Annotated in this window: 109 protein-coding genes and 1 tRNA gene (2 of these 110 cut by a window edge); 62 read left to right on the top strand and 48 right to left on the bottom strand. The window is 41.5% G+C overall.

The genetic code is table 11. The annotated features are described in order from the left end of the window. Positions 1-656: the 5' portion of a hydrogen peroxide-inducible genes activator gene (locus tag LKO28_RS03780; RefSeq protein WP_227693362.1), read on the bottom strand. It extends 268 nt beyond the left edge of the window; the window shows 656 of its 924 coding nt (coding positions 1-656); the start codon lies at positions 654-656; its stop codon lies off the left edge, out of view. A 106-nt stretch (positions 657-762) separates the two neighbouring features. Between LKO28_RS03780 and katG the strand changes: the two genes are divergently transcribed. After that, complete coding sequence (gene katG / locus LKO28_RS03775) at positions 763-2,970, top strand: catalase/peroxidase HPI (RefSeq protein WP_227693361.1); 2,208 nt, start codon at positions 763-765, stop codon at positions 2,968-2,970. Between the two features lie 99 nt (positions 2,971-3,069). Here katG and LKO28_RS03770 read toward each other — a convergent pair whose 3' ends face one another. Beyond that, a complete protein-coding gene (locus LKO28_RS03770; protein ID WP_227693360.1) occupies positions 3,070-3,900 on the bottom strand; it encodes a DUF2249 domain-containing protein in 831 nt (276 codons plus the stop codon). 196 nt (positions 3,901-4,096) lie between these two features. Here LKO28_RS03770 and LKO28_RS03765 point away from each other — a divergent pair, with 196 nt between their 5' ends. From LKO28_RS03765 to idi, 7 genes are read left to right on the top strand one after another with little or no spacing between them, the layout of a single operon-like run. After that, positions 4,097-4,762: a MarR family winged helix-turn-helix transcriptional regulator gene (locus LKO28_RS03765; protein ID WP_227693359.1), complete on the top strand. Its 666-nt coding sequence runs from the start codon at positions 4,097-4,099 to the stop codon at positions 4,760-4,762. Further along, on the top strand, positions 4,759-6,228 hold the full coding sequence (locus LKO28_RS03760) for a phytoene desaturase family protein (protein WP_227693358.1): 1,470 nt from the start codon (positions 4,759-4,761) through the stop codon (positions 6,226-6,228). Before LKO28_RS03765 ends, LKO28_RS03760 begins: the two co-directional genes overlap by 4 nt. Before the next feature lie 11 nt (positions 6,229-6,239). Further along, positions 6,240-7,076 carry a phytoene/squalene synthase family protein gene (locus LKO28_RS03755; RefSeq protein ID WP_227693357.1) on the top strand — a complete coding sequence of 279 codons (837 nt, stop codon included), beginning with the start codon at positions 6,240-6,242 and terminating at the stop codon, positions 7,074-7,076. A 39-nt stretch (positions 7,077-7,115) separates the two neighbouring features. Continuing rightward, positions 7,116-7,574, top strand: a complete 459-nt coding sequence (locus LKO28_RS03750) for a sterol desaturase family protein (RefSeq protein ID WP_227693356.1) — start codon at positions 7,116-7,118, stop codon at positions 7,572-7,574. Beyond that, on the top strand, positions 7,571-8,272 hold the full coding sequence (locus LKO28_RS03745) for a lycopene cyclase domain-containing protein (protein ID WP_227693355.1): 702 nt from the start codon (positions 7,571-7,573) through the stop codon (positions 8,270-8,272). The genes LKO28_RS03750 and LKO28_RS03745 overlap by 4 nt, the downstream gene beginning before the upstream one ends. Beyond that, complete coding sequence (locus tag LKO28_RS03740; RefSeq protein WP_227693354.1) at positions 8,269-9,570, top strand: cryptochrome/photolyase family protein; 1,302 nt, start codon at positions 8,269-8,271, stop codon at positions 9,568-9,570. The genes LKO28_RS03745 and LKO28_RS03740 overlap by 4 nt, the downstream gene beginning before the upstream one ends. Positions 9,571-9,595: 25 nt before the next feature. Then, positions 9,596-10,126 (top strand): isopentenyl-diphosphate Delta-isomerase, encoded by a 531-nt coding sequence (idi, locus tag LKO28_RS03735; protein ID WP_227693353.1) that lies wholly within the window; start codon positions 9,596-9,598, stop codon positions 10,124-10,126. Positions 10,127-10,150: 24 nt separating this feature from the next. On the opposite strand, the gene LKO28_RS03730 is transcribed toward idi, so the two are convergent. Continuing rightward, positions 10,151-10,786 carry a pectinesterase family protein gene (locus LKO28_RS03730; protein WP_227693352.1) on the bottom strand — a complete coding sequence of 212 codons (636 nt, stop codon included), beginning with the start codon at positions 10,784-10,786 and terminating at the stop codon, positions 10,151-10,153. 35 nt (positions 10,787-10,821) lie between these two features. Continuing rightward, complete coding sequence (locus LKO28_RS03725) at positions 10,822-11,100, bottom strand: hypothetical protein (RefSeq protein WP_227693351.1); 279 nt, start codon at positions 11,098-11,100, stop codon at positions 10,822-10,824. 87 nt (positions 11,101-11,187) lie between these two features. Here LKO28_RS03725 and LKO28_RS03720 point away from each other — a divergent pair, with 87 nt between their 5' ends. Continuing rightward, positions 11,188-11,661, top strand: coding sequence for a hypothetical protein (locus tag LKO28_RS03720; protein WP_227693350.1), 474 nt, complete (start codon positions 11,188-11,190; stop codon positions 11,659-11,661). Positions 11,662-11,745: 84 nt separating this feature from the next. On the opposite strand, the gene LKO28_RS03715 is transcribed toward LKO28_RS03720, so the two are convergent. Further along, entirely contained in the window at positions 11,746-12,813 is a 1,068-nt protein-coding gene (locus LKO28_RS03715; RefSeq protein WP_227693349.1) for an endonuclease/exonuclease/phosphatase family protein, read from the bottom strand. 144 nt (positions 12,814-12,957) lie between these two features. On the opposite strand from LKO28_RS03715, the gene LKO28_RS03710 reads away from it, so the two are divergent. Continuing rightward, positions 12,958-14,022, top strand: a complete 1,065-nt coding sequence (locus tag LKO28_RS03710; RefSeq protein WP_227693348.1) for an NADH:flavin oxidoreductase/NADH oxidase — start codon at positions 12,958-12,960, stop codon at positions 14,020-14,022. Positions 14,023-14,029: 7 nt separating this feature from the next. On the opposite strand, the gene LKO28_RS03705 is transcribed toward LKO28_RS03710, so the two are convergent. Beyond that, complete coding sequence (locus LKO28_RS03705) at positions 14,030-14,269, bottom strand: DUF1456 family protein (RefSeq protein WP_227693347.1); 240 nt, start codon at positions 14,267-14,269, stop codon at positions 14,030-14,032. Between the two features lie 293 nt (positions 14,270-14,562). On the opposite strand from LKO28_RS03705, the gene fucP reads away from it, so the two are divergent. Beyond that, a complete protein-coding gene (gene fucP, locus LKO28_RS03700) occupies positions 14,563-15,816 on the top strand; it encodes an L-fucose:H+ symporter permease (RefSeq protein ID WP_227693346.1) in 1,254 nt (417 codons plus the stop codon). A gap of 43 nt (positions 15,817-15,859) precedes the next feature. After that, positions 15,860-16,504 carry an NAD(P)H-binding protein gene (locus tag LKO28_RS03695; protein ID WP_227693345.1) on the top strand — a complete coding sequence of 215 codons (645 nt, stop codon included), beginning with the start codon at positions 15,860-15,862 and terminating at the stop codon, positions 16,502-16,504. Between the two features lie 24 nt (positions 16,505-16,528). On the opposite strand, the gene LKO28_RS03690 is transcribed toward LKO28_RS03695, so the two are convergent. The 3 genes from LKO28_RS03690 to LKO28_RS03680 form a co-directional block, all read right to left on the bottom strand. Further along, a complete protein-coding gene (locus LKO28_RS03690; protein WP_227693344.1) occupies positions 16,529-17,632 on the bottom strand; it encodes a mechanosensitive ion channel family protein in 1,104 nt (367 codons plus the stop codon). 109 nt (positions 17,633-17,741) lie between these two features. Further along, the gene (locus LKO28_RS03685) at positions 17,742-18,308 is read right to left on the bottom strand and encodes a YqgE/AlgH family protein (protein ID WP_227693343.1); all 567 of its coding nucleotides are present in this window, start codon (positions 18,306-18,308) and stop codon (positions 17,742-17,744) included. A 95-nt stretch (positions 18,309-18,403) separates the two neighbouring features. Next, positions 18,404-18,673 (bottom strand): hypothetical protein, encoded by a 270-nt coding sequence (locus tag LKO28_RS03680; protein ID WP_227693342.1) that lies wholly within the window; start codon positions 18,671-18,673, stop codon positions 18,404-18,406. 141 nt (positions 18,674-18,814) lie between these two features. Here LKO28_RS03680 and pdxH point away from each other — a divergent pair, with 141 nt between their 5' ends. Genes pdxH through LKO28_RS03655 form a run of 5 tightly spaced genes read left to right on the top strand, consistent with a single transcriptional unit; the run spans position 18,815 to position 24,083 of the window. Further along, the gene (gene pdxH, locus LKO28_RS03675; protein ID WP_227693341.1) at positions 18,815-19,468 is read left to right on the top strand and encodes a pyridoxamine 5'-phosphate oxidase; all 654 of its coding nucleotides are present in this window, start codon (positions 18,815-18,817) and stop codon (positions 19,466-19,468) included. A 3-nt stretch (positions 19,469-19,471) separates the two neighbouring features. After that, positions 19,472-19,963, top strand: a complete 492-nt coding sequence (locus LKO28_RS03670) for an NADH-quinone oxidoreductase subunit C (protein WP_227693340.1) — start codon at positions 19,472-19,474, stop codon at positions 19,961-19,963. Between the two features lie 6 nt (positions 19,964-19,969). Continuing rightward, entirely contained in the window at positions 19,970-21,160 is a 1,191-nt protein-coding gene (locus LKO28_RS03665) for an NADH-quinone oxidoreductase subunit D (protein ID WP_227693339.1), read from the top strand. Between the two features lie 28 nt (positions 21,161-21,188). Further along, complete coding sequence (locus LKO28_RS03660; protein ID WP_227693338.1) at positions 21,189-22,526, top strand: dihydroorotase; 1,338 nt, start codon at positions 21,189-21,191, stop codon at positions 22,524-22,526. 57 nt (positions 22,527-22,583) lie between these two features. Then, positions 22,584-24,083: a M14 family zinc carboxypeptidase gene (locus tag LKO28_RS03655; RefSeq protein ID WP_227693337.1), complete on the top strand. Its 1,500-nt coding sequence runs from the start codon at positions 22,584-22,586 to the stop codon at positions 24,081-24,083. 49 nt (positions 24,084-24,132) lie between these two features. Here LKO28_RS03655 and LKO28_RS03650 read toward each other — a convergent pair whose 3' ends face one another. From LKO28_RS03650 to LKO28_RS03630, 5 genes are all read right to left on the bottom strand, one after another. Beyond that, positions 24,133-25,029: a sugar phosphate isomerase/epimerase family protein gene (locus LKO28_RS03650; protein ID WP_227693336.1), complete on the bottom strand. Its 897-nt coding sequence runs from the start codon at positions 25,027-25,029 to the stop codon at positions 24,133-24,135. Between the two features lie 87 nt (positions 25,030-25,116). Then, positions 25,117-26,751 (bottom strand): ABC-F family ATP-binding cassette domain-containing protein, encoded by a 1,635-nt coding sequence (locus LKO28_RS03645; protein ID WP_227693335.1) that lies wholly within the window; start codon positions 26,749-26,751, stop codon positions 25,117-25,119. Positions 26,752-26,826: 75 nt separating this feature from the next. Next, on the bottom strand, positions 26,827-28,047 hold the full coding sequence (locus tag LKO28_RS03640) for a pyridoxal phosphate-dependent aminotransferase (RefSeq protein ID WP_227693334.1): 1,221 nt from the start codon (positions 28,045-28,047) through the stop codon (positions 26,827-26,829). 101 nt (positions 28,048-28,148) lie between these two features. Next, positions 28,149-28,526, bottom strand: coding sequence for a DUF1573 domain-containing protein (locus tag LKO28_RS03635; protein ID WP_227693333.1), 378 nt, complete (start codon positions 28,524-28,526; stop codon positions 28,149-28,151). A gap of 135 nt (positions 28,527-28,661) precedes the next feature. Beyond that, on the bottom strand, positions 28,662-29,627 hold the full coding sequence (locus tag LKO28_RS03630; protein ID WP_227693332.1) for an SIS domain-containing protein: 966 nt from the start codon (positions 29,625-29,627) through the stop codon (positions 28,662-28,664). Between the two features lie 93 nt (positions 29,628-29,720). Here LKO28_RS03630 and recQ point away from each other — a divergent pair, with 93 nt between their 5' ends. Both recQ and kdsA read left to right on the top strand, forming a co-directional pair. Continuing rightward, entirely contained in the window at positions 29,721-31,910 is a 2,190-nt protein-coding gene (gene recQ / locus LKO28_RS03625; protein WP_227693331.1) for a DNA helicase RecQ, read from the top strand. Positions 31,911-31,922: 12 nt separating this feature from the next. After that, the gene (gene kdsA, locus LKO28_RS03620; RefSeq protein WP_227693330.1) at positions 31,923-32,738 is read left to right on the top strand and encodes a 3-deoxy-8-phosphooctulonate synthase; all 816 of its coding nucleotides are present in this window, start codon (positions 31,923-31,925) and stop codon (positions 32,736-32,738) included. A gap of 27 nt (positions 32,739-32,765) precedes the next feature. Here kdsA and lysS read toward each other — a convergent pair whose 3' ends face one another. After that, positions 32,766-34,472 carry a lysine--tRNA ligase gene (gene lysS / locus LKO28_RS03615; RefSeq protein ID WP_227693329.1) on the bottom strand — a complete coding sequence of 569 codons (1,707 nt, stop codon included), beginning with the start codon at positions 34,470-34,472 and terminating at the stop codon, positions 32,766-32,768. Between the two features lie 199 nt (positions 34,473-34,671). Here lysS and LKO28_RS03610 point away from each other — a divergent pair, with 199 nt between their 5' ends. The 6 genes from LKO28_RS03610 to LKO28_RS03585 all read left to right on the top strand — a co-directional run bounded on the left by LKO28_RS03610 (position 34,672) and on the right by LKO28_RS03585 (position 39,632). Next, positions 34,672-34,917 carry a type B 50S ribosomal protein L31 gene (locus LKO28_RS03610; RefSeq protein WP_130139794.1) on the top strand — a complete coding sequence of 82 codons (246 nt, stop codon included), beginning with the start codon at positions 34,672-34,674 and terminating at the stop codon, positions 34,915-34,917. A gap of 84 nt (positions 34,918-35,001) precedes the next feature. After that, positions 35,002-36,189 carry a putative sugar nucleotidyl transferase gene (locus tag LKO28_RS03605; protein ID WP_227693328.1) on the top strand — a complete coding sequence of 396 codons (1,188 nt, stop codon included), beginning with the start codon at positions 35,002-35,004 and terminating at the stop codon, positions 36,187-36,189. A gap of 21 nt (positions 36,190-36,210) precedes the next feature. Further along, positions 36,211-36,981 carry a triose-phosphate isomerase gene (gene tpiA / locus LKO28_RS03600; RefSeq protein WP_227693327.1) on the top strand — a complete coding sequence of 257 codons (771 nt, stop codon included), beginning with the start codon at positions 36,211-36,213 and terminating at the stop codon, positions 36,979-36,981. Then, a complete protein-coding gene (gene prmA / locus LKO28_RS03595; protein WP_227693326.1) occupies positions 36,981-37,820 on the top strand; it encodes a 50S ribosomal protein L11 methyltransferase in 840 nt (279 codons plus the stop codon). Before tpiA ends, prmA begins: the two co-directional genes overlap by 1 nt. Before the next feature lie 19 nt (positions 37,821-37,839). After that, positions 37,840-39,210: a Mur ligase domain-containing protein gene (locus LKO28_RS03590; protein ID WP_227693325.1), complete on the top strand. Its 1,371-nt coding sequence runs from the start codon at positions 37,840-37,842 to the stop codon at positions 39,208-39,210. A 92-nt stretch (positions 39,211-39,302) separates the two neighbouring features. Further along, positions 39,303-39,632 carry a helix-turn-helix domain-containing protein gene (locus LKO28_RS03585; RefSeq protein WP_227693324.1) on the top strand — a complete coding sequence of 110 codons (330 nt, stop codon included), beginning with the start codon at positions 39,303-39,305 and terminating at the stop codon, positions 39,630-39,632. Positions 39,633-39,732: 100 nt separating this feature from the next. Here the strand turns inward: LKO28_RS03585 and LKO28_RS03580 are convergent, their stop codons facing one another. The 3 genes from LKO28_RS03580 to mqnC all read right to left on the bottom strand — a co-directional run bounded on the left by LKO28_RS03580 (position 39,733) and on the right by mqnC (position 41,719). After that, positions 39,733-39,894 (bottom strand): hypothetical protein, encoded by a 162-nt coding sequence (locus tag LKO28_RS03580; RefSeq protein ID WP_227693323.1) that lies wholly within the window; start codon positions 39,892-39,894, stop codon positions 39,733-39,735. A 131-nt stretch (positions 39,895-40,025) separates the two neighbouring features. Further along, entirely contained in the window at positions 40,026-40,586 is a 561-nt protein-coding gene (scpB, locus tag LKO28_RS03575) for an SMC-Scp complex subunit ScpB (protein WP_227693322.1), read from the bottom strand. 11 nt (positions 40,587-40,597) lie between these two features. Next, positions 40,598-41,719, bottom strand: coding sequence for a cyclic dehypoxanthinyl futalosine synthase (gene mqnC, locus LKO28_RS03570; protein WP_227693321.1), 1,122 nt, complete (start codon positions 41,717-41,719; stop codon positions 40,598-40,600). Between the two features lie 124 nt (positions 41,720-41,843). Between mqnC and LKO28_RS03565 the strand changes: the two genes are divergently transcribed. Continuing rightward, entirely contained in the window at positions 41,844-42,119 is a 276-nt protein-coding gene (locus LKO28_RS03565; RefSeq protein ID WP_227693320.1) for a GNAT family N-acetyltransferase, read from the top strand. A 6-nt stretch (positions 42,120-42,125) separates the two neighbouring features. Here the strand turns inward: LKO28_RS03565 and LKO28_RS03560 are convergent, their stop codons facing one another. From LKO28_RS03560 to kdsB, 3 genes are read right to left on the bottom strand one after another with little or no spacing between them, the layout of a single operon-like run. Beyond that, on the bottom strand, positions 42,126-42,890 hold the full coding sequence (locus LKO28_RS03560) for a sulfite exporter TauE/SafE family protein (protein WP_227693319.1): 765 nt from the start codon (positions 42,888-42,890) through the stop codon (positions 42,126-42,128). Positions 42,891-42,893: 3 nt separating this feature from the next. Then, positions 42,894-43,553 carry an HAD family hydrolase gene (locus LKO28_RS03555; protein ID WP_227693318.1) on the bottom strand — a complete coding sequence of 220 codons (660 nt, stop codon included), beginning with the start codon at positions 43,551-43,553 and terminating at the stop codon, positions 42,894-42,896. Positions 43,554-43,570: 17 nt separating this feature from the next. Next, complete coding sequence (kdsB, locus tag LKO28_RS03550; protein ID WP_227693317.1) at positions 43,571-44,314, bottom strand: 3-deoxy-manno-octulosonate cytidylyltransferase; 744 nt, start codon at positions 44,312-44,314, stop codon at positions 43,571-43,573. Between the two features lie 190 nt (positions 44,315-44,504). Between kdsB and LKO28_RS03545 the strand changes: the two genes are divergently transcribed. After that, positions 44,505-45,452: a Na/Pi cotransporter family protein gene (locus tag LKO28_RS03545; RefSeq protein WP_227693316.1), complete on the top strand. Its 948-nt coding sequence runs from the start codon at positions 44,505-44,507 to the stop codon at positions 45,450-45,452. Positions 45,453-45,510: 58 nt separating this feature from the next. Here LKO28_RS03545 and purL read toward each other — a convergent pair whose 3' ends face one another. Continuing rightward, positions 45,511-49,200, bottom strand: a complete 3,690-nt coding sequence (purL, locus tag LKO28_RS03540) for a phosphoribosylformylglycinamidine synthase (protein ID WP_227693315.1) — start codon at positions 49,198-49,200, stop codon at positions 45,511-45,513. A 361-nt stretch (positions 49,201-49,561) separates the two neighbouring features. On the opposite strand from purL, the gene LKO28_RS03535 reads away from it, so the two are divergent. Further along, positions 49,562-51,979, top strand: a complete 2,418-nt coding sequence (locus LKO28_RS03535; protein WP_227693314.1) for a thiamine pyrophosphate-dependent enzyme — start codon at positions 49,562-49,564, stop codon at positions 51,977-51,979. Positions 51,980-52,099: 120 nt separating this feature from the next. On the opposite strand, the gene aroC is transcribed toward LKO28_RS03535, so the two are convergent. The 5 genes from aroC to bioB all read right to left on the bottom strand — a co-directional run bounded on the left by aroC (position 52,100) and on the right by bioB (position 57,860). Next, positions 52,100-53,185: a chorismate synthase gene (gene aroC, locus LKO28_RS03530; RefSeq protein ID WP_227693313.1), complete on the bottom strand. Its 1,086-nt coding sequence runs from the start codon at positions 53,183-53,185 to the stop codon at positions 52,100-52,102. Between the two features lie 20 nt (positions 53,186-53,205). Then, positions 53,206-54,474: a 3-phosphoshikimate 1-carboxyvinyltransferase gene (aroA, locus tag LKO28_RS03520; RefSeq protein WP_262905976.1), complete on the bottom strand. Its 1,269-nt coding sequence runs from the start codon at positions 54,472-54,474 to the stop codon at positions 53,206-53,208. Next, positions 54,475-55,581: a chorismate mutase gene (locus tag LKO28_RS03515; RefSeq protein WP_227693312.1), complete on the bottom strand. Its 1,107-nt coding sequence runs from the start codon at positions 55,579-55,581 to the stop codon at positions 54,475-54,477. Between the two features lie 24 nt (positions 55,582-55,605). Beyond that, entirely contained in the window at positions 55,606-56,433 is an 828-nt protein-coding gene (locus LKO28_RS03510) for a prephenate dehydratase (protein ID WP_227693311.1), read from the bottom strand. Between the two features lie 434 nt (positions 56,434-56,867). After that, complete coding sequence (gene bioB / locus LKO28_RS03505) at positions 56,868-57,860, bottom strand: biotin synthase BioB (protein ID WP_227693310.1); 993 nt, start codon at positions 57,858-57,860, stop codon at positions 56,868-56,870. 155 nt (positions 57,861-58,015) lie between these two features. On the opposite strand from bioB, the gene LKO28_RS03500 reads away from it, so the two are divergent. Next, complete coding sequence (locus LKO28_RS03500; RefSeq protein WP_227693309.1) at positions 58,016-58,873, top strand: DMT family transporter; 858 nt, start codon at positions 58,016-58,018, stop codon at positions 58,871-58,873. After that, entirely contained in the window at positions 58,870-59,487 is a 618-nt protein-coding gene (locus tag LKO28_RS03495) for an IMPACT family protein (RefSeq protein ID WP_227693308.1), read from the top strand. The genes LKO28_RS03500 and LKO28_RS03495 overlap by 4 nt, the downstream gene beginning before the upstream one ends. A gap of 32 nt (positions 59,488-59,519) precedes the next feature. Here LKO28_RS03495 and LKO28_RS03490 read toward each other — a convergent pair whose 3' ends face one another. From LKO28_RS03490 to mrdA, 3 genes are all read right to left on the bottom strand, one after another. After that, a complete protein-coding gene (locus LKO28_RS03490; RefSeq protein WP_227693307.1) occupies positions 59,520-60,215 on the bottom strand; it encodes a hypothetical protein in 696 nt (231 codons plus the stop codon). A gap of 81 nt (positions 60,216-60,296) precedes the next feature. Next, entirely contained in the window at positions 60,297-61,559 is a 1,263-nt protein-coding gene (gene rodA / locus LKO28_RS03485) for a rod shape-determining protein RodA (protein WP_227693306.1), read from the bottom strand. Position 61,560: 1 nt separating this feature from the next. Next, complete coding sequence (gene mrdA, locus LKO28_RS03480) at positions 61,561-63,531, bottom strand: penicillin-binding protein 2 (RefSeq protein WP_227693305.1); 1,971 nt, start codon at positions 63,529-63,531, stop codon at positions 61,561-61,563. A 219-nt stretch (positions 63,532-63,750) separates the two neighbouring features. Here mrdA and LKO28_RS15425 point away from each other — a divergent pair, with 219 nt between their 5' ends. After that, on the top strand, positions 63,751-63,876 hold the full coding sequence (locus LKO28_RS15425; protein ID WP_262905975.1) for a hypothetical protein: 126 nt from the start codon (positions 63,751-63,753) through the stop codon (positions 63,874-63,876). A 192-nt stretch (positions 63,877-64,068) separates the two neighbouring features. Here the strand turns inward: LKO28_RS15425 and mreC are convergent, their stop codons facing one another. From mreC to LKO28_RS03465, 3 genes are all read right to left on the bottom strand, one after another. Next, on the bottom strand, positions 64,069-64,905 hold the full coding sequence (mreC, locus tag LKO28_RS03475; protein ID WP_227693304.1) for a rod shape-determining protein MreC: 837 nt from the start codon (positions 64,903-64,905) through the stop codon (positions 64,069-64,071). Positions 64,906-65,002: 97 nt separating this feature from the next. Further along, complete coding sequence (locus LKO28_RS03470; protein ID WP_227693303.1) at positions 65,003-66,025, bottom strand: rod shape-determining protein; 1,023 nt, start codon at positions 66,023-66,025, stop codon at positions 65,003-65,005. A gap of 57 nt (positions 66,026-66,082) precedes the next feature. Then, positions 66,083-67,738 carry a M1 family metallopeptidase gene (locus LKO28_RS03465; protein WP_227693302.1) on the bottom strand — a complete coding sequence of 552 codons (1,656 nt, stop codon included), beginning with the start codon at positions 67,736-67,738 and terminating at the stop codon, positions 66,083-66,085. Between the two features lie 364 nt (positions 67,739-68,102). On the opposite strand from LKO28_RS03465, the gene LKO28_RS03460 reads away from it, so the two are divergent. From LKO28_RS03460 to LKO28_RS03445, 4 genes are all read left to right on the top strand, one after another. Continuing rightward, a complete protein-coding gene (locus tag LKO28_RS03460; RefSeq protein ID WP_227693301.1) occupies positions 68,103-69,023 on the top strand; it encodes a flagellar motor protein MotB in 921 nt (306 codons plus the stop codon). Positions 69,024-69,286: 263 nt separating this feature from the next. Further along, a complete protein-coding gene (locus LKO28_RS03455) occupies positions 69,287-70,537 on the top strand; it encodes a site-specific integrase (RefSeq protein ID WP_227693300.1) in 1,251 nt (416 codons plus the stop codon). A 96-nt stretch (positions 70,538-70,633) separates the two neighbouring features. Then, the gene (locus LKO28_RS03450; RefSeq protein WP_227586638.1) at positions 70,634-71,647 is read left to right on the top strand and encodes an OmpA family protein; all 1,014 of its coding nucleotides are present in this window, start codon (positions 70,634-70,636) and stop codon (positions 71,645-71,647) included. 35 nt (positions 71,648-71,682) lie between these two features. Next, complete coding sequence (locus LKO28_RS03445; protein WP_227693299.1) at positions 71,683-72,342, top strand: hypothetical protein; 660 nt, start codon at positions 71,683-71,685, stop codon at positions 72,340-72,342. A gap of 4 nt (positions 72,343-72,346) precedes the next feature. Here the strand turns inward: LKO28_RS03445 and LKO28_RS03440 are convergent, their stop codons facing one another. Continuing rightward, a complete protein-coding gene (locus LKO28_RS03440) occupies positions 72,347-73,306 on the bottom strand; it encodes a hypothetical protein (protein WP_227693298.1) in 960 nt (319 codons plus the stop codon). Positions 73,307-73,443: 137 nt separating this feature from the next. Between LKO28_RS03440 and LKO28_RS03435 the strand changes: the two genes are divergently transcribed. Next, on the top strand, positions 73,444-73,695 hold the full coding sequence (locus LKO28_RS03435; RefSeq protein WP_227693540.1) for a DUF1016 N-terminal domain-containing protein: 252 nt from the start codon (positions 73,444-73,446) through the stop codon (positions 73,693-73,695). Between the two features lie 4 nt (positions 73,696-73,699). Continuing rightward, positions 73,700-74,170 carry an immunoglobulin-like domain-containing protein gene (locus LKO28_RS03430; RefSeq protein ID WP_227693297.1) on the top strand — a complete coding sequence of 157 codons (471 nt, stop codon included), beginning with the start codon at positions 73,700-73,702 and terminating at the stop codon, positions 74,168-74,170. Positions 74,171-74,252: 82 nt separating this feature from the next. On the opposite strand, the gene LKO28_RS03425 is transcribed toward LKO28_RS03430, so the two are convergent. From LKO28_RS03425 to LKO28_RS03415, 3 genes are all read right to left on the bottom strand, one after another. Continuing rightward, positions 74,253-74,534, bottom strand: a complete 282-nt coding sequence (locus LKO28_RS03425; RefSeq protein WP_227693296.1) for a helix-turn-helix domain-containing protein — start codon at positions 74,532-74,534, stop codon at positions 74,253-74,255. Between the two features lie 47 nt (positions 74,535-74,581). Then, positions 74,582-74,878, bottom strand: a complete 297-nt coding sequence (locus tag LKO28_RS03420; protein ID WP_031504736.1) for a helix-turn-helix domain-containing protein — start codon at positions 74,876-74,878, stop codon at positions 74,582-74,584. Between the two features lie 377 nt (positions 74,879-75,255). Further along, positions 75,256-75,711: a DUF3408 domain-containing protein gene (locus tag LKO28_RS03415; RefSeq protein WP_125020186.1), complete on the bottom strand. Its 456-nt coding sequence runs from the start codon at positions 75,709-75,711 to the stop codon at positions 75,256-75,258. A gap of 508 nt (positions 75,712-76,219) precedes the next feature. On the opposite strand from LKO28_RS03415, the gene mobA reads away from it, so the two are divergent. The 6 genes from mobA (at position 76,220) to LKO28_RS15560 (ending at position 81,896) form a co-directional block, all read left to right on the top strand. Beyond that, entirely contained in the window at positions 76,220-76,654 is a 435-nt protein-coding gene (gene mobA / locus LKO28_RS03410) for a conjugal transfer protein MobA (RefSeq protein ID WP_227693295.1), read from the top strand. Between the two features lie 4 nt (positions 76,655-76,658). Then, positions 76,659-77,915, top strand: a complete 1,257-nt coding sequence (mobB, locus tag LKO28_RS03405) for a conjugal transfer protein MobB (RefSeq protein ID WP_227693294.1) — start codon at positions 76,659-76,661, stop codon at positions 77,913-77,915. A gap of 169 nt (positions 77,916-78,084) precedes the next feature. Next, positions 78,085-79,641 (top strand): type I restriction-modification system subunit M, encoded by a 1,557-nt coding sequence (locus LKO28_RS03400; protein WP_227693293.1) that lies wholly within the window; start codon positions 78,085-78,087, stop codon positions 79,639-79,641. A 9-nt stretch (positions 79,642-79,650) separates the two neighbouring features. After that, on the top strand, positions 79,651-80,397 hold the full coding sequence (locus tag LKO28_RS03395; RefSeq protein ID WP_227693292.1) for a DUF3800 domain-containing protein: 747 nt from the start codon (positions 79,651-79,653) through the stop codon (positions 80,395-80,397). After that, a complete protein-coding gene (locus LKO28_RS03390; RefSeq protein WP_227693291.1) occupies positions 80,394-80,879 on the top strand; it encodes a hypothetical protein in 486 nt (161 codons plus the stop codon). The genes LKO28_RS03395 and LKO28_RS03390 overlap by 4 nt, the downstream gene beginning before the upstream one ends. Before the next feature lie 138 nt (positions 80,880-81,017). Further along, positions 81,018-81,896 (top strand): restriction endonuclease subunit S, encoded by an 879-nt coding sequence (locus LKO28_RS15560; RefSeq protein ID WP_411028030.1) that lies wholly within the window; start codon positions 81,018-81,020, stop codon positions 81,894-81,896. A gap of 499 nt (positions 81,897-82,395) precedes the next feature. Here the strand turns inward: LKO28_RS15560 and LKO28_RS03375 are convergent, their stop codons facing one another. The 5 genes from LKO28_RS03375 to LKO28_RS03355 are packed head-to-tail and all read right to left on the bottom strand — an operon-like array spanning position 82,396 to position 85,192. Beyond that, entirely contained in the window at positions 82,396-83,031 is a 636-nt protein-coding gene (locus LKO28_RS03375) for a nitroreductase family protein (RefSeq protein ID WP_227693290.1), read from the bottom strand. Between the two features lie 9 nt (positions 83,032-83,040). Then, on the bottom strand, positions 83,041-83,940 hold the full coding sequence (locus LKO28_RS03370; protein ID WP_227693289.1) for a 3-hydroxyacyl-CoA dehydrogenase: 900 nt from the start codon (positions 83,938-83,940) through the stop codon (positions 83,041-83,043). A gap of 12 nt (positions 83,941-83,952) precedes the next feature. Continuing rightward, positions 83,953-84,327 carry a DUF1304 domain-containing protein gene (locus LKO28_RS03365; protein WP_227693288.1) on the bottom strand — a complete coding sequence of 125 codons (375 nt, stop codon included), beginning with the start codon at positions 84,325-84,327 and terminating at the stop codon, positions 83,953-83,955. Positions 84,328-84,338: 11 nt separating this feature from the next. Next, positions 84,339-84,761 (bottom strand): organic hydroperoxide resistance protein, encoded by a 423-nt coding sequence (locus tag LKO28_RS03360; protein WP_227693287.1) that lies wholly within the window; start codon positions 84,759-84,761, stop codon positions 84,339-84,341. A gap of 11 nt (positions 84,762-84,772) precedes the next feature. Further along, complete coding sequence (locus LKO28_RS03355) at positions 84,773-85,192, bottom strand: MarR family winged helix-turn-helix transcriptional regulator (protein WP_227693286.1); 420 nt, start codon at positions 85,190-85,192, stop codon at positions 84,773-84,775. A 698-nt stretch (positions 85,193-85,890) separates the two neighbouring features. Here LKO28_RS03355 and LKO28_RS03350 point away from each other — a divergent pair. The 3 genes from LKO28_RS03350 (at position 85,891) to LKO28_RS03340 (ending at position 88,062) form a co-directional block, all read left to right on the top strand. After that, positions 85,891-86,469 carry a reverse transcriptase domain-containing protein gene (locus tag LKO28_RS03350; protein WP_227693285.1) on the top strand — a complete coding sequence of 193 codons (579 nt, stop codon included), beginning with the start codon at positions 85,891-85,893 and terminating at the stop codon, positions 86,467-86,469. 148 nt (positions 86,470-86,617) lie between these two features. Continuing rightward, complete coding sequence (locus LKO28_RS03345) at positions 86,618-87,652, top strand: serine hydrolase domain-containing protein (RefSeq protein WP_227693284.1); 1,035 nt, start codon at positions 86,618-86,620, stop codon at positions 87,650-87,652. 125 nt (positions 87,653-87,777) lie between these two features. Beyond that, positions 87,778-88,062 (top strand): lactoylglutathione lyase, encoded by a 285-nt coding sequence (locus LKO28_RS03340; protein WP_227693283.1) that lies wholly within the window; start codon positions 87,778-87,780, stop codon positions 88,060-88,062. A gap of 255 nt (positions 88,063-88,317) precedes the next feature. Here LKO28_RS03340 and nhaA read toward each other — a convergent pair whose 3' ends face one another. Then, the gene (nhaA, locus tag LKO28_RS03335; protein ID WP_227693282.1) at positions 88,318-89,493 is read right to left on the bottom strand and encodes a Na+/H+ antiporter NhaA; all 1,176 of its coding nucleotides are present in this window, start codon (positions 89,491-89,493) and stop codon (positions 88,318-88,320) included. Positions 89,494-89,540: 47 nt separating this feature from the next. Between nhaA and xerD the strand changes: the two genes are divergently transcribed. The 6 genes from xerD (at position 89,541) to LKO28_RS03305 (ending at position 96,838) form a co-directional block, all read left to right on the top strand. Then, positions 89,541-90,434 (top strand): site-specific tyrosine recombinase XerD, encoded by an 894-nt coding sequence (gene xerD / locus LKO28_RS03330; RefSeq protein WP_227693281.1) that lies wholly within the window; start codon positions 89,541-89,543, stop codon positions 90,432-90,434. Between the two features lie 111 nt (positions 90,435-90,545). Next, positions 90,546-90,830, top strand: coding sequence for a hypothetical protein (locus tag LKO28_RS03325; protein ID WP_227693280.1), 285 nt, complete (start codon positions 90,546-90,548; stop codon positions 90,828-90,830). A 44-nt stretch (positions 90,831-90,874) separates the two neighbouring features. Beyond that, positions 90,875-92,986: a TonB-dependent receptor gene (locus LKO28_RS03320; protein ID WP_227693279.1), complete on the top strand. Its 2,112-nt coding sequence runs from the start codon at positions 90,875-90,877 to the stop codon at positions 92,984-92,986. A gap of 13 nt (positions 92,987-92,999) precedes the next feature. Continuing rightward, entirely contained in the window at positions 93,000-93,629 is a 630-nt protein-coding gene (locus LKO28_RS03315; RefSeq protein ID WP_227693278.1) for a hypothetical protein, read from the top strand. 73 nt (positions 93,630-93,702) lie between these two features. Beyond that, a tRNA-Arg gene (locus LKO28_RS03310) sits at positions 93,703-93,774 on the top strand. Between the two features lie 214 nt (positions 93,775-93,988). Beyond that, positions 93,989-96,838, top strand: coding sequence for a M16 family metallopeptidase (locus LKO28_RS03305; protein ID WP_227693277.1), 2,850 nt, complete (start codon positions 93,989-93,991; stop codon positions 96,836-96,838). A gap of 60 nt (positions 96,839-96,898) precedes the next feature. Here the strand turns inward: LKO28_RS03305 and LKO28_RS03300 are convergent, their stop codons facing one another. Further along, the gene (locus LKO28_RS03300; protein ID WP_130139837.1) at positions 96,899-97,759 is read right to left on the bottom strand and encodes an RNA polymerase sigma factor RpoD/SigA; all 861 of its coding nucleotides are present in this window, start codon (positions 97,757-97,759) and stop codon (positions 96,899-96,901) included. Positions 97,760-98,106: 347 nt separating this feature from the next. Between LKO28_RS03300 and LKO28_RS03295 the strand changes: the two genes are divergently transcribed. Beyond that, the gene (locus LKO28_RS03295) at positions 98,107-98,319 is read left to right on the top strand and encodes a helix-turn-helix domain-containing protein (RefSeq protein WP_227693276.1); all 213 of its coding nucleotides are present in this window, start codon (positions 98,107-98,109) and stop codon (positions 98,317-98,319) included. 7 nt (positions 98,320-98,326) lie between these two features. Here LKO28_RS03295 and fmt read toward each other — a convergent pair whose 3' ends face one another. Further along, on the bottom strand, positions 98,327-99,241 hold the full coding sequence (gene fmt / locus LKO28_RS03290) for a methionyl-tRNA formyltransferase (RefSeq protein ID WP_227693275.1): 915 nt from the start codon (positions 99,239-99,241) through the stop codon (positions 98,327-98,329). Between the two features lie 65 nt (positions 99,242-99,306). Between fmt and LKO28_RS03285 the strand changes: the two genes are divergently transcribed. Beyond that, complete coding sequence (locus LKO28_RS03285; RefSeq protein WP_227693274.1) at positions 99,307-100,521, top strand: ABC transporter permease; 1,215 nt, start codon at positions 99,307-99,309, stop codon at positions 100,519-100,521. 49 nt (positions 100,522-100,570) lie between these two features. Beyond that, positions 100,571-102,724: a cation:proton antiporter gene (locus LKO28_RS03280; protein WP_227693273.1), complete on the top strand. Its 2,154-nt coding sequence runs from the start codon at positions 100,571-100,573 to the stop codon at positions 102,722-102,724. Positions 102,725-102,728: 4 nt separating this feature from the next. On the opposite strand, the gene LKO28_RS03275 is transcribed toward LKO28_RS03280, so the two are convergent. After that, a complete protein-coding gene (locus LKO28_RS03275) occupies positions 102,729-103,754 on the bottom strand; it encodes a LacI family DNA-binding transcriptional regulator (RefSeq protein WP_227693272.1) in 1,026 nt (341 codons plus the stop codon). Between the two features lie 100 nt (positions 103,755-103,854). On the opposite strand from LKO28_RS03275, the gene LKO28_RS03270 reads away from it, so the two are divergent. From LKO28_RS03270 to LKO28_RS03260, 3 genes are read left to right on the top strand one after another with little or no spacing between them, the layout of a single operon-like run. Then, a complete protein-coding gene (locus LKO28_RS03270; protein ID WP_227693271.1) occupies positions 103,855-105,336 on the top strand; it encodes a xylulokinase in 1,482 nt (493 codons plus the stop codon). A 5-nt stretch (positions 105,337-105,341) separates the two neighbouring features. Beyond that, positions 105,342-106,670 carry a xylose isomerase gene (gene xylA / locus LKO28_RS03265; RefSeq protein WP_227693270.1) on the top strand — a complete coding sequence of 443 codons (1,329 nt, stop codon included), beginning with the start codon at positions 105,342-105,344 and terminating at the stop codon, positions 106,668-106,670. Between the two features lie 47 nt (positions 106,671-106,717). Beyond that, positions 106,718-108,400: a sodium/sugar symporter gene (locus tag LKO28_RS03260; protein ID WP_227693269.1), complete on the top strand. Its 1,683-nt coding sequence runs from the start codon at positions 106,718-106,720 to the stop codon at positions 108,398-108,400. A gap of 46 nt (positions 108,401-108,446) precedes the next feature. Here LKO28_RS03260 and LKO28_RS03255 read toward each other — a convergent pair whose 3' ends face one another. Beyond that, complete coding sequence (locus tag LKO28_RS03255; protein ID WP_227693268.1) at positions 108,447-109,499, bottom strand: dipeptide epimerase; 1,053 nt, start codon at positions 109,497-109,499, stop codon at positions 108,447-108,449. A gap of 90 nt (positions 109,500-109,589) precedes the next feature. Between LKO28_RS03255 and msrA the strand changes: the two genes are divergently transcribed. Both msrA and LKO28_RS03245 read left to right on the top strand, forming a co-directional pair. Beyond that, positions 109,590-110,102: a peptide-methionine (S)-S-oxide reductase MsrA gene (msrA, locus tag LKO28_RS03250; protein WP_227693267.1), complete on the top strand. Its 513-nt coding sequence runs from the start codon at positions 109,590-109,592 to the stop codon at positions 110,100-110,102. 461 nt (positions 110,103-110,563) lie between these two features. Continuing rightward, positions 110,564-111,280 carry a 3-ketoacyl-ACP reductase gene (locus LKO28_RS03245; protein WP_227693266.1) on the top strand — a complete coding sequence of 239 codons (717 nt, stop codon included), beginning with the start codon at positions 110,564-110,566 and terminating at the stop codon, positions 111,278-111,280. Positions 111,281-111,437: 157 nt separating this feature from the next. Here LKO28_RS03245 and LKO28_RS03240 read toward each other — a convergent pair whose 3' ends face one another. After that, a complete protein-coding gene (locus LKO28_RS03240) occupies positions 111,438-111,635 on the bottom strand; it encodes a hypothetical protein (RefSeq protein WP_227693265.1) in 198 nt (65 codons plus the stop codon). Positions 111,636-112,108: 473 nt separating this feature from the next. Here LKO28_RS03240 and LKO28_RS03235 point away from each other — a divergent pair, with 473 nt between their 5' ends. Further along, positions 112,109-115,267: a SusC/RagA family TonB-linked outer membrane protein gene (locus LKO28_RS03235; protein ID WP_227693264.1), complete on the top strand. Its 3,159-nt coding sequence runs from the start codon at positions 112,109-112,111 to the stop codon at positions 115,265-115,267. A gap of 3 nt (positions 115,268-115,270) precedes the next feature. Further along, positions 115,271-115,343, top strand: the 5' end (the start) of a protein-coding gene (locus LKO28_RS03230; protein ID WP_227693263.1) for a RagB/SusD family nutrient uptake outer membrane protein. It continues 1,862 nt past the right edge of the window; 73 of the gene's 1,935 nt are visible here — the first part of the coding sequence; its start codon is at positions 115,271-115,273; its stop codon lies off the right edge, out of view.

Below are 115,343 nucleotides of genomic sequence, written 5' to 3'. Positions count from 1 at the left end.
CTGTCTGAATTGGTTTTTTTCAAGGAGCAAAGGTTCATGACTTGCGACCGCAAGCAATGTTCCTCTTCTAATAACCATAACTTACTCAGATCAATATCATCCGACAAGATATAATTGCTTTTTAATTTAGTCTGTGGTTCAGGGGCGAACACCAGTAAACGTTCCCTAAACAGTGGGTGGGTTTTAAACTCGTTAGTTTCTTGTTGAAGTGCGATCAAACCGACATCGATCTTGTCCTTTCGAAGGTGATCCGTGATTTGTTGCGTACGTAGCTCTTTCAACTGTAATTTTAATTTGGGATATTTTGCCGTCATACCCGGTATAAAAAGATGTAGTAAATAGGGAGCAAGTGTAGGAATGATCCCAATTCTTAATTCTCCTTGTATTTCGTCATCCGTCGTCGCATATTTTACTTCATATTGCATCTTGTCCACTGCAGATAAGATCGTCCGTGCATTTTCAATCACAATTTTACCCATTTCGGTAGGTACGATCGGGTGCTTTGAACGGTCGAAAATCGTGGTGTCTAATTCTTCTTCCAGTTTTTTTAGCATAATACTTAATGTTGCCGGTGTTACGAAACAGGCCGCTGCGGCTTTCTGAAAGTGGCGCTGTTCATCGATAGCAACCACATATTGAAGTTGTTGTATATTCATGTTAGATAAAATTTAATCAAAGGTAGAGATTTTTAGTTTTGTTTAATAATATCTTTTCAGCTCCTTTGTATCACAAGATAAGAACAAAGTTAAAAACGAAACAAGCATGGAAAATATTTCAGGAGACATCAGCAAATGCCCGTTTCATAACGGAGAAGCAAAAAAAGCGCATCAAGGAAACAAAGGTACGGCTAATCAGCATTGGTGGCCTGACCAATTAACACTGGATGTGTTGCGTCAGCATACCCCCTATGCGGCTCCCTTTAGTGGAGCATTTAATTACCGGAAAGAGTTTACTTCATTGGATTATGCAGGGTTAAAAAGTGATCTAAAAGTATTGATGACAGATTCGCAGGATTGGTGGCCCGCAGATTTCGGCCATTATGGTCCCTTGTTTGTGCGTATGGCTTGGCATAGTGCTGGCACCTATCGTATACAAGACGGTCGAGGAGGCGGAGGCCGAGGTCAGCAGCGATTTGCACCATTAAATAGCTGGCCAGACAATGTGAGTCTAGATAAGGCGCGCCGGCTACTTTGGCCGATCAAGAAAAAATACGGTAAAAAAATATCCTGGGCCGATCTAATTATTTTAGCGGGTACGGTGGCGCTAGAGGATATGGGTTTTGAAACTCTAGGTTTCGCTGGCGGTCGGGAAGATGTCTGGGAAGCAGATAAAGACGTGTACTGGGGGGATGAGAAAGAGTGGTTAGCACATCGTAATCCAGAGGAATTAGCTAATCCGCTAGCGGCAACCGAAATGGGCTTAATCTATGTGAATCCGGAAGGACCAAACCGTAACCATGATCCGTTGGATGCCGCTCGGGCAATTCGCAAAACCTTTGCCAATATGAATATGGATGACGAAGAAACGGTGGCATTGATCGGTGGTGGGCATACTTTTGGCAAAACGCACGGTGCAGCTGCGTCAGACAAACATGTAGGCGTCGATCCGGAGAGTGATGATCTAGCGTCTCAAGGTTTAGGATGGCAGAGTACATACGGGTCAGGTCATAGTGATGACACCATCACCAGTGGCTTAGAAGTAACCTGGACATATCACCCCACCCGTTGGGATAACGAATTCTTCCATATTCTATTTGCATACGAATGGGAGCTTGCGGAAGGAGAGGGTGGTGGTTTCCACTGGCGTCCGAAAGATAACGGAGGGCAAGATATGGTGCCGATGGCACATTCTGAAGCGCGCCGTGAGCCGCGGATGTTGACGACAGATATTTCCTTGCGGGTAGATCCCATATACGGCGCTATCTCTCGTCGATTCAGAGACGATCAACAAGCATTTTCAGACGCTTTTGCCCGGGCATGGTTTAAATTGACGCATCGCGACTTAGGCCCTAAATCACGTTATATAGGTCCGGAAGTTCCGCAGGAAGATTTCGTATGGCAAGATCCAGTACCAGCGATCGATTTTGAATTGATCGACGAGCAAGATATTGCCCAATTGAAAGCAGACGTATTGGCGACCGATTTATCCGTGTCACAGTTAGTATCTGTAGCTTGGGCTTCGGCCTCTACGTTCCGCGGCGGAGATAAGCGTGGCGGTGCAAACGGCGCACGTATCCGTTTAGCCCCGCAGAAGGATTGGGCTGTCAATAATCCCGCCCAGCTTGAAGATGTTCTTCGTGTGCTGGAAGGGATACAAAAAGCTTTTAATGCAGCACAAACTGGAAATAAGAAAATTTCTTTAGCGGATCTTATTGTGTTAGCCGGTAACGCCGCTGTAGAAAAAGCCGCAAAAGATGCGGGTGTTCAGGTAACGGTGCCTTTCCGTCCAGGTAGAACGGACGCAACAGCCGAGCAAACCGACGTGGATTCTTTCCAACACATGGAGCCTTATGCTGATGGATTCCGCAATTATTTAAAAGCGAAAACCACTGTTTCTACAGAATCTCTTTTGATTGATAAAGCGCAATTATTGACGCTGACTCCACCAGAGATGACGGTTTTAGTAGGAGGGATGCGCGTATTGGGCGCCAACTACAACCACTCCGCAGACGGCGTGTTCACTGATCGGGTAGGGGTGTTGAGTAACGACTTCTTCGTTCATCTCTTGGATATGCAAACTGCTTGGAAGGCTACAGATGCCAGCAAAGAACGCTATAATGGTGTGGATCGTCAATCGGGCGAAGTGAAATGGACGGCTACACGGGCGGATCTTGTTTTTGGCTCGCATTCCGAACTCCGTGCATTGGCTGAAGTTTATGCTGCCGATGATGCACAAGAAAAGATGGTAAACGACTTCGTCGCTGCCTGGGCGAAAGTAGCAGATTTAGATCGATTTGATGTCAAATCGTAACGCTTGCTGCGTCCAAAAGAAATAGCCTTACGTTATCAACTGTAAAACTCTACGTAAGGCGAAAGTAAAGCGCCCTGTAGTAAAAAAGCTGCGGGGCCTTTATTTGTTTCTAAATATCAACAAATAAACCTCTCCAGCCTGCACGTCGTTAATACGATAGTCAAATGCACGCTCTTTAAGCTCCTCAAGCAAGTATACCGGAACTCTTTTATGATGTACATATAGTGCATGATCCGCAGGTAACGTCTCCAGTTGTTCCAATATCGTCATCATAGGTTGGGGCATTTCCAGCTCCCGGACGTCAACTTCGATGCAATTTCCTTCATATTGTTTCATTACGGTAGACCAGTCGTCCGAATTATTCTTTGGCGGGGAGTACACTTCCGGCGCAGCTTGATCATCCTTATTTATTTTATAGAAAAAAGTTTCAATAGTATCGGTGTCAACAGGATTAACATAGCTTGTAAAACCTTGCTTTTCCAATAGTTTGATTAAAGGAGTCGGTTCGAAACTGTTGATGATGACCAATACTTGCCCGCTGCTGATAGATTTTACTTTCTGTTGAATAGCCTTGAGCGGATCGCTTCCTTTGGCTAATATCTCCCGTACATCAAAACGGATAAATTGATCGGGTTGCGTATGCTGAAGATAGGCCGGTTTTGGCTGCGGATCAAGATCTCCCTTCGGTGCGTCGGCTGGGGAGAGATATTCTCTTTCAAAACCCAAAGGCGTCAAAGCTGCGAAAAAGTCTGCGGGTTTGCAGCCACCTATCTTTGCTGCCATCGCTATAGTGGTTCTGCCCGCCATTAAAGTTCTCAAAATCGGGTTTCTAAGTTTTTTAAAATCCGGGCTGAGTTTAATAATCGTCTCCAATGCATCGGGATGATGCTTCAGCAAGGTAGCAATTTTTGTGCGTTCATTGACCAACATAGGCTTGGCATTTTAGTACACTCAAATATACGGAAAAGAGCCGGTAAATAACCTACGGCGTAGGTGCGTGGTTCATGATTCTTTGTGAGATAAGTAATAAATTGGTTTTTTATAGTTCTAAATATTTTTAAAAAAAGAATAATTTTATTCTTTATATACTACCGTAAATAATATCTTTGTTATCAAACGGGAGGAAATGAACTATAAACTGGTTAAGGATGTTATTGATTTAATAGCACAGTTTGAGATAGAAAATAAGCGTGCTGTCCCAGAATCGGAGCCGACTGTCGAGCATTTTAAACAATGGATCGCTACCCATAGCCAAAGTGATAATCGGTTGGATGAGCCCTTTTGGGATGGTAAAGAAAAAGGACGCAGTGCGGACAGCGTAATTAATACGCTAATTGTCCATATGAATAGGTATGCAAAAAGTTATTCCAAATCAGCGATATACGGTTCTCCTTTTTCTAGCCAGGAAGATTTTATATATCTCATTAATCTGAAAGCTTTTGGAGAAATGACAAAGATGGACCTGATAAAAAAGAATGTGCATGAGAAGCCTAGCGGTATGCAGATCATCAATCGCTTGATTGGGCAAGGATGGGTATCTCAAAAAGCTTCGGAAGATGACAAACGGAGTAAGGTGATAAGTATCAGTGAAAAAGGAATGGAGGTCTTAGCAGTGCATATGGATAAGATTCGACAAGCGACTGAAATAGTTACCGGAGATCTCACCCATCCAGAAAAAATGGAGCTTATCCGTTTGTTGCATAAATTGAATGATTATCATCAAATCATATACGAAAAAAATATAGATTCCGAGCATTTGCTGCAGGAAGCACAAAAAGAAAAGAAGATATGAAAAAGAAAATAGCCGTCATAGGTGCTGGTTTTTCGGGCTTATCTGCTTCTGCATATTTAGCAAAGTCGGGGCATGAGGTTCATGTGTTTGAAAAACATGGCCAGCCAGGGGGCCGGGCCAGACAGTTTTCGACGGATGAGGGCTATGTATTCGATATGGGGCCCAGCTGGTATTGGATGCCCGATATTATCGAAAACTTTTTTATGGATTTTGGTTATAAAGCGTCCGACTTTTTCGAATTGGTTTCCTTGAACCCGCAGTTTGAAATGATTTTTGCGGATGAAAAAATCAGCGTTCCCGAAGGTGTCGTAGAACTAAAAAATCTAGCCGAACGCCTGGAGCAAGGCGGCGGAGCACAAATGGAAAAATTTCTTCAATCCGCTAAATTTAAATACGAGGTGGGTATGCGGGATTTTGTGTATAAACCCGCTGCGCGTTGGAGCGAGTTCGTGTCCATTACGACGCTGAAAAGTGCATGGAAATTGGATCTGTTAACAAATTTCAGGACTTATGTGGCCACTTATTTCAAAACGACGAAGTTACGGACCTTAATGGAGTTTCCGGTTATTTTTTTGGGAGCTTCGCCCAAACAGATTCCCGCCTTATATAGTCTGATGAATTACGGCGGATATGCCCTCGGAACACATTATCCACAGGGCGGTTTTTATCAGTTGGTCCTCGCCATGAAGGCTGTTGCGGAAAAGCAGGGTGTACAGTTTCACTTTCATAAGAATGTTGAACGGATACATGCCAAAAAGGGAAAGGTAACCGATTTAACGATCAATGGTGCAACGTACGCTTTCGATGCGGTTGTTGCCTCTTCCGATTATCATCATACGGAAAGCCTATTAGACGACGCATACAGAAACTATACAGACGCTTATTGGGAGAGCAGGGTATTTGCTCCCTCTAGCTTGATTTATTACTTGGGTATCAACCAAACCCTGCCGAAATTAAAACATCATACACTCTTTTTTGAACATCCGTTGGATGATCATATCGATTGTATCTACCAGGAGAAGAAATGGCCGGAGAAGCCCTTGTTTTATGTATGCTGTCCTTCTAAAACTGATAAAGCAATGGCACCGATAGGCAAAGAAAATCTATTTCTCTTGATGCCTTTGGCTACGGATATTGCGGACGACGAGAGCATACGGGAAAAATATTTAACCGAAATGCTCTCCAGAATCGAAAAGCATATTGGTCTGAGTGATTTACGTTCAAAAATTGAATATAAGCGAAGTTATTGTGTTCAGGATTTTCGAACAGATTATAATGCTTACGGTGGCAATGCCTACGGTTTGGCAAATACTTTAAGCCAAACTGCTGTTTTAAAGCCGAAAATCAGCAATAAAAAATTGAAAAACTTATGGTATACCGGTCAGTTGACGGTCCCCGGTCCGGGCGTTCCACCGTCGATTATATCCGGGAAAATTGCAGCGAGGGAAATAGATAAACAAAGATAAAGCGAGGTATTATGAAACAGCTTTTTGACGAGCTTTCCTATTCGGTGAGCAAAATAACGACTGAAAAATACAGTACAAGTTTTTCGCTTGGTATCTTAGCGTTAAAACCGTCTATCCGGTCAGCAATCTACGCCATCTACGGGTATGTTAGACTGGCCGATGAAATCGTGGATAGTTTTCACGGATACGATAAAGAGAAGTTATTGAAACGCCTAAAGAAAGAGACGGAAGATGCCTTGAGCGACGGTATATCCTTGAATCCCATTTTACAATCCTTTCAGGAAACGGTGAGCCGCTATAGCATTGATCGGCGTTTGATTAACCAGTTTCTGCACAGCATGGAGATGGACTTGCAAAAGGTAGATTATAATTCGGACTTATATAAGGAGTATATTTTCGGATCGGCAGAAGTGGTCGGTTTAATGTGTCTGCAAGTTTTCACCAATGGCGACAACGAAAAATACCAAGAATTAAAGCCCTATGCCATGAAGCTAGGGTCTGCATTCCAGAAAATAAATTTTTTAAGAGATCTGAAGGACGATTACCTGGTCTTAGGTAGAACGTATTTTCCAAATATTGACATGGCGGTATTTGATAACACGGTAAAATACCAGATTGAAAAAGAAATTGAAGCAGAATTTAAGGAGGCGTTAATCGGTATCAAGAAGCTCCCGAGTTCGTCGATGTTCGGCGTTTACCTCGCCTACAAATATTACTTGTCCTTATTCCAAAAGATAAAGCGGAAATCGTCCCATGAGATATTAAGCGAACGGGTTAGGGTTCCTAACTCAGAAAAAGCATTTGTAGCTTTCAAAAGTTATCTGCGCTATAAGATGGCCAGTCTATGAAGCAACAAGAGAACAGAAACACATTTAAACCACACTAATATGAATTTTTTAATTGCATTAGGCACGTTTATACTTATGGAGGGTGCCACGTGGATCATCCATAAATACGTGATGCATGGTTTTCTATGGGTGTTGCATAAAGATCACCATGACCATAGTCATACCGGTGTACTCGAAAAAAATGATTATTTCTTTGTCATCTTTGCCATTCCTACGATCGCGCTAATGTATTTCGGCTCATTAGCAAATTTTAACTATCTATTTTACATCGGAGTAGGTATCATGGTATATGGAATGGCATATTTTTTCGTTCATGATATTTTTATCCATCAACGACTAAAATATTTTACCCATACCCAAAATCCTTATTTCCTAGCCCTTCGGCGTGCCCATAAGCAGCATCATAAACATATAGGTAAAGAAAATGGGGAATGCTTCGGATTTTTATATGTGCCGTTCAAATATTTTAAGACCTATTTTCAGTACGCCAAAAAATGATGAAATATACCTACGCATTAGTACTATTTTTAACGGTTATTATTTGTTTCATAGCATCTTTTGATCGACGCATTCGTTTTGACCGACATTTCCCTGCTTTTCTAAAAGCAGGGCTCTTAGTTGCAATACCTTTTATTACCTGGGATGTCTGGTTTACCGCCCGTGGTGTGTGGTGGTTCAATACGGATTATACCCTAGGCCTCGTTATCGCCGGCCTACCGTTAGAAGAGTGGTTGTTTTTTATCTGCATTCCTTTTTCATGCGTATTTACTTATTTCTGTTTTGATAAATTTTTTAAGCTAGATGGCTTAGCGGGCTTTAATAATATGATCGTTTTTATGAGTGTAGTGGTATGTGCAGTCGTGGCCCTGTTACATTATGATAAAATCTATACCTTGGTGACAGCGGTAAGCACGTTGGCAACGCTAATCTATCTGCATTTTATTGCCCGAGCCAGCTGGATCGGGAAAGCTTCGCTCGTGTTTACCGTGCTGATGCTCGGATTTTTCCCAGTCAATGGGGTGTTAACCGGTACGGGGTTGGAAAATCCGATCGTTAATTACAATCCCGGGGATTTTTTGGGGATACGCTTAGGAACCATACCCATCGAAGATGGGGTTTATGGTTATACACAGTTCCTTTTAGTTCTTTATTTTTTTAAACGCTTTCAAACGGTATCGCCCTACACTTCAGCATGATAAATAAGGTTTCGGTTTTTTGGTTTCGCCGGGATTTGCGTCTAAAAGATAACGTCGGCTTATATCATGCCCTGTCGGCTGGTGGTTCTGTCCTGCCTATTTTTATATTCGATAACAATATTTTGAGCAGGCTGGCTAACCAACAAGATCGGCGAGTAGATTATATCCATCAGGCACTTACGCAGCTCCAACAGCAGCTGCAAGCGGTTGGCACCTGTTTGCAGACTTTTCAGGGCGACCCAATAGAAATTTTCCAGTTGCTCGAAAGAAAATATGATTTGCAGGCGGTTTACTGCAATCGAGATTACGAACCTCAAACTATCGCACGGGATACGGCTATATATACCTATTTTAGGCAGAAAGATATTCCATTCCGCAGCTTTAAAGATCATGTAATCTTCGAAAAAGCTAACATCTTGAAAAACGACGGATCTCCTTACACCGTTTACACCCCTTATGCGAAGAAATGGAAAGAACGATTGGATGTGGCAGACTACCGCGTGTATCATCCCGATTACAGTAATTTTTTGCAACAGGAATATATCCCTATTCCGTCCTTGGAAAAAATTGGATTTGAAAAAACAGACTTGACTTTTGAGTTTCCTAAGCTAGACGAACGGATCGTCCGCGCATACGATACGTGGCGTGATTATCCGGCTAAGGAGGGTACAACGCGGCTCGGTATGGCACTTCGGTTCGGCACCATCAGTGTACGCCAATGCGTGGCCTTCGCCCTGCAGCATAGTGTCGTTTGGTTAAACGAGCTGATCTGGCGAGAGTTTTTTATACAGATCTTGTATCATTTTCCGCGGGTGGTGCAACAGTCGTTCAAAGCAAAATACGACGCAATTCCGTGGCGAAATGATGAAGAAGCATTTGAACGTTGGTGCGAAGGTAAAACCGGGTATCCCTTCGTCGATGCCGGTATGCGAGAATTGAACCAGACCGGCAATATGCATAACCGGGTACGCATGATTGCGGCTAGTTTCTTGTGTAAGCATCTATTGATAGATTGGCGTTGGGGAGAAGCGTATTTTGCGCAGAAGCTGAATGACTACGAACTAGCAGCAAATAATGGGAACTGGCAGTGGGCAGCCGGCTCAGGTTGTGATGCTGCGCCCTATTTCCGGGTATTTAATCCGACAATACAAATGAATAAATTCGATAAAGGCTTTGTTTATATTAATAAATGGCTACCGGATTGGGGTACCGCCGCGTATCCTAAGCCTATAGTCGAACATGCTTTTGCAAGAAATCGGGCTTTGGAAATGTATGGAAAAGCCTTACAAGAAACATAAACAATAACCTGTAAATTAGAACAAGATGGAACGTAATAACGTCGTACTGGTCGATGAAAAGGACAATGCACTGGCTATTATGGAGAAGCTTGCTGCACATGAACAAGGGCAGCTGCACCGTGCATTTTCTGTGTTTATCTTTAATGATAAAGGCGAGCTGTTGTTGCAGCAGCGTGCAGATCACAAATATCACGGAGGGGGGCTATGGACTAATACCTGTTGTTCGCATCCGCAATGGGAAGAGGATGTCTCTTCCGCAGCGGTAGAGCGGCTCGATTACGAAATGGGGATAAAGAGTCAGTTAAAGTTGATTTATTCGTTTATATATAAGGAGCGCGTAGAAAATAATCTTATCGAACACGAACTGGATTATGTTTTTGTGGGTTGTGCGAATGAAAACCCCGTGATCAACCCGGATGAAGTAAAAGCGTATAAGTGGGCGCAACCCGACCAAATTCTAGTAGCCATTAAAGCGCAACCCATGCGGTATACCGTCTGGTTCCGACAAGCGTTCCCGGAACTGATGAAAAAGATCAATAGTTCAGTATATTTTTAGTGCAATCGGTTTTCAGTGCGGGCTTTACCGCGCGTTGGGCGCCTGAAAATACATGGTTTCAAGTTTTGGTGACCAGCCTTTCAGAATAAATTCAGGGCGACGATAGTTTGCAATCAATTCTGCGTCTTTTTCCCTGTCTAATTGGCGGGAAGCAGGGTGTCGCTTACTAAGGTCCACGGGCTTTCCGTCGAACGTGGAACTGTTAAATTCCCAATAACGGATGTGATCAGTTACGTCTGCAACTTTGCCCCAACCCTCGGCTGTGATGCCGTCCAATTTACAATCGATCAGAACGGCCTCCACAAATGGATAAGTTTTTCCATTGCTATCAGGCGGCCGGGCGATGGTAGTTTCAATATCTCCGATCGTTCGCAACTGACAGTTTAGCAAGACATTGCCGTGATTGGCTTGTGTATTTCTAACCCAAAGGTGGGGACCGTAAGTGGATACGAAATCGCAACTGTTAAAAAATACAGCACCATAGCCCAATACGTTATCTCCAAAGCCCTGTATTTTTGAATCGGTTACATAAATCCTACCGGTGGCTTGTAATGCATCTCCAGATCCTTCTATATTAACATGACTAACGATATTTTTGTCCCCAATGATCAGCAGGGCTTCTGCCTGTGCCGGTTTTTCCCCTAGCGAGCGTAAAGTCAAATTAGCGATATGAATATTGTTCGAATGATCGGCTGCTAATACCGCCCGTAAACTATGGCTTCCTCCCGAAAGTGCCGGATCGGGTCGGTCGTAGCGTCGTATATTCTTATCTGCCCTTCATTATGCAGCTTAAAGTTGTCGGGGAAGGTTAATATTAAGCGGGTGTCTGGATTTACCTCCGTTTTCAAATGCGCGGGCTGCATCAAAATTGGGTTTGTCGTGACAGTCTGCCCGGCGGCTGTATAGAAGAATGTGGTACTAATTTGAAAAATTACCAACAGGGTGAAATTTTGAAAAGATTTGTTTATAATCATAACGGTCGTTTTGTTATTTGGAAACGAAGATGCAAATATCTAACTCATTCTGTTACAGATTAGAATCGGTCAGAAAGTTTCCTGTCAGTGATCACTTATGCTGCAGATGTGTTCACTGCTGGACTAATTGTGATCACTTATGCTGCAGATGTGTTCACTGCTGGACTAATTGTGATCACTTACGCTGCAGATGTGTTCACTGCTGGACTAATTGTGATCACTTATGCTGCAGATGTGTTCACTGCTGGACTAATTGTGATCACTTACGCTGCAGATGTGTTCACTGCTGGACTAATTGTGATCACTTATGCTGCAGATGTGTTCACTGCTGGACTAATTGTGATCACTTACGCTGCAGATGTGTTCACTGCTGGACTAATTGTGATCACTTACGCTGCAGATGTGTTCACTGCTGGACTAATTGCGATCACTTACGCTGCAGGTGTGTTCACTGCTGGACTAATTGTGATCACTTACGCTGCGGATGTGTTCACTGTTGGACTATTTGTGATCACTTACGTTGCAAAGGTGTTCACTGTCAGACTAATTGTGGTCACTTAACAGGCAAAAGTGATCACCGCCGGGCTATTAGTGATCACTTCTAGCAGGGTATCATCCCACGAAGTGTGTAAAGGTGTTTTAATACTATCGATTATCGCTCTCTTCCACTTTCCCTTCTTCAATAAGTTCATTCACTTCCTGCATCTCGCCGTTTTCTAGATGTTTGACGTCTTCTTCCTGCTCTTTTGATCGGGGTTCGATGTGGAAGGTGCAACCTATAGGGAAATGATCGGATCCGACTGATGGATAAATGAATAGTTTGTCAATAAAGATGGTTGTACTATGGAATAAAAGATCTAAGGGTACCCTAAAAAACCAATATTTGGCGTGAAAGGTAGATAATATGCCGCGACCGATACGTGCATCAATCAGCTCGCTGGTTTTCTTAAATAGAATGGAGGATTTTGCCCAAGCTACATTATTAAAATCACCTGTAACCAGTACAGGTAAACGAAGCTTTCGGACTTTTTTGGCCACGGAAAGTAAGTCTCCGTCTCTTTCTTTAGAATTTTCTTCTTCGGTCGGACTAGGGGGAGGAGGGTGCACAGCGAAGAATGCGAATCGTTGGCCGTCCCGAGTTTCGAGCTCGGCTTCTATGCTTGGGATATCATCTGCCACGAAATAATGGGTTTGGAGACGATGAACTTTTAATTTGGTGTAAAAATGCATGCCATAGGTGTTTTCGAGTGTGACCTTTTCCTGGAATGGATAATCTTTCTCTAAACAGCGCATAGCTTGCTCCCAATCAGCATTGCTCTCCATGGTAACGAAAATATCCGGATGCTCACGGCGGATAAGTGAAATAAAACGCTGGTATTCGGTATTGTATTGATAAATATTGCAGGAAACGATTTTTACACTTCCAGAACTAGCGCTTGTTTTTTTGACATGTTGCTGCCTCCAAAACTTTGTATACCGCATAAGGATGTATATGTGATATACGATCAAAGCAAACTGAACGGCTTGTACACCCCAAAGCCAAGGATGCCCCTGCACGTAGATCAGTGTAAGACCGAAAACGAAAAGTTGTAGAAAAAGTAGCTGGATTTTAATAAATTCTGCCACACGAAACACCCAGTGCTGATGTTGGACGAAAGGCAATACACTGACTATAATTAAAAGGATAGCGATAACAACGAGTGCCGTAACCATAGTATATGTGGGTGTTTTTTGATGATGTCGAACTTATGATGTTTAAAAATAAGAATTTTTTCGACTTGGTAAAGCATAGGGTTGTGTGTAACTTCGGGATATTGGGAAATCGATGAATTTTTTGTATTAGATTTAGATAACGATATGGCTATATTATTTTCTCCAATCACGATAAAGGGTATTACGTTAAAGAACCGGATTGTTGTTTCACCTATGTGTCAATATACGGCTGTAGATGGCTTTGCGAACGACTGGCATTTGGTACATCTAGGTGGTTTTGCGGTAGGTGGTGCCGCACTGATCGTGGCAGAAGCGACGGGGATCTCGCCCGAGGCGAGGATTTCGCCAGCAGATTTGGGATTGTGGAACGATGAGCATATTATTAAACTGGCACAGATTAATGCCTTTATAAAACAGCACGGGGCAGTACCAGGTATTCAATTGGCGCATGCCGGCCGAAAAGCGAGTACCATGGTGCCTTGGGAGGGACGTGATGAGGTGAAACCCGAAGACGGAGGTTGGCAGACGGTTGCGCCTACCGCAATCCCTTTTGCGGATAATTATCCGCATCCGATAGCTTTAGATGAGACGGGTATCGAGAAAGTTATTGCCGATTTCAAATCGGCTACGGAAAGAGCTGTTAAGGCGGGTTTCGAGGTAATTGAAATTCACGCATCGCACGGATACTTACTGCATCAGTTTCTTTCTCCGTTGAGTAACCAGCGTACGGATGCATACGGAGGAAGTTTTGAAAATAGAATCCGTTTATTGTTGGAGGTGATCGCAGAGGTACAAACCGTGTTGCCGCAACAATTGCCTTTGTTTGTACGAATTCCGGGTTCAGATTGGGCGGACGGTGGGTGGTCTGCAGATGATGCGGTTGCGCTGGCAGCGGTTTTAAAAGCTCGTGGTGTGGATGTTATGGATGTAACAAGCGGTGGTCTGGTCACGCATCAAAAGATAGCCGTCGGACCGGCCTACCAGACGCCGTTTGCAGCGAAAGTAAAAAGGGAGACAGGTGCTCTGACTTCCACGGCGGGATTGATTACCAATGCCGTCCAAGCAGAATCTATTTTAGTGAATGGAGAAGCAGATTTGATTATGATTGCCCGCGAATTATTAAGAGATCCGCATTTTCCCCTACGTGCCGCGCATGAATTGAAAGTAAACATAGACTGGCCGGTACAGTATGAACGGGCACAGTGGTAAGGTCGATCTACGTCTTCGAGCGATTGTCCGGCCGTTGGCCGCGTTTATAAATAATTAGGCCATTAAGAAAATTTCGGAGTATTTGGTCGCCGCAGGGCTTAAAATTAGGGTGGTCGTCTTTGCGGAATATTGCGCCCAACTCCGTTTTTGAAATCCGGAAATCCACGAGTGATAACACTTTAATGATGTCGTCGTCCGTAAATTTTAAAGCTACGCGGAGCTTTTTCATGATATCATTGTTACTCATGCCGTAAAGATAAGGAAATCGTACCAAATGCAAGGTCAAGAACTCCTTGCGCTATGGATTTTATTCGACAATTTTACCGCCGGGTAGAAGGGGGAGTAAAATACCGGCAATGTATCGTGCGCCAAGCCGAATGGTAGGGGGATTTTACGAATTGATCTAAACACTTGTTTGATTTTGCGAAAACGTTTTATATAATTGTAAAGCGTTTTTTTTCGCGAATACCATTGTGAACATTAAACAACCAAAAACTATCATCGACGGAATGAACCGTTCTATAAACCGACAAATAATTAATGAAAGCGAAAATATCGTTTACCGAGAAAAAGTATATGCTCACGCTCGTGTTCGTGACGTCTTTATTCATGTTTTGGGGCATTGCCATTACGATGGGCGACGTGTTGAACAAGCATTTTCAAACGGTTTTAAATGTCTCGAAAGCGGATTCGGGACTTGTGCAGTTCTCTATATTTGGTGCTTATTTTATTATGAGTATCCCTGCTGGGATGTTTATGAAAAAATTTGGTTATAAATATGGGGTGCTTTTAGGTCTTATCTTATTTGCTGCGGGATCGTTTCTTTTTATACCGGCGGCCGAGGCGCAATCATTTAGTTTTTTTAGGATTGCGTTGTTTGTTCTAGGCTGTGGTTTGGCAACATTGGAAACAGTAGCTCACCCTTTTATGGCGGCCTTAGGAGATCAGCGAAGTAGCGACAGGAGAGTCAATTTTGCACAGGCATTCAATGCTGTAGGTTCGATGATTGGTCCGGCGTTGGGTACGTATTTTTTACTTCGGGGAAGTTATAATGTGCCAACGGAAGGTTTGGATGCTGTTAAAAATCTTTACCTAGGAATAGGTGCCGTGATCATTTTGATTGCGGTATGTTTTTCGTTTATAAAAATTCCAAACTTAATGGATCCGCATAAAGCTGCCGAAGAGGTTGATCTGGATGCCGTTAATATTGATGTAGCTCCGGAGAAGAAACTCTTCCAGCACCGACATTTTGTTTGGGCCGTGATAGCGCAGTTTTTTAACGTCGCGGCACAAGGGGGAACTTGGGCATTCTTTATCAACTACGGGCACGAAGTAATGGGCTTTTCTGATGAAAAAGCTGGGAGCTATCTAGTGCTTTTTATGGGGATGATGTTGTTGGGGCGTTTTGTGGGCACTTTCTTGATGCGGTACATTGCGGCCAATAAGTTGTTGGCTATATTTGCGTTGGCTAATATATTGATGTGTCTTGTTGTGGCGCAGGGGTGGGGTTGGATTTCGTTTGCGGCCTTACTGTCCGTCAATTTCTTCTTTAGTATCATGTTTCCAACAATTTTTAGTTTAGGGCTTAAAAATCTTGGCGGACATACGCAGCAGGCTTCTTCGTTTATCTCTATGGGGGTTGCGGGTGCTGCCGTATTTCCATTTTTCATGGGATTGGTAGCAGATACGGATATTGCAATGGCGTATTACTTGCCGATAGGCTGTTATATCGTGATATTTTTATTTGGCGCCAAATTTTATAAGGTACAGTTTGGGGGGAATAAAGCTATTTAAAAGCCTTATATTTGGGTATGTACGTAGCATTTATCAAGATATCATGAAAGCAGTGGTTATTGGTGGGTCGGGCGCGACGGGACGAGAGTTAGTCAGCCAGCTTCTGGAAGATTCTCGATTTGAAGAAGTACTGGTTTTACTCCGCAAGCCTTTTTTCGGAAAACGGGAGCGGCTGACGGAGGTGGTGGTTGATTTTGAGCATTTAGAAGATTATAAGCATTACATACAAGGGGATGTGGCATTTTCCTGTTTGGGTACTACGCTCAAGGCGGCGGGAAGTAAGGAGGCACAATGGCGGGTCGATCATGATTATCAGCTGGCGTTTGCTTCACTGGCCAAAGAAAATGGCGTGAAGAGTTTTGTGCTCCTCTCTGCGGTAGGCGCCCACGAAGACGCATCGTTCTTTTATAATAAAATGAAGGGGACACTAGAGCGAAATATACGGAAGTTGGGCTTTCTGCAGTTGGTGATCGTGCAGCCCGGCGGCATCGAGCGTCCTAATTCGGATCGATTGGGTGAAAAAATATTCATTCATTTACTGAAATTTAGTAATGCGTTAGGTCTGTTCAAACGTTATGCACCGATCGCAACGGATAGGCTGGCAAAGGCCATGTTGGCATCGTTTTTTGCATTTCGGGAGCCAGATAAGGTGGTTTCGCTCGACGAGATTTGGCGCATTTCCCAATAGGAGGGGATCGCTCAGGCTGCTTTGTTACATTTTTAGCTGTTGGTCGACATGGCCTGTGCTAGTGGAGTCCAGCGAGACACGGGTTTTAGACAGGCTCTCTGGAAATTGATGTTTTATATAGTCAATCATCTGTTCCCGTACATAACAACGAAGATCGAAAGCGTGGCCGGAGTTCCGACAGCTCATCAGGCATCGTATCTCCATGGTTCGCTCCTTAAAGTCAGTTACCTGCAGGACGTTTACCTGGCCGTCCCATAGCGGATGACCGGTCAGCAGTTCGGTAAGTTTATCGCGCAGTTGCTGTACAGGTACGGAGAAATCGACGTAAATGAATACTGTACCTAAAATCTCTGCGGTATTTCGTGTCCAATTTTGGAAAGGTTTTTCTATAAAATAGTTTATGGGTAGTACCAGCCGGCGTTTGTCCCAGATATTAACGACTACATAGGTTAAATTGATTTCTTCTACACGGCCCCATTCGCCTTCCACAATAAGCACATCGTCCATGCGAAGAGGCTGGGTAAAGGCAATTTGAAAGCCTGCTAATAGATTTCCGAGCGATTTTTGAGCAGCAAAACCGATAATGATACCGCCGACCCCGACTCCGGTCAGTAAACCTGCGCCGATTTTTTGCATACTTTCGAAACTTAGGAGGGCAATGGCAATAGCCACGATGATAATGATGGTATTGATCAGTTTACGTATGAACACGATCTGGGTTCTTATTTTTCGTTCTCGTAAGTTGTTTTCTTTGTTTACGTCAAAGCGGTGATACAGGTAATCTTCAAACATCCTCACGGTACGTACTAATAAAATTGCGAAGGAAGCTATTAATAGGATCTCGACGATCTTACTTACCACCGTAAGGGTAGCAGGATTAAACCGGGAAAAGGGAAGAAGGCTGCTAAAAACGATCAGCGGAATAAAAAGGCCTAGTATTTTATTGAAATGGCGAATAAACGATCGAAAAAAGGAATAGGAGGATTGGGCAATAGCTTCTTTACGTACAAGGGGTAACAGGATCATTTTGATGAGAATACCCGTGAAGATGGAAAATAAAATGAGGATGATATTCCATAGCCATACAGGCATACTTTGTGAAAGGCGAGCTAATTCTTCTGTCATCATGCTTGTTTTTTTCTATGCAATTGTTTGTTTCTACATAGATAGAACGATGCTATGGCGACAACGTTTGCTGAAAAATGAAAAACATGCCAGCGCGAGAAGGAGCAAAGCGCTAATTCAGATCGGGGCTTCTTGGGAAGTTCGCGACGTGAGCGTACTTAGGGCCTAGGCTGATTAAGGCTTGCTTCCATAAGTCTTCACCGTCTTGGAGCAAGAGTAGATCGCTCGGAAATTTGTTATGTACCGCCCAGCTATTTTGATCTATCTCGCCTTCTAATTGACCGACTGTCCAACCGGCGTAACCGATTATAAATTTAATTTCGGTGGGTTGAATAAGGTTGTCGTTGATGAGAAAGCGTGCCTTTTCAAATTCGCCGCCAAAATAAATACCGTCAACTAACTCGACTCCGCCTTCAATCTTCTCCGGTACCTTATGTAAGAAAAATAGGGCTTCTACGCCCACTGGTCCGCCGATATATAGGGGGAATTGCTCATTTTCGACATCGGGTATAACATCGGATAAGACCAACGAGGAGCGGTTATTGACGACGACACCCATTGTGCCTTCCTGCGCATCATGCTCGCATAATAAAATAACCGACCGCTCGAAGTTATTATCTAACATAAAGGGTTCCGAGAGTAGTAAACTTCCTTTTTGAGGGGTATGGGTATTGAACATAACCTGGATATTTCTTCTAAAACCTGTTTCAAGATACGCTATTTTATAATAAAACACAATTTACGCCGCTAGATATGGAATTTACTCGCGTAATCCTATAAAGTGGCATTGGGGTGAAAATTTGCTTTCATTATCGATAAGTGTTTATTTTTATGAGCTTCCTTTGGTCGGTTCTTCGATTTACTGATATTTAGAACAACAGCAATTCTATTTGCTTTGTCTTGCGTTTTCCCTTGTATTGCACCGTGTCGAGTGGTATGTAAGAAATCCTTACATACCACTATTTCATCTAATTCACCCTCTTTAAAAATATTTCCAATATGCTGTGTAATTGTAACCCTATTTCTACCGAATAATTCTGCCATCTATTTTTGTGTAAGCCAAACGGTATCTTGTTCAAACTGAACTTCAATCTGAATGTCCTCGATATTATTTTTTTTGCGGTTAAAAAAGTGTGAATCCCACCGCTTTTGATTAAGTTTGTGTTCGCATCAACATACTATTCCATGTCCATTATCCATAAAGATATTGCCGCTATACGGGAAGATTATTGTAAGTATAAATTGGATGAGAAAGATGTACTATCCAATCCCATCGAGCAGTTTCAACGTTGGTTTGCTGACGCGCGTCATGCGGAAGTTGTCGAACCCAATGCGATGGTGCTGTCCACGGTGGGCGAAGATAGTTTTCCTTCTAGTAGGGTGGTTCTGTTGAAAGATATCAAGCCAGAAGGTTTTAGTTTTTTCACGAACTATCACAGTAAAAAGGGCGAGGACATCGCTGCACACAATAAGGTCAGTCTTTTGTTTTTTTGGCCGGAACTACAGCGGCAGGTACGTATCGTGGGCTATGTTGAGAAGCTGACGCAGGCGGATTCGGACGAATATTTTGCGTCTCGACCTAGAGGTAGCCGTATCGGGGCGATAGCGTCGCCGCAGAGTAAGGTGATAGCGGACCGAAAAATATTGGAGACACGGGTGGAGGAGTTGCTTGCTGCATATGGAGAGGACGGAACTATAGAACGACCAGTGTTCTGGGGAGGATATTTGGTCCGTCCGGTACGCATGGAGTTTTGGCAAGGAAGAAGCAGTCGTCTACACGACCGTATTGAATATGTCTTTCAGAAAGAAGAATGGATTATACAACGATTAGCACCGTAGTACATGATAACAAAAGTAAAAGATTTAATAATTGCAAATATTGGTGAGCAAGCTATTGTTCGCGTAGAGGAGGAACACCTGCAACCGATTCTCGTACTTCAGGCGGAGAGCCTGGTAGAGATAGCGTTTTTGCTACGTGATACAGCGGGGTATTATTTCGATTTCCTTTCTAATATTTCAGCGGTAGATTACCACCCTGATGCGCGGTTTGCTGTGGTGTATCACTTGGCTTCTATTCCTTACCAAACCCAACTTACACTCAAGGTGGAGGTGGAGAACGATCGCCGGTCGGATAATTTGCCGGAGGTGCCCTCTGTGGCTTCCGTATGGCGGACAGCTGAATGGCATGAGCGCGAAGCATTCGACCTGATGGGGGTGTTTTTTACCGGTCATCCGGATTTAAGACGGATCTTATTGCCGGATGATTGGCAAGGGTATCCATTGCGTAAGGATTATGAGGATGCGGAAACCTATCACGGAATAGCTATTAAATAGAGAAAAATGACGCGTTATACCGAAGGACTCGAAAATTATAAGAAGAAGATTGCCTCGATAACCTCCCAGGAAATGGTGATTAATATGGGGCCGCAGCACCCTTCTACACATGGAGTGCTGCGCCTGGAACTCATTACGGACGGTGAGGTGGTGAAAGATATCATCCCGCATTTGGGTTACTTGCATCGCTGTTTTGATAAACATGCGGAGTCTATGAATTACGGGAAAACAATTCCGTTTACGGATAGGTTAGATTACCTCTCGTCCATGAACAATAGCCATGCTTTTGTAATGGGGGTGGAGCGAATGCTGAAGATCGCGGATAAATTGCCTAAGCGCGTGGAATACATTCGAGTACTGGTCTGTGAACTTAACCGTATTGCTTCCCATTTGATTGCGATCGGTACATATGGGATTGACATCGGTGCGTTTACGCCTTTTATGTGGTGTTTTCGGGATCGGGAGCATATCATGAATATGCTGGAATGGGCTTCGGGATCGCGTATGCTCTATAATTATATATGGGTAGGAGGTTTGTTTTACGATTTGCCCGTCGGGTTTGAGGCACGTTGTCAGGAATTTGTCGAATACTTTAAACCGAAACTGGTGGAGTTGGATGATCTGCTTTCTAATAACCAGATATTTATTTCGCGGACGGCTAATATAGGTGCTTTGCCTGCTGATGTGGCTATAAACTATGGTTGTAGTGGCCCGATGCTGCGTGCTTCGGGAATCAAATGGGATTTGCGGCGGGTGGATGGTTATAGCGTTTATCCGGAATTGGATTTCGAGATCCCCGTAGGGAAAGGCGAAATGGGGACGCTGGGCGATTGTTGGGACCGATATAAGGTGCGGGTGGATGAGGTGAAAGAATCGGTGAAGATTATCGAACAATGTCTGCAGCGGCTTCAGCTAGATTTTAAACGCACGCCTGATTTCGATCCTCGTGGCTTAGTTCCGAAAAAGGTTAACCTGAAAGCGCAGGAATATTATGTCCGGGCGGAGAATCCTAAAGGGGAGCTGGGCTTTCATTTTATTACGCAGGAGAAAACGGACGTGCCGCGGCGTGTTAAAGCGCGCGGACCAAGCTTTAACAATCTTTCGGTATTGCCTGAGTTAGGAAAAGGACAGCTGATAGCTGATTTAATTGCGATTTTAGGTTCTATCGATATTGTACTGGGAGAAGTCGATAGGTAATTCAATAAAACATTCTTATTAAGAAAAAATGTCATCAATTCTTATTAAATCTGCACAAATTGTCAACGAAGGTAAGACGTTTTTGAGCGATGTATACATTAGTAATGGGCGTATAGAGATGATCGCCGAGGAAATTAATCATCCGGCGGATCAAACGATCGATGCAAAGGGATTGTATCTATTACCGGGGCTAATCGATGATCAGGTGCATTTCCGCGAACCGGGTTTAACGTACAAAGCGGATATTTGGCATGAAAGCCGTGCGGCAGTGGCCGGAGGAACGACTTCTTTTATGGAAATGCCGAATACCGTTCCGAATACTTTGACGCAGCGGTTATTGCAGGATAAATATGATATTGCGGCGGAGAAATCACTGGCAAACTATTCGTTCTTTATGGGGGCGGCCAATGATAATCTGCAGGAAGTATTGAAGACGAATCCGCGTGACGTATGTGGGATCAAGATTTTTATGGGTTCCTCTACAGGTAATATGTTGGTGGACAATGAGACAACGCTGGAGAAAATTTTCGCGGAGGCACCGACACTGATTGCGGTACATTGTGAAGATGAGGCGACGGTGCAACAAAATTTACAGATTTTTAAGGACAAATACGGCGAAGAGGGGCTTCAGCCTGCAATGCATCCGCTTATACGGACAGCGGAGGCTTGTTATTTATCGTCGTCGAAGGCGGTTGCGCTAGCAAAAAAACATAATGCCCGTTTGCATATCTTACACGTTTCGACGGCGAAGGAAGTTAGTCTTTTTGATAATTCGATACCGCTACGGGAGAAGAAGATTACAGCCGAGGCCTGTGTGCACCATTTGTGGTTTTCGGATGTAGATTATGAAAGTAAGGGAAACTTCATTAAATGGAATCCGGCAGTGAAAACGGCTGAAGATCGGGAAGGTGTTTTTCAAGGGGTGTTAGACGGGCATATCGATGTGATAGCAACGGATCACGCACCGCATACGCTCGAAGAAAAATTGAAACCTTATGCGCAGGCTCCTTCAGGTGGTCCGTTGGTGCAACATGCGCTACAGGCACTGTTAGATTTTGTGAAACAAGGAAAAATGACGTTGGAACAGTTGGTGCAGAAAACAGCACACAATACAGCAGACCTGTTTCAGATAGAGGGTAGGGGATTCATTCGGGAGGGATATTGGGCTGACTTGGTGTTGGTTGATTTGGATCGCCCGTATACGGTTTCGAAAGACAATATTCTATCTAAGTGTGGCTGGTCGCCGTTCGAAGGTCATACTTTTTCGTCTACTATCATCCATACTTTGGTGTCTGGAAACGTCGCTTATTCAGATGGCAAGATTATTGAAGTAGATACCGGGCACCGCTTGTTGTTTAATCGCTAAACAACACCGTTAGCCGGGTGCAAGGGACGAATATTAGGTACAGAAAGGAGTTACGAGATGATAAGGACCGTATTGCTATTAGGTGTATGGGCAAGTCTGCAATCTTGCAATCAACATACGATTATCGGCGAATCTGATGCTTATGCTGAGGCTATCACCTTGGATACAACCGCTTATAATAACTTACATAACAAGTACCGAGAAGATGCGCTAATTAATAGACGTTTTAAGCATCAAGATGTGGTAGACTTGGTGCGCATGCATGCCGAGAGTGGCGTCTTGGAGGTTAACGAGCTTGGAAAGTCATCTGAAAATCGCGCCATCTACAAGTTAAGATTTGGTAAGGGGGAGAAAAAAGTTATGCTCTGGTCGCAGATGCATGGTGATGAGCCTACGGCAACGATGGCTTTGTTTGATATTTTTAATTTTCTCGAAGGTAAAGGGGATGGGTTTGACACTATCCGTGCTTGTTTGGAGAATAATTTAACCATACACTTTATTCCGATGCTCAATCCGGATGGGGCGGAGCGTTTTATTCGGCGCAATGCACAGTATATCGATTTGAATCGGGATGCTCGGGCCAATCATACGATGGAAGCCGCTTTGCTGCGTCAAATGGGAAAGGAAATTAAGCCGAATTATGCTTTTAACCTACACGACCAAAGCATTTACTACAATGTTCCCGGTACAAAAAATCCGGTGACGGTAGCGATGCTGGCTCCGGCTTATAATGTGGAGCGGGAAGTGAATGATGTGCGTAAGGGAGCGATGCAGCTGATCGTGGGGATGAACGATCTTTTACAACAGTATGTGCCTGACGCGGTAGCCAAGTATGATGATACCTATTCGCCTAGAGGCTTCGGTGATAATTTTCAGGCCTGGGGTGCAAGCACGGTGTTAATTGAATCGGGGGGCTTAAAAGGCGATCCAGAGAAGCAGGAAATCCGACGCTTTAATTTTGCTATTATCTTAAATGCACTCTTAGAAATCGCACAAGGGTCCTACAAGAAATATGACTATAAAGCTTACGATAAGATTCCTTTTAACGCTTCGCAATTGCATGATGTGGTGATACGGCATTTGGATCTAGGTACCGATAGTGTGCCTCTCAAGACGGATATCGCACTTCGTCGTGCTGAACTGACGGTGGAAAGGGATTATTGCGTACGCGGCTGGGTAGAAGATATTGGTGATCTTGAAGGAACTTACGGTTACGATGAGCTGGATGCCAATGGTTTAAGATTTGTGCAGGGTAAGGTATATCCGCAAGTCTTTCCCACGGTGGAGGCGGTAAGTATGAACAAGGCTTGGGCATTGCTGAAAGAGGGGTATATTGCTATACAAGTAGGGTCCAGAGGACAGGATCGTTTGCATCAACTTCCGCTAGTAGTTTCTGCACATAATGAATTTGTACCTACACCGGCCATTGTGTTGACGGGAACGAGCAATTTCTTTTTAGGGGATGGTGTTTCACTAAAATACGCGGTGGTCAACGGCTATCTTATCGATTTAAGTCAACCACCGCAAGTAGAATTTTATAAAAACTGGATCCACTAGCGTGAGCCGTCGCTATGAAGGATGCGGACGACTACCTGCCTGAGCCATCCTAATTGGCGGACTTAGATAATAATTGCCGCAAATTTTTGACGCTTTGTGCTACGTCCGGTTGATTGTTTTCCCAATTGTATTCGTATTCTGCGGAAAGCATTCCATCAAAGTTTTGTCTTTTTAATTCGGCAATTACTTCATTGATCGGAAGCTTACCGGTGCCCCAATGTACATCATGCGCTTTTTTATCGCCAAAAGCGTTCAGGTCTTTAAAGTGTGCGTGAATGATTTTTCCTTCTAATTCTTTTAAGCATGCTACCGGGTCTAATCCCGAACGCATCCAGTGGCCTACGTCGACAGCGGCCCCCATTTTAGGACTTCTTCCTTCTAACGCTTCTAAAACGACTTCCGGCTTCCAGTACCGGCTCGGCTCCGGATGATTATGGATGGCTGCCCGGATGTCATATTTTTCACAAAGTGCGGAAACGATATCCAAATGTTCTGCTTTAGGTTCACAATTGATGATTTTCACCCCCATATCTTGGGCAAATGCAAAAATCTGCTCCCATTCTTCTGCATCTTTTCCATTCACCACACCAAAAGCATGTAAGGTGATACCGCGTTCCGTCAAAAGATTTCGAACTAAATCTCTACCTTCTTTTGAAAGTGTATAGGTAAACTGCTCCTCGTTTCCTGCGCCTACTACCTGACCGGGGAAAGCCTCTACAAATCGGAGATCCGCGCTATCAATTTTATCTAATGCTTCGGCAAAAGTAAACAAGCGAAACGTATATGCTTGGGAACCTAATTTCCAGTTTAAAAGTTCTTCGGGATGTCCAATGGTGTCCTGTAGACTGTTTTCAGTTTGTGTGGTGGTGGAGGTTGTTCCGGCCGAACAAGAGGTAAAAGCAAGTCCCGCTAACAACGTGAGCGAGGATAAAGTGTTTAGTTTCATGGTCCTTTTATAAGTTTAGAAACCAAAGTAACAAAAAAATAAGGGGAAACGTGTATTTCCCCTTATCTTATGTGTAGGATTTTTTCCTTATACAGTTTTGCCGTACAGTTCCTCACGTTGTGCTTTGACAACGTCGGAGTTGATATACTCATCGTAGGACATCAGTTTGTCAATAACACCATTTGGCGTAAGCTCGATGATGCGGTTCGCAACGGTCTGCGTAAGCTCGTGGTCACGCGAGGTGAATAACATGGAACCTTTGAAGTCTACCATACCGTTGTTTAACGCGGTAATGGACTCCAAATCAAGGTGGTTTGTCGGCTCATCGAATAACAGGAAGTTGGCGCCTTGAAGCATCATTTTAGAGAACATACAGCGCATTTTTTCTCCACCGGATAATACCGATACTTTTTTAAGTACTTCCTCGCCGGAAAATAACATTTTTCCAAGGAACCCCCGGATAAATTGTTCATCTGCTTCCGGTTTTGACGTGTAATTACGAAGCCAATCCACGAGATTTTCGTCACGTCCTTCAAAATACGCAGCATTCTCGATCGGCATGTCCGTTGGGGTAATGGTAACACCCCATTTGAATTCGCCGCCAAAATCATTGTCGCGCCCCGCTAGTATTTCGTAAAATGCGGAAGTAACCAACGAATTCTCTGACAATAAAGCGATTTTGTCGCCCTTATTGATCATGAAGGTAACGTCTTTAAAATACACTTCACCGTTAACGGATTTGCTTAAACCCTCTACCTGCAATATTTGGTCGCCAGGTTCGCGGTCCATTTGGTTGAACATAATCGCCGGATACTTCCGGTTGGAAGGCTTGATCTCCTCGACATTGAGTTTTTCCAATGCTTTTTTCCGGGAAGTAGCCTGCTTCGATTTGGAAGCATTGGCCGAGAAGCGACGGATGAATTCCTGCAACTCCTTCACTTTATCTTCCATTTTTTTGTTTTGATCCGCCCGCTGTTTCAGCGCCAGTTGAGAAGATTCATACCAGAAACTATAGTTACCGGTGTAAATGTTCATCTTGCCAAAATCTATATCGACAATATGGGTACACACATGGTCCAAAAAGTGACGGTCGTGCGAAACGACTAAGACAGTAGCTTCATAGCCTGCTAAGAAATCTTCTAACCATGCAATGGTATTGATGTCCAAGTCGTTGGTAGGCTCATCGAGAATCAAAATATCAGGATTGCCGAATAACGCCTGCGCTAATAGTACGCGTACCTTTTCGTTACCATCAAGTTCTTGAACTAATTTGTAATGGAGATGTTCTTTGATGCCTAGGTTACTCAATAAAGTGGCTGCATTGCTTTCTGCGTTCCACCCATCCATTTCTGCGAAGAGACTCTCTAATTCGCCGGCACGTTCGCCGTCCGCATCGGAAAAATCCTCTTTCATATAGATGGCATCTTTCTCTTTCATCACCTTATACAGCTCCTGGTCCCCCATCATGACCGTTTCGAGAACGGTGAATTCATCAAATTCGTAATGATTCTGTTTTAATACAGACATACGCTCGCCCGGGGTAAAAGCAACGGAGCCTGTCGAAGGATCGATCTCACCTGAAATTATTTTCAGGAATGTCGATTTACCAGCACCGTTGGCTCCTATGATTCCATAGCAGTTTCCAGGTGTAAATTTCAAATTTACATCTTCAAACAGCACGCGCTTCCCGAAACGAAGCGATAAATTGGATACATTAATCATGTTGCAAAGATACAGTTTTCTTTTGTTCTTTATCTATTTGTGTATGTCCCAACTGGGACGGCTACGGAAATGAATTTAAGCAGGGAAAGCAGTGTCTATTGTGACGCGACCTGGATATTCCTCCAAAGCTTTTGCTAGGCAGGTCAACGCATTACGTAGATCTTCTTGTTTGAGAACATAGGCGATGCGTACCTGATCGATTCCGGCGTTAGGCGTGCTGTAAAAGCCGGTAGCAGGAGCCATCATGACCGTTTCGTTATTATGAGAAAATTCTTCTAAGATCCATTGACAGAACTTGTCGGCATTGTCTATGGGAAGTTTCGCGACGACGTAAAACGCACCCCCAGGAACCGGGCATGATACGCCTGGAATTTGGTTTAATCCTTCTACAAGTGTGTCGCGCCGTGCCGTATATTCTTTGGATACCGATTCGAAATAACTATCTGGTGTATCTATGGCTGCCTCTGCTGCAATCTGTCCTTCTAGCGAAGGGCTTAAGCGGGTTTGTGCAAACTTCAGTGCAGTTTGATACAAGTCCTTATTTTTGGTGATTAAACAGCCGATGCGCGCACCACACGCCGAGTAGCGTTTGGAGACGGTGTCGATAATAACAACGTGTTCGTCCAGCCCCTCAAGGTGCATGGGAGAAACAAATGTATTGCCATCATAACAAAACTCGCGATAAGCCTCGTCTGCAAAAAGATAGAGATCGTACTTTAAACACAAGTCACGCAGGGATTCCATTTCTTCCCGCGAATAAAGGTAACCTGTGGGGTTATTGGGATTACAGATGGCTATCGCCCGTGTTTTATCCGTAATTACTTTTTCGAATTCAGCGATCGGCGGCAACGCAAACCCCGTGTCGATATAGGATAGGATAGGTTTGACAACGGCGTCCGCTACGCAAGCAAATCCATTGTAGTTCGCATAAAACGGTTCGGGGATAATGATTTCATCTCCCGGACTAAGGCAGCTTTGCATAGCAATGGTAAGTGCTTCGGACCCGCCATGGGTTACTAGAATGTCGCTCGGAGCGATATTGTAGCCCACCTTATTATAATATGATGCTAGTTTTTCTCGGTAGGAGGCGATGCCTTCAGAAGCTGTGTATGCCCATATAGAGAAGTTGATGTCTTTTAGGGCATTTAGCATAACTTCCGGCGTTTCTATGTCGGGTTGTCCAATATTCAGATGGTATACTTTCTTCCCTTCTTTTTTAGCCTGTTCTGCATACGGCGTAAGCTTTCTAATAGGGGAAGCGGGCATATCTATGCCCCTTTTTGATATTTCTGGCATTACCTTGTACGTTTATAGTTTCTGCAAAACTAATAAAAAAAGCCATCAATTGACGGCCTTTTACGGAATCTATATTGCTGCTTCTTCAGTTGGAAAGAGAATTATTCTACATTTCCTTTAATCGTCAAGGTTTTGATAGGTGTTTTAGTGTTTGATTTAATGGTGAATTGCTTCGTGAAAGGCCCTCTCGCCGCGGCGTTATAAGTGACCGATACGTTGCCTGTATCTCCCGGCTTAATCGGGGTTTTCGTAAACTCTGCTACAGAGCAGCCACAAGAAGGTTTTACTTCGTTGATAATAATGGGAGCGTCTCCGGTATTAGAGAACTGAAAGCTGTATGAGGCAGGTTTATTATGCGGGATATTCCCGAAATCATGTGTTTCTTTTTCAAATTTAAATTCTCCGATAGCTACCGCCATTGATACGAAACCAATGATCGCTACAAACGTCGCCAATATTCCTAATGTTCTTTTCTTCATCTTACTATTTCTTTAACGCTAAACTTCTATAAACTCAATATAATATCAAATTATCAAAAGATACGCCAAAATTATAAATAGCGCAAAATATAGCGATTGATTTCTGTGAAATAAACAAAAATATTACAGAGTGCGTTATAGGATGCCTTCTTTTAAGAGATCTTGTATATGTATTATACCAGCGTAAAATCCGTCTTGGAGGACAATCAGCTGGGATATATTGTGTTGACGTAGGATGTGAAGCGCATCTGCCGCAAGTGCTTCTCTATGGATATGTTTGGGGCTGTTAGTCATGATATCTTTTGCCGTTAACGGACTGATGTCATCATGTTTTTCCAGCATCCTGCGAATATCTCCGTCCGTAATAATCCCCACGATCAGGTCGTCTTCAATCACGGCAGTAGCACCCAAGCGATCTTTGGTGATTGTAATGATTACTTCGCGCACACTTGCTGAAGGAGGGACTGCTGGTTTTCCGTTGTTATCTGACAGATCGCTAACCTTTAAGTATAACTGTTTGCCGAGTGCACCTCCGGGGTGATATTTGGCAAAATCGCGGTCGGAAAATTGTCGACATGTTTGGAGACAAACGGCTAACGCATCTCCCATGGCGAGCTGTGCCGTTGTGCTGGTGGTGGGAGCTAGGTTGTTTGGACAGGCTTCTCGTACGACGGATGTGTTGAGGATGAAATCGGCCTGCTGAGCCAGAAAAGAATCCATATTGCCTACCATTGCTACTAGCGTGTTACCGGTTTGCTTGAGAAAAGGGACCAGTACTTTGATTTCTGGCGTATTACCACTTTTAGAAAGCGCAATAATAAGATCGTGTTTTTGGATAATACCGAGATCGCCGTGAATGGCGTCGGCAGCATGCATAAAGATAGCCGGTGTACCGGTTGAATTAAGTGTGGCTACTATTTTTTGAGCGATGATAGCACTCTTGCCTATACCGGTCACGATAATGCGGCCGGGTAGGCCTAATATCTGATTTACAACCTTTACAAAATCATCGTCAATGAATTGCGCCAACTTATAAATTGCCGCGGCTTCCAGTTCCAATGTGTCTATTGCAGTCTTTTTGATATCGATGTTGTGTATCACAGAAAAAATAGTTAATTTTATATTAATAACTACAAAAGTAATTATTAAACGCTCATATGCGTCTCGGATCCATCTAATTTTGTTTTGAGGTCAATGGAAATAGAAAAATCACTATTTGACAATTTGCAGGAGTTTTTTGGCTTTGATACCTTTAAAGGGGATCAAGAAGCTATAATAACAAACATATTGAATAAAAAGGATACGTTTGTTATTATGCCTACAGGTGGAGGGAAGTCCATTTGTTATCAATTGCCTGCACTGATGAGCGAAGGTACTGCCATCGTCATTTCGCCGCTGATAGCACTGATGAAGAATCAAGTTGATCAATTGCGGGCATTTGGAGGGAATGACAGCATTGCACATTTTTTGAATTCCTCGCTCAACAAGGGAGAGATTACCAAGGTGAAAAAGGATGTGACGGACGGTAAAACCAAGCTGCTTTACGTTGCGCCGGAGTCGTTAGCAAAGGAAGAGAACGCACTTTTTCTAAGACAGATTAAAGTTTCCTTCGTTGCCGTGGATGAAGCCCATTGTATTTCGGAATGGGGGCATGATTTCCGTCCGGAATACCGCAAAATAAGACAGGTTATCAATGGGATTGGGGAGAATATCCCTATTATCGCATTGACAGCAACGGCTACCCCTAAAGTGCAATCGGATATTCGTAAGAATTTACAGATGAATGATGCGACGCTGTTCAAATCGTCTTTTAATCGGTCAAATTTATACTACGAGGTACGTCCGAAAAAAAACGTAGTTAAGGAGATTGTAAAGTTTATTCGTAATAACGCTGGTAAAACAGGTATTATATATTGCCTCAGCCGCAAAAAGGTGGAGGAGGTGGCCGAAGTGCTTAATATTAATGGTATAAAAGCATTACCTTATCATGCCGGACTTGATGCAAAGACCCGAGCCGATACACAGGACAAGTTCCTGATGGAAGATGTGGAAGTTATCGTGGCTACTATTGCGTTTGGAATGGGAATTGACAAACCGGACGTGCGGTATGTTATTCATCATGATATTCCCAAGTCTATGGAAGGGTATTACCAAGAGACGGGGCGCGCCGGCCGGGATGGTGGTGAGGGTATTTGTTTAGCATTTTATTCTGAAAAGGATATTGAAAAGCTAACCAAGTTCATGAAAGATAAGCCCGTCTCTGAAAGAGAGATCGGTACACAGATATTAAAAGAAGTAATCGATTATTCGGAATCATCGGTATGTCGACGGAAACAGATTTTGCATTACTTTGGTGAGCAGTTCGATGAGACGGGCTGTAATAGTATGTGTGATAATTGCCGGGCACCCAAAACATATTTTGATGCAGAAGAAAATTTAATAGCGATTCTGCGTTTTATTGAGCAAGAAGGAGAAAAATTTGATGATCATCACATCATCAATGTCATGATAGGGCAGAATAACCAACCGGTTTCCTCGTATAAACATGATGTGCATCCCTTGTTTGGAACAGGGAAGAGCTTAGGCGTGAACTATTGGAAATCGCTAATTCGTCAAACCGAATTAAATAACTTCCTGAAAAAAGATATCGACCATTATGGTTTGTTAACTTTGACCGAGCACGGGAGAAGGTATTTAGCCAACCCATATAATATTAGATTTATTCTCAACCGAATAATGGAACGGGCCGATGAGGATGGCACAGAGGATGTCGTTCAGGCGTCCGGAACATTGGATACAGAGTTGTTGAAAATGTTGAAAGAGTTGCGGAGGAAAATAGCTAAGCAGAAATCGCTGCCGCCTTTTGTAATCTTTCAGGATCCTTCACTAGACGAGATGTGTACGCATTATCCGGTAAGTTTAGATGAGTTAAAGCAAATGCATGGCGTTGGGGCGGGTAAAGCGCTTAAATTTGGTAAACCATTTGTGGAGCTCATAAAGCAGTACGTGGATGAAAATGATATAGACCGTCCGCTGGATCTCGTCATCAAAAGTACCGCAAACAAATCGGCATTGAAAGTTTCTATTATCCAAAATATCGATAGAAAAATTGGTTTAGACGATATCGCATCTTCTAAGGGTATTAGTTATGAAAATTTACTTAAAGAGGTAGAGTCTATTGTCAACTCAGGAACAAAGCTCAATATCGGGTATTTTGTGGATGAAATGATTGATAGTGATCGACAGGAAGAGGTGTATGACTACTTCCGGACGGCCGAGGTAGATTCCATTCAAGAAGCTCTGAATGAGCTTGGTGAAGATGACTACACGTATGAGGATGTGCAGTTAATGCGGATTAAATTCATGTCTGAGTTAGGGAATTAACCACCAAAATATATGATTCAACAATATCTACCTGCTATTCAGCATGGAAATTCTTCACGTTTTTTTTTAATGGCCGGACCCTGTGCTATAGAAGGCGAGGAGATGGCGATGCGTATCGCCGAACGGATCGTAAAGATTACGGACAAATTTGAAATACCCTATATTTTTAAAGGTTCATACCGCAAAGCCAATCGCTCGCGTGCAGATTCATTTACGGGGATAGGAGACGAAAAAGCATTAAGAATATTGGAAAAGGTAGGGCAGACTTTCGGTGTTCCAACTGTAACTGATATTCATGAAAGTCAAGAGGCAGCTGTTGCAGCTGCGTATGTGGATGTGTTACAGATTCCGGCATTTCTTTGTAGACAAACCGAATTACTGGTCGCCGCTGCGGAGACGGACAAAGTGATCAATATTAAGAAAGGCCAATTTCTATCGGCAGCATCGATGAAGTTTGCCGTGGATAAGGTAAAAGATGCCGGTAATGAAAAAGTGTTTTTGACCGATCGAGGAAATACCTTTGGTTATCAGGATTTGATTGTGGATTTTAGGGGATTACCTGAAATGCGATCTTTTGGTGTGCCGACGGTTATGGATTGTACACATTCCCTGCAGCAGCCTAACCAAAGTTCGGGTGTTACAGGTGGAAAACCCCAGCTTATCGAGACGATTGCTAAAGCGGCCATTGCGGTGGGGGCAGATGGTTTATTTATAGAGACGCATCCTGATCCCGCTAATGCAAAATCGGATGGGGCAAATATGTTGCACCTCGACTTATTAGAAGGTTTGCTGGAGAAGTTGGTTCGTGTAAGGGAAGCGGTGATATGAAAATTAGCGCTGGGTTTAATCCCGGCGCTAATTTTTTAGAATAAATTTATTGTCGCCTTCGACGACGATATTAATCATATCTTTCTGGCGTAGGCCTTTTGTAGCAAGGTCCCACTTTTTGCCACTCAGTCCCGTAGCCTCTTTCACGTCAGCTAAGTTATTCCGTTCTTGTTGGAGCTGGGCTAAGACAAGTTTTTCTTCATCTGTTAGCTCAATGGTGATTTCCTTTTTCTCCGGACGCATCTGTGGGAAAAACAATACTTCTTGAATAGAAGCATTATTGGTCAGGAACATAATCAAACGGTCCATACCGATGCCAAGCCCCGAAGTAGGAGGCATACCGTATTCCAGCGCGCGTAAGAAATCCTGATCGATAAACATCGCTTCATCATCTCCTTTTTCCGAAAGACGAAGTTGGTCTTCAAAACGTTCACGCTGGTCTAGCGGATCGTTTAGCTCGGAATAAGCATTCGCGATTTCCTTTCCGCATACCATGAGTTCAAAGCGTTCTGTCAACTCCGGATTGTTACGGTGTTTTTTGGTTAAGGGCGACATTTCGATAGGGTAATCGGTGATGAATGTAGGTTGTATATAATTGCCTTCACATTTTTCGCCGAAGATCTCGTCAATTAATTTGCCTTTTCCCATCGTGTCATCGACGCTGATACCCATTGTCTTAGCGGCTTCCCGAATTTCTGCCTCCGATTTGCCGATAATATTGAAGCCGGTAAATTCTTTAATGGCATCGGCCATTGTTACACGCTTATAAGGAGCTCTGAAGTCAATTTCGTATTCTCCGAAGGTTGCTTTCGTTGTGCCATTCACAGCAAGTGCACAATGTTCGAGTAACCGCTCCGTAAAGCTCATCATCCAGTTGTAGTCTTTGTAAGCTACGTATATTTCCATGACGGTAAACTCTGGATTGTGTGTTCGGTCCATTCCCTCGTTACGGAAGTTTTTCGAAAACTCATATACACCATCAAACCCGCCGACAATAAGCCGTTTAAGGTACAACTCGTTGGCGATGCGTAGATACAAGGGTATATCTAACGCGTTGTGGTGGGTAATGAATGGACGCGCAGCTGCGCCTCCGGGGATAGCTTGAAGAACAGGTGTTTCGACCTCCATATAGCCAGCCTCGTTAAAAAACGTACGCATGGCATTGAACAGTTTCGTGCGCTTAATGAATCTTTCCCGGTTTTGCGGGTTAACGATTAAGTCTACGTATCGCATACGATACCGCTGTTCTGGATCGGTAAATGCATCATACGTTTTACCATCAGCTTCTTTGACAATAGGCAGGGGGCGCAATGTTTTAGTTAATATCGTGAGCTTTTCGACATGAATCGAGATTTCACCTGTTTGGGTGGTGAAAACATATCCTTCGATGCCGAGAATATCCCCAATATCTAATAGTTTCTTGAAAACTGTGTTGTATAATGTTTTGTCTTCACCTGGGCAAATGTCGTCGCGTTTGACATACGCTTGGATGCGGCCAGTCGCATCTTGTAGCTCCATGAATGATGCGCTTCCCATAATACGGCGGCTCATCATCCTTCCGGCAAAACGGATATTTTTATAATTTAACTTATCTCTTTCGTAGTTTTCCAAGATATCGGCAGCCGAAACATTTACTTTAAACTCGTCCGCTGGATAGGGGTTAATACCTAAGTCAATAAGGGCTTGGAGATTTAGTCTACGCTGTTGTTCCTGTTCTGATAATACAGTGCTCATGTTAATGATTCAAAGTGCTAAATGAGAATGCAAAAATAGGAAAAAAAAGTGGATGTTTGTATACGTAGCAAGGAGATTGAAGAGTTGGGGATGCCGTCGTTAAAATATAGTATTTTAAATTTATTCTTTTGTTTAGTTTAGAAAAATAGATTATCTTTGCACCTCAAATTGTTGAATATATTATAATCATAAGATAGAAATGAAAAAAGATCTGCATCCATCAAACTACAGATTAGTTGTTTTCAAAGATATGTCGAACGACTATTCTTTTGTAACTAAATCATGTGTAGACACAAAAGAGACTATTACTTGGGAAGATGGTAATGAGTATCCATTGGTGAAATTGGAGATTTCGCACACCTCACACCCTTTTTATACAGGTAAAATGAAATTGGTTGATACAGCTGGACGTATCGATAAATTCCGTAGCCGTTACCAGAAGTAATCCCGATTATAGGCTTCGGTCAAAATAACTTTAATCCCGATAGGTTCTTCTTGTCGGGATTTTTTTATGTAAATTTATCGGATTATGCGGTTAGAAATCGTCTTACATGATCGAGCCCCATGGCGAGAACATTTGTTGCCAATGGCTTTCACTAGACCGGTTGGGGCGTTTCGAGTGGGAATTTTGACTATCCAAGAAAAATGGCAGTCTATATGGAATGTTCCCGTCAGTTTTTATACAGAGCCTTATCTTCAAGAAAAATTTAAGGGCCCTTCATCGACGGCTCCTTGTTTGGTGGTGCGAGCTAATCTCTGTCCGACAGCGGATCTCGTTGATGCGCTATTTGATTTGGAAGAAGACAGTGTTTTAGAAAAGGATGGGGAGTGGATCGCCTATCGGATAGGTACGTGGTCTGCTGAGCCGAGGAGTGATGCCTTGATTATTCATTCCTATACCGGGGAGTTGCAGCGAATTCAATTCTTAGAAGATATTTATCTGCATAATGCCGAACAGATTGTTTTTGATTTTAACTTGCTGACAAATGGGAAGACTTCGGCAAAGCTCCATGCTTCTAATACGATAATAGGAGATGCCCTTTTTGTAGGAAAAAATGTACAAGCCTTTGCATGCACATTCAATGCGTTGAGCGGCCCGATCTATATAGGAGACGATGTGGTGTTGGAGCAAGGAAGCCATTTAAAGGGGCCGATTGCGATCGGTAAAGGGGCCCGGGTAAAGATGGGAAGCTGTTTGTATCCGAACGTGAGTATTGGCCCATATGCAACCATAGGTGGAGAGATTAATAATAGCGTGATGTGGGAAAATAGTGCAAAAGGACATGCGGGTTACCTGGGGTGTGCGGTAATTGGCGAAGGATGCAATCTGGGAGCAGGTACGAGTAACTCTAATCTCCAGAACAATTGGCAAGCTATTAAGTTGTATGATTATAAACTGGATAACTGGCGAGAAACAGGACGGAATAAAGTAGGGGTATTTATGGGGGATTTTGCCATGTGTGGTATTAATTCATCCATTACAACGGGGGCAGTGATCGGTGTGGGGGCACAGCTATCATTATCAAATATTATTCCGAAGTTTGTGGGAGACTTTTCTTGGATAACCGATCAAAAACAAGAGCGATATGTCTGGCGCAAATTTGAGGATATGTTGAAAATGCGGGGGGATTTAACAAATAAACCGCTGTATGAGGTAGATCTTCGTATATTACAGGAGGTTTATAGCAGGTGTACACAGGAAGAATTTAGTAAATAAAATAGATAACGATAAAAAACGATGAGAAAAAAAATTGTAGCAGGAAACTGGAAAATGAATTTGGACTACGAGAAAGGCGTAAGCTTATTTTCGGAAATTGTGAATATGGTGAAGGACGAGGTAGTAGGCGAACAGGAAGTTATTGTTTGTAGTCCTGCGATCCATTTACATAGTATAGCTAAATTAGCGGCGCCTGTAGGCAATGTGACAGTGGGTGCGCAAAATATTCATCAGGCAGAATCTGGAGCATATACGGGTGAGCTATCTGGCGCACAGGTGAAATCGACGGGTGCGGATTATGTTTTGCTTGGGCATTCCGAGCGTAGGGCATATTTCGGCGAGACAGATGCTTTATTGGCACAAAAAGTGGACGCGGCATTGGCTAATGGTCTTAAACCCATCTTCTGTATAGGAGAGACAAAAGATGAGCGCGAAGGCGGTCAAGTTTTTGATGTGATTAAAACGCAATTGGAAAAGGGTCTATTTCATTTATCGAGTGAAGAATTTGAAAAAGTGGTGTTGGCTTATGAACCCGTTTGGGCTATTGGAACAGGGTTGACGGCGTCACCGGAACAAGCGCAAGAAGTACATGCTTTTATTCGGGAAACGGTAGCGAATCAATACACGGAAAGAATCGCCGAAAACACGACCATACTTTACGGTGGAAGCTGTAATCCGGCAAATGCGAATGAGTTGTTTTCGCAAGCGGATATCGATGGTGGCTTGATTGGTGGAGCTTCCCTAAAATCACGTGACTTTTTAGAAATTGTTAAGGTTTTTAATACAAAATAATGAAGTACTCTTCGGTTACGTTTACTTCTTCCGCTATAGCCGACTGGCAACGGGATCTGCTGGTTGATTCTTTAGGAGCAATTGGTTATGACACCTTCGAACACATTGAACAAGGATTTGTAGCTTATATTCCCACAGCTTCGCTGGATATACAGGCGCTGGAAACATTGTTGTTGCGCGAAGCTGTTGATTTTGATATCCGTTATACGATCACACAAATAGAAGATCAAAATTGGAATGCGCTATGGGAGAGTAATTTTCAGCCGATAACGGTCGATAATATCTGCTATGTACGGGCGACTTTTCATGAAGAGAAGCCAGAGGTGCCGTATGAGATCGTTATTGACCCAAAAATGTCATTTGGGACAGGGCATCATCAAACTACTGCGATGATGCTTTCCTATATTTTAGCTAATAATTTTGAGGACAAAGTAGTGGCTGATATGGGCTGCGGGACGGGTATCCTCGCTATATTGGCGGTTAAGCGTGGAGCGAAACATGTTTTAGCGGTAGATTATGATGAGGTTTGTGTGGCAAGTGTGGAGGAAAATAAATTGCGGAATAATATCGTGTCTATCGATGCGGTCCTGGGATCTGATGAATGTATAAAAGGCAGCGTATTTGATATTATTCTTGCGAATATAAATCGTAATATTCTAATGGATCAATTCGAACAATATGGGCAAAGTACAAAGCCGGGGGGAGAATTGTATATTAGTGGTTTCTATGACGGTGAAGATCTGGAGATATTGAAACAAACCGCCGAATCGGTAGGATTTGTTTACCAAGACAAAAAAGTGCAGGATAGATGGTGTGCAGCGAAATTTGTAAGATGTTGACGTTTTATTTTCAAGAAGTATGCGAGTTCATTTTATAGCGATCGGCGGTGCGGTGATGCATAACTTAGCCATTTCATTGGCGGAGCAAGGGCATCAAGTGAGTGGATCCGATGACCAAGTAGTGGAACCATCAAAATCGAGGTTAAAAAAAGCTGGACTTTTGCCCGAAACGACAGGCTGGTTTCCAGAAGTGATCACCGAGGATATTGATGCCGTTATTTTAGGAATGCATGCTGCAGACGACAATCCGGAGCTGCTCAGGGCGCAAGAGCTGAATATTAAGATCTATTCGTTTCCCGAATTTATCTACGAACAAAGCGTGGATAAAACTCGGGTGGTTGTAGCTGGAACATATGGGAAAACAACCATTATGAGTATGATCATGCACGTGATGAAGAAATTGGGGCGCGATTTTGATTACCTCGTTGGTGCACAACTAGAGGGGTTTGATTCACTGGTTAAACTGACCACGCACAATAAGATCATTTTATTGGAAGGAGATGAATACTATGCTTCTCCGATAGATCATCGCTCGAAGTTTCATCTCTTCCATCCAAATATTGCGTTGATTAGTGGTGTAGAATGGAACGAGAGCAGAGCGAATATGGCGCAGGAGGAATATGTGAAGCAGTTTGAGACGCTTATCGACACGATTGTTCGCAAAGGTACTTTGATCTACAACAAAGATAGTGCGAGTCTGGTGAAAATTGTTGAGGAGACTTCGGAATGTAATATCAACCGGCATGGCTATAAGCTGCCCGAGTATACGATTAATAAGGGGATCACGTATCTACATTTAGGTGAAGAACGTATTCCGTTACAGGTATTTGGAAAATTGAACTTGTCGAACATTGCCGGAGCATATACGGTATGCGAGTGGCTTGGTATAAAACGGGTTGACTTCTACGAAGCGATCAAAGATTTTAAGAGCTCTATTCGTTACCTGGAGTTTGTCGCGAGTGATAACGAACGCGTCGTATACCAAGACTTTCTCTACTCTCCCTATAAACTCCGAACAAGTATACATGCTGTTAAGGAGCAATTTCCGAACCAGGCGCTCGTAACGATCATTGAACTCAATGTGTATGATGTGATCAATAAGAGCTTCTTGGATACTTATCGCGAATCTATGGATGAATCTGATTATGCGGCTATCCTGATTAACAAAGAAGTTATAAAAGATAAAAATATATTATTAAGCAATTTGGGACAGGAAATCCAGCAAGTGTTTAATCATGAGAATTTAGTCTTTTTAACGGATATTCCATCTTTAGAATTGTATTTAGAGGAATTTAAGTCTTTGGGATTCAATTCACTGTTTATGATTTCGCCAGATCATAATAGTATGGATATTGTTAGTTTAGCAGATAAATTCCTTAAAAATTATTAATTATTCTGTAAAAGGCAGTCTTTTTAGTGACTTTTTATTACTTTTGAAGGAAAAGAAGATTATTCCAATAACTTAGGTAGTAAATAGCCGATATGAATGCATTAGGAAAGAAAATTCGCCTATTAAGGCACGGAAAAGGATGGAGTCAAGAAGATGTAGCAAAACGTTTAGATATTTCTATCCCCGCCTTTTCGAAAATTGAAACAGGTATTACGGACGTAAACTTGTCTAGACTGAATCAGATTTCTAAACTATTTGGATTGTCTTTGGTGCAATTATTGTCGACAACCGATTCGGAAGAAGATCGGCAGGCAATGGGTCAAATTGAGGATTTGAATAAACAATTGCAAACTCGGGAAGCAGAAGTAATAGAATTGCAAAAGAAAGTTATCGAGCTGTATGAGCAGCTTCATAAGAAATAGTTGCCTGTCAGTTAAGGCATCAAAAAAGAGAGCATTGGACGATGCTCTCTTTTTTGATTCATATTATTAAGAATCTTCATCAACTTCACGAAATTATTTGTTAAAAATCGTCGTCATCATCGTCGAAATCATCAAACTCGCCGATCGAATCAATCTCATCTAGTTCAAAATCGTCATCATAGACATCATCCGCATCATCTTCGGGACCATTAAAGTTGATAATTTCGTCAATCAAAACTTCTTTTTCTGCCGCTGCCATCATAGTCTTGTCGTGTTAATAAATGATAAATCTGCTGTTTGTTACCGACGGTAAAAATAATCAAGAATCTTCGAACTTGAAATTTTTTTTGTTTTTTTATTGCTTGTTAACCAGTTAGTTAAAATGCTATCAAGCTATTTTGCCACTTCGCCTATACTATTATCGGCAGTGATAATGTCTTTCAGCTGTGGTAGATCTTTAACTGTCTTAACGCCGAAGTGCTGCATAAACTGCCCACTGGTTGCATATAAAAGGGGCTTGCCTATAGTTTCTGCTTTTCCGACAATTTCAATAAGATTTTTTTCCAGCAGTCGTTGAATCGAATAGTCGCAATTTACGCCCCGGATTTGTTCTACTTCTAACTTCGTGATGGGTTGTCGGTAAGCGATAATAGATAGTGTTTCCAATGCAGCTTGGCTCAATTTCTTTTTGTCTTTATGCGCTTGCAGTTGGTTGACCGCTTCGTGGTACTTTGCTTTCGTGAGAAATTGATATTGATTATGGAAAACTTCTAAACTGAAAATTTGATTTTCATCATCGTACTTTTCTGCGATTTTCTTTAAGAGTTCTAAAACCTCTTGTTTATTAATTTCGATGGCTAATGCGTCCTTGAGTACCTGCTTCAGATCATTGACAGTAATTCCCTCTTCTGATGCAAAAATAATAGCCTCTATATTCAGTAATATATCTTTCACAACGAAATACTTTAATAGTTAATAACTTGTTCTTCCATTTGTGGAAGATCCCTGAATTCGTATTTCTGCGTACGTAATTTGGGTTCGAATCCTGCTTCTCGGATGGCTTCCTGTATCGAGGTCGACGTAAATCGATGCGGGGCACCTGCTGCGGAAACAACGTTTTCTTCTATCATGATAGAACCGAAATCATTGGCTCCAGCGTGTAGACAGAGTTGAGCCGTTTTCTTCCCCACGGTAAGCCAAGAGGCCTGTATGTTTTTGATATTCGGTAGCATGATACGACTCAATGCAATCATCCGGATATATTCTTCGCTGCTGACATTATTGGTGATCCCCCGGAGCCGTTTTAATAACGTGCCGTCGTCTTGGAAAGGCCAGGGGATGAATGCTATAAATCCATGGGCGTCGCTAGGTTTTTCGTGCTGGACCTCGCGAATCCATACCAAATGTTCAAAGCGCTCGTCGATGGTCTCAATATGACCAAACATCATGGTCGCGGATGTAGGTAAATTGACCTGATGGGCAGCACGCATCACATCAAGCCATTCTTGTCCGCCACATTTTCCTTTTGAAATCAGCCGGCGAACACGGTCGTTCAGTATTTCGGCTCCTGCACCGGGCAAGGAGTCTAATCCAGATGTTTTTAACGCACGTAGGACTTCGATATGTGATAATCCTTCCAGTTTTGCGATGTGGGCGATTTCCGGTGGGCCTAAAGAATGTAGTTTGAGGGTGGGGTATAGTTCCTTGAGCTGTTTGAACAAAGTGGTGTAAAACTCCAAGCCCAAATCTGGATGATGTCCACCTTGTAACAGCAGCTGGTCTCCGCCATACCGAAAGGTTTCTTCGATTTTCTGTTTGTAGGTTTCAATATCCGTAATGTAACTTTCTTCGTGGCCCGGCCGACGGAAAAAATTGCAAAATTTACAGTTCGCTATACAGACGTTTGTCGTGTTAACGTTACGGTCAATTTGCCAAGTTACCTTACCATGTGGAACTTGTATTTTACGTAAAATATTCGCCACATAGGTCAAATCGGCCGTCGCAGCATTCTGGTATAAATAGATACCCTCTTCCTTAGATAGGAATTCAAAATTAAGCGCACGCGCAAGTAATTTGTCTACATTCATTACTAACAAAGATACGCAGGATTTTTATTTTTTTAACGAAAGCTTCATGCCGCCTATAAACTATTATCCTAAAATATTGTTATATTTATTCGAAAAGGAATATAAAATATTTAAATATCTAATTATGGAACTTACACATATAGCGGATCGTGGCAGATGGCTTGCAGTAAATGACGAGGTACAGATCGGTGAATTGATTTATCGCGTCGAAGACAACGTTATGACTATTTCCCATGCGGAGGTCGAGGCTTTTTACCGTGGAAATAAAATCGCAGAAGAGTTGGTGTTAGCGGCAATCCATCAAGCGCGAGAAAATGATTGGAAGGTAGTTCCGGCTTGTTCGTTTGCCAAAACGGTTTTTGAACGGTATCCTGCTGAACAGGATGTGTTAAAAAAATAGGAGCGGCTACAATATAATTAGCAATATTGCGGAGATGACCACCAAGGTAATGATGAGCGCGCGAAATTCCTTCTCTGGAAGAATCCGAATGATTTTTATACCGATAAAACCGCCGAGCAGAATGAAGGGGATAGCAAATAAATTAAGATAAAAACCAGCCCAGGTAAGGTTGTGCCAAACGAAGGCCTGTAGCGGTATTTTCGCGAAATTTAAAAGCATAATAAACCAAGCAGACGTAGCTGCAAAGCTGATTTTGTCTAGGCGCTTAGAGAGCATATAGACAGATAGGGCAGGCCCAGCAGCGTTGCCGATCATCGTAGAAAAGCCGAGGATAAAGCCAAATACGGGCGAATACCACCGGTTTTTCGTGAGCTGATCCTGTTTCTCTTGCGATGTTCTTCCTAACCAAATCATAATTCCGACACCGACGATAATACAACTGCCGATAAGTAACTTAAATATTTTGTCGTTGATGTAGTTACCGAGTAACAGTCCGACAACTAGACCAAATAAGGAGGCCGGTAGTAGTTTTTTAACCTCTCCCCAAAGAAATTCTTTCCGATAATAAATAACGGCGACCAGATCGGCGATGCAGAGTAAAATCAGGACAATGCCCGTGGAATATTTTGCGCCAAACAAGAATGCAAATAGAGGTACAGCTAACGTACCAATATTTTGAATGCCGGTTTTAGACATCCCGATCAACATGGCACAAAGAAAGTACAAGACCCACCCCATGGGTGAGGAGAGGAGTTGCAACGCTTCGTTCATCAATTAGCTTTTTAGTAAGGCTAACACGCGATCAGCGTCAATTTCACTATAATCGTGAATATACAAGGAACAGGGCGGCAAATCCTCTTTCTGATGAGAGCTCAATACACCGACGACTTTCATTCCGGCATTTCGGGCTGCCGTAACGCCCGAAAAAGAATCTTCGAAAACTACACAAGCGTTAGGTGCTATACCTAGATTATCGGCAGATTTTAAATATACTTCGGGGTGGGGTTTATGCTGCGAAACGTTTTCGCTGGCGAGTATAGACTCCATTTTGGCACCGATTTGAAGTTTATCAACGATTAGGTTCAGGTTTGCCTGCGGTGCGGAGGTGGCTACGGCGGTTTTGAATCCTTTTGATTTTAGATCATCTAGAAACGTTAGATAATGCGGGAGTGGATCAATTTGTTGTTTATAGATCTCTCGAAACAGGGATTCTTTTTCCTCTTCTAATTGTTTTAATTCGTCTCCGGCGATCGTTCTTTTGAAGAAATGGGTCATAATATAACTATTATGTTTTCCATACATATGTTCTTCAAATTCCTTTTCTGTGTAGGGGACTTTATACTTGTCAAAAAAACGTTCGAATGCTTTAGCATGGTAGGGGTTGGTATGGCAGATGACCCCGTCCATATCGAAAATTACTGCAAATTGATCCATGCAGCAAAGATACAGTTTTATTGACTAAAAAATTTTCGGTTAATGAGTTCAATGTCTTCGGGATGATCTACGGCAATGGTGTCAAATTCGGTCTTTGCAATTTTAATGTTATAGCCATTTTCTAACCACCGTAATTGTTCTAACCCTTCTGCTTTCTCATAAGAAGATACAGGAAGTTGAGTGATTTCCTGGAGAATATCAACCCGATAGCCGTATATACCAATATGTTTAAAATAGGTATAATTCGTTATCCATTCACTTTGCGCTACATCTCGTTGAAAAGGGATGGTTTGCCGTGAAAAATAGAGTGCTTCATTTTTCGAGTTAATGATTGCTTTCGGAATACTATGGTTAAAAAGATCGTCTGTACTATCGATTTTTTTTACTAAAGTTCCTATTTCTGTCGTGCTGTCTTGAAAAAGGTTGCTCAATAGTTCGATTTGTAAGGGGCTTATAAAAGGCTCGTCGCCCTGAATATTGATCGCAACATCGAAACCACTTATTTTCGAAACGACTTCGGCGCAACGGTCGGTGCCCGATTGATGGGTAGATGCCGTCATAATTACATTGCCGGCGAATGAGCGGACGTGTTCCTCAATCCGGCGATCATCGGTAGCAACAATAACTTCGGACAGGCCAGCACAACCTTTCACTTGTTCGTAAACCCGTTGAATCATGGATTTTCCTCCAATATCAACCAATGGCTTCCCCGGGAAACGAGACGATTCATATCTTGCGGGGATAATTCCGATTATTCTCATATTCAAAGAAAGGCATTACTTTGTTTACCTCAAAGAATAATCTAAATTTCCTTCAGACGGAAATGATTTTTTTAGTCTGTTGCCCGTTCTGATCTTTCTTAGCCTACTTATTGTAAAAATTAGGGAATAGCCTAGGGAACTATCGTTAGTCGATAATTAAACCGTATTTTTGGGTTTTAACCTGTTCTATATGGAGGCACTGCAGACGGTAATGGTGATCGTTTCAGCTATAGCATTATTTGTATATGGCTTGCAAAGTTTTAGTAAGGAAATTGAACACTTTGGAGAAGAGAAACTGTCCAAATGGATCGGTTATTTGACAAAATGGAAATTGGGTAGTTTTGCGTTGGGTGCCTGTGTTACGGGTATTATACAGTCAAGTACATTTGTCTCGTCCCTAACGGTTTCTTTGGTGAATACAGGGATCATCACGTTTCGGGACAGTTTGCTTATCCTTTTAGGAACGAATGTGGGTACAACGGCGACAGCGTGGATTGTATCGTTCCAATCGACATTATTGGGGCCTTTTTTCATCGTATTAGGCACCTTAGTGAGTATGATTCCAGGTAAAATTTCGGTGGCTGGTAAATCTATTTTTTATTTTGGATTTATTTTCTTCGCCTTAGCACTGATTAGCGATGCGATGCAACCGATAAAGGACGACCCTTTGTTGGTTGATATTTTAGCAAAAGCTAATAGTCCGCTAATGGGGATTTTATATGGTATTATTATTACGATCATTGTCCAATCAAGTTCGGTAGTAGTGGGATTGGTCATCGTATTGATCAGCCAGGGGACTATCGATTTATCTGCCGCAATTCCTATTGTTATTGGAGCTAATATCGGTACGACGTCTACTGCGTTGATGATTAGCTTACGTTTTGCGCCGCTATCTAGACTCGTCGCATTATCCGCTTCATTGTTTAATATTATTGGCGTATTGATTGTGCTTCCATTTTTCGGTGTACTAGAAAAATTTGCAATTTCTTTCTCTGCGGTACCCGCTTTACAGGTTGCTATTGCGTTCACGATTTCGAATACGGTAACCTCACTTTTTTTCTACGTTTTTTTATCGCCGACGATGACGATTCTAAAAAAACATCGATGGTATAAAGCAGCAATTGTAAAGCAAAGCTAAGTGTACCTGTCTTGGAAGGATAAAAAAACGATCCGCAAATTGCGGATCGTTTCCTTAATTATTTATGCGCTTCACACCATTTTCTGGCATTCACAAAGGCAGCTAACCAAGGCGTGACTTCGTCGTCTTGCCTGTCAGAAGGATAGTACGCCCAGTTCCACTGGAAGATAGAGCGCTCGATATGGGGCATTGTTACGAGATGGCGTCCGGTCTTGTCACACATCATCGCCGTGTTGAAGTCTGATCCATTCGGGTTATGTGGGTATTGCTCGTAAGCATACTTGGCAACGATATGGTACTGATCTTCTGTGTGCGGAAGGTTAAACTTCCCTTCACCGTGTGAAATCCATACACCTAAGGTGCTTCCGGCTAAAGAAGAAAGCATAATGGAATTATTCTCCTGTATGTTTACGGAAACAAAATTAGATTCGTGTTTCTGCGAGGTGTTGTGCAACATTTTGCCGTGAACTTCATGGTCAGGATTAATCATCTCCAATTCCATAAACAATTGACAGCCGTTACAAATACCTACCGACATCGTATCTGGTCGTGCGAAAAAATTGTCTAATGTTGTTTTGGCTTTCTCATTGTACAAGAATGCTCCGGCCCAACCTTTTGCTGAGCCTAATACATCCGAGTTAGAGAAACCGCCAACAGCGCCTATAAATTGGATGTCTTCAAGTGTTTCGCGACCTGAAATTAAGTCGGTCATATGCACGTCTTTTACATCAAAGCCGGCTAAATACATGGCATTGGCCATTTCTCTTTCGGAGTTTGATCCTTTCTCCCGAATGATAGCTGCTTTGGGCCTCGTCGTTCCGTTTGAGGAGCGTGCGGGTTTTTTACCATCAAATTGTGTAGGGAAAACCACTTGGATAGGTTGATTTTTATAGTTGTTATAACGCTCCTGCGCCATGCCATTTTTTGACTGTTTACTATCCAGTAAAAATGACGTTTTAAACCATGTATCCCGTGTTTCAGCGACGTCGAAGGTGAACGTATCGGTATTGTTTTTTATGGATACCGTTGTCCCGTGGATAGCTTTTCCTATTTTTACAGCTGTTACACCTGCCTGCTCAAGGATGGTTTCCAGTGTGGCGTCGTCTTTTGCCTGCAAAACAACAGCGATGTTTTCGTTGAAGAACGCTTTAACGGTATCCGCTTCGCCCAACCCACTTAAATCGTATTCCGCTCCTAAGTTGGTGTCGGCAAACGTCATTTCTAATAAGGTGGTTATTAATCCTCCCGATCCCACGTCATGCCCTGCAGCTATACTGCCTGATAATATTGCCTCCTGTATGGCATTGAATGCGTTTTTTAAGTAGGTGGCATCTTGAATCGTAGGCGCTTCTTTTCCTATTTTATTGTTAATCTGAGCAAAAGATGAACCGCCCAGTTTTAGGGCGTCTTGAGACAGGTTGATGTAGTAAATAGAACCCGCATTTTTTGCTAATACCGGTTCGACGACCTTATCGATAGCAGTACAGTTTCCTCCGGCCGAGATAATTAAAGTTCCTGGCGCAATTACGTTTTCGCCATTTGGATACTTTTGTTTCATCGACAATGAATCCTTTCCGGTAGGGATATTGATACCTAAGGCGATCGCAAAATCGGAACATCCCTTTACCGCTTCGTACAAACGTGCATCTTCTCCTTCATTATTGCACGGCCACATCCAGTTTGCGGAAAGTGAAACGCCTGCCAAACCATTTTTGATGGGAGCAAACACTAAATTAGACAGCGCTTCGGCTATCGCATTACGCGAACCGGCTACCGGATCAAGCAATGCTGCTAAAGGTGCGTGACCTATACTGGTGGCAATACCTTCGGTAGAGTTATAGTCGAGTGCCATAACCCCCACATTATTTAATGGAAGTTGCAACGGGCCTGCACATTGTTGCTTAGCAACACGACCGCCTACACAACGATCTACTTTATTTGTTAACCAATCTTTTGAAGCGACGGCTTCCAATTGTAGAAGCTGTTTTAAATAAATAGGGATCTGGTTTGTATCGTAAGAAAGATCCGCGTATTGACGGTCAATTTTATGATCTTTCATCACCGTTTTGGGCGATGATCCGAAGAAGTCAGCCAAATCGTAGTCCATCGGTTTTTCACCGGTTGCTTGCGATTGGAAAGTAAACCGGTGATCACCGGTTACGTCTCCCACGGTATACATAGGAGCACGTTCGCGATCAGCTACCTTTTTTAAAGTTTCTATATCGTCCTCGGCAATGACCAAGCCCATACGCTCCTGAGATTCATTACCGATAATTTCTTTTGCAGATAGTGTGGGGTCGCCAACAGGCAATTTATCCATATCAATTAATCCTCCCGTTTCCTCTACCAGTTCGGATAAACAATTGAGGTGTCCGCCCGCACCATGGTCATGAATAGAAACGATGGGGTTATTATCGGATTCTACAAAAGCACGGATGGCATTTGCTGCCCGTTTTTGCATTTCGGGGTTCGATCGTTGAATGGCATTCAATTCGATGCCAGAACCAAAAGCACCGGTATCGGCCGAGGATACGGCTGCGCCTCCCATACCTATGCGATAATTTTCGCCGCCGAGGATAACAATTTTGTCTCCTGTTTTTGGCGTGTGTTTTTTTGCTTGGTCCGCCTTCCCGTAACCTATACCACCCGCTTGCATAATCACTTTATCATAGCCCAATTTCCGGCCTTCTTCTTCGTGTTCAAAGGTTAGTACAGAGCCAGCAATCAACGGCTGTCCAAATTTGTTTCCAAAATCTGATGCACCATTTGACGCTTTGATGAGAATGTCCATAGGGGTTTGATATAACCAAGGACGTTCTTCCATACTGTTCTCCCAAGGCTTATCTTGTGAAGCATCTCCTTCCAAACGGGAATATGCAGTCATATAGACAGCGGTACCCGCTAACGGCAACGCTCCTTGGCCACCCGCTAGGCGATCGCGGATTTCACCGCCGGATCCGGTGGCAGCGCCCGAAAAGGGCTCGACAGTTGTCGGGAAGTTATGCGTTTCCGCTTTCAGGGAAAGTACGGATTCAAACACTTTTTCTTCGTAGAAGTCGGGTTTGTCTGCTGATTTTGGTGCAAACTGGGTCACTTTAGGGCCTCTAACAAATGCAACATTATCTTTATATGCTGAAACAATTTCGTTAGGATTTGCTTCGGATGTTTTTCTAATCAGTTTAAATAGGGAAGAGGGTTGCTCTTCGCCATCGATGATAAAGGTTCCGTTGAATATCTTATGTCGGCAATGTTCTGAATTCGCCTGTGAAAATGCAAAAACTTCTGAGTCCGTCAGCTTACGTCCGATTTTCTCAGCAAGCTTATTTAAATAATCGACTTCTTCGGGATTTAATGCTAAGCCCTCGGATTCATTATATGCAGCAATATCGTCAATTTCCAAGATGGGTTCCGGTTGGATATTGATCGTGTATATATCTTGGGTTAATGCAGTATATTTCTGAGAAATCATCGGGTCGAAATCCGTAAAGTTTTCATCTACTGGATAAAATTCTTCTATGCGGATAATACCTTGAATACCCATGTTTTGTGTAATTTCAACAGCATTGGTGCTCCAAGGAGTTACCATTGCAGCGCGAGGACCGACATAATAGTTGGTTAACGTCTGTTCATCGAGCTTTTGCGCGCTTCCAAACAGCCAGTTTAATCTGGAGATATCTTCTACCGATAAATCGTTTTGGGTTTGCACACCATACACGGTGTGACTGGGGTTCACAAAGAAATGAATCATTACTAATGGTGTATTTTGAACGTTCTTCAAATCAAAGTACAAATATACGGAGTATTTTAGTCTTTTTTACATAACCCCACTACTTAAAATATTGTATTTTAAAATATTGTATTATCCCTTTTTTAACGCTAAGGTCGCATCCGGATTTTTGAGATATGTAGAAACTCATCCTTAGTACTATCCGATCTCTCAAACATCCGAAGCGACGATTTATGAATTCATGTTTTATTTTGGTATTCATGAGCTCACTACGTTTGGTTTTTTTGCATACTTTTTTTTGAGGAAAAAAAGTATGAACAGTTGCTGCTATTTCCAATAACACGTATATTTTACTACTTTTGCGGAAACCATCGGTTAAAATATGTCTAATATCACCATGAATATAAACAGTGATTTTGAAACGTCGAAAATCAGTTTTGACGATTTTCGTGAAATCATTTTAAACGATTATAGATTAGCGGTTGAGAGCCGGATTGCAAGCCTGTCGGGTCGCAAGGAAGTATTAACAGGGAAAGCTAAATTCGGAGTTTTTGGTGATGGTAAAGAAATCGCACAAATTGCATTGGCTAAGGTTTTTAAACCGGGCGATTGGCGCTCTGGGTATTACCGCGATCAAACATTAGCTTTTGCCTCAGGTATATCTAATATTTATCACTTCTTCTCACAGCTGTATGCTAATCCTAGTTTGGAAGCTGATATATCGTCTGGTGGACGGCAAATGAATTGTCACTTTTCCACGCAATTGCTCAATGAGCGGGGGGAATGGTTAAATCAGATGGAGCAAAAGAATTCGGCTTCGGATATTTCTACCACGGGCGGACAGATGTCTCGTATCATGGGGCTGGGGTTGGCTTCTAAATTATATAAAGAAAATCGGAATTTAGATCATTTAACCTACTTTTCGCAGCAGGGACAAGAAGTTGTCTTTTGTACCGTTGGAAATGCTTCTACATCGGAGGGGGTATTTTGGGAGACGGTCAATGCCGCTGCGGTAAAACAGATACCGGTCGTTATTTCGGTATGGGATGATGGTTACGGTATATCGGTACCTAACGAAGTACAGACAACAAAAGCAGATATTTCCGAAGCTTTGCGCGGATTTCAGCGTGAAGGGGAGGGGAATGGTATAGAAATATTTAAGGTGCGGGGCTGGGACTATCCGGCTTTATGCGAGGTTTATGAGCAGGCTGCTCGCTATGCGCGGGAGGAACATATACCGTGCTTGGTGCATGTTACGGAGTTGACACAGCCTCAAGGGCATTCCACTTCCGGGTCGCATGAACGTTATAAATCTGCCGACCGTCTAGCTTGGGAGCAGGCGTTTGATTGTAACCTGAAAATGCGAGAATGGCTATTAGAATCCGGTATTGCTCAAGAAGAAGAATTAGTAGAACTGGAAAAAGAAGCCAAAGAATTCGTCCGTCAAGAACAGCGGCGCGCTTGGGCTGATTATCATAAAACGTTGCAAGTCGATTTAGATGAGGCTATTGCGTTGCTATCAACCGTTGGCCACCCTCTGGTGGATGTGCCGCTAAAAACCTTGCAATCCTTAGCGGAGCCTTCGTTAAAAGAAATTTATAGTAATGTAAGACGTGCTATCCGAGACTTACGTGGTATAGATTCTACCGAAAAGGAAGCGCTGATGGCATGGTATGCTCTGAAACAAGAAGAAAATTTTGGTCGGTATAATGACAAATTGTTTACGGATAGTGCGGATTCTCCTTTAAAAAAGCAGGACATCGCTCCGCATCATGAAGAGGATATTGTCATGGTGGATGGAAGAGAGGTGTTGAACGCCTGTTTTGAAGCTAATTTTAGGCGAGATGAACGTATTGTGGCATTTGGGGAGGATGTAGGAAAGATAGGTGACGTTAATCAGGGTTTTGCGGGGTTACAAGAACAGTTTGGCGAGCTACGTATTTTTGATACGGGTATCCGGGAGTCGGCTATTATCGGTAAAGGCATCGGATTGGCGCTGCGTGGTTTGCGTCCTATTGCTGAAATTCAATACCTAGACTATTTGATTTATGCCATGCCTGTGTTGAGTGATGATTTGGCATGTTTAAGTTATCGTACAAAAGGAACACAGAAAGCACCTGTTATTATTCGTACGAGGGGTCACCGATTAGAGGGTATCTGGCATTCTGGATCCCCTATGACCGTACTTTTAGGAGGACTCCGTGGTTTGCATATTTGTGTGCCGCGCAATATGACACAGGCAGCAGGAATGTATAATACACTATTACGCTCCGATGAACCAGCGGTTGTTGTAGAGTGTCTGAATGGTTACCGTTTAAAGGAAAAAATGCCAACTAATGTTGGGGATTTTATGGTGCCTATCGGTGTCGCTGAACTGATTCGGGAAGGAAGAGATATTACGGTCGTTTCCTATGGTGCTACGTTACGTGTGGTGCAGGAAGCTGCTATCGAATTAGAGAAACTGGGGATTTCGATCGAGATCATAGATGCGCAATGCTTACAACCTTTCGATCGTACGGAGATCTGCCGTCAATCGTTGGAGAAAACGAATAAATTGTTGGTCGTGGATGAAGATATGCCCGGTGGTGCAGCTGCATTTATAATGCAGGAAATTTTGGAAAAGCAAAATGGATATTATCTATTGGATGGACAGCCCAGAACACTTACGGCTAAAGCTAATCGCCCGCCATATGGGTCTGATGGTGATTATTTTACGAAACCGTCGGTAGATGATGTGGTTGAAATGGCTTACGAAATGATGAGTGAATATAACGAAAAGGCGTTTCCAAAGGTGTTTTAGTTTTCATAACCGGTTTTGACAACACATTGCATAGCTTGCTCATAACAATAATTAAAAAGGCAGTTTCTATTTGAAACTGCCTTTTTAATTGGTGACCATACTGAATTTATGTTTCCCGGTTTAACGGTAGGCTTTAAACCGTAATAAATGATCTGCTAATACGAGTGCCGTCATCGCTTCGACGATAATAACCGCGCGAGAAACTACACAAGGATCGTGACGCCCTTTGCCTGAAATAGTCGTGCTATCACCCGCCTCATTTAAGGTTTCTTGATCACGCATAATCGTAGCAACGGGTTTGAAAGCTGTACGAAATAAAATGTCCATACCATTTGAAATGCCGCCCTGAATACCTCCAGAAAAATTAGTGCGCGTGCGTACCCGTCCTTCTTCTTGGACAAATATATCGTTATGTTCAGAGCCTTGCATGGCAGAACCGCTGAAGCCAGAGCCGTATTCAAAGCCGTGAACAGCATTAATACTTAACATAGCTTTACCTAAATCAGCATGTAACTTATCGAACACAGGCTCACCTAACCCAACAGGTACTCCACGGACAATGGTCGATATTTTACCACCAATGGTATCTCCAGCTTTCCTTACTTTGTCGATTAGGTCGATCATCTCATTGGCAGTTGCTGGATCGGCGCAGCGCGCGATATTGTTTTCCCTGACGTCAAGTAGTGTCGCTAAATTTGTGGTATCCAAATTCGGTGCTTCTAACGTGCCGACGGCCGAAACGTGTGCGAAAATATCAATGCCCTGACTCTTCAGGTATAACTTGGCGATAGCGCCCGCTGCGACCCTCGCTGCCGTCTCTCTTGCGGAAGATCGTCCTCCCCCTCGATAATCACGGATACCATATTTCTGTTGGTAAGTATAGTCCGCATGCGACGGGCGATATTTATCCGAAATATGGGAATAGTCTTTGGATCGCTGGTCTTCATTTGGTATTAGGATGGCTATAGGAGTGCCCGTTGATTTTCCTTCGAACACTCCGGATAGGATCTGCGCTGTATCGCTTTCTTTACGCTGTGTCGTGATTTTAGATTGTCCTGGTCGCCGTTTATCCAGTTCGGACTGTATAAAATCTTCGTCGATGGAAATATTGGGGGGGCAGCCGTCAATAATAACGCCAATCGCTTTTCCATGCGATTCGCCAAAAGTCGTTATTTTAAAAAGCTGGCCAAATGAGTTTCCTGCCATGATGTGTTTTTTCTATTTGTTTAACTGTTTGCCTGTTGCTCAACGTTGAACCCCTGTTGTTGTAAATGGCTCCAAAAATCAGGATATGACTTTTCTACTACGTCAGGTTCGTTGATTGTTACCTGGTCAAAAACTAATGCTAATGGTGCAAATGCCATCGCCATACGGTGATCTTCATAGGTCTCGAATGTAACGTTCTCGGGAACATAGGTATTCTGTGTATGTACGTGGTAGGTTTCCCCATCAGCTACAATGGTCGCACCGAATTTTTCAATTTCATTCTTCAATGCAGCCAAACGGTCCGTTTCTTTGATCTTTAAAGTCTCTACACCCGTTATGGAGATGTTCCGACGGATTCCTGCAGCCAATGCGACGATTGTCTGTGCCAAATCCGGACACTCCTTGAAATCAAACAACACTTTGTCAGACCCTTTGTTTACTTTAGTAATATGTAACCCATCTTCCTGGAAGGAGCTAGCTACGCCAAAATGTGTCATGATATCTACGATAGCAATGTCTCCTTGTAGACTGTGGGCTTTTAAGCCTGGAAGCACAACTTCTCCTTTATCGGATAAAGCCACAATCGCATACCAGTAAGAGGCTGCACTCCAATCCGGTTCCACATAAATGGTGGCCGGTTGAAATTTTTGAGGTGCGATTTCAATAGTTTGCGCTATCCACTTATGCGATACTCCGGCTTCTTGTAGCATATTTAACGTCATGGTAACATACGGTCTAGAGGTCAGTTCGCCCTGGATTTCTAGAACGAGTCCTTCTTCTAGCGAAGGGGCTATCAGCAATAAGGAAGATAGATATTGACTACTGACATGACCTTGAATCTTAACGTTTCGTTGTTGCTGTGTCATGCCTCCTTCGATTTTCAGCGGAGGAAAACCAGCGTTTTCTGCATATTCTATATTCGCTCCAAGGGTTTGTAGGGCATCAGCAAGAATGCCAATAGGGCGTTGCTGCATACGCTCTGTGCCAGTGAGGATGAAATTACCTTTTGCCAGATTCAGATAAGAGGTGAGAAAACGCATTGCTGTGCCCGCAGGACCAATATCTATAGTTGTGGTATTTCCGGTTTCGTGAGCTTTTTCGGCCAGCGATAGGGCATTATTCATAATGACTGTATCGGCGGCGGCAGACAGGTTTTCTACGCTTACTGTTCCTTGGCTTAATGCACGTATAATAAGAGCACGGTTGCTCTCTGATTTAGAACCAGTAAGTTGAACCGTGCCCTGTATTACTTTCGACGGATGACGAAGTGTAAGTGATTTTAAACTCATTTACGCCTCCGCCACAGGTTTTGCATTCATGACTTCGTTTTGTTTGCGAATGGATTCGTTATGCAATAGCTCCAAGTATTTGGATGTAAAGTCTTCACTAAGTGCTAACGCTTTAGCAAGTTGAACCCTTTTTTCAAGGATTTCATCCCAACGGCTAACTTGAAGGATAGTTACATTATTATCGCGTTTGTATTCACCGATTTTTTCGGCAATTTTCATCCGGTCGCCAATTTGTTTTAGGATTGCATCATCCAATTTATCAATTTGCTGACGTAACTCTGCTAGTTTATCATCGAAAACAGGGTTGTTGGATTCTGGATGACGAACAGATAAATTATCAAGAAGGTCGGCCAATGCAGCAGGAGTTACTTGTTGTTTAGCGTCGGTCCATGCTACTGATGGATCAATGTGTGATTCTACAATCAAACCTTGTTGATCCATATCCATGGCTTTTTGCGCAATATAAGGGAGAAGTTCGCGGTTACCACAGATATGGCTTGGATCGTTGATGATTGGAAGTTCTGGACAGGCTGATTTCAGTTGTACAGCTAGATCCCACATCGGTTCGTTACGGAAAGCTGTTTTCTCAAAAGAAGAGAATCCGCGGTGAATAGCGCCTAACTTTTTAATTCCTGCACGATTGATGCGTTCCAATGCGCCAATCCATAACGAAAGGTCTGGGTTAACTGGATTCTTCACTAATACCGGTACATCTACACCTTGTAAAGCATCTGCAATTTCTTGTACAGTGAAAGGGTTTGCGGTTGAACGAGCGCCTACCCATAAAATATCTATGCCGGCAGCCAAAGCTTCTTCAACGTGTTTAGCGGTAGCAACTTCTGTAGCGGTCAATAAGCCAGTTTCTGCCTTCGCTCTTTTTAGCCATTCCAACCCTACACTGCCTATTCCTTCGAACTCACCCGGACGTGTGCGGGGTTTCCAGATACCTGCTCGTAATACGTTTACTTTTCCGGTATTTGCTAATAAATGGGCTGTAGAAACAACCTGTTCTTCAGTTTCTGCACTGCATGGTCCAGCAATGATGAGGGGTTTATCGCCTGTATCTATCCAAGATTGTAACGGAACGATGTCTAATGTATGTTTCATCTCTAAATAATTTTTCTTTTTATACTATACTTTTTCGTTTTTAACATATTCACCCATGATCGTGAAATTTATGGTGTGTTTTAATACTTTGCGGATCGCTGCATCGTAGTCACTTTGCTTTTTCCACTCCACATCGACATAGAAGTCATATTCATTTCGCCGACCGACCACCGGCATGGATTGGATTTTGCTCAGGTTCACATTTTGCTCAGCAAAGCATTGCAACACATTGGCAAGAGCTCCTACGTTGTTTCCGGTCTGGAAAGAGAGGGAGGCCTTATTTGCATTCTTCTGCTCTATAATTTCGTTCGATAGAATTAAGAAACGGGTTGCATTCTTCTTGTTAGTTTCAATTCTTTTTTCCAAAATTTCCAAACCGTATAGTTTTGCTGCCGCTACGCTAGCAATTGCCGCCGTATGTGTCAGCTTGTTCTCTATAATACTTTTGGCACAAGCGGCTGTATCCATACCTTCCTTAACTGTCCATTCGGGATGCTCACTTAAAAACTCGTCACATTGACGGATCGCAATAGGGTGTGACTCCACGAATTTTATATCGGAAAGCTTGGCGCCCGGTAATGCCAGTAAATTTTGCTGTATATTTAGATGTACTTCGCCAATAATGTGAAACTTATAATCGCGCAGCAAATTGTAATTAGGTAGGATGCTACCGGCAATCGCATTCTCTATTGCCATAACGACATAGTCCGCTTTGCCCTGTTTCAACATTTCACAGGTTTTTTTGAAAGATTCGCATTCTAATATTTCGATATCGTCGTCACCGAAATATTTGTGCGCAGCTTCTTCGTGAAAGGAGGCTTTTACGCCCTGTATTGCAATTCTAGTTTTCATTCTTTAATTGATATGTACAAAAAAAGTCCCGAAAATTATCCGGGACTTTCTGCTTATTTTACACAAACATACAAATCCCAGCTTTACCTTTTAAAGTAAAAGTTGCCGAAATAAAAGTATGTCTTGTGTATCATCATGTCTCAAATTTTACAATCCAAAAGTAAAAATATTATTTTATATATGCAAAATAAGTTTAAAAATAATTTATTTTTATGCTTGTTTTATAGATGAAAAAACGATGATTTTTCTAACTAAATTATGTGTATTTTTTTTGTTTAAATATTCATTATTTTATATGTTTTTATTTTTTAAATATTTGTAATATAGTGTATTGTGTTTTAAGTATTCTATTTTATGATGTTTTTATATGTGTTTTTTAGTTAGAAAAACACGTTATTTTTAATGTAAATTTGTTAGAAATAACGTTGAAATTTCTATGTAAAATAGGGTGTTGTTTTTTTCTTTTCTAAGGGTTTTAATCCTAATTTTTGAAGCATTTGTAGATCTTCCGATATGCCGGGGTTTGGTGTAACAAGCAATGTTTCCCGTTCGCCGGAGAAAATAGAATTAGCGCCAGCCATAAAACACCAGGCTTGTTCCGGTTCCGTCATATCCATACGCCCTGCGCTCAACCTGACCATAGAAGCGGGCATTGCAATCCTTGCTGTAGCGACCATTCGAACCATTTCCCATATATCCACCTTTGGATTGTTTTGGAGTGGCGTTCCTTTTACTCTTGCCAGCGCGTTGATAGGGACAGATTCTGGGTGTTTTTCCATATTAGCCAAGGTTAACAGCATAGAAATTCTATCTTCTTTGGATTCTCCTAGACCTATAATTCCTCCGGAACATACCGTGATACCCGCTTTTCTGACATTATTGATGGTGTTAATGCGATTATTAAACTGACGGGTAGATATGATCTTATCATAGTATTCCGCAGACGTGTCGAGGTTGTGGTTATAGGCATATAATCCGGCTTCCTGCAATCGCTTCGCCTGATTTTCGCTGAGCATACCTAACGTGCAACATACTTCCAAACCCAATTCATTTACACCTTTAACCATTTCGATGATATTGTCAAAATCCCTATTATCGCGAACTTCGCGCCATGCCGCCGCCATGCAAAAACGGGACGAGCCGTTTTCTTTAGCTTTCTTTGCATGTGCCAGTACGGTTTCCTTGGGTAATAAAGCTTGCACCTTGATGTCCGTATGATAGCGAGCAGCCTGACCGCAATAGGAGCAATCTTCCGGGCAGCCACCTGTTTTTACCGACAATAGGGTTGATAGTTGTATTTCGTCGGCTTTGTGCCAGGCACGATGAATGCCTGCCGCTTCGTACACAAGCTGTAAGAGCGGTTTGTTATAGATAGCTAATAAATCTTCTTTTGTCCAATCGTGACGTAATTCTTCTCTGGTTGTCATATGTAGCCTGTTTTGGCACAAAAGTAACCTCTTGCGTAAGGGAGAGGGATACCGGTTCACAATTGGATTCTAGTCCGGTTTGGAGAAGACTATATAATTTCATTCCTTTGTCGGCGCGAGGAATAGCATAATTTATTAAGTTTGGGATCTTTTCTATGTTGTACGTACTCATTAGTGTTATTTGCAGTGTCACGGTGTCGGTTGTTATTAAACTGGCTAAACAACGTGGTATACAGTATCTCCATCTTATTGTTTGGAATTACCCCGTGGCTGCTTTGGCAACTTTATTCTTTTTAAAACCGAAAATGGTCACTGTGCCGCTAAGTACGTTACCTTGGGGGTTATACATGTCATTGGCCGTACTTCTGCCAATGGTGTTTTTGTGTATTGCTTATGCCATTCAATACAGCGGCATCGTCAAAACGGAGATTGCACAGCGTCTTTCATTATTTATACCTGTGTCGGCGGCATTTTTCATTTTTCACGAAGCGATAGGTGTATCTAAATTGGTGGGTATAGCCGTGGGGACTGTGGCTATCCTGTGTTCCATCGGTTGGAAAAAAGGCGGTATAGCCAAAGAAAATGGAACTTGGGGTTATGCCTTGGCTGTGTTTTTTGGAATGGGAATTATTGATGTTCTATTTAAAAAAGTAGCGCTCTATCGGGAAGTACCCTATGCTTATTCGATGTTATTGGTGTTTATTTTGGCAATAGTGGTCTCTCTTCTCTTGCTCACTTACCGTGTTTCGGTCACAAAAGAACGTATACAATTTAAATCTGTAATTTGGGGAATCCTTTTGGGATTGTTTAACTTTGGCAATATACTGTTCTACATGAAAGCACACCAGGCATTGTCCAATAGCCCGTCTGTTGTGTTCACAGGAATGAACATCGGTGTCATTCTGTTGGGCGCAATTGTTGGTGTTGGTTTTTTTGGTGAACGGTTGACCCGGTTGAACAAGATGGGATTGGCATTAGCCGTTATTTCCGTTTTAATTATTGCTTATCTGTGAGTTTGTTTGAAGATACATATTTAACTATCGAAGAGCCAAGTGAAGGTCTGTTTAGAGATAAAGGAAGTAAGTTTGTCGCTTATGCTTACCCGATTAAGGAAGAAGCGACTCTCAAAGATATTCTTGTTGAATTAAAGACGCTCCATCCGAAAGCCCGGCACCATTGTTGGGCATACCGTTTGACCCCTGACCGTTCTGTGTTCCGGTTAAACGACGATGGAGAGCCTTCCGGAACAGCAGGCCGCCCCATATTAAATATGCTGTTATCAAAAGATGTCACCAATGTACTTGTCGTTGTCGTGCGTTACTTCGGCGGTACACTATTGGGTGTCCCTGGTTTGATAAACGCCTATAAAACAGCGACGCAGGAAGCGCTGCAAGCGGCGAAGATAGTAGAAAAGACCGTTAACGATATTTATCGGATTACGTTTGATTATGTACAGATGAATGACGTGATGCGGTTAGTTAAAGAAGAGAATTTGTCGGTTTTAAAGCAAGAGTTTGACAATGATTGTTTTATGGATGTTGAAGTGCGAAAGTTACACGTTAATCAAGTTATTGGAAAACTCGACAAAATAGCGGGTGTGCAATATGCGTATCTTTATACATTGTAATCATCTATGTTTCAAGCAGTCAGTTGGTTAGGTTAGCCTTCTCGCTTCAATTTATCCCTGAGCAGCTGATCTACAATCTCGACACGATGATAGATAGCCTGTGTTGTTTCAACCAGATCTTTGTATTTGTCGAATACCTCTCGAGCCAAGGCAGTGTAATGGAAGAAATGCTCTTCGACTTTGCCATATTCTTCTAAGAATGCTTGATGATCATCGTCCAACGATACGGTATGGACGGATACTTCTTCGTAGCGTGGATAGACGTCATCGAGTGCGGAGAAGTATTTTGGATCGATCACTGCATCATCTTCGTAAATATGCTCAATATCCTGATTATAAACCTCCGTGAGGTTGACGACTTTTTCATAGAGCGATTGAATCTCGGTATTATGTTGATCACAGATGGAGAAGAAGGTTCCGATGTCGATCGTGATTTCGCCGTCGAAAAGTGCTTTGTCCTCCAATTCCGTTACGCCTAGCCAATCTTCTAGAATTTCCAGCTCTTGTTCAATGCCCAAACGTCTTAAAGCGAGATCTGCAATAATATCATCTATTATCTTTAGTTGCGCTTCGATTCCTGAGACATGAGCTTTGACCGCCCAGGTTTTGTCGTGGGCCTCGTAATAGCATTGCAACGCTTCTTGTTCAAATGAAGGGGAGGTGATTTCGTCGTCAAAATCAAGTGTAATATTTCTGAGCGGATGTTTCTTAACAATAGTTTTTATCATGGCTTCTCCTGCTGTACCGTGTGTTAAAGTTATTGAATTTATTTAAGAAATAGAAGTTGCCGTCTAGAAGTACAGAACTTGTTACCCATTAAGACCTTTACGACTGGAGTCGAGACATAGTAAAATAAACAAAAGCATGGTAAAACTCCATAAAGAAGAACCGCCGTAACTGATGAACGGAAGTGGTATACCGATAACCGGCACGATGCCTATTGTCATCCCAATATTTATAAAGAAGTGGAAAAATAGGATAGAGGCAACGCCGTAAGCATAGATACGTGCAAAAGCTGTCCGTTGGCGCTCCGCAATGTTGACTAACCGAAGTAGCAATGTAAGGTAGATAGCGATCAGAATAGTCGACCCGACAAAGCCCCATTCTTCGCCTATAGTACAGAAAATAAAATCCGTGCTTTGTTCCGGCACAAATTTGTATTTGGTTTGTGTTCCCTGAAGAAAACCTTTGCCTAGCAGCTGTCCCGATCCAATGGCGATCTTAGATTGGTTGAGGTTATAGCCTTCTCCGCGAGGATCATGTATTTTCCCCAAAATCACATCGATACGATTTCGCTGGTGGGACTGTAAAATATGTTCATAGGCATAGTCAACACAAAGTACGTATATACAAGATGCGACGAAGAGTATACCTACATTCAAAATGTATTTGCGTTTTTTCCGTAAAGAATAAATTAAAAAGCCAGCGATCAGGGTTAAAATTCCAATAATAATCCATTGATTAACCAATAAGGCCAGTACGAATAAAAGGATAGCTAACCCCCCCAATAGTAAAAATGTATTGCCCACATAACCCTCGCGATAAAACACAAAAATTAGCGCAAAGAAGGCGAGTGCAGAGCCTGTGTCTGGCTGTAACATGACTAACGCTACCGGAAATAACACGATTAACGCGCCTATGAGCAAGGTCTTGCTATTAGGATTTTTATTGGTTTGCGAACTGAGATAGGATGCCAATAGCAGACAGGTTGCTAATTTACCAAATTCGGAAGGTTGCAAACGAAAGCTACCCAGAGGAATCCATGCTTGATTTCCGCCTACATTTCGACCGACAACCAATACGAGTACCAGAAGCAGAATGACGACTATATAAATAATAGGGGAGGCAGAAATAAAAAATTTGGCGTCGATGATTAGGATACTGAATCCGATAATCAGAGCTGTGAAAATATAAATGGACTGCTTACCGTAGTTGGTTGCCATGCTGAAAATATTCGGTTGCTCTGGATCATAAACGGCGGCATAGATATTAAACCAACCGATCAAGCACAATATAAACCATAATAAAATGGTGAACCAATCGATACGGCCGAAAAAACTTTTCTCTTTCATGTTATTGGTGTCCCTTTCTTAGCTGACTGTGGTGTACGTAAAGATCTCGCCGAGGTTCTGCGACAAGCTTTTTCGATGGGTTGGATTGTTTCGTCGAATTATTATTCGTCGTATTTTTATTTACTTCTTCCACCTTTGTTTCCTTGGGAGTAGGAAGAAAATTGGCATTAAAAACCCGGTCTTGTATATATTGTGGCAGAGAAATGGTGTCTTTAAGGTACTTTTCTACCAGCATGTTGACCATCGGTCCAGCCCAGGTCCCCCCGTATCCTGCGTTTTCTACAAATACGGCAATGGCTATCTTAGGGTTTTCACGTGGTGCGAAAGCGAAGAATACCGCGTGATTTTCGCCATGTGGGTTTTGTACGGTTCCCGTTTTGCCGCACATTTCAACGTCGGGAACGCGTACCCGATATCCCGTTCCACCCGGGACATTCACCGCGCGGCTCATCCCCTCAATAACAGGTTCGTAGTATTTAGCATCTACACCAGCGCTAATTTTTTCTTTAAATTCATCTTTTACAATACCCTTTTCACCAATCGCTTTCACGAGGTGCGGTCGATAATAAAAGCCGCGGTTAGCTACGATAGCCATGATATTCGCCATCTGTAGCGGCGTGATACCCATTTCGCCTTGTCCTATAGACAGCGAGATATTGAAGCCAGATCGCCATTTATCATTGCCGTATCGCTTCGTGTAAAAATCAGAGGTAGGTATTAAACCCGGTTTTTCGCCAGGGAGATCTATGCCCAATGTCCGGCCCAGACCGAATTTCCCCAATGCTTCACGCCAGAGGTCATATGCTTGGGGTGCCGGCATGCCACGGGAGTCTATCATCCGTGCGTAAGTGTATCCGTAATATGTATTACAAGAGGTTTGTATAGACTTTACCAAGCTCGTAGCCCCGTCTACGTGTGTACAACGCATAATGGCACGTCCGCCGCCGTATCGATACCCCCCCGGACAATGGAAGATGGTGTTTTCATTGATAACACCGGCTTGCTGTGCGGTCAGTGCAGCGACTACCTTAAATACTGATCCTGGGGGATAGGAAGCTTGAATTGGGCGGATAAACATCGGGCGCGTCTCGTCGTGCAGGAGTTTCATATAATTATTTCCCCGCTGTCTCCCCACCATCATATTTGGATCATAGGATGGCGCACTGACAAACGTTAATATTTCGCCCGTGGCAGGTTCGATGGCAACTACAGAACCCATTTTGTTTTTCATTAATTTTTCTGCCAGCAATTGTAGTTCAAGATCAATCGTGGAAACCAATCCGTCACCGGCTACCGCGAGCGTGTCATATTTTCCATCCATAAATGAACCCTTCGGTCGGTTAAGCGCATCTACCATTTGGTTTTTGACACCTCGCTGTCCCCGCAGAAGTTCCTCGTAAGAACGTTCTATTCCACTTGCTCCAATATAGTCTCCCGGACGGTAAAAACCCTCAGACCGTTCGATGTCGTTGTCATTAACCTCTTGTATGTAGCCTAATAATTGTGGTGCAATACTGTCTGGATAACTCCTGACGGTCCGATTTTGAACATAGAACCCTCGAAATTTATAGAGGTGCTCCTGTAGCTGAGCGTAGGTTGAAGCAGATAACTGCTTTTCGAATATCGAGGGACGGTAGGGAGAATGAGCGCGGGCTTTATGCATCCTCGTTTGGAAGCCTTCGCTGTCAATATCAATCAGCTGGCAAAGTAGTGCCGTGTCAATTTCTTTTGCCTCGATAGGGGTTACCAATAAATCGTAGACCGGCTCATTTTGGACTAGAACTTTGCCATTTCGGTCGTACACCACACCTCTAGCTGGATATACGACAACTTTACGTAAAACATTGTTATTGGCTGATAATAAGTAAGATTTGTCAATTATTTGAATGTAAAATAAACGAGCTATGATAACAATCGCTATCGCGATGAAAATTCCTTGTATAACGAATTTACGGGCAAAAAAACTATTCATGAACAATAAAGTCCTTTTTAAATATTACTTATACGCGACTTCCTTTTGTAAACCAGCAAACTTATCAATAGAATGACGCAAGTTGTAAATATACTACTTAAAATGCTACTTGCCGCTGTATACAGAAAATTGGAAAACGTAAAAGCTTCTATTAGGAAAAGAAAGAAATGGTGTATAAAGGTGCCCAAAAACACGTAGGATAAAAACCATTTACTTCCCATGATACCCAAAGATGGTGTGTTAAAAGATTCTTTCAATTCGACTTCGAGCGTTATCTTATGGAAGAATATCCGAAATAACGCCAATGCTACGCAGGCAGCTGCATGTACGCCAACGGAGTCGTAGAATGCGTCGATGGTTAACCCAGTTAAAAACGAAATAAAAAAAAGCAATAGATTGGGTAATCCTATCGGTAAAAGGAAAATAAAGAAAATATATGGGTAGGTTGTTGCAACATTATAGTAGCCTATGTTCTTAAACAAGACAACTTGTAGCAGAACCATCACGATAAACCGTACAATATTTGTTAATATTACACTACCCATTATCTTGGCTATCAGTTTCTAAACGTTCTTTCTCTTCCACTAATAAATCTTTTACTACATACACGTGGTGGAGATTACTGAAATTAGTCGATAATTCGATCTTTAAATCTAAAAAGCTCTCTCCAGAGGCTAAACCTGTTTCCACTATTTTTCCTACTTGAATCCCTGCGGGAAACAATGAAAAACCAGAGGTGTATACTTTTTCGCCTTTCAGTACCTCGACGTGGTTTGGAATATCTCTCACCACACCGTAGCGTGGATCAATGCTGCTTCCCCATACCAGTGAACCAATGACTTCTGAGCTATCTAATGTGACAGAAATCCGTGTATCAGGATGTAGCAGAGACTGCACAGAACTGAAATGCTCGGATGTTTGGAGTACGATGCCTACTACACCGTTGGAAGTGATTACTCCCATACCTTTTTCGATTCCATCTTTCGCGCCTTTGTCAAGTGTGAGGTAGTTGCTTTTTTGATGAACACTGTTGTTAGCAACGTTCGCAACAATAAATGCGTACCGACCCTGTTCAATAGAGTCAATCATATATACCGTATCTGCCGCTGTGTCGGCTTGAAGAAGGTGCTGGATCTGCTGCCGCAGAAGCCCGTTTTCCGCAGCTAATTCCGCGTTGGTTTCATTCAAAGAAAGGTAACTCTTCCAGGAATTCACCTGTTTGTAGTAGGAGCCGATAACGACATTGGATGAGCTGATAAAAGACGAGCGTTGAAAGTTGTTGTGACGGACAACTAAAATAATGGAAAAAACAAAGAAGAGAATAAACCAGAAGATAGCATTATATCGAATCAGAAATAACCACAGGTTTCTCATGTGTTTTTGTTTCTATTATTTGGCACTTTCAACAAATACGCGATATAAACGAGATTCTCGTCTATATCGCGTGTATGTATACTGCACGATAATTTCTTTACTGCATTAAAAATTTAAATCTTCCGATATTTTTCAATGCGATGCCTGTGCCACGTACAACGGCACGTAAAGGATCCTCAGCAACATGGACTGGAAGTTTCGTTTTCGCTTGGATACGCCTGTCTAAACCGCGTAACAACGCGCCTCCGCCTGTCAAGTATATACCAGTTTGGTATATGTCAGCAGAGAGTTCGGGTGGCGTTATTTCTAAAGCTTTTAATATCGCTTCTTCGATTTTCGAAATGGATTTATCTAAACAATGCGCTATCTCCGTATACGATACGGTTATTTGCTTCGGAATACCCGTCATTAGATCTCTTCCTTGCACAGCAAAATCAGCTGGCGGATCGGAAAGCTCCGGAAGGGCCGCGCCGACTTCGATTTTGATTTTCTCTGCCGTACGGTCTCCAATCATGATGTTGTGTTGACGACGGATATACTGCACGATATCCGAATCAAAATTATCTCCCGCTACACGGATTGATTGATCACAGACGATTCCAGAAAGTGCTATAACCGCAATTTCTGTGGTACCACCACCGATATCGATAATCATGTTACCCACCGGTTCTTCTACATCGATACCTATACCAACCGCTGCGGCCATCGGCTCATGAATTAAATAGACTTCTTTAGCCCCAGCAATTTCTGCCGAGTCACGAACAGCACGTTTTTCTACTTCGGTAATGCCTGATGGAATACAAACCACCATCCGCAGCGACGGAAAAAACCAGGATTTACCCTTGTTTACCAACTTCACCATCCCGCGGATTAGGTGTTCCGCAGCGGTAAAATCGGCGATAACGCCATCGCGTAATGGCCTTACCGTTTTTATATTGTCGTGTGTCTTACCCTCCATTTGCATCGCCTGCCTTCCGATCGCAATCACCTTGTTGGTTGTGCGATCAAAAGCAACGATGGAAGGTTCGTCCACCACTACTTTGTCATTGTGTATAATTAGGGTGTTTGCTGTCCCTAAATCGATAGCAACTTCTTGCGTAAACCAGTTAAATAACCCCATGCAGTGTATATTGTCTTGTCCTTAATTGAAATGCAAACCTAAATAAAAAAAATGGTTTTATCTATACTCTATCACCCCTATATAATAATTAAATGTATCCACTTCGACTTCATCTATACTGTTCAATTTTAGGGGTAAAGGTTGGTAGGTATCCCCGACGTCATAACGTATTTTGGTCTGGCCCTTTGCTCCAATATGTATAGGCATTTTAAAGTCGGGTGTTTCGGCGATCCATCTGCAAAATACCCGCCCATTATCCCGCTGTACGATTTCCAGTACTGGGATACTAGCGTGCTGGATATACTGTTCAAAAACTTTCGTGAAATCGATGCCCGATTTTTTATTTAGATACGTTAAAATATCTTGATAATCGACAGTTTGATGGTAAAAATCGTTGTTCAGGCCGCGTAGGATAGAACGCCAAGTTTCATCATCGTCGATGATGGTACGGATCATGTTGTGTAGCACCCCACCTTTGACGTACATGTCTCCTGATCCTTCTTTGTTTACGCCATAGGGACCCTGAAGGGGTGCATCGTTTAAAATACCTTGACGGTTACCCCAGATATAGGCTTGCCCCGCTGCTTTTCCATAGTGGTAATCGATAAAGAGCGCCTCCGAATAATTGGTGAAACTTTCGTGTATCCACATGTCGGCTAAATCTTTCGACGTGATGTTGTTTCCGAACCATTCATGCCCCGATTCATGAACAACGATGAAATCCCATTTTAATCCCCATCCGCTGCCTGAATTATCCCGGCCAAGATAACCGTTAATAAACTTGTTTCCGTATGCAATGCCGCTTTGGTGCTCCATGCCTAAATGTGCGGTTTCGATAAGTTTATAACCATCCTCGTAGAACGGATATGGGCCAAACCAATGCTCAAACGCCTCCAGTGTCTCTTTAGCATTTCGTTGTAAATGGCTGATTTTATCTTTGTTTTCTTTTAAGACATAATAATCAATCGAAAGTGGACCTTTTTCCCCCGAATAGATTTCTTTAACATGGGTATAATCGCCAATATTCAATGCTACGTTGTAATTGTTGATAGGATTATGGACTTTCCAATGATATTTGGTGTAATCTTGATCTACTATTTCTGTTTTTATCAGTCGGCCATTAGAAACATTCATAACATCCTTCGGAACAGCGACCGAAATGAGCATGCTGTCTACCTCGTCGGATTGGTGATCTTTGTTCGGCCACCATACGCTCGCGCCTAAACCCTGGCACGCGGTCGCTACCCAGGGCTTTCCTTTGCTATCCATTTTCCAATCGAAACCACCATCCCAGGGAGCGCGAGTCGCCGCAATCGGGTTTCCCGAATAATGAACTTTGAAAGAGTCAATTTTTCCTTTTGGAATCGTATTTGGAAATTCTACGAATACGGCATGGTAAGATCGTTCGAAGGGTAGATCCTGACCTTGGTACAAGATGCGGTCTACCGAAAGATTGTCAAAAAGATCAAATTGTAGCCTTGTGAAATCTTCAACGGATTCAAATTTAAAGAGATTGCTGCCCGATATAAAGCGATTGTCTATGTCTACCTTAACGTCGAGGTGGTAATATTTTATATCGTAGCAGGTTCGGAAAGGGGTCAGCGTGCCTCGCAGGGAATCGGCCTTACTGAATATTTCTTTCGCTTTCATCAGCTGTGCGTTAGCTCCATCACTGGCGATAATATATAGTAGAAAAAGTAAAGCGTATCGCATGTTTAGTCTCGTCAATGATAAGAAGGAATTTGTATTCCTCAAAGATAGGGATTTTGCCGACGTTGCCAAGCGCTTGAAAAAGCATCGATAAGGATACTTTTCGCTGGAGGATCTGAAATACTTGTCGGCGTCAACGGGGAAATCGGTACTTCCATTTCCTGAAGACGTTGTTGGCGGATATTTGATAAATATAGGATGCCAGAGAGGGTTGACGGATGTAGCTCCTGATCAAGCCGCGTATGAGCAACGGAATCGTGCCTATACAATCGGTATCGGGTATGAATTTTAGGAGAACGTCACCGTTTCAACGTTTTTTAGGCATTACTTTTGCAAGGTTTGATATTAAGAAACAAAATGTCAACTTATGATACATAGAAGAATAATCATCATGGCTGTGCTGATTTCTGGTTTATTCCTTGCGAGTTGTGGCGGGAAGAAAAGATATGCCGCATTGCAAATGCAGCACCAGGATTTGACCGAACGTTATCAACAAAGCCAGATGCAACTGGCAGAAAGTCGGACGAACGTTAAAAATTTAGAAGAGCAATTGGCTATGGAGCGTAAAAACAATGCCTCCTTACGTGAAGCATTACAGCGTTTGCAAGGAACGTTGGATATGAGTATAAACCAAAATACGCAGGGAAATGTGAATATCTCGAAGTTGGTTGATGAAATTAATGCATCGAATAGATATATCCAGCATCTGGTGAACACCAAAAACAAAAGCGATTCACTTAATCTGGTCTTGACCAATAACCTGACGCGTTCTTTAAGTCGCGAAGAGTTGCGCGATGTGGACGTGAAAGTGTTGAAAGGTGTGGTATATATATCATTATCGGACAATATGCTATATAGATCAGGTAGCTATGAGATCTCTGAAAGGGCCGGAGAGACACTTAGTAAAATCGCGAAGATCATCCAAGATTACAGAGAATACGATGTGCTAATTGAAGGTAATACAGATACCGATCCAATTTCACAGAAAAATATTCGAAACAATTGGGATTTAAGTGTATTGCGTGCTTCATCTGTTGTGCAAGCATTACAGAACCAATATGGTGTTGAACCCAAACGTTTGACAGCTGGAGGACGTGGGGAGTATAATCCTGTCGCTGATAATACAACTCCTGACGGAAAAGCTAGAAACCGTCGTACACAAATTATCATTACACCGAAACTAGATCAGTTTATGGAGCTGATTGATAAAGCGCCAGAGACTACCGGTACGGACGCTGAAGTGCCTGCAGAGACTCCGGACCAACAAGAAAATACGCCAGTATTTTAAAATAAATTTTCAGTAAATATACATCAAAGATTGAAAACAGGAAAAACGGTTGTAAATAAAGGCTTTACAGCCGTTTTACGACTTTTTGGTAATGAGGTAAAAAGCAGGAAAAAGCAACGATTGGCAAAAGTAAGGTTACTAAAACGTTACTTTTAAATATCGGAAATAATTGCTTCAAAATGCTGTATTTCAGCTTTTTGCGCAATTTTTCATATTGTTCCGTGGCTCACATAAGTTTAATTTTATCATTAAGAATTGTGAGTATGGAAACGACAAAAAAATCAACGTTTAAGGTGCTTTTCTACCTTAAAAAGAACGCCCCGAAGAAAAACGGAAAAGTTACGGTTATGTGCAGGGTTACCGTAAACGGTAACCAGTCTGCATTCAGTACAAAACTGGATATTTCCGCAACAAATTGGGATTTGAAGTATGGCAGGGTTTTAGGTAAAAGCCGAGAAGCCCAGGACACAAACAGCAAACTTGATAAAATTCGTTCGGGTATCGAGGAATGCTATTCTAAAATACTGAAAAACGAGGGAACGGTAAACAGTGCTAAGCTTAAAAATGCTTTTCTTGGTATGGAAAGCGGAGAGCTTACCTTTTTCAAATTCTATGAACAGTTCCTGTCCGACTATGAAAAAAAGGTAAACAGTGGACTTCGGGTAAATGGCACATGCAGTAAGTACAAAACACTTTTAAAACATCTTCGGAATTTTGCACTTACAAAATACGGTTATTCGGATGTGTCCTTTAATGACCTTACACCTGATTTTGTGCAGGACTTTGATTACTACTTGCGTGACGACCAGAGTTTGACACACAACACGATTTGGCTGTATATGATTGGATTTAACACGCTTTGTCGTTTGGCAATGAGCAGAAAGCATCTTGCCTTTAATCCGTTCTGCGAGTATAAAAATACTAAAAAGGATAAAGACAGAGGTTATTTGTTGCGGTATGAGTTGGAACAGCTTGTAACGTTCAAGTGCGAGAAAAAGAAAGACGAGTTGGTAAAAGACCTGTTTGTTTTCAGTTGCTTTACAGGTCTTTCCTATTCGGATATGAAAGGACTTAAAAACAGCAATATTCAGGAGTTTTTTGACGGTAACCAGTGGATTATTGTACGCAGAAAAAAGACAGCTACATCGTCAAACGTGATGCTGTTGGATATTCCAAAAATGATTATCGAAAAGTATACAGGACTATCAAAGGACGGCAAGGTTTTTCCTGTTCCGTCTAACAGCTACTGCAACGATAGATTAAGTGCAATATCCGAACAAATCGACTGCCTGAAAGAAAAGAAAGTAACCTTTCATTTGGCACGACATACCTTTGCTACCCTTTTTTTAAGCGAGGGCGTTCCGTTGGAGAGTTTGAGCAAAATGTTAGGGCATAAAAACATTGCCACAACACAGATTTATGCAAAGATACTCAACGAGAAAGTTGGTAAGGATATGCAAAAGGTATCGCATAAATTTAAGGGTATGGAACGCTCTTTTGTTTCGCAATTATGAAACCAATAAAGCGATTAAAGAAAGTTAATGCAGTTTTTGCATTGACTTTTTTTTGTATTTTAGCTACTTGGTAATATTTATAACATTGAATTGATTATGAAAAAGACTTTTTTAGCATTCTTAGTAGCTCAATTATTGTTCGCATGTAATAACAATAAAAATGAAGAAAAGCAAACGAGCAAACAAGAAACCATTGATGTGACAACAGAGAGTAGTGGTGAGGAGAGCCTTACTTCAAAAGATACTAAATTTGATATTAATACTATACCGATTTCCACAGAAGCCATTGGAGATTTCCCATTTTTCACCGCTCCCGAAGGTGCTAAATACATCAACAAACCAAAAGTAAAGGATTTTGATTTTATCGTATTCGTTACGCCTGACAGTATCTATGAAGTTGAAGGAAAAACTTTTAGATCCCACGTTCACAAAGACAGGGATAGCGATGTTGAAATAAGCGGGAGATATTTAAATAAAAGTTTTGAGGATGCGATTTTAAATGCTGGAGGATTAAAGGTTTTTGAAGGGAACTTAACAAAGGAACAGAAAGACAAATATAAGGAACTTGCCACCTATGCAGGAAGCAATGGTAGCTTGGATGTTTGGAACGAGGTAGTTGCAATGTATGTGATCAGAAGAAATGATGGGAATGTTTATATTGCTATGGAAAAAGGTGGAGGGAGCAGTACTTCCATACAAATTGTACAGGAAAAGGCTTTTAAGCAAACCATAAAGAAAATCACGTCAGACGATATTGTAAAAGACTTAAACGAGAAAGGTAAATCGATTCTTTATATCAATTTTGACATAGATAAATCCGACATTAAGCCTGATGGAAAAGAAGTAGTAGACCAAATCGCGAAAGCATTGCAACAGGACGCTTCTTTAAAAATTGCTATCGAAGGGCATACCGATAATACCGGTGATGCGGCACATAATAAAAAACTTTCCGACAATAGAGCAAACGCTGTTATGCAATTTTTAATCACCGCAGGGATAGATAAATCCCGTTTGACCGCTAAAGGATTTGGAGCAGAAAAACCCTTGCTTGCCAATGATTCGGAGGAAAACAAAGCCAAAAACAGAAGAGTAGAACTTGTAAAACTTTGATAAATATTATGAATGTTGAAAGCAGGAAATATACTATGATACCAACAATCTTTACCAGACTTAACAAGCTATTGGTTTTGTCATTTTCGTTAGTGGTACTTACAGGAAGCATTCTACTGTGTGCTTGTAGTACGAATGACGATAAAGAGCCAACAGAAACATCAGGTTCGGGCGTTCGGTTGAAACATCTTGTTACAGCTAATCAAGTTGCAAACTTGCTTGGAGAGCATATGCAGGGATACGAGATACAGGTAGAAGGTAATTTCACAAATGAAGGAAATTATCCCGTAATACCGCATATCTATTATTATACAGTCAATTTTAAAAAAGACATTAATGATTATGTATATGGTTGGTGTTCCATCAAGGCACAGACTGGAATGGGAAAAGATACAAAGGATGAGATATTGGTAATGTTCTCCGATATGGAGGAAGTTGCTGATGGAAGATTAGGGAAAGCGCCTTATGAGAACGTATTTGCCCTGCGTTACAAGAATAATGAAAAAGGGGATTGGCGGTACGAGCTGTACATTAGGCTTGCCCATATCAATAATCAGGACAACCAAGTGATTGCATTGTCCGGAACTTTTGGCCCCGCTTCAAATCCGGAACATGAAGCAATCGCTCCAGAACCGATGAACAGTCAAGATGCGGTGTCAGCTATGTTGGCTTTGGTCGAACCTGTGTCCAATTAAAAAACTATTGTTGTCGCCATACTGTTGTCCCATTTGCCCGAACAATCGATGTTTCTCCGGTCGGTATTACGGAAATAACTTCCTGGTCGGAATCCATATTGTATTTTTTGCCGTCTGCGGGGATAACCTTCAGGAACCAATGGCTGTTCCCGGATGCTGGTGCATGGAAATAATCCGAGCCGACCAGTAAAAATTTATCATCAGGAGAAAATTCACCGAATGCTTCGTCTCCATTACTATCGGTAACCTGCACAAGGTTACTTCCGTTAGCATCCATCAAAAAGATATGCTTATTGATATACATGCTGATTTTCTGTCCATTGTTGCTTATCCTTACATTTCCCCATTTTTCGTAATTCATCTCTTTCACCAACGTCAGGTTATTATAAGGTGGGGCAGATCTTAGAAGCTTGTTCTGAAAGCGAACCAAAATATTATTATCAGGCAACCAATACGCATCGTCGCTTGTTGAGAAGGGTTCATCTCCGATTCCGGTCATCTCATATTTGATATCACCATCCATATCCATAATGGCTATCCCATTAGCAGCATCTGGAGCGACCAGAATCATCGAGTTGTCAAAAGAAATTTTACCCGTATTTCTGGTGCTGTTCCCGTTGCGTGGAACGTACTCAAATGATTTGATAATTTGATCATTTGCCGTGTTGACAATGGTAAAGAGATTACGGTCATATGTCCCTGGCTCCCTCGTGGAGACAATACGGAGTTTTCCATCTCTGCTCAAATCCCAGCCCACCGTACTATAGGCACTATAGGAAAAAAAGCTTGTTTCCTGCCCCGTTCGCATATCAATTTTCATTACATCGGAGGTGTATTGATGGTAAATATGACCAGTCAGGGTTAGGCTGACTCCATCGCCCTTATCATCGTTTTTGGAACAGGACAGAAATAATATTGAAATGAGACTGACCTGAATGACGTAAACAAAATAACTTCTTTTCATGGTAAAGTATAAATCGTTATTAACTACTCTTTTTTATAGTGGTGTGGTAAGGACTAAAAGTATATTACCAATTAAAACTTTGATTATTAATCATATAACCACAACAAAAAAGATACCAATTTCACTTTAAAAAGTACATTTTCAACCTACAACAACTACAACCCGAGGTAGGAAGTTGTTTTTCCACAAGACAAATAGACCTTTATAAACAGTTTTACTATACATTTGAGAATGTGCACGCACTGTATGCACAATTGAGTTGGATCCAATACAAGTTACTTTTAAGCACTAATAGTCAAGATAAAAGAGAGTTTGACATTGCAGAAACGTCAATGTTTTTTCCGTTGGCTTTTCTGTACTTTTGTATGAGCAGTATCAATCAAAAATAGAATAATGAAACAACTTATCCTACTTATAATTTCGACGACACTTTTATTAAGTTGCAATCAACCTAAAAAAAACAATGAGGAACAATCCACTACTAAAGAACAAGTAAACGATATGGTGGATAAAACCGTATCATTATCGATTGAGCCAGAGATTTTTAAACTTTCTGAAATCCCTGATGCTATAAAAGTAACTATAACCAATAATACCAATGATACGATTACAACGGGGGTACATTATCAGATTGAAAACTATCAGAACAACGTGTGGAAAGAAGTATCGCCAAAGGACATAGTTTTCGAAGACCTTGGCTGGCGATTAAAACCAACCAATAGTGAAATTTTTGACAAGAAATTATATAAAGACCAAATCAATTATAAGACAGGAAAATACAGAATTGTAAAGTATTATCTGAATTCCGACTATCAAACGACAAGGGAAACTCATAATGTTTACGGAGAGTTTGAGATTAAGTAGAATATAAATATCACAGCCCACCGCTTTAAGCAGCGGGCTGTTTCTTTAATTGACTGATACGGTTACAGTTTCAGACAATCGGCTAACGCTGATAGTTATCTTCCAATACTTTTACAATATCACTTTCACGGAAAAGAATTTTCCGTTCAAGTTTGATAAAAGGTATCAGTCCGTCATCCCTGTACTGTTGCAACGTCCGTTTGCTAATGTGTAGCTTCTCACAAACCTGTTCGCCCGAAAGGTAAATCTCTCCTTGCAATAAAGGGTGGAAATGTTCTCTGATATACAGCAGTTCGTTTTTGATGCCTACCACAGCTTCGAGCAGGGCAAGCATATCCTCGTTTGAATTTCCAATCTGTTTCATCTATTCTTTTATTTGTTTTTTAATGGTCAGATGGAGCCTTTCAGGGTTCATTTCTTTTGCTTTTTTAATGGTCGCTCTCCCTGCATAAGTAACTCCACTTCGGATAACCTGAAATAGGTTTTCCGATTGATTTGCGTTGCTCCAAGAATGCCTTTTGCCCTATACGTCTGCAACGTTCTTTTGCTGATGTTGAGCAATTGGCAGGCTTCCTGTTGATCGAGCCATTTAGTTGCCTGTTGCAGTGCTTTGTAGGGTGTAGTCATTTCCGCTATCAAATTGGAAACTTCCTTAACTTCCCTATGCAATGCTTTCAAAATTTGAATGTCTAAAACTGTTATTTCCATACCTAATCAATTTAGACTTCAAAAATATAAGGTACTTATACAGAACTTTCCAATGTTGCAGTCAGAGGTAGCATTTGGCGTTCACAGGCTAAATTGTATATTTAAAATGTACCCAAAAAAGAACAAAAAGGTAGCAAAGATAAGGCGGACAGCCATCGCACCGCCCAACCAAAAGACTACGGCATAATGGCAGGGCAAAAAAGGTGGCTTCGCCGAATATTTTGTGTTGCCCTGCCACCCTTCGGGACTTATTCCGTTTCCTTTTGGTTTTTCCGCTTGTCCGCCTTGATTGAATGGCTTTCTTTTTTTCTGTTTTTTTGTTTTGGAAAATAATTTTAAGAGGGAGAAACGCACTACCACCCGACACCGCACCGCAGTCAGAACAACGGCTTGTGCTTCTCGTCATAGATTTCGCTAATCAATTCCCCGAACTCCTGAAAGTGGTATTCGATAATATTGTCCAGATACGCATAAATCGTCAGCTTGTCGATACCCATACTATTTGTAAGCCTGTTAAATGTTTCGTGGTGTTCCTGCCGTACATAGACGGATTTGCCTTTACTTGCCGTTGTGTTCGGGATTTTAAAGAACTGGCCGCAATAATCCTCTTTCGTCAGTTTCTTTGGCTTTGAAGTCGTTTTTTTAGTGTTACTTGCCGACGGTTTTATATGTTCCGTTTCTGTTTCGGCAGTTTTTTCGTCTGTGGTAAAGTTGTCCCGATTCGTTACTGCCTGTTGTTCCTGTACAGGTTGTTTCTTTTCATAGCCAATAAAATTTTCTAAAGAAAAATCCTGCACTTCGGATTGCTGTTTTTTGTCGTCTTCGTGTATCATATCTATTGTTTTTAATGTTGTTTCTGATTAGCTGTTTAGTTAGCTGAACAGTCAGCTCTATATATCATTGCATTTGTTTAGCTATTTATATACTTACATATTTTCAATTAACTGTTTCATTCGCTAAAAAGCCAATGGATTGCAGACAATCTATTTAACCCATTGACTAACTCTGTAACCAATCAGCCAACTAACCACAGCAAAGGAAAAAAAAGCGATTCCAATCCGCATAAACGTGGCAGTCAGTGGCACTATTTGGCGTTCATTGTCATGTTTGTAAACAGCTGTTATTCAGACAGTATTAACGAACTTTGTAAACGAAAGCGGTCGGTTTTTTCGGCTAACTCCAATCCGTTTGCAAAACGGATTTTTCTGAACTCCTGTTCAGAGCAAGTTATCTCTTGAGGTCCTCGAAATGAATTTCGGCACCTCAAAAGCACTTGCCCTTGCAGGGGGCTGGAAACGGCTCCGAAGTCGCACGTTTATAAAAAAATAAAAATGGATTATTATGGAAGAGAAAAACAGAAAACAGATTAGAAAAACAGGAAGAAAACCAAAGATTGATCCTGCGGTACATCGGTACTCCATCAACCTGAATACAGAAGATAATGCTAAATTTCTTGCCCTTTTTGACCAGTCAGAAATGAAAGCAATTGCTCATTTTATCACAGCCTGTATCTTTCAGAAGACGGTTAAGACCGTTAAAATTGATATGGATGCAATAGAATATCATGAAAAGTTGACAAGATTTTTTAGCCAATTCAGAGCAATAGGAACAAATTACAATCAGGTTGTGAAGATATTGTACCGCAATTTTTCGGAGAAAAAAGCAGGAACATACCTGTTTAAATTGGAAAAAGAAACAATTGAATTGGTACAAGTCACAAAAGAAGTCATCCGTTTGACACAGGAATTTGAAGAGAAGTATTTGAAAAAAGAGTAAAGTTATGATTGCAAAAATCGGAAAGGGAAGCAATATGTACGGAGCGATTTTGTACAATCAACAGAAAGTTGACAAGGAAAATGGAGCGGTTTTATTGCTCAACAAGATACCCGACACGGTGGACGGCAGGTATTCCGTAGCGTATTTTAATAAATGCTTCGAGCCGTATCTGTCGGCAAACATCAAAACGGAAAAGACAGTACGGCATATATCGCTGAACCCAGATCCGTCGGATAAAGTCAGTAATGAGCAATTTGCGGAAATGGCAAAGGAATATATGGAACGTATGGGCTATGGCAATCAACCCTATATCGTTTTCAAACATACAGACATTGACCGAACGCATATACACATTGTTTCGACCTGCGTAGGCATTGACGGAAAGAAAATCCCCGATGATTACGACCATCCACGCTCAATGGCTATTTGTCGGGATTTAGAACAGAAATATAATATGCAAAAGGCAACTGAACAAGAGCAAAAACAAGTCAATAAAGTTTTCAAACCTGTAAATCATAAAAATGGTGACATCAAAAGTCAGATTGCTTCGGTGGTACGGCATCTGCCAAAGTATTATAGTTTTTCTACTATGGGGAGTTACAATGCTTTGCTATCACTTTTCAACATCACAGCGGAAGAAGTTAAGGGCGAGCGTAATGGTCAACCTGTAAATGGATTGGTTTATGTCGCATTGGATGAGAATGGAAACAAGATAAGTAATCCTTTTAAAGCATCACTTTTCGGAAAAGATGCAGGTGTTGCACAGCTTCAAAAACATTTTGAACAGTCAAAAGAGAAAATGAAAACTAATCCAGTAACTGTTCTGAAAAATACGGTGGAGCTTGCCATACATACCACAAGCAATGAAACAGATTTTAAAAAGCAACTTATTGAGCAGGGTATCAATACGGTTGTCCGCAGAAACGAAAGCGGACGGATTTACGGTATCACGTTTATCGACCACGAAAGCCGAAGCATTTGGAACGGTTCACAATTAGATAGAAGTCTGTCGGCAAATATGTTTAACAATTGGTGGAACAACGGAAATAAACCCGAACTGAAAGTACCGGAAAGTCCTGTTTCCAATACGGACACATTAGACCACCAACCGACAAAAGACCTTTTCGAGTTTATCTCGCATGAACATTTGCACAGCTCCGATTTGGGATTGTTTAGCCTGTTGCCCCAAGCACAGGGTGAGGACTACGAGGAAGGACAGTTTGCCAAACGGATGAAGAAAAAGAAAGGCAGAAAGTTATAACAGACGACATCATTGTCAATAAAGAAATTTTTAAAAAAAATCTAAAGTAAGTTTACCAATTTAAATATCCATCATTTTTATAGCAAGCATAATGTTTAGAATCTAAAAGATTACTATTTTAGTAGATTCTTAAGGATAATAAATCCCTAATCAAATAACGCTTATTTCAATGTCAGAAGAACAGAAGAAAATATTAGAGCAACAGCTCTGGAATATAGCCAATACACTGCGTGGAAAAATGAATGCTGATGAATTCCGAGATTATATTTTGGGATTTATTTTTTATAAATATTTGGCTGAAAAAATGGAAATTTATGCGAACTCCATTTTGGAAGAAGATAAAATCCAATTCAGAAATATTGATGAAAACACAGCCGAAGGCTTAGAATACATCGAAGCTATTAGAGAAGAAGCTCTTGAAACATTAGGATATTTTCTAAAACCCTCTGAATTATTCAGTGAAATAGCTAAACGAGGTAATAGCGACACGAACACATTTATCTTAGAAGATTTACAAAAAATACTGACTAATATCCAATTAAGTACAATGGGAACACAAAGTGAAGAAGACTTTGATAACCTGTTTGAAGATATGGATCTAAACAGTACTAAATTGGGTAAATCTGCCGAAGCTAGGAATGCTATTATTGTAAAAGTACTTGTACATCTTGATGAAATTGATTTCAAACTGGAACATACTGAATTAGATGTATTAGGTGATGCATATGAATACTTGATTGGTCAGTTTGCCAGTGGTGCAGGAAAAAAAGCGGGGGAATTCTACACCCCTCAGGAAGTATCTAAAATTCTCGCAAAGATCGTTACGACTGGTAAAAACCGTTTAAAATCGGTATATGACCCAACCTGTGGTTCAGGTTCATTATTACTGCGTGTAGCAAGAGAAGTAAAAGATGTCAATAATTTCTATGGACAAGAAATGAATCGGACAACGTACAATCTTGCCCGAATGAATATGATATTGCACGGCGTACATTATCTGAAATTTGATATCAAACAGGAAGACACTTTAGAACATCCTCAACACGAAGGTTTGTTAGCAGAAGCCATTGTAGCAAATCCACCATTTTCAGCCAACTGGAGCGCTAATCCTCTGCATCTTAGTAACGAACGTTTTAGTCAATACGGTAAATTAGCCCCTGCAAGCAAAGCAGATTTTGCCTTTGTACAACACATGATTCATCATCTTGCTGAAAACGGAACAATGGCTATTGTATTGCCACACGGTGTCTTGTTTAGAGGTTCGGCAGAATTACATATTCGAAAATATCTTATTGAACAGAAAAATTATTTAGATGCTGTAATTGGTTTACCTGCCAATATTTTTTACGGAACTGGTATTCCGACTTGTATTTTGGTGTTTAAGAAATGTAAGGAAGATCCTGACCATATCCTATTTATTGATGCAAGTAAAGAATTCGAGAAAGTTAAGAACCAAAATATGTTACGTGAAGAGCATATCAATAAGATTGTGGAAACTTATCGTAATAGAACCGAAATTGAGAAATACAGTCATTTGGCTACTTTACAAGAAGTTGCAGAAAATGACTATAATCTTAATATACCTCGTTATGTAGATACTTTCGAAGCTGAAGAAGAAATCGATATCCAAGTTGTAATGCAGGAAATTAAATCTTTGGAAGCCAAGCGAGCGGAATTGGACAAAGAAATTGATGTGTATTTCAAAGAATTGGGACTTGTTTTTTAATTTTTTATAATGAAGCCAACAATCAATATATATTGCGATGAAAGTTGTCATTTACAGAATGACAAAGAGCCTGTTATGGTTATCGGGGCTGTTTATTGTCCGATTGAAAAGAAGGAAGAAATTTTTGAAAGATTGTATAGTTTTAAACTCAAACACAACCTTATTCCTAAAAATAAAAAGAATGATAATGAAAATCGCACCTACTATGAACTAAAATGGAACAAAGTTTCAAAATCAAAAATCGAGTATTACAAAGATGTAATCAATTATTTTTTTGATGATGATGACTTGCAGTTTCGGGTGCTTGTAGTTTCTAATAAATCTGCAATAGATTATGAAAAGTTCAATCATACACACGATACATTTTACTATAAAATGTATTTTGGAATGTTGAAAGCTATCTTGAATCCTGAAAACTCTCATCATATCTACATAGATATTAAAGATACCAGAAGTAAAGAAAAAGTTCACAAACTGGAACAAGTTTTAAGGAATGACAAATACGACTATTCTAAAGAAATTATAAAAAAAGTACAACAGGTAAGATCTCACGAAGTAGAAATTTTGCAATTAGCAGATTTATTAGTAGGTGCTACTGCTTATGTAAATAGAGGATTATCAGATAGTAAAGCTAAAAATGAATTAATCAATCTCATTAAACATCGCTCTAAATATTCTTTAACAAAATCTACTTTATTGAAAGAGCGAAAATTCAATGTTTTTATTTGGGAACCACAAAAACCATATTTTGTATGAGTTTAGTGTTTCCTGCATTGATACCTTTTGGCGAATATGGTGGAGTTTTTTCCGCCTATTTTGATGCTGTTTATTCGGTTTTCCATAACGATTTTATCAAATCACAACCTATTTATGAAGGTATAAAAGTATCCGTGAGAAAATATCCGGAAGTGGACGGAATGCATCGTACATTTTATCACATTACGCACGAAGGAGAAGACGAAGCTAATAGGCAACCTGATTTTAGAAGAATGGAGCGCATACGTTTTCCAAAGTTTGTTATAGAAAACTTTGAACACGAAGAAATTCTCATCTGGAAAAATGTAAGAGGAAAAGATGAACGTACTGTTTTGTTCAATGAGTCTGAAAATTATATTGTGATTTTAACCGACAGAGGAGAATATTATATGTTCATAACAGCTTACTATATTGAAACAGAACACCGAAAAAAGAAGTTGTTAAAAGAATACGAAACATATATAAAAGCCAAAACCGCTTAGCGGAACTAAACGGCTTCTTATACTCCTTTAACACTTACATCCAATAAAGAAATGGTTACTGAGCTGATGCAAAGGTACAAAATAAAAACAAAAAAGCAAATAGATTAAATCCCTAATGCTGAATAAGAAGATAATACTATGACCAAGATACAAAAAGATAATAAAAATGTAGCTAAGTTCCCAAATTTGAGATTTCCAGAGTTTGAGGGAGAGTGGGAAGAGAGGAAATTGGGAGAGATTGGAGATGTGAAGATGTGTAAAAGAATTTTCAATGATGAAACTACTACTGTAGGGGAAATTCCATTTTTTAAAATAGGCTCCTTTGGTAAAGAGGCTGATGCATTTATATCTCAAGATTTATATACAGATTATAAAACACGATTCCCATTTCCGAAAAAGGGAGATATTTTAATTTCAGCGGCAGGAACAATCGGGAGAACAGTTGTCTATGATGGAAACGATGCTTACTTTCAAGATTCTAATATTGTTTGGATTGATAATGATAATAAAAATATCACAAATGAATTTTTGTATTATATTCTACAAATAGTGAAATACAATACGGAAGGTGGAACAATTCAACGGTTGTATAATAATATTCTGAAATCAACAAAATTTAGTTCTCCTTCAATCCAAGAACAGGAAAAGATTTCTTCATTCCTTTCACTGTTAGACGAAAGAATCCAAACCCAAAACAAAATAATTGAGGAGCTGAAGTTATTAAAGAATACGATTAGTAAGAAATTATTCTCACGTCAATTGAGATTTAAAAATGAAAACAATGAAAACTATATAGACAGTCATAAACGCGATTTTTTTATGGAAATTATCGAAGATCGTCACGGAAAACGCTCAACCATTATTGCTTCCCAACTTCCAGTAAGTGCGTGGCATGATGTTATTGGGGAACAAACCATAGCAGATGCAATACTCGATAGAATGGTACACAACTCTATGCGAATAGATCTTAAAGGTGAATCACTTCGAAAGAAAAATGCAACCACTGAAAAAAAATAAAAAACGAAATAATAACACCATAATTTTTGTACTTTAGTTAAAACTTTTTGACCCTGTTTTGGACCTCATTTACACTGGTCACTTTAAACCAGAATCAGGTGGTCACATTCACCAGAATCTACAGACTGGCTCAGAACTATTTCTTGGGAGAAACAGGTCCACAAATCAATGCATTCCTTTCCGCAACGGCTTGGAACATGAAGAAAATGATGGAGATTCTGAAAGAGAAAATCTTTTTCTATTTTTCAAACCTATTCACCCTTGTTTTCAATTGGAATAAATTTAACGAAAAACTGAAAATGAGGGTTTGTTAAGGAGCGACCAAATAAATCTCTAACGATACGGCTTAGTATCAGCACATTTTATGTAAAGAGATACAGCCCCATAATTACCCGAGCATTTTGCAGATCATACAGAGTCATGCGCTAAAGTAACTCTAACAGGAGGTAAGGATTGATTGCACTTGCATTAATTCCAAATAGTTGAGACTATCCTTTGACTAAAAGTGCAGGACAAACTCTTCTTTAGGTACGCGTACCTTTTTCATAGTACTCAGCCAGTCTCTTTCAGGATCTGCATAGCCCACATATAGCAGAGAAACACTTTTCAGGCCATGCTTGTCCAACTCGAGCACCTGGTCAATGGTTTCATTACTGAAACCTTCTGCAGGAGTGGTATCTATGCGGAGCTCTGCCGCCTGAGCCAACGCTAGTCCCAGCGCAATATAGGTCTGCCTAGCCGTATGGGCAAAGTTTAACGCTGCAGGCTGGTCCAGGTAAATAGCTTTTAACTTGTCGGTGTAAGATGCAAACCTTCCCCGTGGCAAACCTCTCTCATCTGTGGTGAAATCGTACACTTTATCTATCCGATCTGCGGTATATCTATCCCAGGCTGCAAAAATCAAAATATGTGAAGCGTCGCGCATACAATCCGGGTTCAAGGCACCTGCGGCAAGCTTATTCTTAATTTCCTGATCCTCTACTACTATTACTTTGAAAGGCTGCAGGCCGGATGAGGTAGGCGCTAACCGGGCCGCTTCAACAATTTTATCTATATTTTCCTGGCTAACTTTCTTTGTCGGATCATACGCCTTAACGGCATGTCTCCACTGTAAATTCTCTAATAATGACATCATATATACTAATTACTTTAAAAAATCCTCATTTCTATAACTGGGGTTCGGATACGTATAGAATCCTTTACCTGTCGCCACGCCTAATCTTCCCTTGTCGATAAACTCAGATTTCAGGGTTTCAACAATCTTTAATTTTACAGGATCTTGCGTTTTATCTGCAGCCATCTTATTGATATTATAAGCGGTGGTAATACCAACGACATCCAAAATACCAAAAGGTCCTAACGGTGCTCCTGTGGCTACCATCCAGGTCTTGTCTATGGTCTCGATGTCGGCAATGTCCCTGATCCAAAGATCCATACCTGCACTTAATAATGGGACCAACAGCGAATTGACAATGTATCCCGGCTGCTCTTTATAAATAGGCAATGCAACCATGCCGATCTGTTTGGCAAACTCCAAAACAGCTTGGAATGTATCGTCCGAAGTATCCGCATGTTTCATCACTTCACCTGTATTGTGCTTCCATATTTCATTCGCAAAATGCAATGCGACAAACTGTGAAGGACGCCCTGTATATGTAGCAAACTGGCTAGGCAGCATCGTAGACGAATTGGTCGCAAAAATTGTTTTCTGTGGAGCCAAAGTGGCTAGCTTTTGATAAAAATCGATTTTAATCTCTGGGTTTTCAGGGACTGCTTCAATGACCAAGTCTGCATCTTTGACGGCTGTGGCCAGATCTGAAGAATACCGCAGCCGCTGAAAAGCGGCATCCAACTGTTCCTGGGTCACATGGAGATCGTTGATAAACGCCTCACTCAGTATCTTGAATTTTGCTTTGGCTTTGGACAACGCCTCATCATTGATATCATATACAGTCACTTCGAAACCATGAAATGCTGTCTGAAAAGCAATCTGGTAGCCTAACACACCACTACCTGCTACTGTCACATTTTTAAAACTTATCATTTCTCTTACTTTTTATAAATATTTACTCAACAACACAAAGACCATCGCCAAGATAGCAGGCAGCCCTTGCTTCAAGATAATGCTTTTGGAAGATCTAATCCCGCCATATAATGCAGCTACGATAACACACCCCAAGAAAAAAACACGTACATTAAAGCTCCATACCGGATCGTCAATAAGGAAGGACCATATTAGCCCTGCAGCCAAAAATCCATTGTATAGCCCCTGGTTGGCTGCCAATCCTTTTGTCTGTGTAAATAGCCCTTCGGGCAATGCTCCTTTAAATGTTTTCTTTCCGGCGGTCTCCCATGCAAACATTTCGATCCATAGGATATAGATATGTTCGATGGCTACAATCACTGTAAATACAATGGCTAAAATTTCCATAATCAATAGAATTAATCGTTTGATACAGATAATTTGACCTCGATATTACCACGGGTAGCATTCGAATAAGGGCAGACCTGGTGTGCCTTTTGGACGAGCTGCTGCGCCTCAACGATACTGACCCCCGGGATATTGGCGTGTAACTCGGCTTCGAGACCGAAACCTCCGCCTTCTATTTGCCCGATCCCTATTCTAGCCGTCACTTTTGTTTCACCAGCCTGTATTTTTGACAGTTTGATAACACGGTTCAATGCGCTATCAAAACAAGCAGCGTATCCGGCTGCAAACAACATCTCCGGATTGGCATAATCATCATTGGCACCTCCCAGCGCTCTGGGATGCCTGACATCCAAATCAATAATACTGTTATCACTTTTTACGTGACCTTCTCTCCCACCCTTTGCGGTAGCTGAAATACTATATAATGCTTTCATATTACTTGTATTTATATATTTGACAATATTTGATCAATTATTCTCCTCAGCTTCTGCAGCTCATCAACAGAAATGGACAGTGAACCAACCAGCTGCGAAGGGACATTTTGCGCCTTATCTTTTAATGATTCTCCACTGGCAGTCAACGAAATAATAACAGTCCTTTCATCTTTTTCACTTCTGGAACGAGCGATAATCTTCTTCTGTTCCAGTCTCTTTAATAAAGGAGTTAAGGTACCACTGTCAAGATTCAGCTTTTCGCCAATCTGGGAGACCGTCTGCCCATCCTTTTCCCAGAGCACCAGCATGACAAGATATTGAGGATAGGTAAGGTCTAAATCCTGCAAAAACGGGCGATACCTATTCACTATTTCCTTAGCCAGTGTATACACCGGAAAACAAACCTGATTATGTAATTTCAACTGATCCATGATACATGTACATATACAAGTATAATGCCAAATTAAATTTCACACAATTTAATAGTAAAAAATAGACAATAGAATTACATTGCAGGGAATAAACCTAGAATGTTCAATTAACCACTTCACCCGCTTTTTTGCAAAACTGCTGTGTGTGCCCTGCATATGCAGGACACACCCCGAAAGCTTTTCAAATAGTTCAAAAATACAAATTTAGTTTTACGAACCAAGTTTTCGAGGTGTTATTTTTCCAGAGGGTGCAAATCCCTTACGAGCGGATTGAAACCCCGAATCGTTAGCAAGCTGCAAGGTGGTTTATCGTGAGGTATGCACTGAAGGAAGCAGGACTGCAAAAGTCTGTACCGACGAACAGAAAGTACATAAGAGGCATAGCAATAAGGATGAGTATCCACAGCAATACGAAGTCCAAAACAGTGTTCTGAACATGCTATTAAATCAGATTATTGTTATGTAGATGTACCGGCGATAGACGGAAGGAAAAAGCATTTACCAGGGGAGGTCTTGGTGGTTACGAGTTAATCAAGCCAAGAAGTCAGCAGAGGTCATAGTACTTGAGGTTAAACGAGTTGCAAATAGAAACTGCATAGGTCTCACAAACAAGGAAGGACTGAACGTAAAGAGGTTTTCAATAGGTAACGGAACACATAGTAGCCCTACTTAACGAAAACAGGTTAAAAACAACTAAAATGATAACAAGAGTAGTACAACCGTTTAATCTTCAAAGAGCATTGGAACACGTGATTGCCAATAAAGGCAGTGCGGGTGTTGATGGTGTTTCTATAAGAGAGCTCCGCAAGGTGTTTTCTGAAAAGAAACTACAACTGATTGAAGCAATCAAACAAGGCAACTACCAAGTACAACCCATTTTAGGTATTGAAATTCCGAAAGGAAATGGGAAAACTCGATTATTGGGTGTTCCCACCACTACAGAACGTGTGTTGCAACAAGCCTTAGCACAAACTATTGCACCACTTTTTGAGCCCGAATTTAGTAATTACAGCTATGGATTTAGACCTCACAAGAATGCCCGACAAGCCGTTGGACAATCTCGGGATTACATCCATTCAGGATTAAACCACATTGTGGATATTGACCTGAAAAACTTCTTTGATGAAGTTGACCACTGTTTATTACTGAATTTAATCTATCAAAAAGTGAAATGCAAAGCTACCATGCAACTCATACGCAAATGGCTCAGAGCATCTATTAAAATCAACGGAAAGCTACGAAAGAGAAGAAAAGGCGTTCCGCAAGGAATACGGTAAAAGATGACATCACTAAAGAGTTTAACGGCAAAGCCATCAATACAGACATTAAGCACGGACAGGAAAAAAACACAGGAAAAACAAAAGGTATTCTCATTGAAAACGGAACGGAATACAAAATTGATGACAAAGGAAATAAGCAGGAAATATGAAATTCTACTTTACAATATTTTTATTCTTACCCTTAATTCTATTTGGGCAAAATGACATTCAGCAAATCGTAAACAGCGAATTTGAAAAAGGGCATTTCAACGGTACTGTTTTCTACGCAGATGGAAAGCAATCCGTAAAAATCAACAAAGGATTTTCTAATATTCAGTTTGATGTAGCAATTGATAGCAACACTCGTTTCCCGATTGCTTCCGTAACCAAACTTTTTACATCACTTGCCATTTTACATCTTCAGGAAAAAGGACTAATTGACTTGAAAGATAAAATTGGAAAATACATTCCTAATCTTCCTGAAAATTGCAATGACATAACTATTCGGGATTTGATGACACATCATTCAGGATTGGAAAATGAACCCATCAAAGCAGTGATGAATAAGTATTCTATAGACGATTACATCAGGAACTTTGTAAAGAAATCATCAAACGATACGTTGAAATTCAACTATAACAATGTCGATTTTGTTTTACTCTCCAAAGTCATCGAAAACATTACAAAGAAGACGTTTTCACAATCAATCGAAGATATGATTATCCAACCGCTAAAACTGGAAAACACAGGATTTGTAAGCGAAAATGACATCATCAAAAACTTAGCTTACGGCTATCATAACTATTCGTTTGGAGAAGGCGAAAAAGACGAACCACTTTTTAACGACAGAAGATATATTTCTAATTATTACGGAGCAGGTGGAATGTATTCGACTACCGAAGATTTATACAAATTTTTATTAGCTCTAAAAGACAATAAACTGATTTCTGAAAAGTCAAAAAATGAATTTCTTCTCAAACCGCAAGCCGATAATTTTGTAGATTGGCTTTCAGGCAAACCTACATTTGGGTTTTACTTTGACGACAAAAAAAATGTGTACAGAAGAAGTGGAAGCATTGACGGATTTAATGTTGAAATCATCGTAAACAAAGACTTTGATAAAATTTTAATCATACTTTGTAATACCGATACCGCAGACTTACAGACCTTAGCAAACAGGATATATTTAAAACTGAATTAAAAATTTGAGCAATAAATGAAACACATACAACTCATAGAAACCATTCTGTACGTAAATGACCAACAAGCAAGTGCAGAATTTTACTCCAAACTATTCCGCAAAAATCCTGACCTGAATGTCCGGGAATGACAGAATTTAAACTTGCCGAAAATTGCAAATTGGGACTTATGCCAAACAAAGGAATTGCAAAAATCCTTTCAGACAAAACACCACATCCAGACGAAGGCAACGGCATACCAAGATGTGAATTGTATTTCTACGTTGAGAACATCCAACTCGAATACGATAACGCTTTACAAATTGGAGCAAAACTTATCAGTGCTATTGCAGACAGAGATTGGGACGACAAAGTTTGTTATTTTGCCGATATTGACGGACATATCATAGCGTTTGCTGAGAAAGTTAAGTAGAGTCGCAAACGAGTTTATATCTTTAGACATTGGTCTACAATATTACCATAAAATATTTTGTATATTTGCTTTGAGCGAACGGAAATACATTGAAGAGCAAAGCAATAAGCACCGTTACCAAATCGTTACCTGACTTTTTTGATAATCTTTATAAAAGCTTAGTATTCAACCGATACAGCTTTTTCCTGAAAACTTTAAAATAAAATAGATTTTTAAACCAGAACGGGGCAAGTTTGAAAAACTTGCCCCGTGCTACTATATGTGCGGTCGTTTGCTCAACGCTTTCAAAAAGAAGTAACCACACAGCCCCGATAACAGTGAACCTATCAAAACTGCTAGCTTTGCTTCTTCTACATGTAAGGGATCACTGAAAGATAGTAATGACACAAAAATAGACATCGTGAAACCAATTCCACCAAGCATACCAACACCGGCAATATGCGCCCATGTTGCTTTATCAGGCAACTGTGCAAGGCCGGATTTTATACATAGAAACGACGTGCTAAAAATACCCACTGCTTTGCCCACGAAAAGTCCAACCATGATACCGAGTCCCATATTCGACGTTAGTCCTCCGATCATTTCACTTTGAAAGGTGATCGCGGTATTTGCGATTGCAAATAATGGAACGATAATAAAATTGACCGGTTTTGCAATGGCATGCTCTAGTTTCTCCAGTGGAGATTCTATGTCGGTATCGTTCGTTGGGATCGTCATGGCTACGAGAACCCCCGCAATCGTGGCATGGATACCCGAATGATGGATAAAATACCATATGAAAATACCGGGGATGAGGTATAGCCATAAACTTTTTACACCTAAACGATTGAAAACAATCAAGAGTAAAAGGATGGCAGCTGCATACATCAAGTACGTGAAATGGAGTTCGGTTGAATAGAAAATAGCGATAACCAGGATCGCTAATAGGTCGTCTACAATAGCCAGTGCTGCTAAGAAAACTTTGAGACTTACAGGCACTCGTTTGCCAAGCATGGAAATAACGGCCAGCGCAAAAGCGATATCTGTTGCCATCGGAATACCCCATCCGTGATGTGTCTCCGTTCCTGCATTGAACAAGGTATAGATGAGTGCCGGAACGACAGCACCGCCGATAGCTGCTAATATGGGTAGCGCCGCCTGACGAGGAGAAGATAATTCGCCTTCCACCAACTCCCGTTTTATCTCTAAGCCTACCAATAGAAAGAAGATGACCATCAACCCATCATTAATCCAAAGGGCTACACTGTAGCGGAGTTGGATATGTTCATTTTCGAAGCCCAGCAGCGTGTTTAACAAAGCATTAAAGCCTTCCGCTAACGGACTGTTTGCGATAACTAAAGATAAGATAAGACATAAGAATAATAAGATTCCACCACCCGTGCTGGAGTCTAAAAATTCTTTAAGGGGTTTAAGGTTGATTAATTTTGCCATGGGCGCGAAGTTATTGAAAATTATTTGTTTTCACTACCTTTGATCGTATGAACTGGGACATCGTGAAAAAAGATTTCAAACGCTATTTGCAATTGGAACGGAATCTGTCGCCCCATTCGATAGCTGCTTATTTGAATGATGTACAGAAATTAGAGGCCTATTGTGCCTTTAAGGGGCAGACACTCCATGATATTGATGCCTTTTTTATTCAGCAGTTTCTGGTTTTTATCAATGATTTTAGTATCTCACCTTTTACACAGGCCCGGCTTCTTTCTGGATTAAGGACGTTTTTCGTTTTTCTACAGATTGAGTACGATCGGAAAGACAATCCTACGGAATTGCTGGAAACTCCTCGGCTAAACCGTAAGATTCCCAATGTACTGAATATTGAGGAGATTGATGCGCTAATTGCGGCGATTGATTCGTCTACGATAGAGGGGATGCGAAATAAAGCAATTCTTGAAGTATTGTACGGTTGTGGACTCCGCGTTTCTGAGTTGGTTATGTTAAAAATCTCTAATCTTTATTTGGATGTGGAGTTTATCAAGGTCGAAGGTAAAGGTAACAAGGAGCGCCTTATTCCTATTGGTCAACAGGCGATTAAATACTTGAAAATATATTTAGAGGAGGTACGACCACATATCCCTGTGCAAGCTGGATACGAAGATGCTGTATTTCTGAATCGTAGAGGGAAACAGTTGACCCGTGTTATGGTGTTTCTGATTATTAAAGATCTTGCCAAGAAAATTGGCTTGACGAAAACTGTTAGTCCACATACTTTTCGTCATTCGTTCGCGTCTCATTTGGTCGAGGGTGGAGCAGACTTACGTGCGGTACAAGATATGCTGGGGCATGAAAGTATAACGACTACGGAGATATATACCCATATGGATAAGGATTATTTGCAATCTGTCATCATCCAATATCATCCACGGTCCTAACTGATTGAAAATTAATATAACCGAGTAATTTTAATTTTGCAATATAATTGCATTTACATATCTTTGTGCTGATTTATGACAGCAAAGATAGCTCGGTTTATAGGTATATTCATGACACTACTGGTTTTATCGACAAGTAGTGGACTTCATTATACACATGATATTACGCACCAGCACGACTGTTATTCGGACGATCATGAACATACTGCCGCAGATGAATGTGCGCTTTGTTGGTTCGTTTTACATCAGGCAACGCATCATTTTGTGGCAGACGCGCTACTGCCCGATATCGCCGTACAAGAATACATAAACCCGCTCAACGGGTGGTATCGTTTGTCAAGTCAGGACGGCGCAGAGCGCTTGCAACGCAATAAAGATCCCCCTGCTGATATATAATCCGCTTTATCAGATTTATATCATTCCTAAAATTTTAAGAATACATGCAATACAAATGTTTAGCCTTTTGGGCGGTTCTATGGCTATTTGCCACACCATCGAAAGGGCAAGAAGAACATCCATTATCGATGAAGAGGCAAGACTCCATCCATCTGCAAGATGTTGAAGTCATCGGAGAACGGGGCGAGTTATCGCAGAGTACACACCGTCTTTCTTCTCGCGAAATACAGGAAAATAGGGGCAAAACGCTGGCCGAATCTCTGACTGCTATCTCAGGCGTATCGACAATTGGCATGGGAAATAGTATAGTGAAGCCGGTTATTAACGGACTCCATAGTAACAGGATACTTATTTTAAATAATGGCGTTCGTCAAGAAGGGCAGCAGTGGGGTATAGAACACGCGCCTGAAATAGACCCTTTCACAGCTCATCAACTGGAAGTTGTAAAGGGTGCGCAGGCTGTTCGGTATGGGGCAGATGCTTTAGGAGGAGTGATCCTAGCGTCGGCAGATGATATTGATTTGGACCGGGATTGGAAGGGAAATATCGATCTGATAGGGCAGTCCAACGGACGGGGTGGAGCGGCAAATGCCGTTTTGGAAGGAGGGGTGAAAACCTTGCCTGGACTAGGCTGGCGTATACAGGCAAGCAAAAAAAGACTGGGAAATTATCAAGCGCCTGATTACGTGTTGGGTAATACGGGGGTCAACGAGTTCAATTATGCGGGGACTTTGCAGTATAAAAGAGGTCGAAATGAGCTGGAGCTCTACTGGAGTCATTTTGGTACGCAACTTGGAATTTTTGAAGGCGCGCACATCGGTACGATAGAAGACATCCAAGCGCGCATCGCATACGGACGTCCTTTCGAAACATATGATTTTACTTACCAGATAAAGGCTCCGCGCCAAAAGGTGAGCCATGATCTGGCCAAGGTCTCGTGGGATCACCAATTTGGCAGTAATCGCAAATTGGAGGTGCAATATGGTTTGCAGCGTAACCGTCGTCGGGAGTATGATTTGCGAAGGGTCGAATCGGATGATACGCCTATGGCGGATATGGCGCTTACTACCCAAAGCTTGGATGTTGTATTGAAACAAGGAAATAGTTCGCTAGGTGTGCAATCCTTGTTGCAGGTTAATAATAATAAACCAGGTACCGGTACAACCCCCATTATTCCCAATTTCGATAGTTATGCAGCGGGTCTATTTGCCGTGCACCAATTTCACATCGATAGGTGGCATGCGGAGATAGGCGGGCGCTATGATTTCAAGTATTTGGATATAGCAGGATACCGTTATAGACGAGATGCTACCAATGAAGACGGAACAGTAGAGCAGTATCTTTTAACGGATACTCGCGAGTTTCATAATGCATCAGGAACAGCCGGTATCCTATATCATTTTTCTTCAAAACTAAGTTGGAAAAGCAATATCGGTCTGGCATGGCGAGCGCCTTCTGTAAATGAGTTGTATAGCGATGGTGTGCATCACGGAAGTGCAACTTATGAACTCGGGAAGCCCGACCTTCGCAGTGAAAAGGGCTTAAAATGGATAAACTCTTTTATTTGGAGCGGTGAAGGCCTCCAAGCAACGGTTGATGTGTATGCGCAGATGCTATACGATTATATTTATGCACAACCTAATCCAGATGCCGTTCGGCAAACGATTAGGGGTACCTTTCCGTTATTTGCATATCAGCAGTACGATGCATTCTTTTACGGAGCGGATTTACGATTGCGTTATGCGATACGCGAAAACCTTCATTATGACGTAAGCGCTTTTTTAGTTCGTGCGCGTAATGTGGAGGTGGATAGTTATTTGCCTTACATTCCACCGGCACGGCTTCAACAAGCTTTTTCGTGGGCATACCTGGGTGGATCAGCACCGGAAAGTTATGTCAAGATTGCACATCGTTTTGTGGCGAAGCAGACGCAATACGCGGAAGGCATGGATTATGCTGCACCGCCATCGGCTTACCATTTATTTGATATGGTGGTAAGCAAACAATTCAAAACGGACACGGATACCTCCTGGCAGGTGATGCTGTCTGTTGAAAACATATTTAATCGTTCCTATAAGGACTATATGGATCGTTTTCGGTATTTCGCCCATCAGATGGGTAGGAATGCGAACTTAAAAATTTCTTATCAATTTTAAATTTATCAAACACATGAAACAAGCACATCTTTTTATTATAGCGATCAGTATACTTTTCTTTGCTCCTTCTTGTTCTAAGGATGATCCGACTCCGGAGGTTGACCAAGAGGAAGTCGGTACAGCGACGTTAACGTTTACCGAAGTAGAGCGTGAAGCACACGACGACCATTACCATTATAATGACATTACTAACCCCGAAATCGAAGAGGTTAGATTTGAAGGCGCGAAAATGCTTCCGCCGGTAGATGTGCATCTGCATCTAGAAGTGGGAAAAACGTATCGGCTCGAATTGAAGGCGACGGATTTTGCAGGGCGCGAGACCCAACAAACGTTTCTGAACCGGGCCGAAACGCACCAGGCATTTATATTGGGTGCTGAGGCGGGTATCTTAACGTATGTATATGCCGATAGAGATGCCGATAATAATCGGGTAAATGTAGGTGTTACGGGGTATTTGACAGTTTTGAAAGAAACGAATATGTTTACGTTACGCTATGTTATGCGCCATTTAAATCCGGGTGTGAAAGCTAATGTCACGGCTGACGATTGGAACAATGCCAATTTTACCCAATTCACCGGAGCCAATGATCTCGACCTGAAAGTGGGAGTTCACCTAGTGGGCGAAGATGGCCACGACCATTAAAAAATAGTCGCTGGCATTATATTTTTCATTTCGATTTTAAAGTCAGGTAAAAAATAGTATTTTTGCCAGCGCAGTCTCCGTAGTTCAATGGATAGAATTTCAGATTCCGGTTCTGAAGATATGAGTTCGAATCTCGTCGGGGACACAAAAAAATCAGAAAAAGCGTTTAATGTTTTTAAACGCTTTTTTTGTTCGTATTTCGCTTCGCAAATGCGCTTTTAGCATTCCGTAAAGAACGCCGATTCCTAAATTTTACGCGAACAACTTCATCCTAAAATCACCCACATATTTTCTAAAACACAAAAAATTTGTAGGTTTACCTTATTCAGTCTATTAAAACACAACAAATACAACGGTTAATGAATTTTATAAAACCTTTTGCTAGCGCATTTTTGTTATTGAGCTTGTTCCTGCTTAGTGAACCTTTGCAGGCGATTACGCTGAAAGAATCACGGAACACTGTCGATACACTTTCTTGGGATGCTCCCTTGCCATTTGATCAGGAAGTCAAAACAGGTACATTGGATAATGGATTTCAATATTTCATCCGTAAAAACATAGAACCCAAAGATCGTGTAACGATGTATTTGGCAACCAAAGTTGGCTCTATTTTGGAAACCGAGGAAGAATTAGGATTGGCCCATTTTATGGAACATATGAATTTCAATGGGCTGAAACATTTTCCGAAAAATGAGTTGGTGGACTATCTACAACGTGCCGGTGTACGGTTTGGAAGTGATCTGAATGCATATACAGGCTTTGATAAAACCGTTTACCAATTGCCTATTCCGTCTGATGATCCCGAACTATTAAAAAATGGGCTTCAAGTATTACGGGATTGGGCGCAAGATGCCTTACTGACGGATGAGGAAATTGATAAAGAACGTGGCGTTGTGTTAGAAGAAATGCGGGGTGGAAGGGGCGCGGGGCAACGTATGCGTGATCAATATTTACCCATTATGCTCAATAACTCGCGTTATTCCCATCGTTTACCGATAGGTACCGAAAAGGTTATCCGAAATTTTCCTTCGGATGTATTACGGAACTTTCATAAAAAATGGTACCGACCGGACTTACAGGCATTGATTATTGTGGGGGATATTGATGTGGAAACGATGGAAGCAGAAATCAACAGGTTGTTCAGTGACTTAACCTCGCCACTAAATTTTCCTGAACATGTCGAATATAATGTGCCTCTGTTAGATGAAAATCAATTTATAGCGGTTACGGACCCGGAAATGACATACACGGTGGGACAAATTTCGATAAAGCATCCGGAAGAAAAGGTAGAGACCGTGCTGGATTTCCGAAAAAGCATGCTAAAATCAGTTTACAGTACTATGCTCAACGCCCGTTTATCCGAATTGGCGCAATCTGCGCATCCGCCCTTTATACAAGCCAGTGTGGGGATTGATGAGTTTTTAGGTGGTCTAGACGCCTATACGGCGTTTTTTGTTGCAAAACCAAACGAATTTGAAGAAGGTTTTAAGGCTTTGGTCCGCGAACTGGAACGTGTGCAGAAACATGGTTTTACAGCTACCGAGTTCGCGCGGGCAATCGTGAGTATCCAAAAGAATAACGAAACAGCTTATAGTGAGCGCGATAAGAAGAAATCGGAGCATTATGTAAACCGATACTTGAATTTTTATCTGGAAGATAGTCCTGCATTAAGTAATGAGGACTTATACCAATTATATAAGCAACTTCTGCCTACGTTAACGCTGGGCGAAGTAGATGCAATCGGGGAGTCGTTTTATATCGATACCAATCGGGACGTTATTATTATGGCTCCTGATCAGGAAAAGGAAAACCTTCCAGATCGACAGCAGGTAGATGGCTGGTTTGAAGAAGTCGAAAGGGAAGCGGTCGGTGTATATGAAGATAAAGTGTCTGACTTGCCGCTGATCTCAAAAGTGCCAAAGGCGGGCATGCTTGCCTCCGAAAAGCCTATCGAAGCTATAGATGCGAAAGAATGGATACTGAGTAATGGGGTTAAAGTTGTTTTGAAACCGACTACATTTAAGAATGACGAAATCTTAATTAGCGCATTTAGTGCAGGAGGAACCTCGCTCTATAGCGATAGCGACTACTTCTCGGCGGCTCAAGCAGCTAATTTGGTTAATAGTAGTGGTGTAGGGCAATTAAATACCGTTGAGCTACGAAAATACATGACGGGTAAAAATGTCAATATCAGTCCTTATATAAACGAACGTTATGAAGGTGTTTCTGGTTATACGGACAAAGAAGGACTGCATACAGCCTTCGAATTGATCTATGGCTATTTTACGGAACCTCGGATTGAAAATGACATATTCCAAAGTATTATCACGAGGTCGTTGTCTATGATCAGTAATCAAGAGAGTGATCCTAATTTTGTTTTTAGAAAAACAATTTTAGAAAACTTGTATAACGGTAATATTCGTCGTATGCCTATCTCGGCAGAAGGAATTAATAAAATCGATAAAGATCGCGCATTAACGATATATAAAGAACGTTTTGCAGATGCTTCCGATTTTGTATTTACCATTGTAGGATCGTTTACGGAAGAAGAAATCAAACCTTATCTGGAAAATTATCTAGCAGCTTTGCCTATAATAGACCGCAAGGAGCAAGCGAAAGACCTAGGGATTTACGAGCCGGAAACGGGCTTCGAAAAAGTGGTGCGCAAGGGCCAGGAAGAAAAAGCAAATGTGATACTGACTTACTATGGCGATTATACATATAATGAAATAGAAAATCTAAATATGAACGCTTTGGAAAGCGTACTGAGTATAAAGCTGATTGAGCGTTTGCGCGAAGAAGAAAGTGGTGTTTACGGAACCGGAGCTCGAGCATCCACCACCAAACATCCTAAAAACAGATACAGTTTTACCGTGTCGTTTGGTACCGGAGTAGATCAATATACATCACTGATTCAATCTGCTTTAGAAGAAATCGATAAAGTAAAACAGAATGGGCCATTGGCATCTGATCTAGAGAAGTTTAAAATTGAGCAGAAAAGGCAATTGGAGTTATCATTAAAAGAAAATAGGTTTTGGATGGGGCAGCTTTCTGGTGCTTATCAACGAGAAGAAGATCCAACGTATATCAGCCGTTACCTGCAAGATCTTGATAAAATATCGGTAGAATCGGTTAAAGAAACTGCAGCCAAATATTTAAAAGAAGAGAAGCTCTTCCAATTTATTCTCTTACCAGACACACAAGAATAGATACCAAAAATAAAAAATGCGCAGCTTTTGGGCTGCGCATTGCTAATAAGATGTTGGCGATTAGCCTAAATAAGATTTTAAAATTTTACTTCGCGAAGTATGGCGAAGGCGCTGTAGTGCTTTGTCCTTGATTTGGCGTACACGTTCTCTCGTCAAGCTAAATTTCTCACCTATTTCCTCAAGGGATAATTGGTGGTTGGTTCCTAGTCCAAAAAATAAGACGATAATTTCGCGTTCTCTCTCTGTCAAGGTAGACAATGAACGTTTAATCTCCTCCGATAGCGACTCATCAATCAGTATACTATCTGTATCCGGATCCGCATTTTCCAACACGTCCAGAAGCGTGTTTTCTTCCCCTTGAACAAAGGGTGCGTCCATTGATACGTGTCTTCCTGAGTTACTTAGTGTATCTGACACTTTGTCTACCGTAGTTTCCAAAATATCGGCTAACTCCTCCGGAGAAGGTTCACGCTCATATTCCTGCTCCAATTTGGAAAAAGCTTTGCTGATTTTGCTCAATGAACCTACTTGGTTCAGGGGCAAGCGCACAATACGGGATTGTTCAGCAATCGCTTGCAAGATAGACTGGCGAATCCACCATACCGCATAAGAAATGAACTTAAACCCTTTTGTTTCATCGAAGCGTTTTGCTGCTTTAATTAAGCCTAAATTGCCCTCGTTAATCAAGTCTCCTAAAGTAAGACCTTGATTCTGATATTGTTTAGCAACAGAAACAACGAAACGTAAATTGGTTTTTGTCAATTTCTCCAAAGCAACTTGATCTCCTTCTCGGATACGCTGAGCCAAGATTACTTCTTCTTCGGCGGTGATTAAGTCTACTTTACCAATCTCATGCAAATATTTGTCTAACGACTGCGATTCGCGATTGGTAATGGATTGTGTAATTTTGAGCTGTCTCATTTAAATGTATAAAATACCTTTCTCTTTTGAAATGTCTGCAAAAATAGTGAATTTTACTGAAAGTTCCTTCATATAAGTGTAAATTAAATACTCTGTATGAGGAAGTTAACAAGTGAGGTTTTATATTGTTTTACTAACAAAAATTATTCCAATTCCTCGCTGTCGCTAGTTAAAACGAAAGAATGATCGTTTTATTTTGTCTGGACTGCTTGGATAAATTATAGTAACACCTTTGTTATGAATTTCTTAAGTAAACGTATGGAAGGAAATTTCGCAAGTATATAAAACATATTCGATATCCAGATTGTTACGCTTAGTACAATATTTCATCTTTAAATTGAAAAGTTATGCCAATTAAAATTCATTTAGATAAGCTTATGTCTGAAAAGAAAGTCTCCTTGAATGAGCTAAGTCATCGGGTAGGGATTACGTTGTCTAATCTTTCTATTATCAAAAATGAAAAATCGAAAGCAATTCGATTAAGTACGTTAGAGGCACTTTGTAAAGCGTTAGACTGTCAACCTGGAGAATTAATGGAATATATCGAAGAAGGAGAATAATAAACGCTTAATCGAGTCTGTAACCTCTCAAAAAATCAGTTATAGCCATCCTCTTTTTACCTTCTAATTGAAGCGATGTTACCAAGAGGGAACCATCTTGGGTCGCGAACGATAAAAAGTTTTTTCCATCCGTGGTATATGTGCCGGGCTTTTTATCTGAAAATTCCCCCCTTGTTGTTTCAAAAATTTTCAAAACCTTTCCGTTTAAATGTGTAAACGCAGCGGGATAGGGACTCAATCCTCGGATTTGATTGTATACCTGATCCGTGGGGTTATCCCATATGATTTCACCATCTTCTTTAAATATTTTGGGAGCAGATTTCAACGCGGTATTTTCGAACGCTGCTTGTGGAATAGGTTGGAGTTTATCGTCTTTGATTGCCTGCACTGTTTTAAGCAATATTTCCGCTCCAGCTACCATCAATTTATCATGCAATATACCTGCGGTATCATCGGGTGCGATTTCGACCTGTTGCGAGAAAAGAATGTTTCCGGTATCTATCTCCTGTTGTAACAAAAACGTGGTTACACCGGTAACGGTTTCACCCTGTATAATAGCGTGGTTGATAGGAGCGGCGCCGCGATATTGGGGGAGAAGTGAAGCATGAACATTAATGGTGCCACGCGGCGGCATATTCCAAACGATTTCGGGAAGCATGCGGAAAGCAACGACAATTTGGAGGTCTGCGCGGTAGGACCGCAGGGTGGCAATAAAATTGGGGTCTCTCAACTTTTCTGGTTGTAAAACCGGTAAGCCTTGTTGTATTGCATATTTTTTCACCGCTGATTCGTGCATTTTCTGTCCGCGTCCTGCGGGCTTATCAGGCGTTGTGATTACAGCGACCACTTCTTCACCGGCGTGTAGTAACGCTTCCAAGGATGCAACTGCAAAATCAGGGGTGCCCATAAAAATAATCCGCATAATAGTAAGTAGAAGTAAGTGACAAAAATTATTAACTTTGCGAAGTTACAAAATTAATATTCACCTTGAATTTTCCTTACTTTTTAGCTAAGCGGATTACATTCATGGGGCATCGGACGTTTTCGAAGCTGATCGTCCGTGTTACGATAGGAGCGTTGGCCCTGGCCATTTCCGCTATTATTTTGTCTGTCGCTATCCTCAATGGATTTAAGCAGGAAATTATCGAGAAGCAAAGAGGGTTCTTTGGTGACATCGTTATCACAAAGAATGATTTGAGTGCCTCCTTTGAAAATACACCAATTGAATTAGCTCCCCAAACCCTTGCGCAACTAAGGACCCTGCCGCAAGTCATCGACATTACACCCTTTGCTACGAAAGCGGGTATCATGAACGTTAACGGGGAGGTGGAAGGCGTGTTATTAAAAGGTGTCGATAAGAGTTATAACCAACTCTATATACAAAAAAATATTATACAAGGTGATACACTCAATTTTTCGGACGGCGGTGATACGCAGCTTCTAATTTCGGAATATTTAGCAAACAGACTAGGGCTCAACGTTGGCGATAAGTTCATTATGTATTTCATACAAGAACCGATCCGGCGACGTCCCTTTACTATTCAAGGTATTTATACCACGCACACAGAAGAGCTAGACAAAACTTATGTCATCGGTTCATTAGACTTAATTAGAAGGTTAAATAACTTGGAAGAAAACGAAGTGGGGGCATATCAAATTAGGATAAAGGCTTTTGATTCATTGGAAAACACCACCGCTCAGATAAATAATATATTGCCCTCCCAAATGGATGCTTCAAACATCGTTCAGCAAATGCCAGATATTTTTAATTGGTTAAATATGCTCGACATGAATGATAATATCATTTTCGTACTCATGGTTATCGTAGCGGTGATTAATATGATATCTGCTTTGTTAATCAGTATTTTAGAACGTTCTTCGATGATCGGGATATTAAAGGCGTTAGGTTATCCAAGTGCAGGAATCCGACAGGTGTTTTTATACGGTTCGATTTATCTTATTGGAGTAGGTTTGATTATCGGGAATCTTATCGCTCTTTTTCTCTATTTTTTTCAAACAAATACGCACTTCTTTACCTTGGATCCCTATACCTATTACATCCCTTATGTACCGATGTATATCACTTGGTATGAAGTAGTAGGTTTAAATGTTGCGGTAATAATTATTGGGATGCTCACGTTATTTATTCCGACGATGTTGATCAGCCGGATTTCTCCGATTAAAACGATTCAGTTTAAATAATTTAGAAAAAGACCGAACTTTTCTTATTTTCCGCTATTTTTATAATACTATGGATAAACTATTACATCATATATCAGAAGCATTTTCGACACCTATTACGAATCCCGTATTAGTTTTTAGTATTATACTAACGATTATTCTGATTTCCCCAATCATTTTGCGGCCTATTAAAGTGCCCGGTATTATCGGGTTGATTTTATTTGGCGTGCTATTGGGGCCACATGGGCTAAATTGGTTGGCGAAAATTGATAAAGATACATTACAAGGAAACGGGGTAGATGCAATCGATTTGTTTTCAACCATTGGTCTTTTATATATTATGTTCATAGCGGGACTGGAACTTGATATGAATGAATTTAAAAAAACACGAAACAAGAGCTTGCTGTTTGGTGTGTTTACATTCCTCATTCCAATCGGTATTGGCTTCCCGGTATGTTATTATTTGCTAGGTTACGATCTTATGCCTAGTATATTGATTGCTAGTATGTTTGCCACGCACACTTTAGTGTCGTATCCCATCGTGAATAGTTATGGTATTTCGAAACGTGAAGCGGTTGCCATTACCATTGGGGGAACGATACTAACCGATACGGCCGTGCTGATTATCCTGGCCGTCATTGTTGGAGCGACGCAAGGTGAGATTAATCAAGACTTCTGGGTAACGCTTGGGGTGTCGTTTATACTCTTTCTATTTATTATGTTCGGCGTTATTCCGCGGATTGCTAAATGGTTTTTCCAGAAGATCGAGAGCGAAAAAACGGCACACTACATTTTCGTACTTGCCGTGGTTTTCTTTGCGGCGTTTCTAGCGGAGATAGCCGGATTAGAACCGATTATTGGAGCATTTGTGGCGGGTTTAGCCCTTAACAAGCTCATACCTCATTCCTCCGCCCTGATGAATCGAATCGAATTTATTGGTAATGCCATTTTCATTCCTTTCTTTTTGATATCCGTAGGGATGATTGTGGATACCAGTGTGTTAATGAAGGGGCCAATGGCGCTTATCATCGCCGGGACATTAACGGTTGTTGCCGTAACAGGAAAATTCTTAGCAGCGACCGCGACGAGTTTCTTTGCAAAGTATTCCAAAAACGATAGAAACTTGATCTTTGGATTGAGTAATGCACACGCTGCAGCTACCTTAGCGATTATAATGGTCGGGTATGACCGGGAGATTATCGATGAAAATGTACTCAACGGTACGATTGTATTGATCCTGATCACCTGTATCATTGCTTCGTTGGTGACGGAAAGTGCTTCGCGTCGGATTGTCATGGAAGGGCATCAAGATGATGAGCATATCGAACATGTTCCAGAACATGAAGAACGCCTCTTATTACCGATCGCTAATTTAGACACCATGGAGCCCATCTTGGACTTTGCGACGTTAATAAAATCTAAAAAATCGCCACATCCCCTCCATATTTTAAGTGTCGTTCCGGATAATGAGCAAGCAGAACGAAACATGGCGAACGCCCGAAAAAATCTGGATAGCATGGCGAAGTATGCTTCCGGATCGGAAATGGACGTGGAACTCATATCGACCATAGACTTTAATATTGCCAGCGGTATCGGTCGTACGTCAGAAGATATTCTGGCGGATTGCCTTATTTTAGGATGGCCGAGTGCAACATCTTTTATTGATAAGATTGTAGGCGAAAAAACAGAGAGTATTTTAAATCGTACCGACGCCAATTTGTTTATGTGCAAATTTGTCAATCCGTTTCTCGCGAATAAATCCATCATTGTTTTCGTCCCCCCACTAGCGGAATCCGAAAAAGGATTTGAGTACTGGATAGAGAAAATGCTGAAATTCGCTAGCGAGCTGACCCTCCCGCTCAGTTTCGTTTGTGACCTACGTACACAAGCTGCCATTTTAGAAGTATTTAAAATGCTGGAAACGAGCGTTCCCTGCTCTTTTGAAAATTACGAGGATTGGGATAATATTTATGGCCTTGCCACGTATAGTAATGCAGATGCATTATTGGTTTTTGTCTCCGCACGCTATGGTGATGTATCTTACAGAGATTCCCTTGACGGACTTGCGAAGCGAGTTGGACGTTATTTCAAAAAGCAGAACTTGATTCTCATTTTTCCGAGTCGTCGTGAAAATAGATACATAGATGATTATGAACATGTCAAAACAGCACCTATTTTCCGAAAAATAAGTCGGGAAATTGGAAATATGTTCACCAAAGAGTAGCGACCTATTTTGTTGTCCTGCGCGTAGATTCGCGGGCCAAAAGTAAAGGCTCGATGACGACAGGTTTTTGTGCGGCACGTGCGTCCAGCGATTGGTCAATAATCTTCAGAAACATCGTTGCACAAGCAGCTCCTATCTTGAGCGCTTGTTGGTCTATGGTCGAGAGGCTTGGTATAATATGCTCGGAGAAATTTTGATTAGCAAAGCCGATAACACCGATTTCCGGGGGTGTAATATTTTTCTCGTGCAATGCTTTAATAATTCCTAACGCCACATAATCGTCTCCACCGATGATAGCATCCGGTTGTTCACGAAGCTTTAAGAGTTGCTGTGTACCGGTGTAGCCCCCCTCTACCGTCAAATTGCCAGAAATGGTATACGCGGGGTTAGCAGGCAAACCCGCTTCCTGTAATGCTAGGAGATAACCCTCATAGCGCTCATTAAAGATTTTGATTTTATGCGCTGTAGTAATATAAGCTATTTTCCGATATCCCTCGTCCAATAGGTGTTTAGTCGCTATATACCCGGCTCGTACATCATCAATTTTCACCATGGCACACTGCAGATCGTCGTGTGTACGGTCAAAAATAATAAGCGGTTTACCTTCTTCTTTTACTTTTTCAAAATGGCTAGGATCTTTTGTTTCCAAAGACATGGAGGCTACTATCCCATCTACTTGGGCCTCTAAAAGTGTAGTTATACCATTCTTTTCCGAAATGAGCGATTCGTTGGATTGATAAAGTAGAATACTATAGCCAAACGATTTCAAGGAGGTTTCCAAGGCATGTATTACAGAGGCAAAATATTGCACTTGAGCGCTGGGAATAATGACACCTATCGTATAAGTCTTTCCGGAAGTAAGCGAAGACGCAATTTTATTAGGGCGATAATTTAAACGTATGGCCGTTTCTTGTACAGCCTTGCGCGTTGCTTCACTTATTGTAGATATGTTATTTAACGCCCTAGATACAGTAGATACCGTGATATTGAGCTCTTTAGCAATGTCGTAAACGGTGGTTTTTTTAGCCAAAATAAAATCTTTTAAACTTAATTTTTGTAAATATAAAATTTATTAAATAATTTTATGCAAGCGGTTGCATTGTGTGGCCACTATTTAAGATATACATAGGATGTTATTATTAGGAATAGATTTAGGTACATCGTCTATAAAAGTTTCCGTTGTAGATGCGACAACGAACACCCGGATAGTTTCTGCAAGTTTTCCCGAATCCGAGGCACCCATTCTCTCTGACAAGGCTGGATGGGCTGAGCAGGATCCATTGACTTGGTGGGCAGATACCAAAGAAGCTATAAAAAAAGCACACCAAAGTGGCTTATATAATCCAAAAGACATTGGCGCTATTGGAATTGCATACCAAATGCATGGTTTGGTAGTTGTCGATAAAATGCAGAAGCCACTACGTAATGCGATCATTTGGTGTGATAGCCGCGCGGTGGAACTGGGAAATAATGCTTATTCGGAGTTAAAGAAGCAGAACTTTTTGTCAGCACATTTAAATTCACCGGGCAATTTTACGGCATCCAAATTGGCTTGGGTAAAGCAACATGAGCCGGACTTGTATGCGCAAATCGACAAATTTATGTTGCCTGGGGACTATCTGAGTATGTGTTTTACGGGGGAGATAAATTCGAATATAAGTTCTATATCAGAAGGTATTTTATGGAATTTTGAAAAAAATAAACTTTCCGACCTGCTGTTGAATCATTACGGAATCGACGCTAACTTGGCACCTGATCTTTTACCTGTTTTCTCGACCTACGGAAAAATTCGCCCTACTGTTGCTGTAGAATTGGGGTTGTCGACGGATGTTGTAGTGACCTTTAAAGCAGGAGATCAACCTAATAATGCCCTTTCGTTGAACGTATTTGAACCAGGAGAAGTGGCAGCTACCGCAGGAACATCCGGCGTTATTTACGCGGTGACAGATAAACTTGTTTATGATCAAGAATCACGGGTAAATACCTTTGCCCATGTGAATTATCAGGATAGCAAGCCAAATCTTGGGGTGTTATTGTGTATTAATGGAACCGGTATTCAGAACAGTTGGTTAAAAAAAGTCACCGGGGCAGGCTATGACTATCCACAAATTAATGAACAGGCCGCTCAAATTCCTATTGGTTCCGAAGGAGTTCAAGTATTACCCTTTGGAAACGGTGCTGAACGAATGTTGTTGAATAAAACTGTACAAGCACATATAGAAAATATGGATTTTTTACGCCACAGCGCAGCACATCTCTGGCGTGCGGCGCAGGAAGGAATTGCATTTGCATTCCGATACGGGCTAGATATCATGCGTGAAAATGGTATTCAACCAGAAATTGTACGAGCTGGACATGCTAATTTATTTTTAAGTCCTGTATTTCAACAATCTTTTGCCGCTGCCACCGGCGTTAGCGTAGAATTATATGAAAATGATGGCAGCGTGGGAGCCGCTTTAGGCGCTGGATTAGGTATAGGCATTTACCGCGATCGGAAAGAGGCATTTTCGGGATTGAAGAAACGTGCGACAATCGAGCCTGCTCAAGTAGAATTATATAATGATCTATATGCGCAATGGAAAAAAAGTCTAGAATATAAACTATCAAATTAAAAACAATGAACATTTTAACAGGAAACCAAACCTATTTCAAAGACATCGGACAAATTAAGTTCGAAGGCCGGGATTCAGATAATCCCCTCGCATTTCGTTGGTATGATGCTTCTCGCGTAGTAGCGGGAAAGACAATGGCAGAGCACTTCAAGTTTGCCTGTGCCTACTGGCATTCTTTCAATGCAAACGGATCAGATCCATTTGGTGGTCCCACGTTGTTTTTCCCTTGGGATAAAAAAGCAACCATTCTTGAGCGGGCTAAAGACAAAATGGATGCAGCTTTTGAATTTATTACTAAAATGCAGCTTCCTTACTATTGTTTCCATGACGTGGATTTGATTGACTATACCGACGATATCGCCGAAAACGAACGCCATTTAGAACAGATCGTAGCCTACGCGAAGGAAAAGCAAGCACAAAGTGGCGTAAAGTTACTGTGGGGAACCGCGAATCTCTTTAGTCACCATCGTTTTATGAATGGTGCGGCTACTAATCCAGATTTCCAAGTGGTGGCGCATGCCGGTGCACAAGTGAAAGCGGCAATCGACGCAACAATCGCTTTGGGGGGCGAAAATTATGTGTTTTGGGGCGGACGTGAAGGTTACATGTCTTTATTAAATACCGATATGAAACGCGAACAGGAGCATCTTGCACGTTTTCTTCATATGGCAAAAGACTACGCGAGAAAACAAGGATTTAAGGGGACGTTCTTGATCGAGCCGAAACCATGTGAGCCTACGAAACATCAGTATGACTATGATGCAGCAACCGTGATAGGATTTCTACGTCAATTCGATCTATTGGAAGATTTCAAATTAAATCTAGAAGTAAATCATGCTACATTAGCAGGACACACCTTTCAACATGAATTACAAGTCGCTGCAGATGCGGGCTTACTCGGTTCTATTGACGCCAATCGTGGCGATTACCAGAACGGCTGGGACACGGATCAATTCCCTAATAACTTAAACGAACTTGCCGAATCGCTACTCGTTATTTTAGAAGCCGGTGGTCTGCAAGGCGGAGGTGTGAATTTTGACGCCAAAATACGTCGAAATTCAACAGATCCAGCAGATCTTTTCCATGCGCACATCGGAGGGATGGATAATTTTGCCAGAGCGTTGACCATTGCGGACGATATTTTGCAGCACTCAGACTATAAAGCCATACGAAAAACACGGTATAGCAGTTTTGATAAAGAGGAGGGGGCAGCATTTGAAAATGGGAAATTACAACTGGAAGATTTAAGAAGCTATGCGTTACAGCATGGAGAACCAACATTAACCAGTGGTAGACAGGAGTATATTGAAAATATAATAAATCGATTTATTTAATTTTTAAATTCTTTTATTACCTTAGCCGTCAAGATCAAATAAACCGTATGAATAATATATTATCAACCCCAGACTACTTAGTTTTCCTAGTTTATTTCGTTATTGTAGCGACGTATGGAATCTGGGTCTATAACAAGAAAAGATCGAAGGTAATAGGAGGGGATTCTAAGGATTATTTTCTAGCCGAGGGATCATTAACGTGGTGGGCGATTGGCGCATCGCTAATCGCTTCCAATATTTCAGCAGAACAGTTCATTGGTATGAGTGGTTCGGGCTTTAAGATGGGATTGGCGATTGCCACATACGAATGGATGGCGGCAATTACGTTGATTATTGTCGCCGTATTCTTTATACCGGTTTATCTAAAAAATAAAATTTTCACGATGCCACAATTCCTGCATAAGCGTTATAACGGAACAGTGGCTATGATTATGGCTGTTTTTTGGTTAGCCTTATATGTGGTGGTCAATTTAACCTCTATCTTATATCTGGGTGCATTGGCGGTCAGCAGTATATCTGGATTCAGTTTAGAATTCTGCATGTATGCTATTGCCGTGTTTGCCGTCATTATCACCTTAGGTGGAATGAAAGTAATTGGATATACAGACGTTATTCAAGTGTTTTTTCTGATCCTTGGTGGTTTGGCAACAACCTATTTAGCGCTGAATTTGGTTTCTGAACATTATGGTAGCGATGGTGTGCTGAGTGGATATGCTATTATGACTGATAAAGCTTCCGAGCATTTCGAGATGATTTTTGCGAAAGACAATGAAAACTATCTTGATTTACCTGGATTATCAGTGCTCATCGGTGGTATGTGGATTGTAAATCTTAATTATTGGGGCTGTAATCAATATATTACCCAGCGGGCATTAGGTGCGGATTTAAAAACAGCACGTAATGGTATATTATTCGCTGCTTTCTTGAAGTTGTTAATGCCTGTTATCGTTGTACTTCCGGGTATCGCTGCTTACGTGCTTTGGAAAGATGGACACTTTCAAGCAGAGATGCTACAGGGCGGCGAACTGAATCCAGACCGAGCTTACCCAGTTTTGTTGAACTTGTTGCCTTCAGGCTTAAAAGGATTATCGTTTGCGGCGTTAACAGCAGCCGTAGTAGCCTCATTGGCCGGGAAAGCAAATAGTGTAGCCACGATATTCTCACTGGACATTTATCAGAAGGTATTTAATAAGACGGCTTCAGAAAGACAGTTGGTTAACACCGGCAAAATTACGATTATCGTATCCATGATTCTCGCTGTGCTCATCGCACCACATCTAGGTATTGATAAGAAAGGCGGTTTTCAGTATATTCAGGAATATACCGGTTTTGTATCACCAGGTATTTTTGCGATGTTCATATTGGGCTTCTTCTGGAAGAAAACCACGTCGAATGCAGCTTTGTTTGCCACGATAGGAGGATTCCTTTTATCTGTTTTCTTTAAATTTTTGCCAAATTTTGCAGACCTATCATTCTTGAATACAACGGGTTTCGCTGTAATAAATCCAGCAAGTGGTTTATACGAGATACCATTCCTAGATCGTATGGGATTTGTATTTGTTATCTGTATTATTGGTATGTACGTCATTAGCAAAATAGAAAATGCGAAAGGGGTCGTGCCAAATGGCTTGGAAGTAGATGCCAAGATGTTCAAAGCACATCCCGGTTTTGTCGTGGGCGCCCTGTTAGTGACCTTGATAACCGCTGCTTTGTATATCATGTATTGGTAACGACATCAGGTTCGTGTAAATAGCGAAGTCGCACAAAGCGACTTCGCTATTTTTTTATAATACCAATGCCGGGCAAATCGGTTAATACACATCTGCCTTCATGAACATACATCCCTTTGTAAATATCATTGTTAATGAGGAGTGCTCCATCGAGATCCGCCCAGTCTACAAGAGGGGCTAGCTGTGCCGCAGCGGAAATCGCACAAGAGGTTTCTGTCATGCAGCCAAGCATTACTTTTAGATCTAAAGCACCAGCAAGTTCGGCCATTTTTTTGGCTTCGCGCATCCCTGTGCATTTCATGAGTTTGATGTTTATACCGCTATAAACGTCTTTTAAACCGATAATATCTGAATAACGTTGGCATCCTTCGTCTGCTATAGTTGGAATAGGGGAACGTTCCGTTAACCAAGCCATATCATCTATTTGTTCCTTGGGCATGGGTTGTTCGAGGAAAACCACATTTTGCTCGGCTAGCCATTGCGCCATCTCCAATGCCTGTTCTTTATTTTTCCAACCTTGGTTAACATCAGCACACAATGGAACATCGGTCATGGACCGGATGGTTTTGATCATCATTTTGTCGGTTTCGAGACCAAGTTTGACTTTTAATATCTTAAATTGTTGTGCTTCAGATACCTTCTGACGCACGATCTCTTCCGTATCCATCCCGATCGTAAAGGATGTAGGAGGGATAAGCGCAGGATTCAGTCCCCATACTTTATGATAAGGTTGCCCCAAGAGCTTCCCTAATAAATCGTGTAGGGCAATATCGATGCAAGCTTTCGCCGCGGTATGCTGCTCTTGGATGTCATCTATATACTGTAGTATGTCTTCAGTCTGAAACGGCGAACTGTATGTCGATAGATCGATTTTGTTCAAAAAACTGATGACACTTTCTTGCGATTCACCAAGATACGGAGGCATACTCGCTTCACCATAACCTACTACACCATCATACTCCAGTTCGATCAATACGACTGGGGTGGTGTTACGGCTAAACGCCGCCACCGTAAATACATGTTTTATTTCCAAGGTGTAAGGTCGAAAACGTAAAATGAATTTTCCCATTTTCCGGATATGCCATATTGCTGTTTGCATGTTCTTCAATTTGTTCTGAACGAAAATATACACTTTTTCGCATACGCAAAACCTATTCTATTTTTAATTTCTTCCTCGTATCTTTATACCATGAAAGCAACATTTGGAGGAGGATGTTTTTGGTGTACGGAGGTGATATTCCAAAACATCGACGGGATTCGGAGCGTATTGCCCGGTTATATGGGAGGAAAGACAACTAACCCGACATATAAAGAGGTGTGTAACGGTGATACGGATCATGTCGAAGTAATACAATTGGATTTCGATGAAAACAAGGTCGATTTTATGACATTATTAAAAGTGTTTTTTAAAACGCATGATCCGACGACGCTCAATAGGCAAGGGAACGATGTAGGAACGCAGTATCGTTCAGTTGTATTTTATCACGATGACGCCCAGAAGGAAGCTGTTGAACATTTTATTCAAGAATTGGAAAAGCATTCCGTTTTTGAAGATCCTATTGTGACTGCAGTAGAGCCTGCTACTACATTTTGGGAAGCTGAAGATTACCATCACGATTATTTTAATCAAAATCCAAGCAATCCATACTGCGCCGCAGTGATCGCTCCCAAGCTACAAAAATTCTTAAAAGAATATAAATAATAGGCTTATTTACTGCGCGAAACCTCGTAATAAACCTCGGTAATGCGAGGTTTTTTTATAGGGGACGTCCGTACCGTGAATCATTTACGTTAGGCTTCTTTTTGCGCTTATTTTAGACATCTTTGAACAATATTCCAACCCCGAAAATTCACTATTGCATTATGTTTGTACAAGAAAGTTACAAAACCGACTCATCAGTAAGCCTATAACATCAACGCTAAGTAATGAGTTGACCATTGACGAAAATATAAACCCAATGATATGCATCCTATTTGAGCCATGAAAGTACCTATGATCGTTGATTAGCTATGCTATATATTTTGTGAAAAACGATTATAAAATCGGTGTTTTTGTGATTTTCTATTATAAATAACACACCTCATAATTTGCGGGTAGTACTTCCGACGTCAATAGGATTCGAAAAATATTCTTATTTTTGAATAGATTACAACAACATCAAGATGACAGCATTAAAAGGTAAAAAAGCAATTATCACCGGCGGCGGCCGTGGTTTGGGAAAGGCAGTTGCATTAGCACTAGCGGCAGAAGGTGTCCATGTGGGTATCACGGGACAAAATGAACAGAAATTACAATCGGCAGTGGAAGAGCTTCGGGGGTATGGTGTGGAAGCGCACTATGCTGTATTTAACGTCGCCGATAATGCACAGGTGGAAAAAGGGATAAACGAGTTGGCAGAGGCGCTTGGGGGTGTACACATTTTAGTAAACAATGCGGGGGTAGGCCAGTTTGGCAAAGTGATGGAGATGGTACCGGAGGATTTCCAAAAGGTATTTGATATTAACTTTTTTGGTGTTTATAACGTGGCAAGAGCGGTATATCCGTATCTCAAAACAGCAGGGCAGGGTGATATTATCAACGTGGCATCTACAGCAGGTCTGAAGGGTGGCGCGGGTATGGCGGCTTATGCGGCTTCCAAAGCGGCGGTGATTTCGCTTTCGCAGTCGATGATGGCGGAATGGCGTAAAGACGATATCCGGGTGATAACATTAACGCCGAGCACTATTGCGACGGATATGAGTATAGAAGGCGGCTTAACCGACGGCAACCCCGATAAGGTGCTGCAGCCGGAAGATTTCGCAGAATGGGTGGTGGATATACTGAAAATGAATCGACGCGCGCTGATCGCAAATGGATCTATTTTTAGTACGAACCCTTAAACCTTAAATAATGAAATGGGCAAAAAGGGCCCTCCCAAAAGTACTTGGGAGGGCCCTTTTTATATGCAAGAAAATTAATTCAGCTTAATCATTACGTCAACCGGATTTCAAGACTATCATCCGAGCACTTATACACGCTAGATAAAGCAAGGTATCCTCATTCCACGTGTGGTAGGTTCACGACATTTTTACCCGGATGCGGATCTTCAGCGCGCCCCCGAAGAATGTGTGCGCAGAGGCAAACGATAGGTTTATAGCGTGTAACTTTGCGACGGCGCCCGGCAAGCTCATGTCGTAGGGGTACGATGCGTCTTCCTCGTCCGTCGTCATCGCACTTCCGCAAATGCGTACGCATTTAGTGTTGTTATTTCACCGTGCTTTGCCATTCCGGAAGCAAATGAATTATATTTTGATGTTTTTGAATGAAAAATCAACACCGATTTTTTTTTTAATCTAGACATTTGAAATGGAATTTGTAAGTAGCTAACTAAAAAAATCACTGCAAATAACTAATTCCCAAAACCGCATTTAGAACGCATCTTGTAGAACGCCTGAGGTATGGCAATATATCTTTTTGAGAACGTGATTCTCATGGACGGTTTTTTTATGGTGAGCAATAAGTTTAAAGAACTAACATAACGAAGAACTATTTATGGAAAAAATTAACCTATTAGAAGATCCCTAGCAGCGAAAATTAACGTAAGATCATCACGTCAATGGTGATGAACACGTTCTTGAAAAAGAATGATCTAAAATGTGAAGAATTATAAACGAATAACTATGCGAAAACCAACTATTTACCACAAGCACTATTTTAGGAGCTTGTTCATGTTAATACTGTCTATATACAGTATACAGTTCGTGTCTGCCCAAACGGATGACGTTCGGGTAGAGGGGACAGTGTCCGATGGGAATGGCCCTTTGGCCGGCGTGACAGTGTCGGTGAAAAACGGAGTGAATTTAGGTATCACGGATGCAAACGGACAATATTCATTTGACGTAGCCTCAAGCGTCACATTAATTTATAACTATGTGGGTTACCAGCGTGTCGAAAAAGATCTGATAGAAGAGGTCCCGAATACCCAAAGAGTTTATAACCTCAATATTGTGATGGAACAGTTAGGCGGTGAAGAAATCGAAGACGTTGTTGTTGTCGGATTCGGAACTCAGAAAAAGGCGTCGATGGTGAGTGCTATTACGACAGTAGCTCCCAAAGAACTTAAGGGACCAACCTCTAACCTGACAACAATGTTAGCCGGCCGCGTACCGGGAATGATTTCTTACCAACGTTCAGGGGAACCAGGAGCAGACAATGCAGAATTTTTTATCCGAGGTTTAGGATCATTTGGTCCTGGAAAAGTAGATCCACTTATTTTAATTGACGGCGTTGAATCGACGCAAACCGACATGGCAAGGCTACAGCCCGATGATATTGCAGCATTCTCTGTTTTAAAAGACGCTACTGCGGCAGCTGTATACGGTGCTCGAGGCGCTAATGGGGTGGTGTTAATTACGACCAAAATGGGAAGTCAAGGAACTACTAAATTTATGGTTAGAGCTGAAAGTAAGCTGTCGACAAACACACGCAATATCCAATTGACCGATAATATCACCTACATGAATTTGGCGAATGAGGCCGTATTAACCAGGCCTGTACAAAAGCCGACACCCTATACACAATCAAAAATTGAACATACACTTAGAGGAACCGATCCTTATCTCTATCCTAGTAATGATTGGGTAGATATGTTGATTAACGATTATACATTCAATCATGGATATAATATGAGTGCAAGCGGAGGCGGTGATCGAGCTAGATTCTACGTGTCTGGAACGATGAATATTGACAACGGAATTTTAAAACGTCATGGTTCAAATAACTTTAATAACAATATTAAATTAATCAGTTATTCACTGCGCTCGAATGTAGATATAGATCTAACGAAGACTACACAGGCCATCGTACGCTTATATGGACAGTTTGATGATTATAATGGCCCTATGGGTTCTGGTGCCGATCATTTTAGAAGGGCATTGTGGTCTAATCCCGTCCAGTTTCCGGCCGTGTACCCAGCGGAATATATGCCACATATCCAGCACCCCCTCTTTGGTGGTTTTGTTGTACGTGAAGGGAATTCAATAAATGGGGAGCTTTTAACAAACCCCTATGCGGAGCTAGTACGGGGATATCAACAATACAATCGCTCGAATTTGATGCCTCAGGTGGAGATTAAGCAAAATTTAGATATGATAACCAAGGGTTTAAGTGTACGGGCGATGGGGTACGTCAGGCGGTATGCATATGGACAGACATCCCGTGCTTATAACCCCTTTTATTATTCGTCGAGATTGGATCCAGCAACAAATACCGTCGACCTATCCGTGCTGAATGACGGGACAGAAGGTGCGGTGCAGCCAACAGGACGTGAATTCCTGAACTATTCCATGAGCGGGTCGGATATTAACTCAACGATTTATATGGAGGCTGTAGCAAACTATGCGCGGCTTTTTGGAAAGCATGATCTTTCAGCTATGCTTGTAACGATCTTCCAGGACAATAAAATATCTAGAGACGGGATCGAAACCCTGCAATTGGGACTACCAAAAAGAAATCATGGTATTTCTGGACGCTTTACATACGGCTACGACAACCGTTATCTTGCCGAATTTAATTTTGGGTATAACGGATCAGAGAAATTCCATGAATCCAAGCGCTTTGGTTTTTTCCCTTCCTTTGGTCTAGCCTATCGCATTTCTAATGAACGGTTTTTTGAACCACTAAAATCGACCATTAACGATATGAAATTTCGGGCCACTTATGGAATTATCGGAAATGATGCGATTGGTGCCGACGCCGATAGGTTCTTTTACCTCTCTGAGGTGAATATCGGCAACGGAGATTATGGATCAACGTTTGGATATGATTACCGTTATCATAGACCGGGGGTTAACGTAACACGATATGCAAATCATAATATCGGTTGGGAAATTTCGAGACAGATAAACTTAGGTATGGATGTTTCGTTATTCAACAGCAAAGTGAATGTTGTCGTAGACGCTTATAGGGATTACAAGTCTAATATCTTAGAGACTCGATCACATATCGGCTCTACTATTGGCTTACAGGCCGTGCCTAGTTCAAATACCGGACGGACAGAAAGACAAGGGGTAGACCTTTCTGTGGAGTATCAAAAAAGTACGTTTTCCGGATGGTTTTTTCAATATAGAGGAAATGTGACATTCGCACAGTCTAAAATTACTAAAATTGACGAATTGCTCTATCCTGAACATATGAGTTATCGCTATAGACTTGGACATTCTGTGGCGCAACCCTTTGGACTTATTGCAGAGCGTTTGTTTATTGATGAGTATGACGTAGAAAATTCGCCTGTGCAGCAATTCGGAGATTATCTGGCGGGGGATATCAAATACCGGGATATGAATGGGGACGATATTATTACGGATAACGACGCTGTACCTATTGGTTATCCGACATCACCAGAGTTAATTTATGGCTTTGGAGGAACAACAGGATACAAAGGTTGGGATTTCTCCTTTTTCTTTCAAGGTTCCGGTAAATCATCATTCTTTATAAACCCAGAAAACATCACACCGTTTGTTCGGAATGGTGGAGCGCAAAACGGTTTGTTATCAGCGATTGCTGAAAGCCATTGGAATGAAGAAAACCGAAATATGTATGCTTTTTTTCCACGACTAAGTGATTATTTTATCGCCAATAATAACAGACAGTCTACCTGGTGGATGCGTAGTGGCGAGTTCCTGCGTTTAAAGAACATAGAGTTAGGATATAATGCACCTCGATCCCTTACGGAACGTTTTAATATAGGCTCTATACGGCTATATGCGAATATGACCAATGTATTTACCTGGAGTAATTTCAAGATGTGGGATGTTGAAATGGGAGGCAATGGTTTAGGGTATCCCGTGCAACGGACATATAACTTAGGTCTTCAAATTAATATATAAATTATGAATGTCAGAATTAAAAAATATATCGTAATGGCGGGAATAGGTACTACGTTATTCGTTGGCCAAACTTCTT

It is taken from the genome of Sphingobacterium sp. FBM7-1 (assembly GCF_020687765.1).
Taxonomy (GTDB): domain Bacteria; phylum Bacteroidota; class Bacteroidia; order Sphingobacteriales; family Sphingobacteriaceae; genus Sphingobacterium.
The sequence above is the reverse complement of the archived record's forward strand: the minus strand, read 5'-3'. Positions and strand labels throughout refer to the sequence as shown.

Excerpts from the sequence above, each read along its gene's own strand:
- katG (WP_227693361.1), top strand. The coding sequence starts at position 763 with ATGGAAAATATTTCAGGAGACATCAGCAAATGCCCGTTTCATAACGGA.
- LKO28_RS03770 (WP_227693360.1), bottom strand. The coding sequence starts at position 3,900 with ATGTTGGTCAATGAACGCACAAAAATTGCTACCTTGCTGAAGCATCAT.
- LKO28_RS03765 (WP_227693359.1), top strand. The coding sequence starts at position 4,097 with ATGAACTATAAACTGGTTAAGGATGTTATTGATTTAATAGCACAGTTT.
- LKO28_RS03760 (WP_227693358.1), top strand. The coding sequence starts at position 4,759 with ATGAAAAAGAAAATAGCCGTCATAGGTGCTGGTTTTTCGGGCTTATCT.
- LKO28_RS03755 (WP_227693357.1), top strand. The coding sequence starts at position 6,240 with ATGAAACAGCTTTTTGACGAGCTTTCCTATTCGGTGAGCAAAATAACG.
- LKO28_RS03750 (WP_227693356.1), top strand. The coding sequence starts at position 7,116 with ATGAATTTTTTAATTGCATTAGGCACGTTTATACTTATGGAGGGTGCC.
- LKO28_RS03745 (WP_227693355.1), top strand. The coding sequence starts at position 7,571 with ATGATGAAATATACCTACGCATTAGTACTATTTTTAACGGTTATTATT.
- LKO28_RS03740 (WP_227693354.1), top strand. The coding sequence starts at position 8,269 with ATGATAAATAAGGTTTCGGTTTTTTGGTTTCGCCGGGATTTGCGTCTA.
- idi (WP_227693353.1), top strand. The coding sequence starts at position 9,596 with ATGGAACGTAATAACGTCGTACTGGTCGATGAAAAGGACAATGCACTG.
- LKO28_RS03725 (WP_227693351.1), bottom strand. The coding sequence starts at position 11,100 with ATGATTATAAACAAATCTTTTCAAAATTTCACCCTGTTGGTAATTTTT.
- LKO28_RS03715 (WP_227693349.1), bottom strand. The coding sequence starts at position 12,813 with ATGGTTACGGCACTCGTTGTTATCGCTATCCTTTTAATTATAGTCAGT.
- LKO28_RS03710 (WP_227693348.1), top strand. The coding sequence starts at position 12,958 with ATGGCTATATTATTTTCTCCAATCACGATAAAGGGTATTACGTTAAAG.
- LKO28_RS03705 (WP_227693347.1), bottom strand. The coding sequence starts at position 14,269 with ATGAGTAACAATGATATCATGAAAAAGCTCCGCGTAGCTTTAAAATTT.
- fucP (WP_227693346.1), top strand. The coding sequence starts at position 14,563 with ATGAAAGCGAAAATATCGTTTACCGAGAAAAAGTATATGCTCACGCTC.
- LKO28_RS03695 (WP_227693345.1), top strand. The coding sequence starts at position 15,860 with ATGAAAGCAGTGGTTATTGGTGGGTCGGGCGCGACGGGACGAGAGTTA.
- LKO28_RS03690 (WP_227693344.1), bottom strand. The coding sequence starts at position 17,632 with ATGATGACAGAAGAATTAGCTCGCCTTTCACAAAGTATGCCTGTATGG.
- LKO28_RS03685 (WP_227693343.1), bottom strand. The coding sequence starts at position 18,308 with ATGTTCAATACCCATACCCCTCAAAAAGGAAGTTTACTACTCTCGGAA.
- LKO28_RS03680 (WP_227693342.1), bottom strand. The coding sequence starts at position 18,673 with ATGGCAGAATTATTCGGTAGAAATAGGGTTACAATTACACAGCATATT.
- pdxH (WP_227693341.1), top strand. The coding sequence starts at position 18,815 with ATGTCCATTATCCATAAAGATATTGCCGCTATACGGGAAGATTATTGT.
- LKO28_RS03670 (WP_227693340.1), top strand. The coding sequence starts at position 19,472 with ATGATAACAAAAGTAAAAGATTTAATAATTGCAAATATTGGTGAGCAA.
- LKO28_RS03665 (WP_227693339.1), top strand. The coding sequence starts at position 19,970 with ATGACGCGTTATACCGAAGGACTCGAAAATTATAAGAAGAAGATTGCC.
- LKO28_RS03660 (WP_227693338.1), top strand. The coding sequence starts at position 21,189 with ATGTCATCAATTCTTATTAAATCTGCACAAATTGTCAACGAAGGTAAG.
- LKO28_RS03655 (WP_227693337.1), top strand. The coding sequence starts at position 22,584 with ATGATAAGGACCGTATTGCTATTAGGTGTATGGGCAAGTCTGCAATCT.
- LKO28_RS03650 (WP_227693336.1), bottom strand. The coding sequence starts at position 25,029 with ATGAAACTAAACACTTTATCCTCGCTCACGTTGTTAGCGGGACTTGCT.
- LKO28_RS03645 (WP_227693335.1), bottom strand. The coding sequence starts at position 26,751 with ATGATTAATGTATCCAATTTATCGCTTCGTTTCGGGAAGCGCGTGCTG.
- LKO28_RS03640 (WP_227693334.1), bottom strand. The coding sequence starts at position 28,047 with ATGCCAGAAATATCAAAAAGGGGCATAGATATGCCCGCTTCCCCTATT.
- LKO28_RS03635 (WP_227693333.1), bottom strand. The coding sequence starts at position 28,526 with ATGAAGAAAAGAACATTAGGAATATTGGCGACGTTTGTAGCGATCATT.
- recQ (WP_227693331.1), top strand. The coding sequence starts at position 29,721 with ATGGAAATAGAAAAATCACTATTTGACAATTTGCAGGAGTTTTTTGGC.
- kdsA (WP_227693330.1), top strand. The coding sequence starts at position 31,923 with ATGATTCAACAATATCTACCTGCTATTCAGCATGGAAATTCTTCACGT.
- lysS (WP_227693329.1), bottom strand. The coding sequence starts at position 34,472 with ATGAGCACTGTATTATCAGAACAGGAACAACAGCGTAGACTAAATCTC.
- LKO28_RS03610 (WP_130139794.1), top strand. The coding sequence starts at position 34,672 with ATGAAAAAAGATCTGCATCCATCAAACTACAGATTAGTTGTTTTCAAA.
- LKO28_RS03605 (WP_227693328.1), top strand. The coding sequence starts at position 35,002 with ATGCGGTTAGAAATCGTCTTACATGATCGAGCCCCATGGCGAGAACAT.
- tpiA (WP_227693327.1), top strand. The coding sequence starts at position 36,211 with ATGAGAAAAAAAATTGTAGCAGGAAACTGGAAAATGAATTTGGACTAC.
- prmA (WP_227693326.1), top strand. The coding sequence starts at position 36,981 with ATGAAGTACTCTTCGGTTACGTTTACTTCTTCCGCTATAGCCGACTGG.
- LKO28_RS03590 (WP_227693325.1), top strand. The coding sequence starts at position 37,840 with ATGCGAGTTCATTTTATAGCGATCGGCGGTGCGGTGATGCATAACTTA.
- LKO28_RS03585 (WP_227693324.1), top strand. The coding sequence starts at position 39,303 with ATGAATGCATTAGGAAAGAAAATTCGCCTATTAAGGCACGGAAAAGGA.
- LKO28_RS03580 (WP_227693323.1), bottom strand. The coding sequence starts at position 39,894 with ATGATGGCAGCGGCAGAAAAAGAAGTTTTGATTGACGAAATTATCAAC.
- mqnC (WP_227693321.1), bottom strand. The coding sequence starts at position 41,719 with ATGAATGTAGACAAATTACTTGCGCGTGCGCTTAATTTTGAATTCCTA.
- LKO28_RS03565 (WP_227693320.1), top strand. The coding sequence starts at position 41,844 with ATGGAACTTACACATATAGCGGATCGTGGCAGATGGCTTGCAGTAAAT.
- LKO28_RS03560 (WP_227693319.1), bottom strand. The coding sequence starts at position 42,890 with ATGAACGAAGCGTTGCAACTCCTCTCCTCACCCATGGGGTGGGTCTTG.
- LKO28_RS03555 (WP_227693318.1), bottom strand. The coding sequence starts at position 43,553 with ATGGATCAATTTGCAGTAATTTTCGATATGGACGGGGTCATCTGCCAT.
- kdsB (WP_227693317.1), bottom strand. The coding sequence starts at position 44,314 with ATGAGAATAATCGGAATTATCCCCGCAAGATATGAATCGTCTCGTTTC.
- LKO28_RS03545 (WP_227693316.1), top strand. The coding sequence starts at position 44,505 with ATGGAGGCACTGCAGACGGTAATGGTGATCGTTTCAGCTATAGCATTA.
- purL (WP_227693315.1), bottom strand. The coding sequence starts at position 49,200 with ATGATTCATTTCTTTGTGAACCCCAGTCACACCGTGTATGGTGTGCAA.
- LKO28_RS03535 (WP_227693314.1), top strand. The coding sequence starts at position 49,562 with ATGTCTAATATCACCATGAATATAAACAGTGATTTTGAAACGTCGAAA.
- aroC (WP_227693313.1), bottom strand. The coding sequence starts at position 53,185 with ATGGCAGGAAACTCATTTGGCCAGCTTTTTAAAATAACGACTTTTGGC.
- aroA (WP_262905976.1), bottom strand. The coding sequence starts at position 54,474 with ATGAGTTTAAAATCACTTACACTTCGTCATCCGTCGAAAGTAATACAG.
- LKO28_RS03515 (WP_227693312.1), bottom strand. The coding sequence starts at position 55,581 with ATGAAACATACATTAGACATCGTTCCGTTACAATCTTGGATAGATACA.
- LKO28_RS03510 (WP_227693311.1), bottom strand. The coding sequence starts at position 56,433 with ATGAAAACTAGAATTGCAATACAGGGCGTAAAAGCCTCCTTTCACGAA.
- bioB (WP_227693310.1), bottom strand. The coding sequence starts at position 57,860 with ATGACAACCAGAGAAGAATTACGTCACGATTGGACAAAAGAAGATTTA.
- LKO28_RS03500 (WP_227693309.1), top strand. The coding sequence starts at position 58,016 with ATGTTGTACGTACTCATTAGTGTTATTTGCAGTGTCACGGTGTCGGTT.
- LKO28_RS03490 (WP_227693307.1), bottom strand. The coding sequence starts at position 60,215 with ATGATAAAAACTATTGTTAAGAAACATCCGCTCAGAAATATTACACTT.
- rodA (WP_227693306.1), bottom strand. The coding sequence starts at position 61,559 with ATGAAAGAGAAAAGTTTTTTCGGCCGTATCGATTGGTTCACCATTTTA.
- mrdA (WP_227693305.1), bottom strand. The coding sequence starts at position 63,531 with ATGAATAGTTTTTTTGCCCGTAAATTCGTTATACAAGGAATTTTCATC.
- LKO28_RS15425 (WP_262905975.1), top strand. The coding sequence starts at position 63,751 with ATGATACCCAAAGATGGTGTGTTAAAAGATTCTTTCAATTCGACTTCG.
- mreC (WP_227693304.1), bottom strand. The coding sequence starts at position 64,905 with ATGAGAAACCTGTGGTTATTTCTGATTCGATATAATGCTATCTTCTGG.
- LKO28_RS03470 (WP_227693303.1), bottom strand. The coding sequence starts at position 66,025 with ATGGGGTTATTTAACTGGTTTACGCAAGAAGTTGCTATCGATTTAGGG.
- LKO28_RS03465 (WP_227693302.1), bottom strand. The coding sequence starts at position 67,738 with ATGCGATACGCTTTACTTTTTCTACTATATATTATCGCCAGTGATGGA.
- LKO28_RS03460 (WP_227693301.1), top strand. The coding sequence starts at position 68,103 with ATGATACATAGAAGAATAATCATCATGGCTGTGCTGATTTCTGGTTTA.
- LKO28_RS03455 (WP_227693300.1), top strand. The coding sequence starts at position 69,287 with ATGGAAACGACAAAAAAATCAACGTTTAAGGTGCTTTTCTACCTTAAA.
- LKO28_RS03450 (WP_227586638.1), top strand. The coding sequence starts at position 70,634 with ATGAAAAAGACTTTTTTAGCATTCTTAGTAGCTCAATTATTGTTCGCA.
- LKO28_RS03445 (WP_227693299.1), top strand. The coding sequence starts at position 71,683 with ATGATACCAACAATCTTTACCAGACTTAACAAGCTATTGGTTTTGTCA.
- LKO28_RS03440 (WP_227693298.1), bottom strand. The coding sequence starts at position 73,306 with ATGAAAAGAAGTTATTTTGTTTACGTCATTCAGGTCAGTCTCATTTCA.
- LKO28_RS03430 (WP_227693297.1), top strand. The coding sequence starts at position 73,700 with ATGAAACAACTTATCCTACTTATAATTTCGACGACACTTTTATTAAGT.
- LKO28_RS03425 (WP_227693296.1), bottom strand. The coding sequence starts at position 74,534 with ATGAAACAGATTGGAAATTCAAACGAGGATATGCTTGCCCTGCTCGAA.
- LKO28_RS03420 (WP_031504736.1), bottom strand. The coding sequence starts at position 74,878 with ATGGAAATAACAGTTTTAGACATTCAAATTTTGAAAGCATTGCATAGG.
- LKO28_RS03415 (WP_125020186.1), bottom strand. The coding sequence starts at position 75,711 with ATGATACACGAAGACGACAAAAAACAGCAATCCGAAGTGCAGGATTTT.
- mobA (WP_227693295.1), top strand. The coding sequence starts at position 76,220 with ATGGAAGAGAAAAACAGAAAACAGATTAGAAAAACAGGAAGAAAACCA.
- mobB (WP_227693294.1), top strand. The coding sequence starts at position 76,659 with ATGATTGCAAAAATCGGAAAGGGAAGCAATATGTACGGAGCGATTTTG.
- LKO28_RS03400 (WP_227693293.1), top strand. The coding sequence starts at position 78,085 with ATGTCAGAAGAACAGAAGAAAATATTAGAGCAACAGCTCTGGAATATA.
- LKO28_RS03395 (WP_227693292.1), top strand. The coding sequence starts at position 79,651 with ATGAAGCCAACAATCAATATATATTGCGATGAAAGTTGTCATTTACAG.
- LKO28_RS03390 (WP_227693291.1), top strand. The coding sequence starts at position 80,394 with ATGAGTTTAGTGTTTCCTGCATTGATACCTTTTGGCGAATATGGTGGA.
- LKO28_RS15560 (WP_411028030.1), top strand. The coding sequence starts at position 81,018 with ATGACCAAGATACAAAAAGATAATAAAAATGTAGCTAAGTTCCCAAAT.
- LKO28_RS03375 (WP_227693290.1), bottom strand. The coding sequence starts at position 83,031 with ATGATGTCATTATTAGAGAATTTACAGTGGAGACATGCCGTTAAGGCG.
- LKO28_RS03370 (WP_227693289.1), bottom strand. The coding sequence starts at position 83,940 with ATGATAAGTTTTAAAAATGTGACAGTAGCAGGTAGTGGTGTGTTAGGC.
- LKO28_RS03365 (WP_227693288.1), bottom strand. The coding sequence starts at position 84,327 with ATGGAAATTTTAGCCATTGTATTTACAGTGATTGTAGCCATCGAACAT.
- LKO28_RS03360 (WP_227693287.1), bottom strand. The coding sequence starts at position 84,761 with ATGAAAGCATTATATAGTATTTCAGCTACCGCAAAGGGTGGGAGAGAA.
- LKO28_RS03355 (WP_227693286.1), bottom strand. The coding sequence starts at position 85,192 with ATGGATCAGTTGAAATTACATAATCAGGTTTGTTTTCCGGTGTATACA.
- LKO28_RS03350 (WP_227693285.1), top strand. The coding sequence starts at position 85,891 with ATGATAACAAGAGTAGTACAACCGTTTAATCTTCAAAGAGCATTGGAA.
- LKO28_RS03345 (WP_227693284.1), top strand. The coding sequence starts at position 86,618 with ATGAAATTCTACTTTACAATATTTTTATTCTTACCCTTAATTCTATTT.
- LKO28_RS03340 (WP_227693283.1), top strand. The coding sequence starts at position 87,778 with ATGACAGAATTTAAACTTGCCGAAAATTGCAAATTGGGACTTATGCCA.
- nhaA (WP_227693282.1), bottom strand. The coding sequence starts at position 89,493 with ATGGCAAAATTAATCAACCTTAAACCCCTTAAAGAATTTTTAGACTCC.
- xerD (WP_227693281.1), top strand. The coding sequence starts at position 89,541 with ATGAACTGGGACATCGTGAAAAAAGATTTCAAACGCTATTTGCAATTG.
- LKO28_RS03325 (WP_227693280.1), top strand. The coding sequence starts at position 90,546 with ATGACACTACTGGTTTTATCGACAAGTAGTGGACTTCATTATACACAT.
- LKO28_RS03320 (WP_227693279.1), top strand. The coding sequence starts at position 90,875 with ATGCAATACAAATGTTTAGCCTTTTGGGCGGTTCTATGGCTATTTGCC.
- LKO28_RS03315 (WP_227693278.1), top strand. The coding sequence starts at position 93,000 with ATGAAACAAGCACATCTTTTTATTATAGCGATCAGTATACTTTTCTTT.
- LKO28_RS03305 (WP_227693277.1), top strand. The coding sequence starts at position 93,989 with ATGAATTTTATAAAACCTTTTGCTAGCGCATTTTTGTTATTGAGCTTG.
- LKO28_RS03300 (WP_130139837.1), bottom strand. The coding sequence starts at position 97,759 with ATGAGACAGCTCAAAATTACACAATCCATTACCAATCGCGAATCGCAG.
- LKO28_RS03295 (WP_227693276.1), top strand. The coding sequence starts at position 98,107 with ATGCCAATTAAAATTCATTTAGATAAGCTTATGTCTGAAAAGAAAGTC.
- fmt (WP_227693275.1), bottom strand. The coding sequence starts at position 99,241 with ATGCGGATTATTTTTATGGGCACCCCTGATTTTGCAGTTGCATCCTTG.
- LKO28_RS03280 (WP_227693273.1), top strand. The coding sequence starts at position 100,571 with ATGGATAAACTATTACATCATATATCAGAAGCATTTTCGACACCTATT.
- LKO28_RS03270 (WP_227693271.1), top strand. The coding sequence starts at position 103,855 with ATGTTATTATTAGGAATAGATTTAGGTACATCGTCTATAAAAGTTTCC.
- xylA (WP_227693270.1), top strand. The coding sequence starts at position 105,342 with ATGAACATTTTAACAGGAAACCAAACCTATTTCAAAGACATCGGACAA.
- LKO28_RS03260 (WP_227693269.1), top strand. The coding sequence starts at position 106,718 with ATGAATAATATATTATCAACCCCAGACTACTTAGTTTTCCTAGTTTAT.
- LKO28_RS03255 (WP_227693268.1), bottom strand. The coding sequence starts at position 109,499 with ATGCAAACAGCAATATGGCATATCCGGAAAATGGGAAAATTCATTTTA.
- msrA (WP_227693267.1), top strand. The coding sequence starts at position 109,590 with ATGAAAGCAACATTTGGAGGAGGATGTTTTTGGTGTACGGAGGTGATA.
- LKO28_RS03245 (WP_227693266.1), top strand. The coding sequence starts at position 110,564 with ATGACAGCATTAAAAGGTAAAAAAGCAATTATCACCGGCGGCGGCCGT.
- LKO28_RS03240 (WP_227693265.1), bottom strand. The coding sequence starts at position 111,635 with ATGCGTACGCATTTGCGGAAGTGCGATGACGACGGACGAGGAAGACGC.
- LKO28_RS03235 (WP_227693264.1), top strand. The coding sequence starts at position 112,109 with ATGTTAATACTGTCTATATACAGTATACAGTTCGTGTCTGCCCAAACG.